This is a genomic window from Enterovibrio calviensis DSM 14347 (assembly GCF_000621165.1).
Lineage (GTDB): Bacteria > Pseudomonadota > Gammaproteobacteria > Enterobacterales > Vibrionaceae > Enterovibrio > Enterovibrio calviensis.
Genome location: NZ_KK211217.1, coordinates 115,344 through 230,686 on the forward strand (window position 1 = coordinate 115,344; position 115,343 = coordinate 230,686).

Below are 115,343 nucleotides of genomic sequence, written 5' to 3' on the forward strand. Positions count from 1 at the left end.
GATGTGATTAATCGAGCGTTTTCACCGCGAGAAGACGATGGTCACGAGGTCTCACTCCGTGATGGTCGCCGTGTGAAACTTGCCATATCAGCATCAGCCTCTGGTCAGCTGATATTGATCACTGATATGACAGAAACACGTTTACTGCAATCTCGATTCAGTGACCTTCAGCGTTTATCGTCGCTTGGGAAAATGGTCGCGTCGTTGGCACATCAAGTGAGAACGCCACTTTCGAGCGCACTGCTATATGCCGCCAATTTAGGTGCCGCAAATCTCAATGAGCCAACCCGAAAGCGTTTTCAGCTCAAGCTGGTGGACAGGCTTCATGATCTCGAAAAACAAGTGAATGACATGCTGTTGTTCGCGAAGGGCGGTGACAACAAAGTGGTCAGTCACTTCACCTTGGAGCATCTGCTCAACGAATTTGAACCCATGGTCGAAGCGTTGGTGAGCAACCAAAACGTCGACTTTGCAATCAATTGCGATGATGAATCTCATCAACTGCTTGGCAACGTGAATGCGCTCGCCAGTGCATTATCCAATTTGGTGGTGAATGCCATTCAAGTGGCGGGTAAAGACTGCAAAGTGGTGGTTGATGTGCGCGAGATGGGGGGACAGATATTTCTGTCCGTCGCTGATAACGGCCCGGGAATCGCCGAAGAACTACAAAGCAAAATACTTGAACCTTTTTTCACAACGCGACAGCAAGGCACTGGCCTTGGGCTTGCCGTTGTACAAATGGTCTGCCATGCGCATAAAGGCAGGCTGACATTGCAATCTCAACCGGGACAGGGTGCCTGTTTTACACTCTGTCTGCCATTGGCAGAACATATCGATATCGAGCAGCAACAGGTATCAGGAGAAGCACAATGAATCAAAGCAAAGTACTTATCGTTGAAGATGATGAAGGATTGCGTGAAGCCTTAGTTGATACACTGGCCTTGGCGGGTTATCAGTGGGTGGAAGCAGACAGTGCGGAGCAAGCTTTACTGCTGCTTAAGCAAGAAAGCGTTGATATTGTGGTTTCTGATGTCCAAATGGCCGGTATGGATGGCTTAGGGCTGCTGAGAAATATCAAGCTTAACCATCCCAAGCTGCCTGTTCTATTGATGACGGCCTACGCGAACATTCAAGATGCGGTTGCCGCCATGAAGGAAGGCGCCATTGATTACATGGCAAAACCTTTTGCACCAGAAGTACTGTTAAACATGGTGAGCCGATACGCCCCGGTGAAAGCGGATAACACCGATGCGGTTGTGGCGGATCCAAAAAGTCAGGCTCTCATTGCGCTGGCTGACAAAGTCGCTAAGACAGATGCCAATGTGATGATATTGGGGCCAAGTGGTTCCGGTAAAGAAGTCATGGCACGTCATATTCACCGCCAATCGTTGCGAGTGAATGGCCCGTTTGTCGCAATCAACTGTGCGGCTATTCCTGAAAACATGCTTGAAGCGACCTTATTTGGTTATGAGAAAGGCGCATTCACCGGCGCTGTTCAAGCGTGCCCAGGTAAATTTGAGCAAGCGCAGGGTGGCACCATCTTGCTTGATGAAATCAGCGAAATGGACATGTCCCTGCAAGCCAAGTTGCTGCGTGTGTTGCAAGAGCGTGAAGTTGAGCGCTTGGGAAGCCGCAAGAGCATCAAGCTAGATGTTCGTGTGCTGGCAACCAGTAACCGAGATCTTCGTCAGTACGTCGAGGAAGGTAACTTCCGTGAAGATTTGTACTACCGCCTGAACGTATTCCCAATTTCATGGTTACCGCTTTGTGAGCGTCCGGGCGATATTCTTCCATTGGCCGAACACCTGCTTCAGCGCCATTGCAGCAAGCTAGGCCAACCTGCGCCAACGCTTGAGCCTTGCGCGGTAGAAAAGTTGGGGATGTACCGCTGGCCGGGTAATGTTCGTGAACTCGACAATGTCATGCAACGCGCATTGATCCTTTGTCAGCAAGACAAAATACTGGCGAACGATATTTTGCTTGAAGGCATTGATTGGCAAGACGCTGGGAGCCTACAAACCTTGGTGGCACGTAATGATGTCGCCGAACCCCGAATTCAGCCGCAAGCTATCCCAACCAAATTACCGATGGCAAACACCAGCAGCGATGCAAATGAAAGCCTGGGTGGTGAACTGCGAGAGCAAGAGTTCGCGATTATTCTCGATACCATCCGTGCCTGTGAAGGGCGTCGGAAAGACGTCGCTGAGCGATTAGGCATCAGCCCGAGAACCTTACGTTATAAGCTCGCCAAGATGCGTGATGCGGGAATCGACATTCCGCAGTAAAGCGATGCTTTTTAGTCAGTTAATGCGTATAATTTTTTGGCGCATAAATTGCATAAATAATAGTCAGATGAACCGCAAGCCTTTATACGGCGTAGATTGCCAAAGTTTTGACAGTGAGGATGGACCATGAAAATCAACCCGATGCAGCACGAAATGCAAGCAATGGCATTAGACGCGCAGAATGTGGGTCGCCCTGCCACTGGCCAGCAAGTCTCACAAGATTTTGGTGAACTCTTGTCTACTGCCATTAACACGGTCAATGGCTTGCAAAAATCGTCAGGAGAATTAGCAACGCGTTTTGATCAAGGTGACCGCAGCGTCAGCTTGGCGGATGTGATGCTAGCGAGAAACAAATCAAGCGTGGCGTTTGATGCAACCGTCCAAACACGTAATAAGCTCGTTGAAGCTTATAAAGAATTGATGAACATGCCTGTATAAGTTAGGAAGTAACCGTGGCAGACGATAGTGATAAAACGCAACTAGCCGTATCAGATAACGCCGCAGCATTGCCGATGGCGTCTGATGGTGGCTCTGCGTTACAAGATCCTGATTTAATGGAACGTGATGTTTCGCCCTCCAGTGGTCCACTGGGAGGCATAGATATCGCGCGTCAACTGATCTTGGTTGCATCTGTTGTAATCTGCCTAGCCTTGCTAGCACTGCTGTTTATTTGGGTGCAGGAGCCGGAAATGCGCCCGCTCGGTTCCTACGAGACCGAAGAGCTGATCCCAATCCTCGACCACCTCGACGCACAGAAAACCGACTATCAACTGGAAGGCAATACTATTCGCGTTCCAGTGAAAGAATACTCCAGCATCAAACTTAACCTCAGCCGTGCGGGTCTCAACGCAGCACGAGAAGAGGGCGACGATATATTGTTGCAAGACATGGGCTTTGGTGTCTCTCAACAACTTGAGCGTGAGCGTCTTAAGCTGAGTCGCGAGCGTCAACTTGCCGCCGCTATTGAAAAAATTCGTGCTGTTAGCAAAGCACGCGTCTTGCTGGCCATGCCAAAGCAAAGTGTGTTTGTTCGCCACAACCAAGAAGCCTCTGCCACTGTTTTTCTTACCGTGCGTGGTACCACCCAGTTGGGACAAGAAGAAGTCGATTCCATTGTTGATATGGTGGCCTCTGCTGTTCCGAGCTTGAAACCTTCTCGTGTGACGGTAACAGACCAACACGGCCGTTTGCTCAGCTCTGGCAACGAAAGTTCGATGGCCTCGCAACGCCGCAAAGAATATGAGTTGGAGCGCAAGCAGGAACAAGCGCTTCGCGAGAAAATTGATTCGATTTTGATCCCCGTTCTTGGGTTGGGTAACTACACCTCACAAGTCGATGTCACCATGGATTTCAGCGCGGTCGAAGAAACCCGTAAGCGCTTTGACCCAGCGACGTCATCAACGCGAAGTGAATACACTCGTGAGAACTACAACAACAGCGATTACGTGGCGGGTATCCCAGGTGCTTTGAGTAATCAGCCGCCCGCTGACGCAGCAATTCCTGAAGATGTACAAGATTTAAAGAATGGTGGCGCAGGTGACAAAGGCTCATTGAGTCGAGAAGCTACGCGAAACTATGAACTAGACACGACGATCAGCCACCGCCGCGCGCAAACCGGGACAGTCGCGAGACAAACGGTGTCAGTGGCAGTGGATTATATTTCAAGTGCGAACCCTGATACGGGCGAGATCACCCGTACACCCGTCGGCGAACCTGAGCTTCAGAAGATCCGCCGTTTATTGATTGGTGGTGTTGGTTACTCAGAAATGCGCGGTGATGTGCTTGATGTGATTGCCGTACCGTTTGCGATTCCAGAAGTGGAAGCGCTGGGTGAAGTGCCGATTTGGGAACATGAGAACTTCAATGACTGGGTACGCTGGCTTGCCGCTGCGCTGGTTGTGATTGTTGTGGTCTTGGTGCTGATTCGTCCGGCCTTGTCGAAACTGATTAACCCAGCAAAAGAAGACGATTCTATGCTTGGGCCTAATGGCGAAATGCTGGGCCCTGATGGTTTGCCGCTCAGCCCTGATGATGACATCGGATTGATTGGTGCGGATTTGGATGGCTCTGGCAGCTTTGGCATGAGCTCGTCCAATCTCAATTTGCCTGATTTACATAAAGACGAAGACCTGCTCAAAGCTGTTCGAGCGTTGGTTGCTAATGAACCAGATCTTGCTGCGCAGGTCGTGAAAAGCTGGGTGAGTGAAGATGGCTAGAGATGATGATAACGGGTCGGGTAAAGAATTCGACATTACCCAACTGTCTGGGATTGATAAAGCAGCCATTTTACTGCTGAGTCTCACTGAGCAGGATGCCGCCAGTATTATTCGACATTTAGAACCTAAGCAGGTGCAAAAGGTGGGCGGTGCCATGACTCAGATGAAAGATCTGAGTCAGGAAATGCTTGCAGCAGTCCATCGCGGGTTTCTTGAAGATATTCAGCGCTTCACGTCTATTGGTATGGGCAGTGAAGACTTCGTGCGTAATGCCTTAATGGCGGCACTGGGCGAAGACAAAGCTAACAACCTCGTTGATCAAATCTTGTTGGGAAGCGGATCGAAAGGTCTCGACTCGCTCAAATGGATGGACCCACGTCAGGTGGCGACCATTATTCTCAACGAGCACCCTCAGATTCAAACCATCGTGCTTTCTTACCTAGAGCCCGAACAGTCTGCGGAAATCTTGACGCAGTTTGCAGAACGAGATGCGCTCGACCTTGTCATGCGTATTGCCAACCTTGAAGAAGTTCAGCCAGCGGCATTGCATGAGTTGAATGAAATCATGGAGAAACAGTTTGCGGGTCAAGCAGGCGCGCAAGCGGCCAAAATTGGTGGCCTGAAAGCAGCCGCAGACATCATGAACTACATGGACAATGCACTGGAATCGGCGTTGATGGAGCAAATAGGCCAGAACGACGAAGAAATGGCCTCGCAAATTCAGGATCTCATGTTCGTGTTCGACAACCTGTCGGACGTCGACGACCGTGGTATTCAGGCGATCCTCAAAGATGTTCCGCAAGAAGCCCTTCAAAAAGCCCTCAAAGGTGCAGAAGAAGGCTTACGCGACAAGATTTTTGCCAACATGTCCAAGCGTGCTGCCGAAATGCTGCAAGACGATTTGGAAGCCATGGGGCCTATTCGTGTGTCCGATGTAGAAGCAGCACAGAAAGAAATTCTTTCTGTCGCACGTCGACTGTCCGACGCTGGCGAAATTATGCTAAGTGGCGGCGGTGCGGACGAGTTCCTCTAATGACGCGTCATCAGTTAGAGAAATCGTTTAACGGTAAGGTAGTAACATGGGCTTAGATCGTCGTCGTGGATACATTCGTGCTACGGAAGAGCAAGACAGCGCCTTAGAGCGTTGGTCTTTACCCAGCTATGGGGACGAAGAATGCACACCGAAAGAAACGGCGCTGAACTATGACCCAAGCTGGGAGCCACCTGAGCTTGTTGACGAAGCGGCTGAGCCAGAATTTGAACTGACAATGCTAACCGCTGATGCGTTGGAGGAAATCCGACAATCCGCAGTTGATGAAGGCATTGAAGAAGGGCGCACAGCCGGATACAACGAAGGCCGCGAAACGGGCTACGAAGAAGGCAAGTTATCAGGCTTCGAAAAAGGCAAAGAAGAAGGCTACCAGCAAGGGCTGAGTGACGGGCAACAATTGATTGAAAATCGTTGCCAACACCTCGACGCCATGCTTGAAAAGCTGGCTTTTCCGCTGGTTCAAGTGGATCACCAAGTGCAACAACAAGTTGTCGATATGGTGGTGCACCTTGCTAAGGCCGTGATTCAAACTGAAGTGACGACCAATCCCCAAATCATCCTCAATACCTTGCGTGAAGCCGTGAACGCGCTGCCAATGGCAGGCCGACAAATCACGATTTACTTACAGCCTGAAGATCTGGATGTGGTGATGAATGCCTATAGCGAAGCATCATTACGCGATCGCGAATGGCGTTTAATTGCCGAGCCTGCTTTGAACCGTGGTGATATCCAAGTCGCGTGTGGTGACTCCATGGTCGATTACCGCATGGAAGATCGTACGAAACAGATATTGGCGCGTTTTCTTGGGCAAAATGTTTCCCGTGACCCAGAAGTACCCGACGATCAGCCCGAGGTGATTCTTGGTGCCGATAAAGTCGTGAGCGCTGACGCGACACAAGACACCCCAGAGAGTGATGTATTAGCCGAAGATTCGACGGCCGACAATGCAAAGGTTCAAGATTCAATCGTTGATGAAGAAGCACAGCCTGCAACCATTGAGGCAGACACTTCATCGGCTGCGCCAATAGAAGAACCATCAGATAACACTTCCCCACAAGGTGACGCCGGAGAGCATGATGGCCAGCCTGTCTGAAAGACTTGATGCACTCAACCTCGACAATCTGTCTATGCGTCCGGTTGCCTCTGGCAAACTGGTGCGTGTGGTTGGTTTGACGCTAGAAGCCATTGGCTGCCGCGCGCCTGTGGGCAGCTTATGCAAAGTCGAAACCCTTAAAGGCAACATCGAAGCGGAAGTGGTTGGATTTTCTGGTGATACCTTGTACTTGATGCCAAGCGAACAAATATCCGGTGTGATGCCCGGCGCACGTGTCACACCAATGACCGAAGAGCAGGGCATTCCTGTCGGTGTCGAATTGCTAGGCCGAGTCATTGACGGCGTGGGCAATCCCCTTGATGGGCTGGGCGAGATTTTTACAGGTCAAACGGCATCGTTTACGCCTGCCGCGATTAATCCACTGGCAAGAAAACCTATCGATACACCGCTCGACGTGGGCATTAAGGCCATCAACGGTTTGCTCACTGTGGGCAAAGGCCAGCGTATAGGTTTGTTTGCCGGTTCCGGTGTTGGTAAATCGGTCACGCTTGGCATGATGACGCGAGGCACCACCGCACAAGTGGTGGTGGTGGGTTTGATTGGTGAACGTGGACGAGAAGTTAAAGAATTCATTGATGAGATTCTCGGTGAAGCGGGACGAGAGCGCGCCGTTGTGATTGCCGCGCCAGCAGATGCTTCGCCTCTTATGCGTTTAAAAGGCTGCCAAACGGCACTAACCATCGCCGAATACTTCCGCGATCAGGGTTTAGATGTGCTGTTGCTGATGGACTCGTTAACCCGTTTTGCTCAGGCGCAACGTGAGATTGCGTTGTCGGTCGGCGAGCCGCCAGCCACAAAAGGTTATCCACCTTCTGTATTTGCAAAACTGCCTGCGCTCGTAGAACGCGCGGGAAATGGCGATGAAGGTAAAGGGTCAATCACGGCTTTCTTCACTGTGCTTACCGAAGGTGATGATTTACAAGATCCGATTGCCGATGCGTCGCGAGCGATTCTTGATGGACACATTGTCTTGTCGCGTGAAATGGCGGATGCAGGGCATTACCCCGCAATTGACGTGGAACGTTCGGTCAGCCGAGTCATGCCAAATATCGTGACAGATGAGCATATGCTGATGGCGCGTGCCGTGCGGCAAATTCTCTCCGTTTGTCGAAAAAATCAGGATTTAGTGTCCATTGGCGCGTATAAACCGGGAACCGATCAAGGCATTGATCAGGCGTTTACGTTGAAGCCGCGCCTTGATGGTTATCTGCAGCAAGGCATGAAAGATGTGGTGCCTTATGATATGTGCGTTAACATGCTGCGCTCGTCGCTACAGTAGGTGAAATATGTCTTCTAACGCCATGAGCTTATTGATAGAACAAGCCAAAAACACTGAGCATCAGGCACATTTGACCTTGGTTTCTGCGCAGCAAGAGTTGCAAGGCTATTACGTGCAGGTCGAGCAGATTGAACACTATCGCCTTGAGTATTTTCGCCAGATGTCAGAGCGTGGTCAGCAGGGTTTAAGCGCCAGTAGTTATGGCCACTTGAATCGATTTATCGTTCAGCTTGATGAAACGCTGGCAAAACAACGCCAAGCGGCAAGCGAGTTTGAAGATAATGTTGAGCGTTGCCGCGAACATTGGCAGCAATGTCGACAGAAAACGCGCTCCCTTGAATGGCTCATCGAAAAACGCCTCAACGAAGAAAAAATGCGGGCTGAGCGGTTAGATCAAAAACAAATGGATGAGTTTGCCACCCTCGCGTATGCCCGTCAGAAGGCTCGCTACTAAGTCTATTCCCCCAATTGGCCTGATAATTGCTTCATACTTTGTAACGAATGGTCAGCCACTATGTGCAGGCCTCTAACAGCAAAGTTTCTGAAGCGGGATCACTATGAACCAAAGCAGTTTCTTACTCTCAGGCGTTTCAAGCAGTAAAGCCCCTCTTGGCGAAGGCAAAGCCGTTTTGTCTCCGGAAGTTTCTGAAAGTGAAGGCGAAGGATTTTTCGCTCAACTTGCGCAGTTGGTTTCTGGTGATGGTGAAACGCCAGATTTAGCAAGCGATGCGGCGTTGGCGAAAGGCGATGCTGTCAGTGAGGAAGCCATTAGTGATGTCTTGCTGAAAAGCATGGCAACGGGAGAAGGTGAAACTGCTGGTGAAGATGCCGATATTTTGGCGCTCGAGGGAGAAAATCTTGACGCTGAAGGTGAGTTGACCGATGCAGTTGACGGTAAGTTAGCAAACAGCAAGGTCAGTGAAGATGCGGCATTGGCGTTAAAAAGTGAACAGCCGAAAGAGAAATCGGATTCCCCCGCGACACAGCAATTTGCTAAGCAAGATGGCGAAGCGCTCTTAGCACGTCTTAACGAATCTAATCAGGCATTGAAAAGCAATGTTAACCCTGAGGCCAAAGGCGCTGAGTTATCCGGTGACGAAGCCAAAACCGTGCTAGAAGGCAAAAGTTTGCCGTCTGATGCTGACGCTGAAGCCGTGGCCAAGCAGGCTGTCTTTGCCCAGCAAGGCATGAAGCAAGTTAACGAACAAAATGCGCTCGTGGAAGAAACGATCGTGAATTCAGAAAAGCCCGTGATGAAAATGGAAAACGGGCAGCCAGTCGCCATGAAATCATTGGTGTCTGATGCAGAGAAAGCGGCGCTAACGGAACACGTCTTGTCTGATGCTGATCTGAAACCAGAGATGCTGAGTGAAGATAGCGTGAATCTACAATCTGGTTTGGGTGTAGCGAAAGCAGCGGTTGATACCGTCACACCTGAGCAACTGGCAGCGTCAGCACCAGACAGTTTGTCTGTCGCGGAACGTGCTGCCTTAGCCGCGGCAATGGCAGCGCCTGGCGCGATAGTGGCTAACAGTGAAGCGAAAGCGACGATACCCACGGTAGAAGGTGATGTTTCACCGGAAATGCTAGCGAAAACCGGCGTGCCGTTTGAGTTGCTGCCAAAAAGTCAGCAAGAGGCAATGATGAGAGCGCAAGCTGCTTCATTGCCCGCGGATGGTGATTCCGCTTCTTTGCTTAATGAACTCGGTCCACGCGGTGTCGCCGCTCAATCGCAAGTGAATATGACACAAGCCGCAACAGCGGTGCAGGCGGCAGTTAACCCGATGACGGCGCAAGGGCAGGCCACGACCGCCATGTCTGCTTTTGCAGCAATTCCATGGACACCAGCAGTGCAGGGCGAGATTCAACCTAAACTCACGTCTGGTAATCCGGCGTTAGATGCAGCGACAGCAAGTGCCATTTCGGAAACGACGCGCTCTGGCCCAGAAGCGAAAACAGATCAATTGGCACAGCAACTCGCAACAAGTTTTGGTAATCAAGGTTCGACAACAGCGGCACGTTTAGACACAACCGTTGCACAGAGTCCCCTTCAAATGAGCCAAAACCAAGCAGAAGCGGCTAACGCACTGTCTGAGCGAGTGAATGTGATGCTGTCTAAAAACCTCAAGCATGTTGATATTCGCCTCGACCCACCGGAACTTGGTCGCATGCAGATCAAGCTCTCGATGAATCAAGATCAAGCCAACGTGCAATTTACGGTGGCAAATCAGGCGGCTCGTGAATTGGTGGAGCAATCTATGCCACGCCTTCGTGAAATGATGCAGCAACAAGGTTTGCAGTTGTCGCAATCGTCTGTACAGCATCAAGATGCGGGTGGTCGACAATCCTTCGCAGGAAGCCAAACCCAGCAGGGTAATGGGCAAGGCGGTTCGGGTGGACAAAGTGATTCATCGTCTTTAGGTCGCGGAGAAGGTGATCAAGAGATAGATCGTTCAAGTGTTAACCATGAGCTCTACGTCAACTCATCAAAAGATCGCGTTGACTATTATGCTTAATGTAGCATTCTCAATGCGTATGTTTTGAAAGTGGAATTCGACTAAATAAAAGGTGAGTCATGGCAGATGAAGATATCGAAGCAGGTGGCGGCGGCGGTGGTAAAAAGAAACTCATTATTATCATCCTTGCAGCGGTCTTGTTACTGGGTGGTGGTGCGGGCGCCTTTTTCTTCTTGATGGGAGATGATGGCTCAGCACAACAAGAAGATATCGTGATTGAAGAAGCCGAACCGGTGAACCTTCAAGCGATTTATGTGACCTTGCCGCAACCGTTTGTCTTTAACGTCACGGGAGACTCGCAACAAAGATTGGTACAAGTGAATGTCCAGTTGATGGTGCGTGGCGACAAGAACGAAACATTGGCGAAGCAGAATTTGCCGCTGGTTGAACACAGTTTGCTAACGACGTTTGGCGCTGCAACCGTGGAACAACTGCGAACGCCGCAGGGACAGGTGGAAGTCCGAAAACAAGCTGTCGATACCGTTCAGGCATCGATGGAAAAAGTCACCGGCAAAACAGTGGTTGAGCGGGTGTTGTTTACTGGCTTTGTAATGCAATAGGTGCGATGTGACCGATCTTCTCAGTCAAGACGAAATTGATGCGCTTCTCCATGGTGTGGACGATGTAGAAGATGATGAACCCGATACGGACGGTGGCGATGTCGCTGCCGCCTCCAATTTCGATTTCTCATCACAAGACCGTATAGTCCGTGGGCGAATGCCCACCCTGGAGCTGATTAACGAGCGTTTCGCACGTCATATGCGGATCAGTTTGTTTAACATGCTGCGCAAAACGGCTGAAGTGTCGATTAATGGCGTTCAGATGGTGAAATTTGGTGAATACCAAAACACCCTGTTCGTCCCAACCAGTTTGAACATGGTGCGCTTCCGTCCTTTAAAAGGGACGTCATTGGTGACCATGGAAGCGCGTCTGGTATTTATATTGGTGGAGAACTTCTTCGGTGGCGATGGTCGATTCCATGCGCGTATCGAAGGGCGCGAGTTTACGCCTACTGAGCGTCGTGTCATTCAAATGCTATTGAAACTGGTCTTTGAAGATTACAAAGATGCTTGGGCGCCGGTCATGAAAGTAGAGTTTGAGTACCTCGACTCTGAAGTGAACCCTGCGATGGCGAACATCGTGAGCCCAACAGAAGTGATTGTTGTGAGCTCGTTCCACATCGAGTTGGATGGTGGCGGTGGTGATTTCCACGTGGTCATGCCTTACTCCATGGTGGAGCCTATCCGCGAATTACTTGATGCGGGTATTCAAAGCGACAAGATGGATACCGACCTTCGTTGGTCAAAAGCGCTACAAGATGAAGTGATGGACGTGGAAGTTGAGTTGACCGCCAAGCTGTTGGAAACACAACTTTCATTGCGTGATTTGATGGAACTGGAAGCTGGGGATGTGATTCCAGTGAAAATGCCAGATGCATGCACGATTTACGTTGAAGACTTACCGACGTTCCGTGGGAAAATGGGGCAAGCAAATGACAACCTTGCCCTTAAGATCACCGAGAAATTGAAACGCCCTGAAGTGGCGAAAAGCGACATCGTACTGTTGGGTGATGATCTTGACGAATTTGATCGCTCCGATGATGACTAATGCGATGACAAATAATAACAAACACGATGTGGTAGATAATCATGAGTGACGTAGAAGACGATTGGGCTGCAGCACTGGCTGAACAAGCAGAAGTTGAAGGTGGAGACGACGTTCAAACAGCGCCGCTAGATGAATTGGTTGATGAGGCTCCGCCGATCAACGCCGATGAGGCCCGTAAGCTCGACGCTATTCTCGATATTCCGGTGACCATTTCCATGGAAGTGGGTCGTACCAATATTAACATTCGAAACTTACTGCAATTGAACCAAGGTTCGGTGGTTGAGTTGGATCGCCTAGCGGGTGAATCGTTGGATGTTTTGGTTAACGGTACCCTTATTGCTCACGGTGAAGTTGTTGTCGTCAATGACAAATTCGGTATTCGATTGACGGACGTTATAAGCCAAACAGAGCGTATTAAAAAGCTTCGTTAAACGGCTAACCCCTTAGATTTTCAAAAAAAGGGGCTCACCAAAATACCTCAATAAAGCATGCTCATTTCGGCGTGCTTTTTTTTCGGCCTGAATTTTGCTTAACCCAGTAAATAGCTCAACACTTATCGGGATTAACAGAGAAAATGGCACGCCTGCAACTGACGACAATCGGACTCGTGTTTGCGCCTAGCGCATATTCAGCAACGTCTACTGGCGAGAACCTCGCAACGACCTTCGCGGCACTGTTAGCCGTGATCGGTGTGATCTTTGCGTTGGCGTGGATGTTAAAGCGTATGCAGGTTCCTTCTCTGATGGGCGCGAAAGCAGGGCTCAAAGTCGTTAGCCAGCTCCCACTTGGGCAAAAAGAGCGAGTGGTGGTACTGGAAGTGAACGGTGAGCAAGTGCTTGTCGGTGTGACATCTCAGCAAATCACGCTACTCAAAACGTTGGATACGCCGATGGCTGAACCAGAGCAGAGCCCGTCCTTTTCCTCTCAACTTAATAACATTCTGAAGAAAAATGATGCGTCTTAAATCTGTCGGCGCCATATTTTTGGCGCTTTGTTGTTTTCTTGTCACGCCGTTTGCACTGGCGGAAGCAGAGCCTGCACCAGCAGCGGAAACCGTGACCGAGACTTTAATCGATAGCGCTGGCGAAGCATCAATGATGCAAGCCACGAATGGTGGCGGTGGTATTCCTGCGCTGACCATGACGGTGAACCCTGATGGGGGCGAGGATTACTCAGTAACATTGCAAATTCTGGCGCTGATGACGGCACTGGGATTTTTGCCCGCCATTGTGATTCTTATGACGTCGTTCACCCGTATCGTGGTGGTGATGTCGATATTGCGTCAGGCCATGGGCTTGCAACAAACCCCGTCAAACCAGGTCATCATTGGCATCGCCATGTTCCTCACCTTATTCGTGATGTCACCGGTTATTGACCGAATGAACGTGTCTGCGGTTCAACCGTATTTGAATGAAGAAATCAGCTCTCGTGAAGCCTTTGACCGTGTGCAGGTGCCTTTGCGTGAATTTATGCTTAAGCAGACCCGCGTAAAAGACTTAGAAACCTTCGTGAACATGTCAGGTTCAGACGCGACAGAGCCAGAACTGGTGCCAATGACGGTGTTGATCCCAGCGTTCATTACGTCTGAGCTAAAAACCGCATTCCAAATCGGTTTCATGCTGTTCCTGCCTTTTTTGATTATCGACTTAGTGGTGGCATCGGTATTAATGGCAATGGGTATGATGATGTTGTCACCCATGATCGTGTCCTTGCCGTTTAAGCTCATGCTATTTGTATTGGTAGACGGGTGGAACCTCATCTTGTCGACTCTCGCTGGCAGTTTTGGGTAGGAGTGGGTTATGGGACCTGAAGCGTTCGTTGAACTGTTCCAAGATGCGTTGTACCTCATCCTTGTTATGGTCTGCGCCATTATTATTCCCGGTCTTATTGTGGGTTTGATTGTTGCGGTGTTCCAAGCGGCAACCTCTATCAATGAACAAACACTCAGTTTCTTGCCGCGTCTTATCGCCACGCTGGTTGCGTTGATGTTCTTTGGGCATTCAATGACGAGAATGCTCATGGAGTATTTCATCCGTCTGGTGGAAGAAATTCCAACGCTGCTTTATTGACTGAGCAAGACGCATGGAATATCCCGCACACATCATTCTCGAGTGGATGGCCCAGTTCTTTTGGCCATTGACGCGCATCTCCGCCATGATGATGACCATGACATTCTTTGGCGCGCGTTTTGTGCCCGTGCGTGTGCGTTTGTACCTGTCTCTGGCCATCACGTTCGCTGTAATGCCCTCTATCCCCAGCGTGCCAAGCTCGATTGAGTTGGTGTCCTTTGGTGGTTTTGTGGTGCTCGCTCAGCAACTGTTGATTGGGGTCGCCATGGGGACGATCACCCAGTTTGTCATGCAAACCTTTGTATTGTTAGGTCAAATCATTGGTATGCAATCGAGCCTGGGTTTCGCCTCCATGGTTGACCCCGCGAACGGACAGAATACGCCCCTGCTTGGTCAGTTTTATCTGTTTGTCGCGACCATGTTGTTCTTGTCGACCGACGGACATTTACAAATGCTGAACCTAGTCGTGCTGAGTTTTAAGAGCTTACCGATTGGTGAAATGCTCCAATCGGCAGACTATCGTGCGCTTGCAAATTGGTTTGGCATCATGTTCAGCGTCGCATTGGGCATGGCATTGGCAGGTATTATTGCCTTGCTGACCGTAAACCTCTCGTTTGGTGTGATGACCCGTGCAGCGCCACAGTTGAACATTTTCTCTTTGGGTTTTTCGTTTGCCTTGCTCGTTGGCTTAATGATTTGTATGTACTTGCTCAATGGGATCTTGCCGCATTACTTGAACCACTGGGACACAGGTGTGAATGCCATCTGTGATTTGATTCGCCTCGACTGTAATGTGAGCGGAGGTGCCTAGTGGCAGAGAATGACGGCCAAGAACGCACAGAAGACGCCACACCCCGAAGGCGACAGCAGGCGCGGGAAAAAGGTCAAGTACCGCGCTCAAGAGAACTGGCATCCGTTGCGGTATTGGTCATTGGCGCTATCGCATTAATGTGGTTCGGCGGCAGTGTGGGTGAAGCGCTGATGGAAATTATGCGGAAATTCTTCTCCCTCACACGAGAAGAGATTTTCGATGTTACTACGTTAGGCTTGATTGCCTACGGCGCTATGTTTCACATCGCGTGGCCACTCGCCACGGTGTTATTGATGCTGTTTGTGGCGGGCTTGCTCGGCGCTTCTGCGCTGGGGGGCGTCTCGTTTTCATGGGAAGCCGCGCGCCCCAAACTGTCTAAAATGAGCCCGCTCCAAGGTATCAAAAGAATGTTTGGCATGCAGAGCATGGTCGAACTGATCAAGTCGATTTTAAAAGTCGCGTTGGTCGCTGGTGTTGCGTTCTATTTGATGTTGGTGAGTATTGATGACTTCTATCAGCTGAATATCGAAACCTTCCCGACCAATCTGTATCACGCGCTTGATATCTTGATGAACTTTGTCTTGTTGATCTGTTGCTCTTTATTGGTGGTGGTCGCGATCGATGTGCCATTCCAAATATGGCAACACAATGATCAGCTCAAGATGACCAAACAAGAAATAAAAGACGAATACAAAGACACAGAAGGTAAACCGGAAGTAAAAGGCCGTATCCGGATGTTGCAGCGTGAAATGGCGCAGCGCCGAATGATGGCTGAAGTCCCAACCGCTGACGTGGTCATCACCAACCCCGAGCACTACTCGGTGGCTCTGCGTTACGACAGCAAAATTGACCGAGCTCCTGTGGTGGTGGCAAAAGGTTCGGACTTTATGGCGCTGAAAATTCGAGAGATTGCGGCTCAACATGACATCAGCATAGTGCCTGCGCCACCACTAGCGCGTGCGGTCTACTATAGCACTGAGCTAGAGCAGCAAATTCCTGACGGTTTGTTTGCGGCAGTGGCACAATTGCTCGCTTATGTCTTCCAACTTAAGCAGTACCAAAAAGGGCGCGGACGTAAACCGACCTCCTTGGCGGAACAGCAGCTTCCGATACCGACAGAATTACGTCGCTAATCGATTGAAATACGCGCAGCTAGCGCCATTTATCTGAAATAAAAGCCAAAAAAACATGGTTCGTTTTTTGCTAGATACAAAAAGTGATTTAGCCCAGAGACGACAGACGACCCATGAAGCTTTCTTTGCCGTTCTACGACAAGGTACAACAAAAACTCCCCGCCAAATTAGGCGTGATGCCTGCTGTTGGCGCACCTATATTGGTGTTGTCGGCGTTGGCCATGGTGATTTTGCCTGTCCCCGCCTTCTTGCTCGACATGTTTTTCTCGTTCAATATCGCCTTGTCGCTCGTTGTTCTCTTGGTCACCATTTACACCCGTAGACCCCTCGATTTTGCAGCATTTCCTACCGTTCTTCTGATCGCGACCTTGCTTCGTCTTGCATTGAACGTGGCATCGACACGTGTGGTTTTGCTCCATGGTCATGAAGGGCCGGGCGCTGCGGGTCAGGTTATTGACGCTTTTGGTTCGGTCGTTATTGGCGGTAACTATGCCGTTGGTCTCGTGGTCTTCCTGATTTTGATGATCATTAACTTTATGGTTGTCACCAAAGGTGCGGGCCGTATTTCTGAGGTGAGCGCTCGATTTACCTTGGACGCTTTGCCAGGTAAACAAATGGCGATTGATGCGGATTTGAATGCTGGATTGATTGACCAAGACCAAGCACGGACACGTCGTTCGGAAGTGACGAAAGAAGCTGACTTTTACGGTTCAATGGACGGTGCGTCTAAATTCGTAAAAGGCGATGCCATCGCGGGTATCTTGATTCTGGCAATCAACATCATTGGCGGCTTGTCCATTGGTATGGTTCAGCACAATGTGAGCTTCTCTGACGCCATCGAAATTTATACCTTGCTGACCATCGGTGATGGTCTTGTTGCTCAAATTCCATCGCTTTTGTTATCGATTGGCGCAGCCATCATGGTGACTCGTCAAAATACAGACGAAGACATGGGGCAGCAGCTTGTCTTTCAGCTGGTGGATAACCCTAAAGCGCTGATCATTGCCACCGGTATTTTAACGGTGATGGGTATTGTTCCTGGTATGCCTCACGTTCCGTTTCTTACGTTGGCCTTAGTGTGTGGCGGTTTTGCATACTGGAAAACCAAGCAACAAGATAATGCGAGAAAAGCTGCGGAAGAAAAGCCAAAACAAGAGCTTATCAAACCCAAACCGAAAGATTTGTCATGGGATGACGTACAGCCTGTGGACGTCATTGGTTTGGAAGTGGGTTATCGTCTAATACCAATGGTTGACCGAGACCAAGGTGGCGAGTTGCTGGATCGCGTTAAAGGCGTGCGTAAGAAGCTGTCGCAGGACTTCGGTTTCCTTATTCCACCTGTTCACATTCGCGATAACCTCGAGCTGCCACCGAACAGCTATCGCATTACCTTAATGGGTGTCGCGGTCGGCGAAGCGGATATTCGTTCAGACAAAGAATTGGCGATTAACCCCGGCCAAGTGTTTGGCCCGATTGACGGCGAACCAACGGTTGATCCCGCGTTCAATCTAGAGGCCGTGTGGATTGAAAAATCTCAGCGTGAACATGCCCAAGCGTTGGGTTACACCGTGGTGGATTCCGCCACCGTGCTCGCCACGCACCTCAGCCAAATGTTGACCAACAACGCTGAGCGCTTGCTCGGTCATGAAGAAGCACAGAACCTTATCGACATGCTTGCCAAGCAAGCGCCACGACTTGTTGAAGGGCTTATCCCTGATCTTGTCTCGTTGGGGGCGGTGGTGAAAGTGATGCAGAATCTGCTTAACGAAGCCATCCCAATCCGCGATGTCCGCACCATTATTCAGACGCTTTCAGAGTATGCGCCGAAGAGTCAAGATCCTGACATTTTGACTGCCGCTGTACGGATTTCTCTCAAGCGACTAATCGTACAAGAAATCAATGGTATAGAACCCGAACTTCCTGTGATTACCTTGGTTCCTGAGTTGGAACAGATATTGCATAAAACTATGCAGGCATCAGGTGGTGAGTCCACAGGAATTGAACCTGGATTGGCAGAGCGTTTACAGCAAAGTCTTTCCGAAGCAACACAGCAGCAGGAACTTCAGGGTGAACCCGCTGTATTGCTAACTTCCGGCGTTCTTCGTTCTACCTTGGCCAAGTTTGTTAAGAACACGATTCCGTCTTTGCGCGTACTTTCTTATCAAGAAGTACCGGACGAAAAACAAATAAGAATTGTAAGAGCGGTTGGTAACTGATGTCGTGCATCAGTAAATCAGGACAACGATTTTGAAAATTAAACGATTTTTTGCCAAAGACATGCGAACTGCATTGGCCGAAGTGAAAGAAGCACTCGGCGCCGATGCGGTTATCATGTCCAACAAAAAAGTGACCGGCGGTGTCGAAATCGTGGCGGCAGTTGATACTGAAACGCCAACCCGTGATGTGCGCAAAGAAGCGGCCAAGACGCAAATGGCGCAAAGCATGGATCGCGCACAGCCACAGCGTCGAATTGCCGAAGACAAAGTGCACTTGCGTCGCGACATCAATAAAGAAGCGGCAAGAAAACCGCTGGGTGGCGCGCTGGGTAGCAAGTTTTCAAGTTTGCTTGATCGCTATCAGTCACAGTTGCCGGATAACGAGCGCGAGGAAGAGCCTGAAGTCGATTCGCTTAGCGCTCTGCTTGCTCGTCAAAATGATGTTCGCCGTCGTGAAACTGAAGCGGCATATGGTGGACAGCAGCAATCGCTTCGACCTGCGACAAATGGTCAGCAAAGCACGCATTCAGCTCGCACCGGCGCTAACAATGCCGCGGGTGGAGTAGCGCAAGGGTATGGATCAGCATCCTCGCGCAGTAGCCAACAAGCGAAAGGTCAGGAACTCGACCGTCTCTACCGTCAAAAACGTGACGAGTTAGAGCGCCGTGACCCTCGTAGTGCCGCGCGTCAGGAAAATCGTCTTGATGCTACGCGTAAAGAAACACGTAAATCTGCGCCTCGTCAGCCTGATGAAATGGAAGCGATGCGCAAAGAAATGGCAACGATTCGTAGCCTGCTAGAGCACCAGCTTTCAGGCTTGATGTGGCAAGAAGTGGAGCGTAAAGAACCGCTTCGCGCCATGTTGATTAAACGACTAGAAAAAATGGGAATATCTCCCGTGCTAGCAGACCAGTTAGCCGGTTATATTCCAGAAGATACTCCTCCGAACGAAGCCTGGTCTGAACTGCTAGAACTTGTGGCAGATCAGGTGATTACATCGAGTGAGAATCTGTTAGAAACGGGTGGCGTTATTGCCCTTTTAGGGCCAACAGGCGTAGGGAAAACCACCACGATCGCGAAACTTGCGGCACGGGCAGCAATGGACTTCGGCCCAGAAGAAATAGCACTGGTGACTACAGATACATTTCGTATCGGTGCGCATGAGCAATTGGCAACGTACGGCAGAATTTTAGGTTGTCCGGTAAAAGTTGCTAAAGATGCAGACACACTGGCCGATATTCTGTATCAGTTACGTCATCGTCGATTGATTCTGTTAGATACCGCAGGCATGGGCCAGCGTGATCTTAGGTTATCAGAACAACTTGATACTCTGATCCAAAGCAGTGGTTCACATATCCGAAGCTTACTTGTTTTACCCGCCACCTCACAGCGTCGCGTGTTACAAGAGACCATTGACCATTTTCGTCGCATTCCCCTGTCAGGGTGTGTGTTAACGAAACTGGATGAATCTCTCAGCTTAGGTGAACTACTGAGTGTGACAATTGAAAACGCGCTTCCAGTCACCTATCTCGCTGATGGGCAACGAGTGCCGGAAGACATTCGTCATGCCAGCGGAAGATATCTGGTCAACAGAGCGAGTGAACTGATGGATCAAGATTCAGAGCAGCAAAACCATTTCTGGAGTCATGATGTACCAGAGTCGAATGCGGCGGACTTTTATGATTGAGACAACCATGCATGATCAAGCAAGCGGCCTCCGCCGCCTGACAAACCCGACTCGCACCAAAGTAATCACCGTAACCGGTGGTAAAGGTGGCGTAGGTAAAACCAACATTACCTTGGGCATGGGCATGTCTATGGCCAAGCAAGGCAAAAAGGTCATGGTGTTGGATGCCGACTTAGGTTTGGCGAACATTGATGTGCTGTTGGGATTACGTGTCGGCAAAAACCTAAGTCACGTAATGCAAGGTGTTTGCGACCTTAAAGACATTATTGTCGAAGGGCCGCATGGCTTAAAGATTATCCCTGCCTCATCAGGCATGCGCGGTATGACTGAATTGTCGACTGCGCAGCACGCCGGTTTGATCAGAGCGTTTGGCACATTGGACGAAGAAGTGGATGTGTTGCTCGTTGACACCGCTGCGGGTATTTCAGACATGGTGTTAAGCTTTTCTCGTGCAGCACAAGACGTCGTGATTGTGGTGTGTGATGAGCCGACATCCATCACGGATGCATACGCTTTGATTAAGCTTTTAAGCCGTGAACATGGCGTCACTCGCTTTAAAGTTGTCGCCAATATGGTGCGCAGTTATCGCGAAGGTAGAGATTTATTTACAAAATTAACGCGTGTAACAGAAAGATTTTTAAATGCTAATCTAGAATTAGTAGCATGTGTTCCATTAGATGAACGTGTGCGTCAGTCTGTTAAAAAGCAAAAAGTGGTTGTTGATGCATTCCCTCAATCACCGGCAGCCTTGGCGTTGAACGCGCTGGCGAACAAAGCGTTGACTTGGCCAGTACCTCGTAACCCAGGTGGACATTTAGAGTTTTTTGTAGAGCGGCTGCTCGTTCGAGATGAAGCAGCAGGGGACTATCTCGGTGAATAGAGCGCTCACCTACAGCAGAACAGGCGCATCAACGGAAACGGTATTTGAGCAATATTCGACGCTGGTTAAGCGCATTGCTCATCATCTGGTTTCACGTTTGCCCCCCAACGTGCAGGTCGACGATTTAATTCAGGCCGGCATGATTGGTTTGCTGGAAGCGCAACAAAACTATGATGCTTCAAAAGGCGCGAGTTTTGAAACCTATGCCGGAATACGCATTCGTGGTGCCATGCTAGATGACATCCGCAAAGGCGATTGGGTTCCACGCTCTGTACACAGAAATAACCGCCAAATTAGCGATGTAATTGCAAAGCTTGAAGGCGAGTTAGGGCGAGACCCTAGCGACAAAGAAATTGCGAAACGCCTGGGGATGAGCCTTGACCAGTATTATCAGATACAAAACGATATCAATGCTGGACGTTTAATTGGTATCGAAGATCTGGGCGTTTCAGAAGATGCTTTCGTCACTGAAAGTCATCGAGAAGAAAACCTTCCCTTTGAGGAAGTCGCGGAAGATAGTTTTAAGGCGCACCTAGCCCAAGCTATTAAAGGACTCCCTGAAAGAGAGGCTTTGGTACTCTCTCTCTATTACGACGAGGAACTTAACCTCAAGGAGATTGGTGCCATTATCGGGGTCAGCGAATCCCGAGTTTGCCAGATTCAAAATCAGGCAATGCAGCGGTTACGGACCAAGCTTACTGCTTGGTCAAAGTAAGTTTTTATAATTATAAGGGACCTCACCGGAGGCAACTTTGAACACAAACATGAAAATCCTCGTTGTTGATGACTTCTCAACAATGCGACGTATCGTTAAGAACCTCCTTCGTGATCTGGGTTTCAACAACACTGTTGAAGCAGATGACGGCCTAACAGCGCTGCCAATTCTCAAGAAAGGCGGTATTGATTTCGTCGTTACTGACTGGAACATGCCAGGTATGCAGGGTATTGACCTGTTGAAGAACATTCGCTCTGACGCGGATCTTAAGCATCTTCCTGTGCTGATGATCACTGCAGAAGCGAAGCGTGAGCAAATCGTTGAAGCAGCTCAAGCTGGTGTGAATGGTTACATTGTTAAACCATTCACTGCGGCAACCTTGAAAGAGAAGCTGGACAAGATTTTCGAACGCATGTGATTTGTTTCTTCGCGCAGTGAAGGATTAATAAAACAATGATAACACTCGACCAAGCTAAAGAATTGGTCAGTTTGCTTGAAGAAGGGAATCAGGAAAGCGCGAATGAGTTGCTGGCCAAATTGGCAAGTGACACGCGTAATCCGCTCTTCAATGAGGTTGGGAAACTGACCCGGCAACTGCACGATTCGCTGTCTAATTTCCGATTGGATCCGCGTGTCAGTGATCTTGCTAATAGCGAGATCCCTGATGCTAAAGACCGCCTTAACTTTGTTATGGAAAAAACGGAAATTGCTGCAAACCGAACCATGGATGCAGTGGAAGCGACGTTACCTATCGCCGATAACCTACAAGATTGTCTTGCTCAGGTTAGACCTCAGTGGAACAACCTGATGGGGGGGCGGATTGACATTGCAAGTTTCAAATTGCTTTGTCATCAGCTAGATGGTTTGTTGACGCAAGTCGAAGGGGATACCACCAAGTTGCACGGTCAGTTGACCGAAATTTTGATGGCTCAAGACTTCCAAGATTTGACGGGTCAGGTCATTAGACGCGTTATTGAATTGGTTCAAGAAGTCGAAAGCCAGCTGGTGGAAATCCTAACGGCATTTGGTTTAGATGACGAACCAAAAGACACAGAATTAGAAACAGAACAACAATCTGGCATCGAGGCTGAAGGGCCTGTCGTGACTGAAGAGCAGCGTCAAGAGAAACAAGTGATGCAAAGCCAGGACGACGTGGACGATTTACTTTCAAGCCTTGGCTTTTAGGGGTGCGTTATGAGCTTTGAAATGGATGAAGAAATCCTGCAGGACTTTTTGATCGAAGCAGGGGAAATTCTAGAACTATTGTCAGAACAACTCGTGGATCTGGAAAAAACTCCAGATGACCGCGATTTGCTGAATGCAATTTTCCGAGGGTTTCACACGGTTAAAGGTGGCGCAGGCTTTTTGTCACTCACAGAGCTGGTAGATACTTGCCACGGTGCTGAAAACATTTTTGATAACCTCCGCAACGGTGGCCGCCCTCTCAACGCTGAAGTCATGGATATCATTCTTCAGGCGCTTGATACGGTGAACGAGCAGTTTGCATGCGTGCAACAAAGCGAACCTTCACCCGCGGCAGACCCTGCATTGTTGGAAGCACTGCACAAGTATGCCAAACCTGCCTCAGAAGACGAAGCCGAGCCAGAAGCTGTCGCACCTGAGCCAGAACCGGAACCAGAGCCGGAACCGGAACCTGAAGTTGTGGCTGAAGCCCCTGCTGAGCAAGGCGAGGCCATTGCGGGCGATTCTGTCGACGAAATCACCGACGATGAATTCGACCGTTTGCTTGATCAGCTTCACGGCAAAGGCCAATCACCGACTGCGAATGGCTCACAGCCAAGCGAAGCAGCGTCGTCTGCTCCTGCTGCCGACAGCGGTGATATGACGGACGATGAATTTGACCGTTTGCTAGATGAGCTTCATGGCTCGGGCAAAGGTCCAGCTCTTGATGGCGATGCCGCTCAAGCGACACCACCACCACAGAATTCATCGGTTGAAAGCCCAAGCAGTGATGAAATCACTGATGACGAATTTGAAAAGCTGTTAGATGAGCTGCACGGTAAGGGCAAAAGCCCTATCGAAGCAGAGGCGTCGAACAATGCACCAGCTCCAGCTCCAGCTCCAGCGGCTGCCGCGCCAAAAGCGGAACCAAAGCCTGCTCCGGCGCCAGCACCTGCTCCCAAAGCAGAAGCTCCTGCACCTAAGCCGCCTGCTGCTGTTGCTAAACCACCTGCAAAAGTGGAAGAAAAGAAAACACCGGTTGCACAACCAGAGCAAACTGTTCGTGTGAACACGTCAACACTCGACACCATCATGAATATGGTGGGTGAGCTTGTGTTGGTGCGTAACCGTTTGGTGAGCCTAGGTGCTAACAGTGATGACGAGCACATGGCGAAAGCCGTGACCAACCTCGACGTTGTGACGGCCGATTTGCAAGGCGCTGTTATGCAAACGCGTATGCAGCCGATCAAGAAAGTCTTTGGTCGTTTCCCTCGCGTTGTACGTGACTTAGCACGAACCCTTAAGAAAGATATCGTTCTGGAAATGCGCGGCGAAGAAACCGACCTCGATAAAAACTTGGTCGAAGCACTTGCAGACCCAATGGTCCACTTGGTGCGAAACTCCGTTGACCACGGTATCGAGATGCCGGATGTTCGCGAGCAAAACGGTAAACCTCGTGTAGGTACTGTGACGCTGGCTGCATCACAAGAAGGCGATCACATCCTGCTAACTATCGAAGATGATGGTGGCGGTATGGACGCGGAAAAACTGCGCGGAATCGCTATCGATCGCGGTGTGTTGGATGCAGATGCAGCAGCCCGTTTGACGGATACTGAAGCGTTTAACTTGATTTTTGCGCCAGGCTTTTCAACCAAAGTCGAGATCTCAGATATCTCTGGCCGTGGCGTGGGTATGGACGTAGTGAAAACTGCGATCACCCAGCTAAACGGTACGATTTCTATCGACTCTGTGTTGGGCCGCGGCACCATTATTTCAATCAAAGTGCCGTTGACGTTAGCAATACTCCCAACGTTGATGGTGGGTATTGGTAATAATCCATTTGCGTTCCCATTGTCGAACGTAAATGAAATCATCAGCTTGGATCTGTCTCGTACCAATACCGTTGACGGTCAATTGACCATCATTGTTCGAGACAAGGCCATTCCATTGTTCTATCTCCAAGATTGGCTATGCAAAACGCGTGCGTCAGTCAGAGATAGCGGTCACGTCGTGATTGTTCAAATGGGGCATCAACCAATCGCCTTTGTGGTCGACTCGTTGATTGGTCAAGAAGAAGTGGTGATTAAGCCGCTGGATGAATTGCTGCAAGGTACGCCGGGTATGGCGGGTGCAACGATCACCAGTGATGGCCATATTGCATTGATTTTGGACGTGCCAAATCTGCTTAAGCGTTACGCTGGCCGATAATAATTATAAGGAATGACATGTCAGTGAAAGTTTTGGTGGTGGACGATTCTAGCTTTTTCCGCCGCCGAGTAAGTGAAATTATTAACGGGGATCCGCGTCTTGAAGTTATTGACTGTGCAGTCAATGGTAAAGAGGCGGTTGAGAAAGCGGCAAAGCTAAAACCCGATGTAATCACGATGGACATCGAAATGCCTGTAATGGATGGCATTACGGCGGTGCGCGAGATCATGCGCACCAATCCGACGCCAATTTTGATGTTCTCTTCACTGACACATGACGGTGCAAAAGCGACGTTGGATGCGTTGGATGCGGGTGCCCTCGATTTCTTACCGAAAAAATTCGAAGACATCGCGCGAAACCGTGATGACGCAGTCAGCCTGCTTCAGCAGCGTGTGAGTGAAATTGCGCGAAAACGCTCTTTCATGCGCCGTCCAGCAGTTGCACCAGCACCTGCTATGTCAACGCCTGTCTCTGCGGGTGCGACAGTCACGCGAACCCCTGTTCGCCCAATGGCGGGCAGTGGTTTAGCAACTGGCACCGCAGTGCCAACTCGTCCTGTGTCTTCTATGGGGCGTTTTAAGGCCAGTGGCAAACGCTATCAATTGACTGCGATTGGCACCTCGACCGGTGGCCCTGTTGCACTGCAAAAAGTGCTCAGTGCGTTACCTGCGAACTACCCAATGCCTATTTTGCTGATTCAGCACATGCCTTCTACGTTTACTGCAGCTTTTGCTCAGCGTCTTAACGGCCTTTGCAAAATCTCAGTCAAAGAAGCGCAAGACGGTGAGCCACTTAAGGCAGGAACCGCCTACCTTGCGCCAGGCGGCATGCAGATGATGATCGATGGACGCCCAGGCGCTACCCGTGTCAAAATCATTGATGGCGGCGATCGTATGAATTACAAGCCTTGTGTCGATGTGACTTTTGGCTCAGCTGCAAACGTATATGGCGATAAAGTGTTGTCGATGGTACTCACCGGAATGGGTGCGGACGGTCGAGACGGCGCTAGAATGCTGAAACAACAAGGTTCAACCGTTTGGGCGCAAGACGAAGATAGCTGTGTGGTTTACGGTATGCCGCAAGCGGTGGCGAAAGCAGGGATTTCTACAGAAGACCTGCCTCTCGATCGTATTGCAGAGCGAATTCTCGTCGAGCTCAATCTGGTATAAGGAGCGGCTGTGATAGTCTGGAGCATTGCAAACCAGAAGGGCGGTGTTGGGAAAACAACCTCAACCATTACTCTTGCTGGGCTTCTCAGTGAAAGAAACAAGCGTGTACTGCTGATCGATACCGATCCCCATGCTTCGTTAACCACGTATCTGAATTACGATTCAGAGACGTTGCCACAAACGCTGTTTGATCTTTTTCAACTCCAGACTATAAGCCGAGATACGGTTAAACCGCTCATTCTCAATACCGAATATAAGAACCTCGATCTACTGCCTTCTCATATGTCGCTAGCGACATTGGACAGAGCGATGGGAAATCGAGGGGGCATGGGGCTAATGCTCAAAAAGACATTAGCCTGCCTAGAAGATGAATACGATTATGCGCTCATCGATTGCCCGCCTATTTTGGGGGTCATGATGGTGAATGCGTTAGCAGCAAGTAACCGAATTCTCATTCCTGTTCAGACTGAGTTCTTGGCCATGAAAGGCTTGGAACGCATGATCCGCACTTTGCAGATCATGCAAAAGTCACGCAGTTCCGCATTTAAAGTCTGTATTGTTCCGACCATGTACGACAAGCGCACTCGCGCGTCGCTAGAAACACTGCAGCAGCTGAAAGTGCGTTACCCCGATCAGGTTTGGACATCGGCTGTACCTATTGACACGAAATTCCGTGATGCGAGTTTAAAGCATATGCCTCCGTCGTATTACGCGAAGAATTGTCGCGGCGTTTTTGCTTATAAAACGCTGCTTTCTTATTTGGAGCGACTGGAACAGGATGAAAGATAGCCGTGTGTTATCCAGTGTTCAGGCGCTGGACGATTACTTTGATGCGTTGCTGGAAGATGATGACCAGCAGCGTACCCACACGGATGTGAAATCAGACATCGCAGACGTCGCTGAGTTGACATTACAGCCCGCGAAGGCTGAAGCGATACCGCTATTCTCTGGTGCCACACTCACGAAACAACAGCGCGATTTGTCTTCAGTTGAGAGACTGCTTAGTCAGCTTCAGCTCGAAGAGGGCTTAGAAGTTGAAGTCGAAGAGGTCGTTGACGTTGACCTTGAAACAGAAGTCGACGCTCTCACAGAGGTTGTTACAGAGGCGGAAGTCGAGACCGAGACAGAAACAGAAGCATCTGTTGATGTTGATTTGGATCTCGAAACGCATGTAGATACGGTTTCAGACATCGAAGTACTTGAGCAAACTCAAGTCACTGAAGATGTTGTCGTCGACATGCAAACGTACGCTGAAGCCGCTGCGACAGAAGAAGCGATAGCGGAAGTGACTGATGCTGAACCCCAGGTAGATCTTGCCGTCGATGACTTTGTTATTGAACAGGTAGAAGCCCCAGCGTCAGAAGACTTTTACGTTGAAGACACTGCGTATGTAGAACCAGAGGTCGAGACTGACGTTGAACCTGAGGTGCAAGCAGACGAAGACATCGCACCGCCATGGCAAAACATTGCGTCAGAATATGCGTTTCAAGTGTTGTTCTTCGAGTCATTTGGTGTGACTTATGCAGTGCCACTGGCAGAGCTTGGCGGCATTCATAGACTAGAAGACTGCAATCATTTAATCGGTCGACCAGACTGGTATTTAGGCTTGCAAACCGAGCGAGATCAACAGCTTGACGTTGTCGATACGGCGAAGTGGGTGATGCCAGAAAAAATAACGGATAACAGCCATCGCGAAGGCTATAGTTATATTGTGCTCTTGGGTGACAGTAAATGGGGATTGGCATGCAATTCTCTTTTAGGAACAGAGTCCCTCAAGGGAGAGCAAGTGCGATGGCGTGAACAAGCAGGCAAACGGCCTTGGTTGGCCGGATTAGTAAAAGAAAGAATGTGCGCATTGATTCACGTCAAAGCGCTGATTGCCATGCTAAATCAAGGTATAGATGCCAACGCGTTGGCGTAATTGACGCAGCACAGCACGTAAAGAGGAAAACAAATGTCTCAGGTAGCTGAAGTTCAAAAAGATAACGTGAATGACGAGGTCCTACAGTGGGTGACCTTCCAGCTGGAAGAAGAAACCTATGGCATTAACGTTATGCAGGTTAGAGAAGTATTACGCTATTCCGAAATCGCGCCGGTACCGGGTGCACCAGACTATGTTCTGGGCATTATTAACCTTCGTGGCAACGTGGTTACGGTTATCGATACACGCTCTCGCTTTGGTTTGATGCAAGGCGATGTGAGCGATAACACTCGCGTGATTGTTATCGAGGCCGAATCGCAAGTCATCGGTATTATGGTCGACAGTGTGGCAGAGGTGGTTTACCTCAAGACATCTGAAATCGATACCACACCAAGTGTGGGTACGGATGAAAGTGCCAAGTTCATTCAGGGCGTGAGCAACCGCAATGGCAGTCTGCTTATCCTTGTTGATTTGAACAAACTGCTCTCTGATGACGAGTGGTCAGACATGGCCATGCTCTAATGCTTGAGGCCGTGTTGCACTGGCTACCGCTCGGTGTGTCTATCATCGTGGCGGTGGTTGCGTTCGTGCTAATACGCCGAGAGAAGAAAGCGAGACTGAGCTTGGATGCAAAGTTCCAAGCCATGGAGTTGTTGTTTAAAAACTCTCGCCAGCAGCATGAGAGCTTATCAAAGCAATTCAATGAATTGCGTGCAGGCTCAATCGGTATGAGCCAAAAACTTGCCGAGCTATCCCAACGATTCGATGACTTGGTGTATAAGCAAAACGAGTTGGAAATGCACGACCCAGACGGGCGACTTTATAGTCGCGCAAGTAAGATGGTTGAGCTAGGTGCTGATATTCATGAGCTAATGGAAGAGTGTGATCTTCCTAAAGCAGAAGCAGAACTGTTGTTGAGCATCCGAAAGCAACGAATGGTTAGATAGCTTTAACGCAATAGCCTGACTCAATAGATGCCAAGGCTAACACCGTGATTGACGAAATCTCGGTGTGACAATGTCGGGCTCGATAGCGCTTTTAGGCTTTCTCAAAGCGAACGTGCGCTTAAACCGATTGGTTGACGACAGACCCTTCCCATCCGGGCGGGGTTTTTCCGTCTAAATACCACGCGAAAGCAATTAATTCAGCAATAACCAGATACACTTGCTCCGGGATTTCATCACCCACTTCTAGTGCTGAAAGCCAATTCATTAAGGTTTCATCGCTATGTATTAAGCCTCCATTTTTTTCCATTTCATCAATCAGCTTTTCAGCTAATGCTTCATACCCTTTAGCACTGACTTGTGGTGCATTAACACCATCATATCGAAGTGCGACAGCTGCTTTTGGCTTTTTCATACTTGAATGTTCACTCCACTTTCTAAGGATGCGGGTTCGTGGTTTTCACTGACGTTAATCTCGCACTGAGAGACGCAAATATTGTGTTTACTCAATTGTTGCTCTAGCGCTGGAAGCGACTGTTCGAGTAATTTCTCTAAGCTTGGCGAGTCAGTGGTAAATCGCAGTGCCATAGATTTATCGTTAATATCTGCCGTCGCTGTAAGGTGTCGATTTTTTGACAGTGTCAAATTAACGCTAATGCTCCATTGCGATTTTTTCCGCTTACCCACGGTCTTCTTCTTGGCGGTAACGTGAACTGGGGTAGGGGAAATCTGACTAAGAGGGAAATACCAGTGATACTCATTGGCTTTGTTTCCGTCGAGCACCCTTTGCTCGGTTAATAGCATCAATAGCGCTTTGATTTTCCCACTCGCATCATTGTCAGGCATCAACGTTGTGGTCTGTCGAAGGGCGTCGAGAAGCGCTTTGTCTGATTGTCTCTCCGCAAGCCATTTTGCGGCAAGCTCTGGCGTGTTTGGCATTATGAGTGTTTTCAGCAATATGTTCAGTGCGCTAGGGGTGTTGCTCTCGGGCGTTTTTGTTAATGGAGAAAGTGACGGCGAGTGCATGAGCAATGGAAACAGATTGATAAGTCTTAGCACTTGTGAAAGCTGCGAGGATGCAGGTTGCGGCTGAGAGCCTTGAAGGGTTCTTTCTTGTCCAATATTCAACAGTTTATCTGAAAGATTGTTCTTAACGGACTCAAGCGTTAATAGTTTGATGTTGCTGGTGTTATCTATTTTCATATTTACTCACAATTATTAACGCGTGACGAGCAAGAGCGTTATCGCACCGCTAACGGTCTAAAACCCTCTATGTTATTATCGGGCATAATTTTGAATACTTTACCGGGAACGCTAATTTCTCATGTTGGAAGTGCATCAACTCAGCAGTATTCGTGACGAGCGAGTGCTGTTTGAAGACCTTTGTTTTACCGTATCACCCGGTGAACTTGTGCAAGTTGAAGGCCCCAACGGTGCGGGTAAAACCACTTTGTTGAGAATCATTGCGGGCTTGGGTTTGGCTGAATCTGGTGAAGTGAGCTGGCAAGGACAACCGGTCTCCAAGGCCAGAGAAGAGTTCTACAGCAATTTGCTTTTTCTAGGTCATAGCACGGGTGTGAAGCGAGAGCTTACGGCGTTTGAAAACTTGGCGTTTTACCAACAGATGCATGGTAGTGCTGATGAATCTGTATTGTGGGATGCGCTCGCGCGTGTTGGTTTGGCTGGAAGAGAAGATGTCCCCGCTGCGCAATTGTCAGCAGGGCAAAATCGTCGAGTGGCGTTGGCTCGGCTATGGATTAGCCAGTCAAAACTTTGGATTTTAGATGAGCCACTGACCGCCATTGATAAACAAGGTGTAAAAGTATTGGAGAGCCTCTTTCAGCAACATGTGAATGGGGGCGGTATGGTGTTGTTTACCACGCACCAAGATATGTTTGAAGGAAATGCATTGTTGCGTCGTATTAGGTTGGGCGAATAATGGGCGCTGCCATGTATCACATGATTCGACGAGAACTGATGATCGCGTTTCGTCGTCAGTCAGACATGCTAAACCCATTGTGGTTTTTCATTATCGTGATCATGTTGTTTCCTTTGGGGGTGGGTCCTGGGCCTAACTTATTGGCGGACATTGCCCCTGGTATTATTTGGGTAGCTGCATTGCTCGCGGCCGTGTTGTCGCTAGAGCGTCTGTTTCGTGATGACTTCATTGATGGTTCGCTGGAACAAATGTTACTGATGCCCGAACCGTTATCAGTATTAGCCTTTGCCAAAATAGTGGCGCACTGGTTGCTAACAGGTCTGCCGCTTTTGATCATTAGCCCACTTTTAGCAGTATTACTTTCTTTGGATTGGGCAACTTATCAAGCCGTGGTGTTGACCCTGTTGCTGGGTACTCCCACGCTGAGTTTTTTGGGTGCGATTGGTGTGGCGTTAACGGTGGGTCTTCGTAAAGGTGGCGTGTTGTTGAGCCTGTTAGTATTGCCGCTTTTCATCCCTGTTTTAATTTTTGCAACATCCGCGATTGATATGGCGGCGAATGGTTTCCCTATTAACGGTCAATTGGCGATTTTAGGCGCACTTTTGGTCGGTTCAGCAACGTTGTCACCGTTTGCAGTGTCTGCTGCTTTGCGGGTGAGCGTTCAATAACCCCTATTTTTATAATTAATTAAGAGCGATAGAGTAATGTGGAAATGGCTTCATCCTTATGCCAAGCCAGAAGCAACCTACAAGCTATGTAATACGCTTCTGCCATGGTTTGCCGTGCTGGCATTGTTGTCCTTGGTCACTGGAACGGTGTGGGGGTTGGCTTTTGCGCCGTCCGACTATCAGCAAGGTGATAGCTTCCGTATCATTTATATCCATGTTCCGGCTGCTATTTGGTCAATGGGTGCGTACATGTCGATGGCGATTGCGGCATTCATTGGCATGGTTTGGCAAATCAAAACCTCGGATTGGGCGGCTGCCGCTATGGCGCCAGTAGGTGCCGTGTTCACGTTTATTGCGTTAGTGACTGGCGCAATATGGGGCAAACCCATGTGGGGTGCTTGGTGGGTATGGGATGCTCGCCTAACGTCAGAGTTGATTCTGCTGTTTCTCTATTTGGGCGTTATCGCTTTGTATAATGCGTTTGATGATGATCGAACCGCAGGTCGTGCTGCAGGTATTCTTGCCATGGTTGGGGTGATCAACTTGCCGATCATTCACTTCTCTGTGGAGTGGTGGAATACCCTACACCAAGGGGCAACTATCACTAAGTTTGCTAAGCCGTCAATTGCGTCAGACATGCTATGGCCTCTGTTGTTAAACATTGTAGGTTTTGCTTTGTTCTTTGGTGCAGCGACCTTGATGGCACTAAAAAACAAAATTTTGCAGCGCGAGTCGCATCGTCCTTGGGCACGTGAATTGGTAGAGAGAGCCTAACCATGCATTTTAGTTCCTTCTCCGCATTCTTAGACATGGGTGGCTATGCTGGCTATGTGTGGAGTGCATTTGCGATTACATTTTTAGCTATGTTTTGGGTTGTATTTTCGGCTCATCTCACTCGCCGCAAACTCATTCGTGAAATAAAGAACAGAGTTGCCCGAGAGCAACGTATCAAGAAAGCCCAAAATATGGAGAACACGTTATGAACCCAAGACGCAAGAAACGCTTAGGGCTAGTTATCGCTCTAGTGTTTGGTGTAGGCGCAACGGTTGGTTTGGTGGTGTATGCGCTCAATCAAAATATGGACTTGTTCTATACCCCAACCGAAATTGTTCAAGGTAAACCAGACGGTTCTAAACCCTATGTTGGTCAACGTTTGCGTATCGGCGGCATGGTGGTTGAAGACTCAGTAAGCCGTGACCCTGAGTCGCTTAAAGTGACATTTCAGGTCGCCGATATTGGCCCTGCGGTAACGGTTGAATTTGAAGGTATTTTGCCTGACTTGTTCCGTGAAGGTCAGGGCATTGTGGCGCAGGGCGAATTGGTTAATGCAACCACGGTTCGTGCGCAAGAAGTGCTGGCTAAGCATGACGAAGAATACATGCCGCCTGAAATTGCCGAAGCGATGAACAAGAACCATCAACCGCTTGAATACACCGAACAGCAAAAACAAGGTACTTACTAATGATTGCTGAACTGGGGCATTTTGCCCTGATTATTTCTTTAGGTTTCTCAGTACTGCTGAGCATCTACCCGTTGTGGGGTGCCCACGTCGGAAATCAAGCCATGATGCGTTCGGCGCGACCACTGGCTATTGGCATGTTCCTGATGTTGCTGATGTCTTTTATCGCGTTGAGTTGGGCCTTTTATGCCAATGACTTTACGGTCAGCTACGTGGCGAGCAACTCTAACAGCGCATTGCCTTGGTACTACCGCCTGACCGCGGTTTGGGGCGCGCACGAAGGTTCTTTGTTGCTTTGGGTATTGATCCAAGCCGGTTGGACGCTTGCTGTGGCAGTGTTTAGCCGTGGTATGCCACAAGAATCCGTTGCACGTGTGCTTGCGGTAATGGGCATGATTGGCGTTGGCTTCTTGTTGTTCATCATCGTGACATCAAACCCGTTCGAACGCACCTTGCCTTATTTCCCTGTGGATGGACGCGATCTTAACCCGCTACTTCAAGATCCGGGTCTGATTGTTCACCCACCGATGCTTTATATGGGTTATGTCGGTTTCTCCGTCGCGTTTGCGTTTGCGATCGCTTCTTTGATGGCGGGTCGCCTTGATACAGCGTGGGCGCGTTGGTCTCGTCCTTGGACCACGGCTGCGTGGGTATTTCTGACGCTAGGTATCGCTCTGGGTTCATGGTGGGCTTACTACGAACTTGGCTGGGGTGGTTGGTGGTTCTGGGATCCGGTCGAAAACGCCTCATTCATGCCTTGGTTGGCTGGTACCGCATTGATGCACTCGCTAGCGGTAACTGAAAAACGCGGCACGTTTAAAGCGTGGACCGTATTGCTGGCTATTTCTGCTTTCTCGCTCAGTCTACTCGGCACCTTCTTGGTACGTTCAGGCGTACTGGTATCGGTTCACGCATTTGCGTCCGATCCGGCGCGTGGTTTGTTCATCCTCGCCTTCCTTGTGGCGGTAATCGGTGGCTCACTGTTGCTTTACGCGCTGCGTGCATCAGAAGTGCGCTCACGCGGCAACTTTGAATTGGTATCACGTGAAAACGTGCTGCTAGCGAACAATATCTTCTTGGTCGCTGCGCTCATGGTTGTGCTTCTTGGTACGCTATTGCCTTTGGTTCACAAACAGATCGGCTTAGGATCAGTATCCATCGGTGAACCTTTCTTCAATCTCTTGTTTACTTGGCTTTCTGTTCCTTTTGTCTTTTTGTTGGGTATTGGTCCGCTGATCCGCTGGAAACGCGACAACCTCAAAAACGTGAAAAAGGAAGTGATCGTCAGTGGCCTGATTTCCGTCACCTTAGGTATTGGACTGGTTTGGTTCTTTGCTGACGTGTTCAAACCACTTGCAGCGCTGGGTGCAGTGATGGGCCTTTGGGTCATTATCATGCAATCTGTCGAAGTCTATCAGCGAGCGACGCATCGCCATGACTTTATGACGGGACTTGGCAAGCTGGGTCGCAGTCACTGGGCGATGGTGCTCGGTCATATCGGTCTTGCGATCTCTGTATTGGGTATCGCTATGGTGCAAAACTATGACATCGAACGTGACGTGAAAATGGCGCCGGGCGATCGCGTAGAAATCCAAGGTTATGATTTCCACTTCCAAGGTCTTCGTGACAAAGACGGTCCTAACTACGATGGTTACGTGGCTGACTTTGACATCTACAGCGGTGATAAGCGCATTAACACGCTACACGCTGAGAAGCGTTTCTACACCGTACAGCGCTCAATGATGACGGAAGCTGATATCGATCGCGGCATCACTCGTGACTTGTATATTGCGATGGGTGAGCGTCTTCCTGATGGTGCGTGGGCGATTCGTATTTACTACAAGCCGTTTGTTCGCTGGATCTGGTTCGGTGCTTTGGTGATGTCCATTGGTGGCATATTGGCGATGTCTGACAAGCGTTACCGTTTCCGTCAGAAATCGGAATCTACCGTATCCATTGAACCTGCAAAGGAAGCGTAAGAATGAAACGTCCTTTACTCTTTATTCCGCTGGTACTGTTCATGGTGTTGGTGGCAGTGTTTTTCGTCCAACTTGGCAAAAATGCAGACGGCGATGATCCAACGAAGTTGGAGTCTGTGCTGGTAGGTAAGCCCGTTCCTGAGTTTCGTCTCGAAGATCTGACTCAAGCGGGCAAGCTGTATGACCAAGATATTTTCAAAGGCCAACCGCTGTTGCTCAACGTCTGGGCAACCTGGTGTCCAACGTGTTATGCCGAGCATACTTACCTTAATGAGTTGGCGGCAAATGGCGTGAAAATCATTGGTCTTAACTACAAAGATGATCGGGTAAAAGCAATTGGCTGGTTAAACCAATTGGGCAACCCTTACTTGGTCAGCTTGTTTGATGGTAACGGTATGCTAGGCCTTGATTTGGGAGTATATGGTGCGCCAGAGACTTTCCTTATTGATGCTAACGGTGTGATTCGTTACCGCCATGTCGGCGATGTGAATTCGCAGAATTGGCAAGACAAGCTTGGGCCAATGTATGAGCAGATGCTGGCGGAGGCAAAAGGATGATCAAGCGCTTTTGGTTGGCACTTGTATTGGCGAGCAGCGTGGTGTTTTCGGTTTCAGCTGCTATTGAGGTCTATGAGTTTGATGACCCAGCACAAGAGGCCGCTTTTCACCAACTGGGGAAAGAGCTTCGTTGCCCTAAGTGTCAAAACAATAACATCGCCGATTCCAACGCAGGCTTGGCTCAAGACCTTCGATTGAAGGTCTACGAGATGCTAAAGCAAGGCAAAAATGAAGATGAGATTGTCGAATACATGGTGGCCCGTTACGGCAACTTTGTGACCTACAATCCACCACTGACGGCGTCGACATTAATCTTGTGGGCAGGCCCTGTCCTGTGCGTGCTGATTGGTTTTACGGTATTGATTATGCGTAGTCGCAAACCGAAATCAAAAGCTGCGCAAGCTCAACTGGATGGCGATGAACAAGCGCGTCTTGCCGCACTGTTAGGTGATGATGCGGCAGGTAAACCGTCCGCCAATAAAAATAACAAGGATACAAACGGATGACCGAATTGTGGTTCTGGCTGATCACAGCCTTAATGGTACTTGTCTCTGTAGCGATCTTTGTTGTGCCAATTTATCGTGGGAAAGATCAAGATGAAGCGGCCAGTCGCGACGAGCTAAATAAAGCATTTTTCCGTGACCGCATGGATGAGTTGAATGAGGAAGTTGATGAAGGCTTGGTGGACAACCAAGGTGAGTTAGCTGTTGAACTTCAACAGTCTCTGTTAGATGACGTACCTGAAAAAAACCAAGTGCAAACTCAAAGCACAGTCGCACCTTGGATGCTTTTACCGGGTGTATTGATTCTAGTGATATTGAGTTACGCGCTCTATTTAACAACGGGTAACCAGCAGAAAGTGGTTCATTGGCAAGAAACCGCCGCCAAACTGCCAGAGTTATCAAGCCGACTGATGTCTGACAGCCAAGAGCCAATGACGGATCAGGAAATGGCGGATCTGACATTGGCGTTACGCACCAAGCTATCCCAAACCCCTGACGATGCGATGGGCTGGTTATTGCTAGGACGTATCGGTTTAGCGAATCGCGATATTCAAACCGCCGAAGGTGCTATGAGCCGAGCCTATCGATTGATGCCTGAAGACAGTGACGTGAAGCTGGGTTATGCGCAGTCGCTCATGCTTAGCGGTGATGAAACCAACGTTAACAAAGCTCGCGATATGCTTCGTGAAGTGGTTAAGGTTGATCATGGCAACCTTCAGGCCTTGTCTTTGCTCGCGTTTGAAGCGTTTGAACGTGGTGCCTTTGATGAAGCAATTGCCGCGTGGTCAACCATGAAGCAACTGCTACCTGCAAACGACCCTCGTGCCATGATGTTGGATCGCAGTATCGAACGTGCTGAGGCGCAAGCAGGTGCTGGAAATGGTCAAAGTGTGTCTGTGACTATTTCGTTGGGTGACGAAGTCGGTGTACCTAACGAAGGCGTACTGATTGTATCTGTTCACTCTGCTGATGGCGCGCCAATGCCTGTGGCGGCAAAGCGTTTACCACTCACTAACTTTCCAGTGAATGTAGAGCTCACTGACGCGGACAGTATGATTCCAGAACGTTTGATGTCTTCTTTGCCAGATGTGTTAGTGAAAGCGCGCATTGATAGTGATGGTAATGTGATGACCAAAGATGGCGATTGGTATGGTCAGAGCCAGCCATTTGCGCTGGGCGAATCCTCTCAAATCGTCATCAACCAACAGAACTAACGGTGTCAAACCCGAGCCAACTCAGCGTACTGCATGTATGCAAACATGCATTTTGAGTTCACTCGGGTATACTTGTGAAAAACGGATACGGCTGGTAAATAACCAGCCTCTTTTTTAGGACAGATAAAAACAATGTGGAAACGTCTGATATTAGCGGTTGGCGTAATTGTTGGATTGAGTGGTTGTGCTCAGTCACCGGATGATGCCACTGCCGATGCGGAAACAAACGCCGAGTTTGATGTTTCGCACCCAAATGATCCTTTTGAAGGATTCAACCGCGTCATGTGGTCAATCAACTACGACTATCTTGACCCATACATTGCGCGTCCAGTGTCTCTGGCGTACGTCAATTATGTGCCAAGCTTTGCAAGAACGGGTCTCTCTAACTTTATCAACAACCTTGAAGAGCCTGCGAGCATGGTAAACAGTCTCGTCATGCTAGAAGGTGAAGCGGCATTAACACACTTCAATCGCTTTTGGCTTAATACCGTGTTTGGTCTGGGCGGCATCATTGACCTTGCCTCTGCAGCGAACATTCAAAAGCTAGATGATCGTCAGTTTGGCGACGCGATGGGCTATTACGATATTGGTCAAGGCCCATACTTCATGGTGCCTGTTTATGGGCCAATCACGCTGCGTGAAGGCGCTGGTGATTTAGTTGATGATCTTTATCCGCCACTGTCTTTGTTGACGTTACCGCAGTCAATCATTAAGTGGGCGCTTGATGGGATGGAAAGTCGAGCAGCCGTTGTGCCGCAAGAGCCTTTACTAGAAAACTCGCCAGATCCGTATGTGTTTGCCCGTGATGCGTACCTACAGCATAAAGACTTCAAGGCAAGAGGTGGTCGAGCTATTGAAGAGCCTGAGCCTGATGACGAATATTTCGATGAAGATTTGTTAGACGAAATAGATGATTATTGATACCAATTAGATTGGGATAGAAAAATGGCCACTCATTGAGTGGCCATTTTTCGTTAGAACGACAGGGAATGTGAATTCGCTGCCGTTCAATGCGAATTAGAAGCGGTATGTTGCCTGTACACCAGCAAGCCATACGCTGCCCGTTGTTTGGCCTTTAAATGTGCCGCCGAATAACGCACCAGCTGCATCAGACTCGATACCTGGACGAGGTTCAACAACATCGGCTTCTTTTGCGAAGATGTAAGTGAAGCCTGCATCTAACGTCAGATCTTTTGACCATGCATAGCCTGCACCTAGGCTTAGCCATAGACGGTCAGTTTCTGGAATCGTGATAGTACGGTTTGCATCATCGACGGCTGACGTGTCATAAGCGACACCTGAACGCAGTTGGGTTTTGTCGTTAAGCTCGTAGGTGGCACCGACTGCGAAGCGATAGTTATCTTTCCAGTTCTCTTGTTTTACGATCTGAGTTGGCTCAGATAGAGACGGAATATTCGCTTCTAATTTTTCAAATGTGCTCCAATCTGTCCAGTTTACGCTCGCGTGTACTGCAACTTTATTGGTTAGTTGATGGAAGCTTGCCAATTCAGCAGTTGCCGGAAGGGTTAAGCCCATGCTGCCAGCCAGTTGTTTGGTTACTGTGCCGAATGCAAACCCAGTAGCGTGACCTTCAAGGCGTAAATCCACTTCTGAACGGTAGTTAAAACCGACACGGTTGTCTGGATTGATCTGCCAAGCTGCACCTGCCTGCCAGCCCCAAGAAGTGTCGTCACCCTCCATATATTTCAATGTAGTACCCGATGGAATCAGTCCACCCAATACATCGGCTGAGCTCTTAGCGCCAATACTGCCTTCACCCATGACATAACGCACACCACCGCCAATAGAGAACTGATCGTTAATGCGGTACGCAATGTTAGGGTTAATTTCCATGGTCATCACAGAAGCTTCATTACCAAACTGGGTGCCTTTGAAGCCATCATCCAGTTTAGTGTGCATGCCAAAGTTAGAGCTTAGCGCCAGACCAAGGAACACTTGGTCATTTACTTGGTGTGATGCATAGAAGTTCGGAATAAACGCAGCATCAGCAAAATCTTTTGATGATGTTGCGGTAGAAGTCGATTGCTGGGTAAATGGATTGGTTTGAGTCGTGGTTCCGTCAACATCTACATTTGGATCTACATAGATAAGACCAGTAGACACTTGAGTGCCTTCCAAATACGTTAGCATTGCTGGGTTACGGAACTGTGCTGCGGCATTGTCTGCCATTGCAGCTTCGCCTGCGTAAGCGCGGCCTAGGCCTGTTGCAGAGTATTCTGCAAGCTGAAAACCAGCAGCCATAACAGAGGTTGAAGAGAGAGAGCCAAGCGCGGCGGCGATCGCCAACGGTAGAATTTTGTTCTTGTTCATTATGTATTTCTTGTTTTTGAAGGTCGGTATAGGGTACTGACCAAAATTTCATATGCAATTTTGATGCGTTGAACAAGATAGTTTTGGATGTAAATATCGTTAAATATTTATTTGGTGGATATATTATCTACTTATTTACTGGTTTGGAACACATGTACGCTGAGTTTGGGCGAACACGTGTATAGTGAAATGGTTGGTATAGCGTACTGGTGTACGCTGAAAAATCGCTAAAATCTGCAGGTTGTAAGGGGAAGCGACAAATATCAGCGAACAAAAAGGGGAGCGATAGCTCCCCTTTCAATTTTTCAAACTCAGTTGACTTAGAAGCTTCGGCTGTACTGCAGACCCATTAGGATTGCATTTGCTTGAGTCGTTGCGGTGACAGAAGACAGATCTTGGCCTCCCAATGGGTTTGGCGTAGTTTCAGATACAGAAACTTCTTTGCCCATTAGGTAAGTAAAGCCGAAATCGATCGATGACTTCTGGTCTAGATGGTAGGTCAGGCCTGCTGACAACCACTGGCGGTCTGAATCAGGTACAGAAATTGACGTACGCTGATCTTGTGCACTGGTGTCGTACATGTAACCTGCGCGCAGCGTCCAGTCATTGTTCAGGTAGTAGGTACCACCGATGCTGTAGTGCCAGCCATCTTGCCATTCATACTGCTTGTTGTATTCGCCAGTCAGTACGGAATCTTGCAGGTTGTTAAAGCTTATTTGGTCGAATGCGCCCCAGCCGATGTATTGAACACTGTAGTGAACAGCGAACTTGGTGTCTTCGATTTTGTGGAAGCCAGAGAATTCTGCAATATCAGGCAAAGGTAGCGTAATTGTCTGACCTTTGTCATCTTCGGCTTCAAACTCTGGGCTATAACGGTACGAGAAGCCGAAACGATTGTTTTCGTCCAGTTCGTATACGGTACCTACGTTGAAGCCAATAGCAGTGCCCGTTGCGCCATCAACATTTAGAAGGTCTTTACCGCCAACGATTCCAACTTTGTTGCTCGCGGTGCGCTTCATGGTGCCTTGACCGTAAATCAGATCCAGACCTGCACCAAAGCTCCACTGGTCATTCACGCGGTAAGAACCTGCAAGGCCAAGGTTGAAGCTCATAACATCAGTCAAACCACCAAATTCAGACGCTACGTAATCATCGCCAAACTCGGTTTTAGTGCCGAAGTTTGAGTATGCATTGATACCCACAGCAAATTTTTCGTTCAGCGGCATAATAAAGTGAACATTTGGTGCAATGGAGGTGCCGCCGACGTCGTCGGTGTCTGCTACTGAGGTGCTAGGTGCGCCGAACCACTCACATGCGGTACCGCAATATTCTGCATCTTTCACATCGATCATTGTGGTGATGCTTTCAAAACCGATTGAGAATGCTTTCTCATCAAACAAAGCCATCGCAGCAGGGTTACGTGCCATAACAGAGGCGTTATCGGCGATAACTGCATCACCGGCGAATGCACGACCTATACCAGTTGCAGATTGAGCATTTAGCTGGAAACCAGCCGCGAGAGCTGAAGTAGAACTTGCCGCTACAGCAATTGCCACTGCTGAACGGATAAACAGACGCTTCTTATTCATGGTGTAAATAATCCAATGAAATTTATAATAGTTTTATGATTTTGGGCTTTTTAAATAAGCTGCGCGGATTCTATTGCGTAGGTTGTTATTTGGAAATCTGACCAGTTACAGGACATTGTTCTTTAACGGTTGCATATGCGTGCAGGTTGTTGTTCTTTATGGAAAACAAAAAGGGAGCTTAAAGCTCCCTTTTTAAATGTAATAGAGTGTGTGTTTAGGCTTTTTGATTCAAATGCAGCTTCAATTGTTCTGCAATGGGCATAATATCGGCACCCTCTTTACCGACAACAATGACGCTGCTGTTATTGGTAGGTAGCGAAATCGCCTCCATGTTGCCATCACTGTACGTTTCCATTTCTGGTGTTTGCTGAGGAACCACAAAGACAGTGAAATCATCGCCATTTTCGTCTTTCAAAACCATATGTACAGCGTGTTTGCTGTTAAAACTACAGTGATTTAGGTACGACACCGTGCCAGGCAAACTTCCACTGAAGCTTTTTCCCAATGGAGACAGTTTTGCGTTGACTTGCTGAATGCTTGCCCCTTCATTGGCTGCTAAGGCAAAGGGAGCTTCATTGTAATAATGCTGCAGCGCAATCTGCCCCAAGTTCTGTTGTATTGGTGAAATTGGGAGTGTTTGCCAATTGAATTGACCTAGCATGACACCAAATACAAACGCGATGGAGGCGGCAATGGCCAGATGGAACTTAGGCTTACGATTCTCTCTGATCACATCGCTGCTTTGCTTAAATAGCACCTTATCAACCAAGTCGTCAGGCACATCAACGCGTAGCGCTTGATCAATCAGCGCATCCAAATTTTCTAGCTCTGTTGCCAATTTTTGGTTGGCGGGTGAGTCAGCTTTTGCCGCCGATACTTCAGGGTCTTGATCTTGAGGATCGGCCAGAAGGCGGCGACGAAATTCAAGCTCGTCCATTCTGCGCTCCTCGTTGCGTATCGTTTTGACTGTCCATGAACTCTTTCAATTGGTTTCTCGCTCTGAACAAACGTGTCATTACCGTATTTTTGTTGAGATCCATGATCTCTGCGATTTCTTCGCCACTAAACCCAGCCATGACCTGTAAAACAAGAGGTTCACGGTACTCGGGTGACAAGCGCATAATCTGTTTATGAAGCCACTGTTGCTCTACCGATGCCTCTTCACTGGGCTGGGTATTATCTGGCACTTGATGGTCATCAATATCAACCAATTCGAGCTGCTTTCGCTCAAATCGGCGCGCATTCTCTCGGCGAAGTATGGTAATTAGCCATGCTTTCGCAGCGTTATCATCTTGAAGGCTATCGAGCGATCGCCAAGCACGAAGACAAGTCTCCTGAACAAGATCTTCTGCTACATGTTGGTCTTTCGTCAACCAATATGCGTAACGGTATAGATCTCTGTGCCAAGCTCTCACGAGCGCTTCATATCGTCTTTGTTTTTCCATATCAATAGAGACCTTGGATGTTGACGATTTATTTCCGAAAATTTTCAAAACCATTTCGCTTTCCCTGAAAGTCTCTGTTTTACGTGTAGATACACATGTTACCTCGCTACTTTGTCTTCAGTGATTTTGAAAAACTCAAGGTTCTTCATATCTCAGCATTAAGTCAATAATCTCCATAATGCTTGTATGGGTATCGTTGCGCATAGTGGACGAGTCTTGTCTTTAATCCGTTGTTCAAATCAGAGTTGATGAAGAATCAAACATAAAATTGATCTGCTTCAAAAAGAGCCTGCTTTCAATGAGTATAGTAGGCACTGTCATCTGGGAGCACGTTGTAGGTTTCGTTGGTTTACCGAACCTTGGCTGCGTGTGACTGTGTTGAGCAAGATGACAAACTTCCTTTTTGAAGGCTGACTTTACTTTCTCCTCAGGTCTTAGACCTGATTTGCAATTGGCTTTACGTTAATTGATTTTCATACGTGATTGCTTTCCACATACGTTGCCACACCTGATTAGGTGTGGTTTTTTTTGCTTTATTTTCTGAATAAGTCTGTTTTAATCGTATCCCTTTTTCGTGAATGGCACATGTCGGGGCTAGGACAAGAGAGGGTTTTCGCGGTTGAGACGTCACTTTTCTCGCAAAATTGTCGTCCCTGTCTATATTTGTCACGCGGATTTAATTAAACGCCCGTTTTAATCTGATAACAAATTGGTTACACTCTTCTGGTCTGACCTCTAATGCTAGCAAGGAGCGGCAATGAACTCTCCCCAGAACCTGACAACACGTCAGGGAGAACGTATCGCTGTTGTGGCGGGTCTTCGTACCCCGTTTGCACGACAATCTACCGCATATGCTGATGTGCCTGCCGTCGATCTTGGCAAAATGGTTGTTAGCGAAATGCTAAATCGCACTGCGATCGATCCCAAGTTGATTGACCAGCTTGTATTTGGTCAAGTCGTGCAAATGCCAGAAGCCCCCAACATTGCGCGTGAAATCGTACTCGGTACGGGTATGAATATTCATACTGATGCCTACAGCGTCAGCCGCGCTTGTGCCACCAGCTTCCAGTCTGTGGTGAATGTCACCGAAAGCATCATGTCTGGCACTGTCGATATTGGTATCGCGGGTGGAGCGGATTCTTCTTCCGTTCTTCCTATCGGCGTATCGAAGAAAATGGCAGCAACCTTGCTCGCACTCAGCAAGGCAAAAACGCTCAGCAAACGTTTGAAGCTATTAAGCAAACTTTCGCTTAAAGATCTTGCGCCTGTGCCGCCTGCGGTTGCTGAGTACTCAACGGGCTTGAGCATGGGGCAGACGGCAGAACAGATGGCGAAGAGCCACCATATTAGCCGTCAAGATCAAGATGCACTCGCGCATCGTTCGCACACTTTGGCCGCAAAAGCATGGGCTGATGGCCTAGTGCGTGATGAGGTGATGACAGCCTTTCCAGAACCTTACCGAGCGTGGATAGATAAAGACAACAATATCCGTGAAGACTCTAGCGTAGAGACCTACGCTAAGTTACGTCCGGCGTTTGATCGTAAACACGGCTCAGTCACTGCTGCTAACAGTACGCCACTGACCGACGGAGCAGCGGCCGTCATGCTGATGCGAGAAGGACGAGCGAAAGAGTTGGGCTTAGTGCCGTTAGGGTACATACGCTCTTACGCGTTTGCTGCGATTCAAGTTGAACATGACATGCTGATGGGGCCGTCCTATGCGACGCCGATGGCGCTTGATCGCGCTGGCATCACATTGGCGGATCTAACCTTGATCGATATGCACGAGGCATTTGCCGCTCAAGCATTGGCGAACGTGAAAATGTTTGGCTCCAAAACGTTTGCACAACAAAAGCTCGGTCGCGCTCAGGCGATTGGCGATATTGATATGGATAAATTCAACGTACTTGGCGGCTCTTTGGCTTATGGCCATCCTTTTGCTGCAACAGGTGCGCGAATGATCACCCAAACATTGAATGAACTGCGTCGTCGCGGTGGTGGTTTGGCCTTGAATACTGCCTGTGCTGCGGGTGGCTTAGGCGCGGCAATGATCTTGGAGGCCGAATAATGAGTGAATCAATGACCCCAAATGCATTCTCACTGCGCCATGGCGAAGACGGCGTTGCTTGGCTGAGTATCGATGTGCCCGGCGAAACCATGAACACATTGCAAGCTACGTTTGTTGATGAAATTAGCGCAATTTTGAGCGAGCTGGAAAGCAACAGTGCAATCAAAGGCTTGGTGATGTATTCCGCCAAGCCAGATAACTTTGTTGCCGGCGCCGACGTTCGTATGCTGGATGCCTGTGAAACCGCAGAAGATGCACAAGCGATCGCAGAGCAGGGGCAAAAACTGTTCTCTCGTATCGAAAAGCTGCCGTTTCATGTGGTGGCTGCTATTCACGGCCCTTGTTTGGGCGGTGGCCTTGAGTTGGCGCTGGCGTGTCACAGCCGTGTTGCGACTGACGATGACAAAACGCGTCTAGGTTTGCCTGAAGTGCAATTAGGTTTGCTGCCAGGTTCGGGCGGTACACAACGCCTCCCTCGCCTGATTGGCGTGGCGGGCGCGCTTGATATGATCCTTACGGGCAAGCAACTTCGTGCGAAAAAAGCCAAGAAAATGGGTGTGGTTGACGATGTCGTGCCGCATTCCGTATTGCTTCGCGTGGCTGAAGAACTGGCGCTAAAAGGAAAACCAAAGCGCACAAATACGTGGCAAAGCTGGGCGATGGGCGGTAACGCGCTAGGGCGCTCAGTCGTATTTGACCAAGCCGGTAAAAAAACGCGTGAGAAAACCCGTGGTAACTACCCAGCCACTGAAGCCATTCTTGAAGTCATAAAGCATGGTCTAGACAAAGGTGTTGAGAAAGGGCTGGCGCTTGAAGCTAAACGCTTTGGCGAGTTGGTGATGACCGATGAATCGGCATCCCTTCGCAGCATTTTCTTTGCCACGACAGCCATGAAAAAAGAAACAGGCGCAGACGCAGAACCTGATCTGGTGACGGGCGTTGCCGTCCTTGGTGGTGGTCTCATGGGGGCAGGCATCGCAAACGTGTCAGCCACGAAAGCGAATCTTCCTGTTCGTATCAAAGATGTGAGCAACGATGGTTTGCTTAACGCGATGAATTACAGCTTTAAGTTGCTGGATAAAAAGCGTAAGCGCCGCATTATTTCTAAGGCTGAAATGCAATCCCAGATGGCACGGATCAGCGGCACCACAGATTACAACGGCATGGACCGTTGCAATGTGGTGGTTGAAGCGGTATTCGAAGATTTGGATCTGAAGCATAAGATGATCGCAGAAGTTGAAGAGGCACTCAGCGACACAACTTTGTTTGCTACTAATACGTCATCGCTACCAATTCATCAAATCGCTGCCGGTGCCAAGCGCCCTGAAAATGTCGTGGGTCTGCATTACTTTAGCCCCGTCGATAAGATGCCTTTGGTCGAAGTTATCCCCCATGCGGGTACGTCAGAAAAAGCGGTCGCGACCGTGGTGAAACTGGCGAAAAAGCAGGGCAAAACGCCTATTGTGGTGGCAGACAAAGCGGGTTTCTATGTGAACCGCATTCTTGCTCCCTACATGAATGAAGCGGCGATGAATCTGCTGGCAGGCGAGTCTGTGGAGCATATTGACACCGCACTGCTTGATTTCGGTTTCCCTGTGGGTCCAGTAACTTTGCTCGACGAAGTGGGTATTGATATTGGCGCTAAGATCAGTCCTATCTTGCTCAATGAGCTTGGTGAGCGATTCCGCGCACCAGACGTATTTGACGTGATGCTGCAAGACGGCCGTAAAGGGCGTAAGAGTGGTAAAGGATTCTTCGTTTACAACGGCAAGAAAAAAGAAGTTGATAAACGCGTTTATGGTTTATTAGGTGTTGAGCTGAAAAGTCAGCTTTCAGCCCATGAACTGTCGATGCGCTGTGTGCTAATGATGCTCAACGAAGCAGCTCGCTGTTTGGACGAAGGTGTGGTGAAATCTGCGCGTGATGGAGACATTGGTGCGGTGTTCGGTATCGGTTTCCCGCCGTTTTTAGGTGGCCCATTCCGTTACATGGACCATATCGGTATCAAGCGTCTCGTTGAAATGCTTGAAGAGCATGAAGCGAAATATGGCGAGCGATTCGCGCCGTGTGAATTGCTAAAAGCCATGGCTTCGGAAGACAAACACTTCTTTTGAATTCAGTGACTACAACCAACGTGGGTGAAATGAAGTAACCCCGTTGAATAACAATCCCCGACCTTGAAACAAGGGCGGGGATTTTTTACCCTTTCTCTAATCGACCTTGTCGAAACTGGTCAATTGACTCAATCTCTCGGGTGTTCTCAGGGTTGCATTGATCAGGATGCGCACCACCGCAGCTGTGCATGATCAGCCGGTCGGCTGTGCGAGGTTTTAGCTGTTCGACAACAAATTTCACCATATCTGCACGCGCCATGCCTTTTATTGCCTCAGCGACTTTCTGACGCTGTGCAAATTCATGATCTTTATTGCCAATACTGACCCAGAATCGCTGTCCCCGCGCTCTTAAATTGGCATCCGGCTCGTCAATCTGAGCCATCAGCCCCTCTTTACTGGCATTCCACTGCGCTTCATTAAGCTCTAGCAGCACCAAGAAAAACGCATTCAAAAAATCGTCAATCGCTTCAATCAGTTTGGTTGGGCCTGCAAGTGGGGATTGCACATAAAAAACGAGCCCAGGGTGGCGGTTGAGCGGCATATTCCCTGAACCAACCATGTAACCCAGTTGCTGCTTTGTGCGCAATTCATTGAAGAAAGTGGCGGACATTAGGTGATTAGCAAACGTAAACAAAGCCGCGTCATTAGCGGTTGTTCCGTGGCTTTGGTAATACACCAGTACAGCTGAATCTTGGTTGTTGCAGTCCAAGTGGTAAGAGGCATTCCCTGCATTTTCTAATAAGACCAATGGCCGTATTGATTCTTGATAGCGCTGGTTATGAACCCGAAGGGCATCTTTGACTTTCTCTGCCAATTCAAGCGTTTGATGTTTCTGCCAATTACCATACACAAACATTTCAACATGCAATTCGGACATCACTCGATGAACAAATTCAGGAAGGCTTTCTACTGTCAAAGGCTCGAGTACATCAATTAAAGCCTCATACGGCGGATTGTTGGGCTGCAAAATGCCTGTCATCGCGTTGTACAAACGGCTGATGGGTTTGTTTTGGGTGGCGTTTTTCCAGCTGCGTAAGAGCTGAGTTTTTATAATGTTAAAGCGCTCAGGGTCAAAATCGCGATTGGCAAATTTGTCCAATACCAGATCGAGCAAAATCGGGAGTTTTTCATTGAAGCCGCTAAGTTTTAGCGTCACACCGCCTTGGTGTGCGTAAAGGTTATAACTGAGCCCCGCGACTTCCGCTGGATAGGCGGCTTCATTAATGGCTTCGAGTAGCATCTCCACGCTCACGCGTGTTTTGACAATGTTCTCAACAGACTCAACGGCATGAGGGCTATCAATAGCGATGTAGACCACGCCTTTTGGTACGCGAAAATCCGTGTCTTGCAGATGCCAGAGGCTAAAGCCGGGTAGCTCTTGGATTTTCTCCGGCAAAATTGTCGTTGGCGATGCCAACTGTGCAGGGTCGAGCTCGTAACTGATAAATGGATTCTCGCCGGGAAGGGCCAGTTCGGGAGAGATTTCCTTAACGTCCCATTTTTCTCGTTGCGACGCGGTAAATGGAATAACTCGATACGGGGTGTCATACCACTTGGCTTGCTTGTCGTATTCGCCGCCCTTGGCTATCAAGGTTAAACGCATGTGTGCGGGTGTTAAATAACTCAGCATTTCGCGGATCAATGCTTCGTCATATCCCGCCATCACGTAGTCACCATAAAGAACATCGTCCGCTTCATAGTGCTGAACGTTCAGTACCATATGGCTTACGGTGTCGAGAGGGCGAGAAGGTTCTTGATAGCGAAAGGCTTTCTCTTGTACGGCGCGTTTTTCTTTATAACGCCATTCATCAAGACCTTGTTCACGCACAAGGCGAATCGCTTGAAACAAGTAGGCGACAATGTCATCGATGTGCTCAAGACCCACTTCGGTCAAGCTGACGCTGATGGTGAATTCACGAAAATTGGAACCGCTGATCCCGCCGCCCGCAGAAAGGTTATTAATGAGACCTTTCTTTTTCAGCAACGACATCACACTGCCAGTGCCCTCGTAGCCAAGCAAGTTGGCAATATAAGACAAAGGCTTAATGCGATAGTGTTGGTCAGTCGCAGGCATGGAGAAGGCGAGCGTAAGTTTGCGAACATCTTTTAATGGCTCGATGGTAATAAACTGCTGCTCTTGAGCAGTGTCAACGAACGGCACATCAGGGATCATTGGCGGTAAATCGAGATTCGGGACTTGCTCGAAAGTATCATGCGCCAGCATCTCGAGAGAATCGAGTGTGAATGGGCCTGTGATTGATGCAGCCATGAGGTTGGCACTGTAATGGCTCTTATAAAAGGCAATCAGTTCATCACGGATAGAACTGCCTTCTCGATCCGCCAGAGTGTCTGTACTGCCGACTGAAAATTTAGAGAAAGGGTGGTCAGGGTTAATGGTCTCTTTCTGCACTTGATAGATGCGACGAACGTCATCTTGTAGTTTCAGACGATATTCTGAATCCACCGCATTACGCTCTTTATCGACCGCCTCTGCGTTAAACAATGGCGCTGAAAAGAATTGGCCAAACCGATCTAATGCTTCTTCAAAATAATCGTGTTGAATATCAAAGAAATAAGTAGTGTTTTCAGTGCCTGTCCACGCATTGTTGCTGCCGCCATGACGACTAGTGAAGGACTGAAACTCGCCAACCTTGGGATATTCCTCAGTGCCCAGAAACAGCATGTGCTCAAGAAAATGGGCTAACCCTTCACGATCAGCGGGGTCACAGAAATGGCCCACGTTCACAGTGAGTGCGGCGGCACTGCGGGGTGCATGCGCGTCTTCGATCAGCAAAACTCGTAAACTGTTATCGAGTGTAATCAGTCGATAGCCGCGGTGATCATTAGGACTTATTTGCACAAAGCACCTTCACTGGTAGTGGCAAGGTCTTAATTATGACTACCTAAGCAAATTGAGGCAAACATCTGTGCGCTTTATCGTTCCAGAATCAACGATTGACTGGTAGCATTATCTGGAATTTAAGAAATCAGCAGTAGTGATATGCGAATTTATATTATGCGCCACGGCGAGGCACAGACATTTGCCGCCAGCGACGAAGAAAGACCGTTGAATGAACGTGGCGAGCAACAGTCTGTTGAAATGGCACGTTGGTTATCGCAAGAATTGCCAGATGGGAATCTCGATTTGGTGCTTGTGAGTCCGTACTTGCGCGCCCAACAAACGTGGACGGCATGTCAAACCGTGATGCCAACGGCGAATAAAGTGCTGACTGACGAAGGGATTACCCCTTATGGCGACAGCGAACAAGTGGCATCTTACCTGCGTGCGTTGATTGCCGTAGAGAAACCGTCGAGCGTTATGTTGGTTTCTCATTTGCCGCTTGTTGGGTACCTCACTGCTGAATTCGATGCGGATAGCCAAGCGCCAATGTTCCCAACATCTGCAGTATCTTGTATCGAATACGATCCTGTTAGTGAGAAAAGTGACGTGCTTTGGTTGAAAAGCCCCGCACAACTGATGGGATACGCGTAAGTATCATCGTTTGTATTAACGAACTACCAGTATATTCAATGGCCAGTGACTCGATCTCAATATAAACGCCCAACAGGGCGTTTTTTTGTATGCGGAGACTATTGGCTAGATACCTAATACCCAAGCATCTTTAGGTGGCTTGGGTATCGCTACTTTTCGGGTATTTCTATAAGCACCAACAAAGAACCCGCGCCGCCAAATTCCAGCGGGGCTTGGTGAAACGCGAGCACGTCAGGGTGCTGCGCAAGCCACAGTGGGGTTTTCTGTTTTAGTATGTGCTTGCCAATGCCATGCATGACACAAGCACAGCTTACGTTTTCTTTAATGCACTCTGCGATTAGTGCGCCCAGCTCACGTTTGGCTTCCAACTGCGTCATTCCGTGAAGGTCCAGAAACATATCCGGCACGTAAACGCCGCGACGCAGGCGCTTCACTTCGTATTTTGACACACCGGTGCGCGCATATTGCGTTGGGCCATCTTCTTTCAGCAAGGGTTCAAACTCGTCTGAAAAATAGAAACTGTGGTCGCGTGCGGTCGATTCAGTCCGCTTTTTCCTCGTTTGTTCCACTGTCTGGCGTCTTGGCGGGTTTATGGTATCCTGCTGCAGTTTTTTAACGCCTTTCACCGCATCGCGGAACAATGAAAAGTCATCGTCTGAGATCGGGGTTTTCTTACTCATAAGTCAATTCCAAATGCCGATAGGCGCATTGTACCCAAAATAGATGCAATGTCTCGTTGTCGAATTTGGAATTGCCCAACTAACAGCGATGAATGCGATGCGTTGGAGTGAATCAGGCTAGTGGAGGCCATTTTGGATAAAATTATTGTTGATGAAGTTGTCAACGAACTACGTACGCTACAGGACATGCTACGTTGGACGGTAAGCCGCTTTAATGCAGCCGGCTTGTTTTACGGTCACGGAACGGATAATGCATGGGATGAAGCAGTACAGTTAGTGTTGCCAACCTTGTATTTGCCTTTGGATGTACCGGCAGATACACGTCACTCCCGCCTGACAACCAGTGAGCGTCATCGTATTGTTGAGCGTGTTATTCGCCGCATTAACGATCGCACGCCTGTGTCTTACCTAACCAACAAAGCGTATTTCTGTGGCTTAGAGTTCTTTGTTGATGAACGTGTGCTGGTGCCACGTTCACCGATTGGTGAGCTGATCCAAAACCGTTTTAGCCCAATGCTAGATGTTGAACCAACACGAATCATGGATTTGTGTACGGGTAGCGGCTGTATTGGTATCGCCTGTGCTTACGCGTTTCCTGATGCTGAGGTGGATTTGGTCGATATTTCGACGGATGCACTCGCAGTGGCTGAAATCAATGTGCAAGATCACGGCATGGAACAGCAAGTGTTCCCGATCCGTTCGGATTTGTTCCGCGATCTGCCACAGGACAAATATGACCTGATTGTCTCTAACCCACCGTATGTGGATGAAGAAGACATGGACAGCCTGCCAGAAGAGTTCCGTCATGAACCCGAGTTAGGGCTGGCGGCTGGTTCTGATGGTTTGAAACTGATGCGCCGCATTATTGCTAATGCGCCTAACTACTTGACCGAGCAGGGTGTGTTGATCTGTGAAGTGGGTAATTCAATGGTACACGTGGACGAGCAGTACCCTGAGCTTCCGCTGACTTGGCTTGAGTTTGAAAACGGTGGTCATGGTGTTTTCATGATGACTTATCAAGATCTCATGAGTGTTGCAGACGAGTTTTCTATCTACAAAGATTAATCACTCAAAGCGGTACCGTTGTACCTATTAAAAGGCTGAAAACATCTGTTTCAGCCTTTTTTCGTTCTCACATTGTATGTTTTGTCGTGTTTATTGAAATGAGCCCCGTTCTACAGTGTGTTGCTTGTAGGGGCTGCAAAAAGCTTTTGCTTCTCACGCTTGGTTATGTTTCATTAACAAGCATGCAGTGAAGCCTTGAAAAAAGGCAGCCAGAAAAAAGACAGAGGAAGTAATGGCAGGCAATTCTATTGGTCAAATTTTTCGAGTCACCACCTTCGGTGAAAGTCATGGATTGGCACTAGGGTGTATCGTTGACGGTTGCCCACCAGGTCTCGAAATTTCTGAAGCTGATCTACAAGTTGACTTGGACCGTCGTCGTCCAGGCACATCAAAATACACCACTCAGCGTCGTGAAGCCGACGAAGTGAAGTTTTTGTCAGGCGTATTTGAAGGCAAAACCACAGGTACTTCTATCGGTTTGCTGATTGAAAACACCGATCAGCGCTCGCAAGATTACTCGAAAATTTCAGATCGCTTCCGCCCGGGTCATGCAGATTATACTTACCACCAAAAATACGGCATCCGTGATTATCGTGGTGGTGGTCGTTCTTCAGCGCGTGAAACCGCCATGCGCGTTGCCGCTGGCGCAATCGCGAAGAAATACCTTAAGCAAGAATACGGCATTGAAGTGCGTTGTTACTTATCTCAAATGGGCGATGTGAAAATTGACCAAGTCGATTGGGATCAAGTTGAGCAAAACCCATTCTTCTGCCCAGATGTTAACAAGCTGGAAGCGCTGGATGAATTGATCCGCCAACTGAAAAAAGAAGGCGACTCTATTGGCGCTAAGCTGACGGTTGTGGCAAACAATGTCCCTGTTGGCTTGGGCGAACCTGTGTTTGATCGTCTTGATGCTGATATTGCTTACGCGTTGATGGGCATTAATGCCGTGAAAGGTGTGGAAGTGGGCGATGGGTTTGATGTTATCAACCAGCGTGGTAGCCAGCACCGTGATGAACTCACGCCTGAAGGCTTTAAAACCAACCATGCAGGTGGTGTTCTTGGTGGTATTTCATCAGGACAAGAAATTGTCGCGCACATGGCGCTGAAGCCAACTTCAAGCATTACCGTGCCGGGCGAAACCATTAACGTTGACGGTGAAACCGTGGATGTGGTGACTCGTGGTCGTCACGATCCATGTGTTGGTATTCGTGCTGTACCCATCGCGGAAGCCATGGTCGCTATTGTGTTGATGGACCACTTGCTAAGACACCGTGCTCAAAATTCAGGTGTGACAACCACCACCCCGAAGATTTAAGTGAAAGATCCTAGGGCCTAGGAAAAGAAGGTCCTAGAAACATTAAAAGCTAAGACAAGAGAAAAGGGCTGACGGTTTAGCACCACCAGCCCTTCTTTTTTGTTCTTTGCCCTTCTTAGGATCTAGGTCCTTCTTTTTCTAAGATATTTTGCTCTTCTTCCGCAAAGCTAAACACAGGTAAACTCCAGCCGAATTTGACGGCCGACATACGAAAGGTAAAACCGAGGATCAGCGTTGATAGCGTGGCGTAGGTTTCGTTAATTCCGTAAGGCTCGCCATAGGTCAAAAGCGCCCAATACATCCCGCCAGAGAAAAACGCGATAGAGGCATAGAGTTCTTTGTGCAATACCATCGGCTGACGACGACACAGCAGGTCGCGCAGTAAGCCACCAAACACACCCGTCACTAAGGCTGAAACCACGGCGATCAATGGCGACAAGCCCATATCGATACCCACGCGACAACCTATAATGCTAAACGCAATCAATCCCAGAGAATCGAGCCAAACAAATAGCTTGTGGTTTCGAGCAACCCAAGACGCCATCCAAGTGGTGACGATACCCGCGATACACACAATGATCAGATAGTGTGGATTGGCCACCCAACCTAACGGATAGTGCCCAAGCAAAATGTCCCGTACTGTGCCACCACCGATTGCGGTGCAACTGGCTACGAGCATGACGCCAAACCAATCCATATTTCTTCTGCCAGCAGCAAGTGCGCCAGTCATGGCTTCGGCAGTAATGCCAATAATGTACAAAGTAGACAACAACATTATTATTCAGTCGGTTGCATTAAAAAAGGAAGATGGGCGGGATTTTATATGTGATGTTCGTCACCTTCCAATGAAAAGCGATGAGGCTAGGCATGAATCAAATTCATGCTTAAACAGGGGCAAGGACCCTAAAAAGTGGGGGAATAGGCAATTATCACGGCGACAATGGGGGTTGGGCTAGGTAAAATGCCGCCTGTTTGATTTTAGCTGTAACTAGATATTTACAAATTACGCATGCATCACGATTACAACGACTTAATTTATGTTTTCAATCAGAGTTTTATTGAATCATTTAACACTGAGCTACTGCTTGGTGGGGATGAACCTATCTATTTTCCTGCGGATGAAAGCCATTCAACGCATCGGATTATTTTCGCTCGTGGATTTTTTGCATCGGCGCTACATGAAGTGGCTCACTGGTGTATCGCTGGCCCAGAGCGTCGATTGCTCGAAGACTATGGCTACTGGTATCATCCTGACGGACGTGACGAACAGACACAGGCCGCATTTGAACAAGTTGAAGTGAAACCTCAAGCCGTTGAGTGGATTCTTTCCGCCAGCTGTGGCTTTCGCTTTCAAGTGAGCTGTGACAACCTCAGCGGTGTAGAGCCTGATCGCGACGCGTTTACGGCAAAAGTGCGTGACCAAGTGCTGGCTTATCTTGAGCAAGGTATGCCTGAACGCGCAAAAAGCTACTCAGATGCGCTTATTGCTTTCTATGGTCGTTCGCCGTTAACGGCTGCTGACTTTACCTAATGAGAGAGAACATGATCCAAGACTACGAAGAAAAGATCCTTGATTTGATTGATGCCATGGTAGAGACAGCATCAGACGACGAGTTGTTTGCTAGCGGCTATTTGCGTGGTCATATCTCATTGGCAGCGGCAGATTGCGAACAAGCTGAGGTTGATTGCATCGATATGTTGAAGCAGCGTGTGGATGGCAGTTTGAAAGATAATGCCAATGAACTCACTCCTGCGGATCAAGTGCTGGTGGCCAACCTTTGGTCCAACTTGCAAAAGCATGCTAGCTAGTCGGCTCAAGACGTTAAGCTAAGCCCATTTGGCTGCAAATAACAGATAAAAGAAAGGCGCTGAATTCAGCGCCTTTTTGCTTTCTATGGTTGGATAATCAATCACTTATACCCAAGCAACCTGAATCCTGCATCTTCAGGTTACTTAGGTTTACAATGCTTTGCCCTTGAGCAATTTTCTCACCCACATACGGCCTGGATGCAGCGCATCCAGTACATCAGTTGGCAAAGGCAAGGGATGACCGCAAATCTGTGAGGCCATCAATTCACCCAGTAGCGGTGCAGAGGTTAACCCTCTGGAGCCCAGCGCCAATATACTGAACAAGTTCGGATAAACCGGAACATCAACGGCACTGTCTTTGTTGTCGCGAAGATTGCTATAGCTTTCGGTTAACTGCGCGTAATCACAGACGTCGCCAACATAGGGGAGATGGTCGCGACTGGCGCAACGAACACCGACACGTCCTGCGCCATGATCGGTATTGACATCTTTTGGCCAGGAAGACGGCACACAGTCAACCAAGCGTTGCTTGTTATCGACTTGGTCGTCCATTCGGAAATCTAGAGACTCGTCATTTCGGCTGTAACTGGCGCCAATACAATGTGTGCCGTTCTTTGTGTTAACTGGGGTGAGGTAGCCATCATAACAAAGCACTGTCTTGAGGTTTTCCAGCACAGGCGTGGTATTGATATGGCTCACTTGACCACGCACCGAATAAGCTGGGATCGAAGCGGTTTGTTCGAACTGTGTAAAGCGATGCCCGTTGGCGATCACAACGGCGTGATGGCAAAACGCATTGTCGTTGTCAGTCGATAACGTCCATTGATCGTTTTCATGCGTTAAGCGCGTGATGTCAGTGTTGTAATGACACGTCAGTAAACCAGTTGCCTGCGCTTGTTCAATCAACCCTTGGGTGAGTTGCTGCGGGCATAACCAACCGCCTAGCGGATAACTAACGCCGCCATGTCTGGTTTCAATATTGGTGAGGGTCGCGGTGTCTTCTGCTGTTAACGCGTGAATAACCTCATCAGGAAATCCGCCCTTGAGCATTTTTGCCAATTTGTCGGCACTTTTCTCATCCCAGCCCAGCTGTGTGACGCCACACCAATCGTGATCGAATCGCACGGTTTCAGCAGCTTGTTCAACAAACTGACGAGAGAACAAAAATGCGGGTGCAAAGAAGCGAGATAACGCGTCATTACTGCCATTGAGTAGCGGGTACACGGCCCCTTGACGGTTTCCTGATGCGCCGTGTCCCGGTTTATCGTGCTCGCAATAAAGGGTGACGTGTTTACCTCGGCGAACCAATGAAATGGCCAATGTGGCACTGGCAACACCCCCGCCAACAATCGCGACATCCAGACTTTCATTACCGCTAACTGTCGGCGCATTTCGTTTGTACCAAGGCGCTTGCTGTCGAGGTTGGTGGCGCTTAGTGATGTGCCCGACAATCATGTCGCGCTTTGTGCCAAACCCCTTGGTTTTCTTCATGTCGAAGCCAGCGTCAATCAGGCCACGACGCACAAAGCCTGCCGCAGTAAATGTCGCCACCGTACAAGACTCACGGGCAAGACGAGCCATGCCGTCAAATAAGCTTTGGCTCCACATTTCAGGGTTTTTGCTTGGCGCGAAACCGTCGAGGAACCAGCAGTCCACAATTCCTTCATCAGATGTCCACACTTGAGGCATACAATCTTTGATGTCACCAAACCATAGGTCGAGCGTCACCATGCCGTCAGCAAGAACGATGCGGTGGCAGCCTGATACCGCTGCGGGGTAGTGTTTTCGCAGCGCTTTTGCGTATTCCGCCAGTTCGGGCCACGCAGCGTGAGCTTTTTCAAGATCACTTTGCGTTACAGGAAATTTCTCAAAGCTGATAAAGTGCAGCTGTTGGTTTTTCGCGTCAGGGTTTTGGTCGCGAAATGCTTCAAACTCTTGCCAAACGGCAAGAAAATTTAAGCCTGTACCAAAGCCCGTCTCTGCAATAACAAAGCGATCTCGATCAAATTGTTGCCAGCGAGCTGGAAGATGATTTTGATGTAGGAAGACATAGCGTGTTTCTTCTAAGCCATTAGCGTTAGAGAAGTACACGTCATCGAAATTATCAGACACTGGCGTGCCGGCGTCATTCCAGTGGATTTGGGCATGTTCAATACGGGGTTGGGTCACAGGCCTTACCTTAATTAAAACTCTGTTTGCACTCAGGTCGCGGATTCTATCGCCAATCCTTCCGAATATACAGATTCGCGGAACAGGCTATGCGAGAATGAAATTTCAGCTTACACGCGTACTCTAGGAAAGCTGACCACTTTAGATGAGCAAAACCGCTATCATCGGTGCGAACTCGAATTGTAGGAACAAAAAATGAAACGAGCCGTAATTACAGGTATGGGAATTGTTTCCAGCATCGGTAACAACGTTAAAGAAGTGCTGGAGTCATTGAAAGCGGGTAAATCAGGGATTAGTTTTTCCCAACAGTTCGCAGACATGAAACTACGCAGCAATGTTTGGGGCGACCTTAAACTCAAGCCTGTCGATCACATTGATCGCAAGAAATTTCGTTTTATGGGCGATGCCGCTGGCTTCGCTTATCTGTCAATGGAACAAGCCATCGAAGATGCTGGCCTAACCGAAGACATGGTTTCCAATGACCGTACGGGTCTGGTTGCCGGTTCTGGTGGCGCATCATCAATTAACCAAGTGCTCGCAACAGATACATTGCGCGAGAAAGGCGTGAAACGTGTTGGTCCTTACATGGTGCCTCGTACCATGTCTTCAACCGTGTCGGCGTGCTTGGCTACACCATTTAAAATTCGTGGTGTTAACTACACCATGAGCTCTGCGTGTGCGACGTCTGCGCACTGTATTGGCCACGCGGTTGAACTGATTCAACTGGGTAAGCAAGACGTTGTGTTTGCGGGTGGCGGTGAAGAACTTGATTGGTCATTGACCATGATGTTTGACGCAATGGGCGCATTGTCGACCAAATACAACGATGACCCATCAAAAGCATCTCGTACCTATGATGCAGACCGTGACGGTTTTGTTATCTCTGGTGGCGGCGGCATGGTTGTTATCGAAGAGCTTGAGCATGCGCTAGCGCGTGGTGCGAAAATCTACGGTGAAGTGGTTGGCTACGGCGCAACATCTGATGGCTACGACATGGTTGCTCCTTCAGGTGAAGGCGCTATCCGTTGTATGAAGATGGCGATGCAAGATGTGGACAGCATTGACTACATCAACACGCACGGCACTTCAACGCCAGTGGGCGATGTGAAAGAGCTGGGCGCGATTCAAGAAGTGTTTGGTCACAACAGCCCTGCAATTTCAGCAACTAAAGCGATGACAGGTCACGCATTGGGTGCGGCAGGCGTACATGAAGCCATTTACTCAACACTGATGCTGGACAACAACTTTGTTGCGCCAAGCATCAATATCGACAACCTAGATGCTGCGGCAGAAGGTCTAGATATTGTGACTGAAATGCGTGAGCAGGAACTGAAGACAGTGATGTCGAACAGCTTCGGCTTCGGCGGTACTAACGCCACGCTAGTCATTAAGAAATACGAAGCTTAAGAGGCGTTATCGCCACTTTAAATTTTCAAGTTATTTGAAAATTTTCCGGGAAGTTGGCTTCTCGCCTACAACAGACGCAGGTATTGACCGTTGAGAGCCGGTCTCTATCTTTCAGATCCTGGATTTTGCCCGGCCATTGGCCGGGTTTTTTCGTTTTCAGTCGTCGCAAAAAACGTCACAATACAGACATGTTGCTTGGAGCAAGAGAAAACACGTGAATATTCTGATTGATGAAAACATGCCGTATGCGGCAGAACTGTTTAGCAAACTGGGTACGGTCACCGCCAAGGCGGGGAGAACACTGACAGCCGATGATCTGATTGATATTGATGCGTTGATGATCCGCTCTGTGACCAAGGTCGATGAAGCGCTTTTGGAAAAAGCCAATCGCCTTCGTTTTGTCGGTACCGCAACCGCGGGCACCGATCATGTTGATGCAACTCTCTTGGCTGATCGTGGCATCTATTTCACTGCTGCTCCTGGCTGCAATAAAGTCGGGGTTGCCGAGTACGTGATCAGCGCGCTTTTGGTGCTTAGCCAGCAGCAAGATTTCATATTAACTGATCGTAAAGTGGGTATTGTCGGCGCAGGTCAAGTGGGCAGTTACTTGTCGAATTGTCTTGCCGCGCTCAATATCCCTTATCTTTTGTGCGATCCGCTAAAAGAAGCCGAAGGCGATGAGCGCGAGTTCCATTCACTAGACGCACTGATCGCAGAGTGCGATGTGATCACCACACACACGCCGCTTACTCGTTCGGGAGAACACCCAACTCATCATTTAATGGGTGCGAAAGAGCTGGCTGCACTCAAGCCTAACAGTATTTTGATTAACGCGGCGCGTGGCCCCGTTGTTGACAATGCAGCCCTAAAAGCGGCGTTGAAAGCAGACAAGCTGACCGCAGTGCTGGATGTGTTCGAGTTCGAACCTGAAGTAGACCTCGAACTACTGCCGTTTTTAGCCTTTGCCACCCCTCACGTGGCAGGCTATGGCTTAGAAGGTAAAGCGCGTGGCACAACCATGATCTTTAACGCCTACTGTGAATTTCTTGGTAATGCCGAGGAAAGCGTCGAAGCTTCTTCCTTGTTGCCTGTCGCCCCTATTCCCCATGTGGCATTGAGTAAGGCATGGGACGCGTCAGATTTGATGGCCTTGTGCCAGCTAATTTATGATATTCGCCGTGATGACAGCGAGTTTCGCCGCGCCATGGCTGATGCCAGTGAGCAGCGCTCAAGCTTTGACCGCTTGCGGAAGAATTATTGGGACAGACGTGAGTACAGTGCGATTACAGTAGCGGGCAAGGCCGAGTTTGGGTTAGAGTCGCTCGCTAAATTAGGTTTTACCGTAGAGGAATAAACATGACACAAGAATTTGATGTTGCATACGACGTCGCTGTATTAGGTGCAACTGGCGCTGTAGGTCGTACCATTATTGAGGTGTTGGAAGAGCGTAAATTCCCTGTGCGCAATCTTTACTTGCTAGCCAGCGAGCGAAGCGCCGGTGAAACCATTCGCTTCAATGGCAAAAGCCATCTGGTCCGTAACGTCGAAGATTTCGACTGGAGTCAGGTACAAATCGCGTTGTTCTCAGCGGGTGCGGATCTGTCTGACCGCTATGCGCCTATGGCCGCCGATGAAGGTGTTGTTGTTATCGATAATACCTCGCGCTTCCGTTATGAGTACGATGTACCGTTGGTTGTGCCTGAGGTTAACCCAGAAGCCATCGCGGACTTCCGTAACCGCAACATTATCGCGAACCCTAATTGTTCAACGATTCAAATGCTGGTGGCGTTGAAGCCGATTTATGATGCAGCAGGCATTGAGCGCATCAACGTAGCGACATACCAATCGGTATCAGGCTCAGGCAAAAAAGGGGTGGATGAGCTAGCAGGTCAAACCGTTAAGCTACTCAACAGCCAAGACGCAGAGCCAAGCTTGTACAAAAAGCAGATCGCGTTTAACTGCTTGCCACACATCGACGAGTTCATGGACAACGGCTACACCAAAGAAGAAATGAAAATGGTGTGGGAAACCCAGAAAATTTTGGGTGATGATACCGTCGCGGTTAACCCAACTTGCGTCCGTGTACCTGTATTCTACGGTCACGCAGAAGCCGTACACATTGAATGTCGACAGCCACTTGATGCGACTGAAGCGATGGATCTACTTTCACGTAGTGAAGGGATTGAAGTGTTTGCTAATGAAGACTACCCAACGCAAGTGAAAGATGCGACGGGTAAAGACCATGTGATGGTAGGTCGTGTTCGCAATGACATCAGCCACCCGAACGGTCTGAATCTGTGGATTGTTGCTGATAACGTTCGCAAAGGCGCAGCTACCAATTCTGTTCAAATTGCAGAAGTCCTGATCCGCGACTACCTGTAACCCTCAAACAATCATGAATTGTTTGGCAGTAAAATGCCGCGCAAACAACCGGCACCAGTGATCTGGTGCCGGTTGTTTGATCACAAAACACAGTTTTATCTTCTCACACTACAGTTTTCAGCCAGCCTTCCGATATAGTTAGGGAAATGACCATTTAGGCTATTATTCTGCCATAGGGGAATGCGGGCAGTGTCTGACGCAGATTTTTATAACACCATGAAGCAAACGCTTTTTTCATCACAAGCAAGCCGTCGATTTGGCAAACTACTTGCTGTCTCAACGTTGCTGCTGAGTCTTGCGGCCACGTTTTCTGTGCATTCGGCCATTCGAATTCTTGGTCCTGTCGATGAATCGCCAGCGCCCAGCACTGTCACGCCTTTATCACAAGCCACACAGACCGCTTCGACCGTTAATCGTCGACAAACTGTTGGGCCAACGCGCGACAATGATACCCTCTGGTCGATCGCGACGCGTAATCAACCTAATTCCGCAGTCTCTGTTTATCAAACAGTGGGCGCGATTTTTCGCTTAAATCCCAATGCATTTGAAGACCAAAACATCCACGGATTGATCCCCGGTAGTACGTTACTCATGCCAACGCTGACGGAAATTCGCCGCGAAAGTACGGATGACGTCGCACAACGCCTTCAAATTGATCAAAGACGTAAAGATGCGCAGCGAGGCATCAATCGTCAGCCATTGAGCCAACAGGTCGCAGCAACCCCAGAGAAGCCCGCTCAACCTGAAATGATGGCGCCTGCCGAAAAAGCGAAACCTGTTACTGCCCCTGAAAAGATGGCCAAGCCTGACGTGCCTAAAAAGCCAGAAATGGCGGACATGGACGCTTCTTCTCAGTCTGAAATGGCAATGAAAGATGGCGATAAAATGGGCGCCGACATGACGCCTCCTAAGCCGGACATGGGCTCAGTGCAAGAGCAGATCGATGAATCTGATTTGCAAATGGGTAAGCTCGTTGAAAGTAACCACATCTTGAAGATTCGTTTAGCAGAAGTGCAGAACGAGTTGTCTGTTTTAAAAGAACAAATGACGGGTGACGAAGCGCTGACGGAAGAAATTAAATCCTTCCTAGAAGCACAAAAAATGCGTCAGGCTCAGATGGAAATGAAAGAGCCATCTTTCATTGAATCGCTGATGGCGAGCCCATTGATGTTAGCCACGGTCGCGATTATTCCCGCGCTATTAGTTATCGGTATTGCCGCGTTTATCATCATGCGTAGACGCAAGAAAGATGATGATATCGAAGAACCAGAAGGGCTCGACGGTGAAGAGCCAGACCTGCCTGTCATTATGGTGCCTGATGTTGACGATGATGAATTGGTGCTGGAAGACGATGAACTCGAAGTTACTGACGACACCGATGCGGATGACCTGTTTGGCGATGAAGGTATTTTTGATTCTGAACTCGATGACATTAACTTGTCAGACAGCTTGGAACTATCCGATGAGCCGACAGAGTCTGGATTAGACATTGACGGTGATTCTGACTTTAGTACTGATACCGATCTCGACTCAATGTCGGATGATGACTTCAGCGCAAGCACCGAGCTGAATGTCGAAGCGAGCACCGAAGGCGCTATCGGCTTAGAAGACATGGAGCGCGCATTAGATGAAATGGCGTCTCAACCTGAAGAGTCGGAATTGAGCCCAGATGAAGCGCTTGCCGCGATGTGGGAGCAATCGCTCAGTGGCGGCGATGACGCGGATGTTGATGACATTGATGCGTTACTGAATGCGACCCAAACCGCTGACGAAGAACCTGCAGCAGATGAGCCTGCTGGCGATGATCAGTCTGCAGCGGATGCAGCCATCGCAGAGGCAGAAGCCGCATTTGCAGCAGCGGCAGCTGAAGACGATGATGACATCACCAATGAAGCCCTTTTTGACAAAGTGTTGGATGACGAGCCAGAAGTCGACTTGTCTCAAGACATTAACCTGTCCGACGATGATCTTGATGACATTCTGAATGAGGCACAAGCCGAGCAAACACCAAGCGAGATCAGCGAGGACGACCCTTTCGAGGAAGATAACACCGCCATGCTCGATGAGTTCTTGGATGATGTTATTAGTATCGACGATGTCGAAGACAGCCTCACCGAGGGTGATAGCGACAACGATGTACAGCTTGATGGCACCGATGCTCTTCTTGATGAACTTCTTGACGATGAAGCGTTGGATGACGATGGAAATCCAATTGCTCCGCAAGACGTCGATGATACCGATTCGCTATCGATTGCTGCAGAAAGAGATACCGATGACATTTCAGATACTGATGCGCTGTTAGACGAGTTTGTTGGTGATGACGACGATCTGCTGGATGAAACTGCATTACTTGATGAAGCCATTGATGACGATGATCTGCTTGCAGAACTTGTAGGTGAACCTAGCGATGACGAAAATGTTGATCTGGGTGATACAGACGCATTGCTGGATGAACTTGTCGGTGACGATGATGACCTTGAAGATGAAAGTGCATTACTGGATGAAGTTCCAGAGGATGACTTACTCAACGACGAACTCATCTCGCTGGATGATGACCTAGTTCTTGATGATGTTGACGTTCAAGCAACAGAACCGTTAGACGCCATTGATGCCGATGACGACCTACTACCAGCTTCAATCGAGGAAGAGCCTCTCGACGCATTAGCGGAAAGCATGGTTGATGAGGCCATTGATGATGTCACCATCGAAGCTGAACAAGCTGAACAAGCTGAACAAGCTGAACAAGCTGAACAAGCTGAAGAGGCAGAACTTGACCCTTCAGAGTCAGACATGGATCTGCTTGATAGCTTACTGGATGAAGGTGAACCAACACCTGACACAGAGCCAATGCCTGCGTTCGATGCATCACCTGACAGCTTAGAAGCACTTGATGCTGAAAAGAAAGAAACGCCAGAGGCATCACAAGACGACATTGACCTGCTCGATAGCTTATTGGGTCAAGATGATGACGCAGCAGCAAGTGCAGATTTGGATGCGGAAGAGTCGACAGAAATGTCTTCATCCGATGAAACCGCGCTGGATCGGGAAGATGATCTTGTCGGTGATATCGAAGAGTCAATTGAAGAAGAGCCATTTGTGTCTTCTGCAGACGAGATCGATCTTGACGATGCTTTTGCAGCGATTGATGCCGCATCTGATGATCAGGATACCGCTTCGAACCTCGTCGACGTCGATATAGCGTCCGACGCCATTGCCCATGAAGAGTTAGCTGGTGGTGAGACAGACGTTGAAAGCGTTGAACAACAAGACTCTGACGCAGAACTAGACGCTGAACAAGAACACGAGGCTGAAACTCAAGAGGTTGAATCACAACCTGTTGAAGAACGAGCAATAGAAGAACAGGCAATAGAAGAGCTAGTGCAGGACGACGCTCCTGAACAAGCTAATGAAGGTAATGATGCTGAAAAAGATACGACTGAAGACGACGCGCCTTTAGATCTGTCGTCTCTTCCAGAGTATGACGAAGAAGCCGCGCTTGCGGACAGCGATTTTGAAGAAGTTGAATCAGGCGATCCTGTTGAAGCAGACAAAGACGACTCATCGTTTGATTTAAACGATCTGCCTGAATACACCGAAGAAGACGCAGCGGTCGATTTTGACACCACCTCTGATTTTGAGCCTGAAGCGAATGAAGTCGCAACAGCCTCTCTCGCCGACGAGGTTTCTGTCGAAAGTGAGCCTGTTGACTCTGCGAGCGTGACAGAATCACCTGAAACAGAAGAACCTGAGTCACAAGAACCTGAGTCAGAAGAAACGGCTGAACAGCCAAGCGAGAGCGCAGAATCGACCTTCACAGCAACAGAAAGTAATACGCTAGCATTTCCACCGGTAGACCCTATCAGTCTTGATGACTTGGGTGAGTTCGATGAGGATGATGCATTAGGTGCAGCGCTTGATGAACAACGAGAGCTGGACGAAGCGGTACCAGAAAGCGAACGTAGCCAGTTCTCGCAAGCTTCAGCAGCAGCGTCGCAAGCACCGTATCGAGCAACAGAGCTTAATGACATCGCTGAATTGGAAGACGATGCACATCAAGTTGCTGGCCTCAATATGGAAGCCTTACTTTCTGAGCCTCTTGATGATGATCAAATGGGGTTGGGCGATTTCCAAACCGTAACGTCGGAAACGGCAGAAGCGGATGAAGCGAAAGACGTCCTGCATTCATTGGAAGACGCGGACTACTCTGAAAGCGGAGACGAAGATGAGTCCTTCCATCTCTCTGAAGGGCTAGAGGAGTCAGACGATCTCGATATCCCCGATGACGAGAGTGGTATCTGGCACGCAGAGCAAACTCCAGAGCCTGAGCTTGAAAGTGAAGATTGGTCTCAACAGCCTGAAATCCTTGGCGATGAAATCAAATCGATGGATTTGGATGCCGATCTTGAAGGGCTACTTGATGAAGCTGAGAGTGAATTGGTCGAGTCCTCATCCAACGGTGATGGCTTCATCAGCATTGATGAACTGATGAAAGATGACGGCTTGCCACAAGATGACCCTGATTCAGCGACGATGGATCTTGATGTTGGGCTCGATGATTTCCCTGACGTACTGAGCGATATTCAACCAGTGGACGTCGACAGTAGCGGTGAAGCCGCAACCAACATGGATTTGGCAAAAGCCTATCTGGAAATGAATGATATTGATGGTGCAATTCAATTGCTTGAACAAGTCATGCAAGGCGATGATTCAACGCTAAAAGAAGAAGCCCGCATGATGATTGAAAAGCTGCACTAAGCGTGAGATTCGAATAAGCGCAGCAAGGCAATCACGACAATAAAAAACGGCAGGGGAGACCCTGCCGTTTTTGTATCTCTATACCCCTATAACCTTGCGAAGTTCCCTGAAACCTGCATCTTCAACTTGCTTGGGTATACTCATCGCTGCATTTTACGATGAGACAGGTATAATGCGCGGCTTCATATCTTCGAATGATGGCATTGGGCGGCACTGGATCTTGCTGGGGACAACACCCGCAAGATAAAGGTTGGCCAGACAAAAACGCACTCAGGGCCATTATGGCCAGGTTTGTATGTCGTCATTGTTGTTCGAAGATCAGGTTATAAATAGCAAAGACAGAGACAAAAGAATGAGAATTGCCCTGGGCGTTGAATATGATGGTGCAAAATACTTTGGCTGGCAGAGACAGCGAGAAGTGCCCAGTGTGCAGGAGCATTTAGAAAAGGCCCTGTCTAAGATTGCGAATCAGCCAATTGAAGTTCAATGCGCAGGTCGCACCGATGCTGGCGTTCATGGCACAGGTCAGGTTGTTCACTTTGATGTGGATGTCAATCGCCCCCTTCGAGCATGGACCATGGGAGTTAACACCCATTTACCTGATGCCATCGCCGTGCGTTGGGCTAAGGAAGTGCCAGAAGAGTTTCATGCGCGCTTCACTGCCACGGCGCGTCGCTATCGCTATATCATTTACAACCATGCGCTGCGACCAGGTATTCTTCGTCATGGCGTGACGCACTGCCATGATGAGCTAGATGAAACACTGATGCATGAAGCGGGACAATACTTGCTCGGTGAGAACGACTTTACGTCGTTCCGCGCTATTCATTGTCAGTCAAAAACACCGTGGCGGAACATCCATCATTTAAATGTGACTCGACAGGGGCGTTTCGTGATCATAGATATCAAGGCCAATGCGTTTGTGCACCACATGGTACGCAACATTGCAGGTAGCTTGATTGAAGTAGGACGAAAACAGCAGAAACCAGAATGGGTTGAATGGTTGCTAGGTGTCAAAGACCGCAATTTGGCTGCTGCAACCGGAAAGGCGGGGGGCTTATATCTGGTAGATGTTGAATACCCAGAACGATTTGAGCTGCCTGAAGCGCCAATTGGTCCCCTATTTTTGCCAGATACGCAGTGCTAGTCACTGACAGTTGGCAAAAAAATCGACATATTGATTAAAACGTGTGCAAGTAATTTGCAGGCACGCGTACGCAAGGCTAGGCAAAAAATAGGTAGTACCAGTTTTTTGTCCAAAGTCTTAACAAGTTGTGTTTTAATTCCTTGTTGAATTTGCAAATATCCAGGCCACTTGTCACCGTTCACATTGAGACAGCTCGATAACATAGAGCCTCAGGTGGTCAAAATGACAGGTGCTCCATTAGAAAAGGTCGTTCATGAGCTGGCTTGAAAAAATACTGACAAAAAGCAATATTGGTTCTTCACGTAAAGTCTCAATTCCTGAAGGCGTATGGACCAAATGTGGGTCTTGTGAGCAGGTGCTTTATCACGCAGAGCTTGAGCGTAACCTGCACGTGTGTCCGAAGTGTGACCATCACATGCGTATGACAGCACGTAAGCGTCTAGAGACTTTCCTAGATGAAGGAAAAGGCACTGAACTCGGTCAAGAGCTAGAGCCAAAAGATCTGCTCAAGTTCCGTGATTCTAAAAAGTACAAAGATCGTCTGTCTGCGGCGCAAAAGGCGAGCGGCGAGAAAGACGCATTGGTTGTCATGAAAGGCGAAATCCTTGGTATGCCTGTTGTTGCCGCTTCCTTTGAATTTGCATTCATGGGTGGCTCAATGGGTGCTGTCGTTGGTGCGCGTTTTGTGCGTGCCGTAGAGCAAGCGATTGAAGACAAATGTGGATTTGTGTGTTTCTCTGCCAGTGGTGGTGCACGCATGCAAGAAGCATTGACGTCGCTGATGCAAATGGCAAAAACCAGTGCTGCACTAGAACGTCTTTCTGCAAAAGGTCTTCCGTTTATTTCGGTACTGACAGACCCAACCTTTGGTGGTGTGACAGCAAGCTTTGCGATGCTGGGTGACATTAACATTGGTGAGCCTAAGGCACTGATTGGCTTTGCTGGACAGCGAGTGATTGAGCAAACCGTACGTGAGAAGCTGCCAGAAGGCTTCCAGCGCAGCGAGTTCTTGCTAGAACACGGTGCCATCGACATGATTGTGGACCGCCGCGAAATGCGTCAGCGCATTGGTGGCTTGTTGGCAAAAATGACCAACCATGAATCACCGCTTGTTGTGCCTGTGGAACAACCTTTAGTCGGTGAGGTTATCGAAGCCGAACCGACAAAAGATACAGAATAAACGTCCCACAAATGAACATCGAAAGAGCGCCTTATGGCGCTCTTTGTCTTTTAGCTGATATGATTGAAGTATTGAAAGCCCAAATAGAATACTGATGTCAGAACATATTTCTCCCAGCGCGACTGCGCCATTGTCTGAGTGGTTGTCTTATCTTGAATCACTCCATACCAGTGCCATCGATCTTGGACTGGATCGCGTCGCACTTGTCGGTCAAAAAGGCCAACTAACGAAGCCTGCGCCAAAAGTCATCACAGTCGCTGGTACTAACGGCAAAGGATCTACCTGTGCCATTATTGAAGCGATTCTTCAAAAGGCTGGTTATAAAACCGGTGTATACAGCTCTCCTCATCTCATTCGTTACAACGAACGTGTCCGTATCAACGGAAAAGAACTTGATGATGAACGTCATTCAGAAGCTTTTGCGGCGGTTGAATCACTCAGGGGCGATACCAGCTTAAGCTTGTTTGAATTCGGAACATTGGCAGCTCTTTGGTTGTTTATGGATAACCAGATTGACGTTGCTATTATCGAAGTGGGCTTAGGCGGTCGCTTGGACGCAACAAACATTGTTGATCATGATGTATCGGTGATTACCAGCTTGGCCATTGACCATGTTGATTGGCTAGGCGATGACATAGAAGTGATTGGCTTCGAGAAAGCCGGTATTTTCCGTTCTGGAAAACCAGCTGTTTGTGGCCAGCCAGAGCCACCTGCCAGCGTCGCCGCTCATGCCGATGATATTGGTTCGGAGCTTCATCAGGTTGGTTATCAATTTACCTATGAGCAACAAGATAATACGTGGCATTGGCAATGTGGTGCATTTGATTTACGCGATTTACCTGTTCCGAACCTTCCGCTCCCAAATGCCGCCACGGCGTTGATGGCGTTGGGGTTGTCAGAGCTTGATGTGACTGACGAGCAAATTGTTGAAGGGTTGCGTACTGTAACGTTGGCGGGTCGCATGCAAACGGTGTCTCAGTCACCGCTGATCATTTTGGATGTGGCGCACAACCCGCATTCTGCTGCGTATTTAGCGAATCAAATATCATCTCTTAAGCAAGATGCTGATGCTAAGATTCATGCTGTTGTGGCAATGCTGCATGACAAGGACATCTCGGCAACGCTCGATGTCATGAAGTCGGTCGTCGATGTTTGGTATCCGGCTTCGTTAACGGGGCCAAGAGCAGCCGATTGGCAGCAACTTGTTCATTTCCTGCCTGACCATGTTGAAGGTTACGCATCTCCTGTTGAAGCATTTGAAGCCGCGAAAGCTGCTTTGACGTGGAAAGGTGATGTGCTCATTGTCTTTGGTTCATTCCACACAGTCGGCGAAATCGCTGATCATCTCGCTCAAACGGAGTAAATGTGGCAACTCAGTTTCAAAATCGCTTAGTCGGCACGCTTATTTTGGTTTCGCTCGGCGTCATTTTCCTACCTGACGTATTTGATGGTGAAAAAGCGCATTATCAAGAGAGTTTTCAAGCAATTCCTCTCCAAGAGGACTTTGATGAATCACTACTTGAAGCGTCGGTTTTGCCACCTGAAGAAGTGGAATCGTTTCTTCCCCCTGAAGACCCTGTGCTCGTCACCATTGATGACGAAGGGACATCAGTAAGCCAGGATACTGTTTCGGAAGAGGTTAACTCTCAGGTTGCCGTTGCAAACTCTCAGCCGAAAGCAGGGTATGAAGATTCAGCGTGGATCATTCGTCTTGGTACGTTCCGCAATATTGATAACGCCAAAAGTTTGGTGTCAAAGTTGCGTAAAAAGGGCTACCCAGCACAGTTGATGCCGCGTGATGTTAAAGAAGGCGAGTTGGCGCGTGTTGAAATTGGACCTAACGTCTCCAAAGACAAATTGGCTTCAATGACAGCAGATTTAGAGTCTTTGACCGGATTGAAAGGTCAACTGCTCAGATTTAACCCACTCAACCCATAAGAAAACGTTTGCGTCGTCATTTTTTCTGTTAAAATGCGCGCGAATCGCTCAGATGATTAAAAGATGAATTGGATAGATTACATCATAATTGGAGTGATCAGCTTTTCAGCATTGATAAGCTTGGTCCGTGGATTTGTGAAAGAAGCCCTATCGCTGGTGATATGGTTTGGTGCCTTCTTTGTCGCCAGTAACTTTTACCCGCAATTGGCGGCTTACTTCACTAATATTCATGACGAAATGATTCGAAATGGCGCGGCAATAGCGGCGCTGTTTGTTGCCACCTTAATCGTTGGCGCTGTGGTGAACTACGTGATTGGACAGTTAGTCCAAAAAACAGGCTTATCTGGAACGGATAGAGTGCTAGGTGTGGTTTTTGGCGGTATTCGCGGCGTACTGATTGTTGCCGCAGTATTGTTCTTTCTCGACGCATTCACTAATTTTTCCAGCGCTATCGAGTGGAAACAATCACAATTGATCCCTAGATTTGGGGTAGTGATTGAATGGTTTTTCTCGTATTTGGAGCAGAGCTCCAGCTTTTTGCCCAAGGTGATCTAGCGTCGACCTGCTTTTAGCAGTAAAGGCAGGAAAACGTAAAAACAGTTCCCTGGGCTCACTCTTGCGTTACAAGGAACAGCATACATGTGTGGGATTGTTGGAATCGTGGGTGAAACCCCGGTTAATCAGTCAATTTACGATGCGTTGACAGTACTTCAGCACCGTGGTCAGGATGCCGCCGGCATTGTTACCATTGACAACAACCGCTTTCGCTTGAGAAAAGCGAACGGTTTGGTAAAAGATGTATTCCAACTCAAGCATATGCAACGCTTGCAGGGAACGGTTGGGATAGGGCATGCGCGCTATCCTACCGCAGGTAGCTCGAGCGTGTCAGAAGCACAGCCGTTTTACGTTAACTCACCTTATGGTATTACGTTGGCACACAACGGCAACCTGACGAATGCGAATGAACTTCGTGAGTCACTGTTTGCTCAAGATCGCCGCCACCTTAACACCACCTCTGATTCTGAAGTTCTTCTCAATGTTCTAGCACACCAAATTGATGAAGCGACGTCGTTCCCATTGTCAGAAAACGACGTGTTTAAAGCTGTTCGTGCTGTTCACCAACAGATTCGCGGTGCCTACGCTGTTGTCGCGATGATCATTGGTCATGGTTTGATTGCCTTTCGTGACCCGCATGGCATCCGTCCATTATGTTTGGGCAAGCGCACCGTTAACAACCGTGAAGAGTACATGGTCGCATCAGAATCTGTCGCGCTAGATGCAGTTGGCTTTGATTTCGTGCGTGATGTTGCGCCGGGTGAAGCTGTCTACATCACTTTTGATGGTCAGCTATTTACTCGCCAATGTTCAGATACGCCTTCACTGTCACCTTGTATCTTTGAATTCGTGTACTTCGCACGTCCAGATTCTTTTATTGATAAGATTTCTGTTTACGCAGCACGTATTAATATGGGCAAGAAACTCGGTGCGAAGATCCGTCGCGAATGGGATGACTTAGACATTGATGTTGTTATCCCTATTCCTGAAACATCGTGCGATATCGCCTTAGAAATTGCGCAAGAGCTCAATAAGCCGTATCGCCAAGGCTTCGTGAAGAACCGCTATGTTGGCCGTACATTTATCATGCCGGGTCAGCAGCAACGTCGTAAATCTGTTCGTCGCAAACTTAATGCCATCCGTTCAGAGTTTAAAGGCAAGTCTGTACTGCTGGTGGATGACTCCATCGTACGTGGTACAACGTCTGAGCAGATCATCGAAATGGCACGTGAAGCTGGTGCAAAACGTGTTTACATGGCATCTGCTGCTCCTGAAATCCGCTTCCCTAACGTTTATGGTATTGATATGCCTAGTGCAAATGAATTGATTGCACACGGACGTGAAGTGGATGAAATCGGCAGCATTATCGGAGCAGATGGTTTGATTTTCCAAGATTTGACGGATTTGGAAGATGCCGTACGTGAAGGTAATCCTGACGTGAAATTATTTGAAAGCTCAGTCTTTAGCGGGCAATACATTACACAAGACATCAATCAAGCCTATCTTGAGTACATCGATAGCCTACGAAATGATGAAACCAAAGAGCTACGCGAACAACAGCAAGAGCTAGCAAACCTCGAAATCTATAACGAGAACTAAGGCGACTTCCACTCGCGTTTAGCCAAGCTAATGGCTTTGGTAGATAGATAGCTGCCAATAGCTAACTGCAAAACGTGGTGAGCATCTACATATAAAAAGCGCGGTCATCATTGTGATGACCGCGTTTTTTTTTTGCCAATGTAAGTCAGTCGCGCTAGAGCAATAATCAGATTTAGTCTAATTCATAAACATAGGGCCAAAACCCACGTTCCACATAATTACCGTGCTTGCCAAAATCGCCACGAGCAATACCAGTCCACACGTCACTACTGAGCTGGCATAAATGAACCCACGTTCTTCAGGTATATGCATAATGATCGGCACTCCGGTATACAAAAGGTAAATGGAGTAGGCGATACCGGCTAAGCCGACGAGCATCACGAACCAGACAACGGGGTAGAGTGCGGCCAAGCCAACCATAAATATCGGGGTTGCCGTGTAAGCAGAGAGTTCAAGGGCTTGCGTGTAGGTTGGGTTTGAACCGAATGTACGGCTCATCCACAGTGTTAAGTAAGCCAGTGCCATCACACCAGTAATCAAGGCGAAATACATGGCTCCTGCAATGATCAATGCGCTTTGTTCCGTCAAAAATATAGGGTCGCCAACGCCGATACTCCAACCTATGTGCGCACTCGAATAGTAAGCACAAATGGGTGGGATTAACGCCATAATCGCGGCGTGCCCGAGGCTATTTGATGCGCCCTCGTGGCGGTCATCAATATTCTGCCATTCCTCTTTTGGATGGGTGTACAAGCCTAGCAAATGTCCCAAAATCATAATTGCTCCTTCCGTTTGCAAAAACCATCGTTAACGTTTGTGCAGTGACAGATATCGCTGCTTTATGTTTTTACATCTATATAACAATTAGCGTTACGGAAGCGCCTTAGCAAGTTTTCAACGGCAAAAGTGTGGTGATATTTTAAGCACTTATCGCTTTTGGGACATTCAGTGAACCAAGTCACGTTTGCGTGTTATTTGCTTGAAAATAGTTGAGCGCGAAATCGATGAATACACGAAGCTTGGCGGGCAGGTTTGTTTTGCCATGATACATCAGATAGATATCACGAGGACTTGTCGTCCAGTCAGGAAGTACTTGTGTTAACTCGTTCGAGTCGATGTCTTTGTTGACCAATACGTCTGGGATTAAGGCAATGCCCAAGCCATCTTTAGCCGCCGCGCGAACGAGTCGAAGTTCAGAAGCCTCAAAGCGACCTTGCTGGGTTATGCAAAGGTGCTGTCCTTGCGGATTCGTTAAACGCCATCGCATCAATGGCCAGCCTTTGAGCAGTTGATGCTGCGTGAGGTCGGAGGCATCGCTTAAAGGCGCGTTATTTGCGATGTAGGAAGGGCTAGCAACAAGAATGTCTTTTACCGTGTGGAGCTTTCGAGCAATCAGCGATGAATCCCTCTGCGGACCAATGCGAATAAAGGCATGGTGACCGTCACTGAACTTGCTACTGGAATCATTAGAGACCTCGAGATCAAGCCTAATATCTGTATAGCGTGTTAAGAACGCGCTAAACATCGGCTGTAGAAGCTTCATTGCAATATTAGAAGGGGCGCTGATCTTCAGTGTGCCTGACTCGCCTTTACAATGTTCGGATAGGCTTTCGGTCGCCGCCATCAGTTGTTCTAGTAACGGAGAGCATTTGTCATAAAAACCTTGGCCAGCTTCCGTTAACGATAGCTTTCGTGCATCACGATGCAAAAGCTTAATCTTCATGTCTTCTTCAAGCGCCTGAATGCGCCGAGTCAGCGTCGCAACGGGAATCCCTGTTTTCTTAGAGGCGAGGGTGTAGCTTCCATTTTCGACGATAAGGCGAAAAAGATTTAAGTCATCTAGTTTCATAAGCATTCACGAATTGCGATTGTCTTCTATAAAAAGACATACAGATCTCTATTTCAAATTAACAAGACGCACTTTTCGTTGTCTCATATCAATAAGCAATATCGTTAGTGACGTAATGTTTGTTCAGAAGCTAAGTAAATGAATGAGTTTTTTCCTTTCTGGATACATAAGGTTATGTGTGCTGGTGCCTAGAATTACGTGGATGTTGCAACGTCGTGACGGATTTCAAACTATCCTAAAGGAACTAAGGCGACGTTCCTTAGACGTAAACCAGTACCCGATCAGGAGAGCAGGGCAGTGTTAGAAGGTAAAGAGGTTCTGATTGTAGAAGATGACCCGGTATTCATTCGAATCATCGGGGGATTCTTGCGCAAAGAAGGATGCATAGTGAGAGAAGCAGAGAATGGGCTGGATGGGCTTAAAGCGCTAAGACAGGGCATTCCTGATCTCCTACTTAGTGACTTGTCGATGCCTGTCATGACTGGGTTGGAGTTCGTTGAAGAAGTCAGCTTGGAATATCCAATGCTTCCAGTGATCGTTATCTCCGGTACCGGTGGCATGTCTGATGTGGCTCAAGCGCTGCGGTTTGGCGTTAAAGATTTTTTGATCAAACCGATTGACGACATCATGGTTGTGAAATCTGCCATTATGTCAGTAATTGAAGATGCCGATGGTGGGGCGTGCAGCGATACCGATTTCAGCCAACAATGGTTCAAACTTTCTCAAAACGGTGGCGAACAACCGCTGACCGAAGAACTGAAGTGGCACCTCGATGACTTATTGGACAACCCTGGAAACGCCAGAGATTTGTTGATGGGCTTAATGCCAGATCAGGACTCAAGGCAAGGTGATTGGCGTTTGTCATATCATTCATTGCAATCTGCTGATTCAAGCCCAGTTGTACTCGATTACACATGGATGATGGATGGTCAGATGGCCTTCTATATGGTGGATAGTGCGTCAGCGGGTAAAAATGGCACGGCGACCACCTTGATGATCCGTGCTTTTTTCAATGAATACCTACGTTCACAAGATGCTGACGAGCGCGGATTTGTCCATCTCGTTCACCAAATTGAACATGCCATCAAGAAATCCACCTACGCAAGTCCAATCCGGGCGATGTTTGGGATACTGAATGCGTCAGACAACGAGCTGAGTGTGCTCTCGGCAGGTTTGAATGCCGTCGTTGATGGCACGGGGAACGCAATCATTGTAAACAACGACCATTTGTTGGGCATTGATGCAGCAAGTACACGCTTTCAAACCATAGATTTAGCGAGTGGAAACGTGCGCGTTTCGCTTAGCGAAGTCGGACTCACCAGTTTCAGCCTCGATATTCAACGCCTGAGTGCTTGAAAGCCATAGCTAAATCTGCCAAATAAGATATTTCAAAGGCCGCATTTCGAATGAGGCCTTTTTGATTTCTGCAAAATGCTACATCTAACCAGTCAAACTATGAACTAGTGCAGACAAATTAGGCTGTTAGGTGTACAGGTCTTGCTGCAGGGTAGCCAGCCTAATATACTCTTGAGTTGCGTCGCAGAGATGATGCAAATTTGGCTAGCGAAGATCGGCGAGAATAAAAATGAATCCATGGTATCTGCTCTATTGTAAACGCAGCGAGCAACAACGCGCAGAGCAGCACCTGAAGCGGCAAGGCGTTGACTGCTACTATCCACAAGTGACGGTCGACAAAATTCGTCGCGGTAAGCGAACTCCTCAGCTTGAGCCCCTCTTTCCTAATTATATCTTTGCTTCCTTTGACGCAGAAAAAATCACATACACCACTGTTCGTTCGACGCGTGGAGTCGTGGACTTTGTGAGGCATGGAGCGATGCCCTGCACCGTACCTTTTGAGCTGATTCTGAGCCTTATGGAGCACGAAGATTCAGACACACAACGTGAACAGTTGAACGAAATGTTGAAACCTGGTGACCATGTCGAAGTGTTGAGCGGCCAGTTTGAAGGCTCTGAGGCGATTTACAAAGAAGCTGATGGTGAAATGCGTTCGATCTTACTGATTAAACTTTTAACTAGGCAAGCTGAAGTTTCCATGGAAAACAAGGTGGTAAAAAAGAAACGTTAAAATCCATGGGTTGCTTAGCTAAATATTTTCACAGCGAAAATCAAAAGAATTAAAAGACATATAACTCCCGATCAAATGACGTTTGTGAATTTTCCTAGAGTAAGGTGCGTTAACGCAATGGCATTAGAAAATAGAAACGTGCAAGTTTACTTTGGCATGCTGCTCAGTCTGCTCAGGGTTTGGAAAACTAGTAATGGGCATTGAATTATATTTAGTCGCCGTTGTTTTCGTATTGACGATAGTATCCTTAATTCGCTTTCAAAGTCGGCCAACATTAGTCTTCTGTTGTTCCGCTTTGGTCTTGTACCTTAGTGATATAGTGAGTAGTGAAGAACTGATAGCAAATGCTTCCAATATCGGAATACTGACATTAGTTCTCATTCTTATTAACTCTTTCGTGTTGGAGAAAACACGTTTTTTAAGAACAGTTTCTAGTGAAATCCTGAAAGGGAACTTCTCACACACATGGTGGAAACTGTTCTTTGTCTCTTCGGTTTCATCCTCCATGCTCAACAATACCGCTGTCGTTGCTGCGATGATTCGACCGCTTCGAAATAACAAAGTGCACCCAGCAAGTAAGCTGCTTTTACCCTTGTCTTACGCAGCCATACTAGGTGGGACGCTAACCTTAATCGGAACATCAACAAACCTTTTAGTTAGTTCTATGTACCAACAGATTGAAGGTACACCAATAGGTTTTTTTGAGTTCACACCGATTGGTATTGTAGCCATGCTACTTTGTGGGCTCGTGATGTTTCTGATGGCAAATACATTGCCTTCCAATGACCTGAAAGAAGATGACTACAAGCAATACACCATAGAGGCCAACGTCACAGTTGGTTCAGCCTTATCAGGTAAAAGCGTTGATAAAAATGGCTTACGGCAGTTGGAATCTCTTTTCTTAGTGGAAATTTTGCGAGATCAACAAATTATTAGCCCTGTGACGCCAGAGACAATTATCAATGAGGGTGATCATTTAATATTCAGTGGCGATATAAAAAAAGTCAGGCAGCTAGAGCAGTTTGCTGGTCTGAGTATATTCGCACGAGAAAATGGGCTACCTCTTAAGAATTTAACTGAAGTCATCATAAAGCCAGAGAGTTCGCTAATCGGTTCAACGATGAAGAAACAAGGCTTTCGCGCACGTTTTGATGCTGCAGTTGTGGCGCTCAAGCGAGACGGAGAGGATGTTTCTGGAAAATTGGGTGAAATAGCACTAAAAGCTGGAGATACGCTGGTACTCGCCATAGGCAAAGATTTCGCGTCAAGGCAGAATATCGGAAACAACTTTATAGTAATGAGCGGTACTGCTCCAGATACTGTTCTTACTAGAAAAAAAGAAGTGACGTCGATCATTCTATTTCTTGTCGCCATCATCATAGCTGCAATTGGAATCGTTCCGCTTTTTAAAGTGATGTTGATTTTGCTTAGCTATAACATACTTTCAGGTAACCTTAGTATTCAAGAAATAAGAAGGTATTTTCCTTACAGGCTGTGGCTTATAATCACTTCGGCACTTACCTTATCAACAGCGATGCAAAACAGCGGCCTAATATCAGAGTTCGAATGGCTACTGAGGGACAGCGCGTTGGTTGCAGGTCCTTTATCAGCTTTAATTTTGGTATATATCGCCACATGGGTATTGACCGAGCTAGTCACTAACAACGCCGCTGCAGCACTAATATTCCCTATTGGGCACAGTTTGGCTGACATTGTGCACATCGATCCAAAAGCGTTTGCATTGACAGTGGCGTTTGCAGCAAGTGCTAGCTTTATTAGCCCTTATGGATATCAGACTAACTTAATGGTCTATAGCGCAGGTGGTTATAGGCTGATGGATTTTTTACGTTTTGGAGCATTGACTTCGATAGTCTATTTTATAGCCGTGATGACTGTTATAGCTTCAATATTTTTATTGTGACTTTCCCCTCCTTTATAACGAGACTGATTTATGAGCTTGAAAAGAATAACGCGGCTAATTTTACTGACTACTCTAGTATCACTGGTTGTTGCATGTTCTGAAGAGGATGTTGTTGATTTTATTGAGCAAAATGAGGATCCTGAGCATCCTGTAGATGGGGTTTACGTTAACACTATAAATAGCCTGGAAAGTTTTTTGGTGGATGAGTCACGACCAGAGCAGGCCGGAATACTGATCACGACTAGCCAAGAGGCTTCAGATTTGAATTATTTTCTAGAGATCGAGTCTGGTGATAAGGAATATGAGGTTTTCGGTGTTTGTGGAGTTGGTTTTTGTGATCCAGTGAATGAGTTAGTAATAAAAACCACAGATAAATCATTGACGTTGTCAGGAGGAATTAATGGTGAGTTGGTCACTAAGAGTTTTACCAGATTAGAAAACAGTTTGCCTCTTTTTAACATTGTCTCAAAAACGTATACAGATCCAAATTTCGGTTCGACACTTTATATTGATGAAGCGTTAAATTTAACCATAAATAGTCTCTACTGTACCGTAAGTGGCAAAGTTAATGAGAAGAAGCATTATTACGAAATTGATGCTGTGGCAACAGGTTGTTTGAGTCCAATATTTAACGGGGACTATAAAGGAGTAATGTATACGGTGTCATTTGATGGTGTTGGTAGCGGACTATATTACTCAATTTTTGGGTCCGAACAATCTGCATTGTTTGGATATTTTCCCTTTTAGTGTTTAAGGTTTTTTGAATAAGCCCATTTAAATAATGTAATTCAAATGGGCTTTGGTAGAGCGTCTAGTTATAGGCTGTTCAAGAAAGCCGATAGTTCATCCCATGTTTCCGTTAATAAGAAGCTATGTGCCTTTTCTGGAATCAACGTCGTACAACTGTTGCAGTAATTAGTTGACTGATCAAATGGAATTAGTTGGTCATTCATGCCGTGTAAAAGCAGTATTTGTGTGTCCGGTAAAGGATAGGTTGATGGGGACGCCGCAAACGGGTCATCGGTGTATATGTTTGTATAGTTCGTTTTCACATCCTCTGGCAGACTAGGTATATCGTATAGACCATAGTATCCAACCACCCCAGCTAAAGAGTCCTGCAATTCAATTGCAGCCAATAAAGCAATGTTTGCGCCTGCACTACTCCCTATTAATACGACTTTATCATATTCTGCTATTAATTCAGAAACTTGACTTGTTATTACGTCTTTAGATAAAGGATATGTATACGGTGGTGCTACCGGATAGCACAATTGTTTGAACTCCCATCCGGCGTCAGTTAATAAAGAAGGTAAGCCCTGAACATTCGGGGGTTGTTCGCAATTCTCCGGTTGACGTATGAATCCCCCTCCTGGAAGAAATACTACCAACTGACTTTGTGTAATGTTGGAGTTGATAGAATTTGATTGAAGTGTTTGTTTAGACTCAGGATTGCAACCAGAGAGCATCAAGCAAATTGCCAAGCCAAAAATAATACTAGATAGCGATTTTATTTCAACAACCATACGGTTAATTGAATGACCTTTGTCCAATAATATAGATTTTGAATTCTTGGTGTTGCTTGACGGTTTAGCATGATTTTTTTCGTTATATTGATTCATCGTCGAGCCTCTGAATTTACTTGGTAATTACTATTGAGCAATCACCATGCCTAAATTTACGTATCTCAGAAAAAAAGGCTTGGCTGATGAAAATAGTCATTTAAATGATTAATTTAGTGTTTTTTTTATTTAGGGTATGATAATCGGTAATCTGGTTGTGTATTGATTTTAAGGTTTTTAGAAATTGCGAATTGCGAATCATATTGAGACGTCTGTCTCAATATGAGCTAAATTTTGCGCACATAGAGTTGACTCTCATCGCATTGGTTTGATTTTTTTGTTCACTTTTTGTGTATTTTTCTGTATATGCTCTTTGCATTATCAATGTTTAACAGGCAAAACGCTGGTGTTATCAAAACAGAGCTTCTTTTCTAACGTTGTACTTTTGTTATCTTTGATTTTTGTTCAGTCTTGTTCTGAGGAAGAGCGAACAGCTCCGCCCCCCAAAAAGATAGTGATATTTGTACCTGGTGGAGGTTTTGTTAATCAGCCTGAACTATGTTCGCTTAGCAACAATGCCGCAGGCCTTCCTGAGATGCTGGCGGCTGATGGGTGGGACTTTGCTCAGGTTTGCTATGAATTGGCGCCAGAAAACAAATATCCCGTGCAACATCGTTACACAAAAGAACAGATAAAATCGCTCGCGGTGGGCTATAGCAAAGTGGCCGTTATTGGATCTTCAGCAGGTGCAAATATCGCGACGCTGGCGACGTTAGAGATACCAGGGACGGTTGACTACTTGATTGGATTCTATGGGATATACGATATACCGAGCTTGCCAGTGGATGTACAGGAAGCATATTCTGATCTTTACACGGACGACCCATACGCTGCTTCGCCCACGAGTTATCCTTTACCCAACCACCCAGTAAAACTATTTCATGCCGTTGATGACAGCCTAATACCCTTTGAGCAAAGTGTCCTGTATTGCGATTCATGCACCACGCTTTACCAAACGGGAGGGCACTCCTATCCAATGATACGGTCATACGATGAGATAATTGCGCTGATTGATGGGTGAAATATAGTCGATCTGGTAGTAAGAATAAGTGCATTAATATAGTTACGACTTGTAACAAATAATGGACGAATCGCGTGCCACCTCAAAGTTAAATCGATCTTGCTGCTAAAGCTAGACATCCCAATAGATATCATTATCCTTCATCACTGTGTCTCACTTTTGATAGATTTACTTTTTATTTGAGACTCACGTTGGTATGGGATAAGTCGTGGGAAAGGAAAACGGATGAAACTGGGTGAACGTCTGGTAGCTTGCGGGCTGGTCAGCGAAGATGATGTACAGAATGCGTTAAGTGTTCAGAAAAAATCCAGTGATAGAATTGGCGCACTGCTTGTACGCATGGGTGCGCTGTCTGAAGATGCACTGCTTAATGTCCTGTCAGAACACCTAAGTTTGCCTCGATGTTTGGGTGAGGCACTACCAAACGCATCGGATTGCTACCTGCATATGCGTGAATTGCCAGTGAAAATTGACTGGTTGCTAGACAACAATGTGATCGCTTGGCCATCCGGCATAGATTCTCAGTTCAATATTCTAGCGAAAGATACACAAGACCCTGTACTCAACGACCTGTCATGGTCAGTCTTTGCAGGGAAGGACATAATGTATTGGCTCGGTAACGCCCAAGACATTGACAATATTATCGAACATATACGCCGAGAAAAGGCCGTATCAGACATACTTAGCCGCGATAGCCAAAACCTTATGGCTTTAGCAGAAGAAGCCCCTGTCATTGAGCTTGTAAACAACATTCTATCGCAGGCAGAGCATGCTAGCGCATCTGATATTCACATAGAGCCTGAAGAAAGCCAGTTCAAAGTCAGGTTTCGTGTTGACGGATGCCTACTTGATCGCCTTACCCAACCAGCTAACCGTTATCCGGCTGTTAGCTCCCGCATTAAATTGATTGCAGGGTTAGATATCGCAGAAAAGCGATTGCCTCAAGATGGTCGTATTACCCTGACATTGAACGGACATGAAATAGACGTGCGCGTATCAACGGCACCTTGTGTACATGGTGAATCCATAGTAATGCGCCTGCTACCTAAAAGTCGTGAGTCAATTTCTTTGCCTTCTTTGGGAATACTGCCCGATCACATTGAGCGACTTAATAGTTGGTTAGGTATGCCTAACGGCATCGTGCTAGTGACGGGTCCGACGGGATCTGGCAAATCAACCACCCTATATGGTTGTTTAGAGTCGTTGAGAGGCGGTGACACCAAAATAATCACCGTTGAAGACCCTGTCGAATATCAAGTTAGCGGAGTCACTCAAATTCAGGCACATACCGAAATCGGCTATACGTTTGCGAGAGCACTGCGAGCGATATTGCGACAAGATCCAGACACCATCATGATTGGTGAAATCCGAGATGTAGATACCGCACAGATTGCGATTCAGTCAGCATTGACGGGACACCTGGTGCTTTCAACACTGCACACAAACGACGCAGTATCCGCGTTCACGCGACTTGTTGACATGGGGGTTGAGCCGTTCCTTGTTGCAGCGACAGTGCGAGGCGTGCAGGCGCAGCGTCTTGTTCGCCGGCTTTGCAAACACTGTGCAGTGCCGGACACGTCACCAGTATTACCTGTGGGATGGAGTGCAGCCCCTTTCGGCATCAAACACAGTGACTGGAAACAACCAAAAGGTTGTAGCGAATGTAACTTCACTGGCTTTAAAGGGCGTGTTGGGATTTACGAATTCATTCCAATGGATGACGGCGTCAGTCAAATGATCAATGAAAACGCCAGCAGCCAAACTATTCGCAAATATGTGGAAAGTCGCGGACACCGTAGTTTGCTAGACGATGGCTTAATTAAAGCATCACAAGGTGAAACCAGTATTTCAGAAGTGATGACAATTGCAGTGAATGAGCAAGAGGCGGTGTCGTGAGTGAGAACTTTCGTTATCGTGTGATTGACACCTTGGGAGAGCTACAGCGCGGCGAGCTGATGGCAAAAAACAGCGGTGAAGCTCTTCGAATTTTAGATGGACAAGGTTTAACAGTTGTTGCCTTGGAGAGCGCCGAGAGCCGAAAGTCACGCACAATATTTCAGCGTCCCTTGCAAAAAGAAGCCATCATTCAATCGTTCTATGAGCTGACCACACTGCTTGAATCTGGCGTGGCGGTGACAGAGGCTGTGAGTGCTATTGAGGCGGGTGATCGTCATCCTCGATTGGATCAAGCCTTTGAAAAAATGAACAAAGCGTTACAACAAGGTGATAGCTTCTCTGCCGCCTTGGCTGACAGCGGCTTGCCTTTGCCCGATTTTGTTCGCCATTTGATCGAAGCAGGAGAAATGACAGGCGATCTGGCGGGTTCGATGAAACGTGCGCTTCAGAAAATGCAATATGATGACAAAACGGCCAAAGAATTTCGAAACTCCCTCACGTATCCACTCATCCTAATATTCGCTGGTGTCGCAGCAGTGATCATCATGTTCACCTTTGTCGTTCCCAAATTCAGCGGCATGCTTCAAGGTAAAAATAGTGACCTTCCTGCCCTTGCTGAATTTGTTCTCACCACCGGTGTTTGGTTTAACAGCCATTTGGAGCTTATTGCATTAGCAACAGTGTTATTTGTGGTTGGAGGCGCAGCAGCGCTGCGTAACCAAAATAGTCGGCAATATCTTTTAAACGGTGTTTCAGGGATGCCGGTTGTGGGTCAGTGGCTATATGAAAGTGATATCGCTGGTTGGTCATATACTCTTTCAGCCCTGCTCAGTTGCCGAGTTGAACTGCTTACTGCACTGCACTTGTCGGAGTCTTCAATTCGTGTACCACGCAGAAAAAGGGCAGTAGAAGCCTTGAGTCGGTCAGTAAAAGAAGGGAAGAGCCTTGCTGATGCATTAGAGCAAGGAAACTGGATGACCAAGTCCGGCATCAATCTCGTACGGGTTGGCGAAAAAACAGGGCGCGTGGCAGAGATGTTGGGTGCGTTGGGGGCCATGTACGAAGAGAACAGCAGAAACAGAATGAAGAAGCTGCTTACTTTGATAGAGCCAGTGGCCATCTTAACTATAGGGTTGATTATCGGCACCATTATTTTGGGTATTATTTTGGCAATCACCAGTGTCAATGAAATTGCCATGTAACGCGTTATAACAAAAAAGAAAAATGAAAATGGAGATGCAAATTATGTTACGCACTCGACGCTTACACGTTAGAGGTTTTACGTTAATCGAGTTGCTAGTGGTGCTAGTGATTTTGGGGATGTTGGCTGGTTTGGTCGGCCCCCGTCTTTTCGGGAATGTTGATAAATCCAAAGTGAAAACAGCAGATACCCAAGTGAAGATGCTGAGAAGCTCGCTGCAAACCTACCGTTTGGATAACGGCAGTTACCCAACCACAGAGCAAGGTTTGCAAGCGTTATTGAAAAAGCCATCTGGCGCAGTGAGTTGGCAGGGACCTTACCTAGAAGACGAATTGCCAAAAGACCCATGGGGCAATTCCTACCAGTTTGTTGCACCGGTTGACAACCTGCAGGGGTTTGCACTCTTTTCCTTTGGCGCGGATGGTGCCGCTGGCGGCGAAGACTTAAATGCCGACATTGGGTACCTCGAAGAAAGCTAATGCGCGGTTTTACTCTGATAGAACTTCTGATAGTGCTGGTGTTAGTCACCTTAATTGGTGGGATAGCAGCACCATCATTGATATCTGCGGCGGAAAAATTGGCACAGCGTTCAGAAGTGGATGTTTTACAGCAACAGGTCAATGCATTGCCGGCTCAAGCCCTCATGGAAAAGTCGGCCATCGTTGTTGGACGAGGAGACAACGCTATTGATCTTGGCGAAGGATACCGTCTCACAGCAAATACCAACATCGTTTATCAAAGCAATGGGGTGTGTTTAGGTGGCAACGCGGTGATCACACAAGAAGGACAAGTGGCTTTTAACGTGTCACTCGTCCCGCCGTTTTGCCAGTGGAAGGGCACGCCTTAATGAAGAAAAACGGTCAAAAAGGCTTCTCTTTGTTAGAGGCGATTGTAGCGTTGACCTTATTGGCAGGTGCAGGGATGGCACTGTTTTCTTGGATCAATAACAGCCTAGTGCAAATGCAGCTAGCCGGTGCCTACAACCAAGCAGATCAAGCCATACTCAGCGCCAAAACGTACCTAAACACCCAAGATTTTAACGCAAAGAAAGAAGGCGTATTTTCTTCATCAGGTGTTGATGTTTATTGGAAAGCCACCCAAGTGGCAGAAGAAAAGCGCGGTGCAGAAGGCTCAAATTACAACTTAAACCTTTATCAAGTGTCGCTTCAGGCCAATGTTAACGGCCGACAACTTCCAAAACTGACAACGCGTTACGTGCGCTACACCAACTTAGGTGGTGCGGAGGTGCCTTTTGGCTAAACCGTATCGGCGTTTTGAGCAAGGCATGACATTGGTCGAGCTTCTTGTGGTCATGGTGATGCTTTCCTTGGCGTCCATATTAGTGATGCAAGGTTATTCCACCGCGTTACAGGTTTACCAGCGCGTCAAAGTAACGCGACTTGACGTACAAGCAGACATCCTTGTGCAACGTTGGATTGGTCAAACGTTACAAGGAACACAAGCGGCGCTTGATAACAGTGCATCGTTTAGTGCTGACGAAAGCAGCATGACGGGTTACACACACCGTGCACTGTCGCAACCACAGGGTGCAATTGCCCACTTTTCTTGGGAATTGACCGAGAAAAATGGCATCACGTCATTGTTCTACCGCGAAGGCGAACAGCACCAAGAAGCCATTAAATGGAAAGTTGCAACCTGGCCTGAAGGGACAAATGTCCGTTGGTATTACCGAAATGAAGCCGGAGTGCCTATTAGTGAATGGCCGCCAAAAGACAAAGAAGGGACGATCCCCAATGCGATTTTACTCGCAGCAGATGGCGTAAATGGCGAGCCACCACAACGCTGGTTTTTCCAGCTACCGTTGCGAACCTATCCGCGCAATGACTACAGAGACTTCTAATATGCGCGCAGTGAGTCATAGAGCCCAAGGCGGCTTCGCCATGATAGCGGTACTAGGTTTTATTGCCGTACTCAGCGTGTTAGCGGGGTTAGTCGCAACATGGACAGAAGCAGAAACCAACAGAGCAATTGCCCTTAGAAATGCATGGCAACAGGAGTTAGATGTACAGGCCACCATCGCAACAGTGCTGTATACCGTTAGCGCTGGAGGGAAGACAGTCAACGGCTACGGTGGGGCAAAGACGGCGAGTAACGTCGCCCCCCAATCCGATGACCCTTTCGTCGTCAGTGGTGAATTCTTACAGCACGCCAAGATCCAAGGTGATGGTACGCGCTACCAAGGCATTGGCGAAAGCGTGTTTTCGTTACAAGACGAAGGGTCACTGCTGAGTTTGCTCTCTCCAGATAGAGAACGTTGGGGAAGCATGCTGAGTAGTTATGGGCTGTCCATGTTTGAAACGTCGCAGTTTCTTGATCACCTTGAAGACTATACCGACCAAGATGATTTTAGACGCCTGAACGGAGCCAGTAGCGCAGATTACACAGCCGCAGGCTTAGCATTACCTAGCCACAGGCTCATGGTGAGCCCCGGCCAAATTTTGAATTTGTTGGGAGGGGAGCGTTGGCCTTGGTTGAAAGGCATTTTGGGCATCGTCACCGTACACAGTGGACAAACCGTACAGTTCAACACCATGCCAAAGCCGGTGTTGGAGACACTACACGGGATTTCTAATCAGCAAGCGCAATTGATGTTGGAAGAAAGGGCGAGAACCCCGTTTCTGAGTGCGGCAGACGTATCCGCAAGAACGGGCGTCATACTCAGCGGTTCGGCAATGAATATCGCACAAATGCCCAGTAAATATCTAAGAATAATGGTTTGGTCCAATTCGGACAAATGTGGGGAAGCATATTGGATGGGGGTTGTGTTAACACCGTCTTCCAATAGAGCTCCGTGGGAAATCGATTACGGATTTGAATATGAAACTAAGGCAGTTTGCCGAGCGGATAGCCCAATCAACCCAAGGCCGTTTTAACGCACGGCAGTGGTTGGTTGGCTATAGCGCCATCAATGTTGATCATTATAACGGCATTAAGCCAAGGGTAGTGTTATCGAGAAGGCTTTGCGTATTTCGCAGTTTCGATCTCTCTGTTACTCCCGCCCGTTTGCGTTCGGACGCACTAAAAAACAAAGTACAAGTGCATGCACCGTTTGACGACGTAGGCTTTTCTGTTTGTTGGCAAGGCGAAGGACGGGCAGCGGTTTGGATGTGGGACAAAGCCGCATTGATTGCAAAGTTGCCTGAAGCGGCGAAATACCCAGTGATCCCAGAATCACTATTGTGGCTCTCTCCCCAACATAGCGGAGAGCAGATCCCCGCAATGGAAGGGCATGAAACACAAGTTTGGCAGGAAGGCACACTGCGCGAAAGTCGTTATAGCTATTCAGATGACGCACCCCAACCAGACTATCGCCGTTCAGCACCAATGCAAGCGGAAGAAATACGCTGGTGGAGCCACGTCTCAGCCGGGGGAGTCGCCGCCCTCATGCTCATGGTACTCGCCATACAGTTAGGAGGCATGCTGCGCATCACACTAGATAGCATTGACCAGCAAGAAGCGCTCAATGCAGGCAGTGAAGCTGTTGCGTCACAGAGATTTGATCGTGGTTTGGCACAGCGTCAACAGGCAAAAGTGCTGGCACAAAAGACCCACCTAGCGTCAGATTCGTCAGCGTTTTTTCAACGCCTCATTACCGCCATGCCAGAAAGTGCAGAACAATGGCGTGAACTTACCCTTCAGCCAGGGGCACTCACCATGGTCGTCAAAGACGCCGCCCCGGATCCTCGTTTATATGTTGAGCGATTGGAAAGGGTTGTGGGCTTAAAGAGTGTGGCGGTGGAAATGGATTTAACCTTTGGCCAAGTGTCGTTACGCGCCGAAATTCCTAGCGATGGCATGCGTAACCTCGGAGTAAAAGAGCAGTGAGCGCTTTAGATAAATTGAAAGGCGAGTGGTCTTCAAGTCGCCGCCAGATTGCTGAAAATTCCCGATTGCAGGTGGCGTTATGGGCAATCGCTTACATCGCACTGTTTTATTTGATCCTCGTAGCGATGGATTTCAAAGAAAGCTTGATTGCAGAAAACCAACAGCTGCGTGAACAGGTGGTTGATCAGCAGCGCCTAGAAAACGGGCCTGACTGGCAACAAAGAGTGGCGACAACGCAATCAGCGCTTGATGCACTGTCAAAAAACCACTTGGTCGCCGCCAATGAAGCGCAAGGCCGTGCCGCTGTGCAAGCCATTTTGGGTGAAAAAGTGTCAGACTATGATGTTTACCGCCCGCAGATATCAGTGTCATCCGCCCCGCTTGCAGAACCAGACTCAGGGTTGATCCCAGTGCAAAGCAGCGTTAAAGGCCGGCTCACCGGCGACAAACTGTTTGCTTTGATTCATGACCTAGAAAGCGGCCAACCGGCATTTCGTGTCACCAGCATCACTGTCCGTTCTGGAAAGGGAAAAGACATAGGCTTTGAAGTGCTGCTCACAGCATGGGCAACACCGTGGGGGGGCGCATGAAAACGGCGATAGTTACGGCAATAGATACAGTGAAAAACTCACTGGCACTGAAAGCCACGCTGGTACTGGCATTGCCATTACTGGCTTCAGCATTGATGGGTTTCGTACTGGCCGCGCCCAGTGCATCCAGCACCGATGAAAACCGTGATCATTGGTTAGCCCAAGTGACCCCATTACCCCCTCGCACAGCGGCAGTACCCGCCGAGCTTATCGCGGGCATTTACCCCGTGACCAAAACCGCACAAGTCGTGGTGGAAGAAAGCGAAGCTAACGATAGTGCCACAGAAGGAAATGAACAGGCCATAGACCCGCAAGACCCAAACACTTGGCGTCTTGCTGGCGTTATTTATCAATCGGGGAAATGGAATGCGCTGCTAGTCACCGCTTATGACAACGTGGAAAAAGTGGCCAACGGCGACAACCTCGCCAATGGCACCCACATCGTCAGCATAGATAAAAGCCGCGTCTCATGGGCGCGAGGAGAAAAAGAACAAGGAACACTTTGGTTGTACGGCGAACCAGCCACCGTCGGCGATGCGCACGAAACTACTCAAGAGATCATCAAACCATGAAAACCACTATGACCATGACAACATTTAAACGGTCACTGCTTAGCTTAATGATAGCATCTTCACTGTCTGCCTGTGCCGTATTGGAAGAGCAAGCTCCCGAAACACACGAGTTGCCAGCAACCACGATGGGGCCGATTGGGCAAGCGGCGGATCTGTCCGCACTGAATCAGTCTGACGACGAAGCCAAGCGTGGCAACGGGCACAAAAAGCAGCAACGCTTTCAAACACTAAAGGGAAGCAATCAGGGTAACAGCACCGTCTCGCTAGAAAGCGAAAGCATTGCAGACCAGTTAAAGGGGGATTTGATCACCCTTAACGTAAACAATTTGCCATTACCCGCGTTTATTAACGAAGTGTTTGGCAACAGGTTGGATCTCTCTTTTTCATTGTCGCCTGAACTGCAAAGCAAAACAGACCTTGTCACGCTGCGCCTAGCCGCCCCACAAACACCCAAAGCCCTGTTTAATACTGCGCGTAACGTATTGGCAGACTATGGCGTGTCACTGCGCGAGCGAGATGGCGTGCTGGCCTTTGGCACAGAAACCTCAGTCTCGAACGATGCATTGCCATTATTGGTAACAGGTAGCGCACTGCCGGACGTGCCCCTTTCTCATCGCCCGGTATTCCAACTAGTACCAATGAAAATAGTACGCAGTGACCAAATGGTACGTTGGTTAAAAGACTTGTTATCAGATCCGGATTTAAAAATTCAAGATGATCGCATGGGTAACACCGTGCTTTTGCGTGGGCCGGTAGAAAAAGTAAAGCAGGCAATGTCGGCGATAGAGATATTTGATCGTCCTGCGCTAAAAAGCAGAGAAAGCCTAATCATTACGCCATTCTACTCTGACCCTAGCGAGCTTAATCGAGCGCTACTGAATGTGTTGCAAGCTGAGGGCTATGATGCAGGGGACAGCCCGACATTTTCGGGTATCACAGTCATGACACCCAAAAGCTCAGATAAGATAGTGGCTTTTGCCAGTGACAGAAGCGTGCTCAATCACATACGAAACTGGGTAGAAGTTCTCGATAAACAAACTCAAAAAGACATTAAAGAAGGCTTGTTTCACTACCAAGTCAAAAACACCCAAGCAAATACAGTCGCCAGTATGCTTGGTCTACTCGGATATAAGACTGGGGGGTTGGAAGACGCCTCAAGCGATGAGTCTGGGAAGACAAAAAAGACAGCAAAAGTCAGTGGCTCTGGTGAGTTAGGAACCGCCGTGGTTGATAGCAACAGAAACGCTATAATATTTCGTGGCAGTGGCGAAGAGTGGCTCAAATTGCGTCCGTTGATGGACGAATTGGATAAGCCGACCCCATCAGTGATGATTGACGTGCTATTGGCGGAAGTCACCCTTAATGACAAAGAAGGGTTGGGGGTTGACTGGTCAAACGTGAGTACTGACCTGCTAGGCAAAGATCTCATCATGGGTACCGCAAACGGGGTGGGGGCAACAGGGTTAAACCTAACGCTCAACAGTGGCGGCCAAACCCGCGCAGTACTCAATGCATTTTATGACAACAAGCAAGCGGTGATCCGCTCTAGCCCAAAGCTCATGGTGCGCAGCGGTGAAGAGGCAAGCATTGAAGTGGGTAATGAAATTCCAGTGGTAACAGGAACGTCGCAATCCAGTGAAGATGGCAATGCACCGATCAATAAAACAGTGCAGTACCGTAAAACCGGTGTGATTTTGTCCATTAAACCCACGGTGCAGGCCAGCGGCGTGGTTGATTTACAAGTGAGTCAGGAGTTGTCAGAGTCGCAAGACACCGGCACCGGGGAAGAACTTACGCCAACGATTATGAACCGAAAAGTCGAAACCACGCTCACATTGCGTGATGGCGGCTCAGTCATGTTGGCGGGGTTGATATCAAACAGCAAAGGGGCAGGCGAAATCGGCGTGCCGATTTTGGGCCAAATTCCTTGGCTCGGCTCATTGTTTCGCAGCAAAAGCGAGAGCAATGATCGCACGGAGCTGGTGATCATGATCACCCCTTATGTGATAAGAAACTTCGATGAAGCGCAGCGTTTAACTGAACGTTATGGCAGTGAACTGGAACTTAACACCCCTCATCAAGGTGAAACTGTGGCCAATTAAGCCCTGATCATCACCTTTCTCTTCATTCAATAAACGGCCTTCTGGCCGTTTTTTTTTGCCTTTCCGCCGTGTAGATAAAATTGAAAATAAAAGCCAGTCATAACGCCTAAAAAAGCAGCGAAATCACCAAAAAAAAGCGATGGGGCGAACTTTCTTTCTTTATGCGTTTTTTCTATACATTTTTTGAATAATAGTTCTACAAAAGAAGAGAATACCAATATCAAAATAGTCTTTTCTCAAACCGAGAGCTTTTCGTGTCTTATTTGTGCGACTCATATCACCGTGTCTGGCTTTTACTGCATTTGACGTAAGTTGATTTGTATGGTTTACAGTACATTTTGTGTTTTTTGCTTTTGACACTTAAATCTTGACTTTGAATCAATTAAAAGAGTGATGAGTCTCACGTTTGTGGTTAAGTGGTTGATGTTTGATCGTTTGTTGGTTTTTTTTGTCTTGATTTTGATAATTATGACCGTAAACTGACATGGCTTTGTAAAGCAGGTCGGCATCGCTGTCTCAAGTTTGAAGCATGTACATTTCGTATGTGATCAATAAATTGGGCATGTTGTTGCCGTGTAAACCGGAAGAGCACGGTTAGAGTTGCCGGCCTTTCAATACAAAATTATTGATAACCAGACAAACTAGTTTACTGGAGTAAAAAATGAAAAAAACGCTAATCGCGATGGCAGTTGCTGCTATCAGCTTCAACGCTTCTGCAATCAACATCAATGACAGCAACGCTGTTGCGCCTCTTTACGCTGCAGAACTGACATTGCCAGTGACGTTGACTGAAGCTAATGATGACTTCTTGACAGAAACCAAACTAGGTTTCTCTGCAACTAAGGGTGTTAAGCGTTATGTTCGCTTTGACCTGAGCGGTTCTTCTTTCGACACGGCAATCACCGCTGCGGATCTTGTACTGACTCGTGCAATGTTCACTCAAGTTTCAGATGATCCAGCAGTACCATTCGTGAAATTTTTTGACAACACGGAAGTGGAAGTTAAAGTCGGTCAGGGTGGTGGACTTGGTGACACATACGTGATTTTCGAAATCACACCTCTTGCAGATGATGCTACTTACAGTGCTGGAGATGACATTCCAGGCGGCGTAACAGTTCCTGTTGGTGCTGATGATGTTGTTGTTACTAGCGGCCTGTTCATCGATGACCAAGTTTCATTCAACATCGATGCTGTTAAAGCAGCAGAGAAAAACGGTGGCATTGAATACCGCCTGTATGAAACGGCTGTTGAAGCTGCAGCAGCAAGCTCTGAAATTCTGTGGGGCGCTGACGGCGCACTTTACGAGATGCTTCCTGCTCTGAACATTGGCGCTAAGTACTGGACTCAAGAAAAAATCGACGTGGCACAAGAGTCTAAGTACTTTGAAGGCTTCGAAGACGACATGGTTGCGTTGGGTGAAGTAACCGTAGGCATCGCGACGCATGTAGATGGACAGAACTCTCCACGTACTATTTTTAACAAAGATTCTGGTGCTGTAACTGTTGCTAACATTTTTGACAAAATTTCGCTTGAAGTTGAAGGTGACTTCTCTGCAGGTGAAAAAGATGGCGACAAACTGTCTAAAGACGCATTGGCATTTGGTGGCGTAGCGGATGAGAAAATCACCCTGACTGAAACCAAAGCTACCTATGTATTGGACCCAGCGACAGTAAACCTGACAAATGAATCAGTACTATTTACTGTTGATGGTGAAACTGAGATCGCAGAGCAAGACGTAACTGCTAAATTGGTTGTTGAAGCGAACTCAGGCTACGAAGCGTCTGGCGTTAACTTCGGCATCATCGGTACTCTTGTTAAGAACGGTAGCGAAGCTGAGCTTGACCTAGCATTGAACCCTACTGCTTCTTTCTCTAACTACGTTCGTGTAACTAACAAAACCAACGTAGAAGGTGACTTCTGGATGACAGTTATCGCTGATGACGGTGCAGCGGTATCGTTTAGCTTGGACCAAGTTGCTGGCCAATCTGCGACAATCGCACCACAAGCATCGACTGAGCAAATGCCAATCAACGCTATCTTTGCAGCTGCTGCTGCAAACGGTTTGGAGTTGTCTGGTCAAGGCAAACTGCGCATCGTTGTGAATGGTCAAGTACCTGAATCTCAAGGTGGTATCACCATGCAAGCTTACACAGTTGCTAAAGACGGTTCTACGTTCTCTACTTGGAACATCTAATTCGTTAGATAGTCTGATAGAATCAAGGGCAGCATTCGCTGCCCTTTTTTTGTTTCTGTCATAAGGAAAAATTACTGATGGTTGGTTCGTCGTCTTTGCATTGTTTTCAACCAGATGTCACTGTGCTAGGAAAGGCATCCCTCACCCTGAAAGGGCCTTGCCATATTGGGCGAGGCACGGTAATTCAAGCCGGCGGGGGCGTAGAACTTGGACACAATGTTGTTTTCTCCTTCGATTGCATTCTATGGAGCATTAATCACGACTATGAAGGAGAGTGCTTGCCGTTTAGCCATGCAAGGGTAAAGCGCCCTATCGTTATTGGTGATAACGTTTGGGTGGGGCGAAATGCCATTATTGCTCCCGGCAGCCAAGTCGGTGAAGGAGCCATTATTGGTATTGGCGCGGTCGTGATGGGGAAAATCCCACCACTGGCAGTAGTATCGGGCAACCCTGCGAAGGTTGTCAGATTTAGAAGCGTTAACCGCTACCTGAGATTACGAAGCAACAACGAAACACTTTGGAAGGATGCAACATCCTGTCCTGTGTGTGACGGGTCAAAGTTTCATTTTTCAGAAAAATCAACCCCTCCGGAATGGCATAGTGTGTGGAGAATCCTACCCAAATCGCTGCGTCTTTTCCTTCAAATGTGTATAATTCGCTTCAGATTACGCAACACAAATAACGAATAACACGCACACCCCCCCTGTCATGTCGTATAGCTGGCGGATATTTATCCAATAAGTCGAGTGTGTCTTCGCTTTCGAGGAAAATATAATGTGGTTTGTCATGTAAGGATGGCCAGATTGTTGTCAATCAAAGTGCTGACTAGAAAATACTCACTGCTAGTTGCCAGTTGGAGAGTGCGTTGATTGACAATATCAATACAGAGACTTTGTGCTTGTGATCGTTGAGGCATTGCTCTGATGTTGACGTGGTTTTTTGGTTAGGATACGCGTGTTGTTACTTAGAGAACATACGTTGAACCAGTTGGTATTTTAGGACTAAAGATGAAATTACTAATCACCGGCGGTGCCGGATTTATCGGCTCTGCTGTTGTCAGGCACATCATTCAGAACACAAGTGATTGTGTTGTCAACGTAGACAATCTCACCTATGCGGGAAATTTGGAGTCATTACTCAGCGTTTCTGATAATGAGCGTTATGCTTTTGAACATGTCGACATTTGTAACAGAAGTGAATTAGATCGCGTATTTGCGGTTCACCAACCTGACGCTGTGATGCATTTGGCGGCAGAAAGTCATGTTGACCGCTCTATTGATGGCCCAGCCGCATTTATTGAAACCAATATTGTGGGCACATATACCCTTCTTGAATCTGCTCGTAGTTATTGGCTTGGTCTTGAAGCGGATAAAAAAGCAGCGTTTCGTTTTCACCACATTTCTACCGATGAAGTATATGGTGACCTTGAAGGCACTGATGATTTGTTTACCGAAACAACATCTTATGCGCCAAGTAGCCCTTATTCTGCGTCAAAGGCCTCTAGTGATCATTTGGTGCGTGCTTGGCAACGTACTTATGGCTTCCCTACGTTGGTCACCAATTGCTCGAATAACTACGGCCCGTTCCACTTCCCTGAAAAACTCATCCCGTTGATCATATTGAATGCCATTTCTGGTAAATCATTACCTGTTTATGGTGATGGCATGCAGATCCGTGACTGGTTGTTTGTTGAAGATCATGCTCGTGCACTATACAAAGTGGCAACGGAAGGTGAAGTCGGTGAAACATACAATATTGGTGGCCACAACGAAAAAGCCAATATTGAGGTTGTCAAAACGATTTGCCGTTTGTTAGAAGAGCTTGTTCCAAATAAGCCCGAGGGCGTTGAATCCTATGAAGGTTTGATCACCTATGTGAAGGACCGCCCAGGTCATGATGTTCGTTATGCTATTGATGCATCGAAAATCAGTCGCGAACTTGATTGGGTGCCTGAAGAAACGTTTGATAGCGGCATTAGAAAAACCGTTGAGTGGTATTTGGACAACCGTGTCTGGTGGACACGTGTGTTAGATGGCTCATATAGCTTAGAGCGCCTTGGTGCGGGAGAAGAATAAGTGAAAGGTATTATCCTAGCTGGCGGATCTGGTACTCGCCTATACCCTATTACGCGTGGTGTGTCGAAGCAGTTACTGCCTGTATACGACAAACCTATGATTTATTATCCGCTGTCTACATTGATGCTAGCCGGCATTCGCGACATTTTGATAATTACAACACCGGAAGATAATGAAAGCTTTAGGCGACTATTGGGGGATGGCAGTGACTTTGGCATTAACCTTGAGTACGCCATTCAAGAAAAGCCCGACGGTTTAGCACAAGCCTTTATTATCGGTGAGTCTTTTATCGGTTCAGATAGCGTTTGTTTGGTTCTGGGTGACAACATATTCTACGGACAGTCTTTCTCTAAAACGCTGCGCCAAGCAGTTTCGCGCGAACAAGGCGCAACAGTGTTTGGTTATTACGTGAAAGATCCAGAGCGCTTTGGTGTGGTCGAATTTGATGCAGACTATCGCGCTGTGAGTATTGAAGAAAAACCCGACGTACCAAAATCGAACTGGGCGGTAACAGGACTGTATTTTTATGACAACCGTGTGGTGGAAATCGCCAAAGCGGTTGAGCCGTCTGAACGTGGCGAGTTAGAAATTACGTCGGTCAACCAAGCTTACCTTGAAATGGGTGAACTAAACGTGGAACAGCTAGGCCGTGGTTTTGCCTGGTTGGATACAGGTACGCATGAAAGTTTGCATGAAGCGTCTTCGTTTGTTCAAACAATCGAGCATGTGCAGGGGTTAAAAGTGGCATGCCTTGAAGAAATCGCTTGGCGAAACGGCTGGTTGGATAATAGTCAGCTTGAAGCGTTAGCAGGCCCAATGATGAAAAATGAATATGGGCGTTATTTGATGTCCCTTCTTTCTATGCCACAGTAAAAGGTGGAACGATGAGGATTCTCGTTACGGGTGCCAAAGGGCAAGTTGGAACCGAGCTATGCAATAGACTTGCAGGTAAAGTCGATTTACTTGCTTTGGATCGCGGTGAATTAGACATCTCTGACCGTGAAGCAGTCTCTAAATGTGTGTCTGAGTTTGGCCCAGATGTCATTATTAATGCCGCCGCTCACACGGCTGTGGATCGCGCTGAATCTGAAGAGGGCTTATCCAACGCCATCAATCGTGATGGGCCATTATTCTTGGCCCAATCAGCCAATGCGATCGGCGCGGTCATACTCCACATCTCGACGGATTACGTGTTCGATGGACAGTCAGATGTTCCATATTTGGAAACGGATAACACGGCACCGCAAGGGATATATGGCATTACCAAACTAGCGGGCGAGCAAGCATTGGCGTCTGCTTGCCACAAGCACGTTATTTTACGTACTGCTTGGGTGTTTGGAGAGTATGGTGGCAATTTTGTAAAGACGATGCTGCGTCTGGGGGCTGAAAAACCAGAACTTGGTATTGTCGCTGATCAAGTAGGAGCGCCAACTCACGCGGGCGATATAGCAGACGCTTTGATTAGCATTGCGTTCTCTGTGACCTCTGAGAAGCAAGGTGATTCACCTTGGGGTGTTTACCATTACTCAGGTTTTCCTTATGTATCATGGTTTGAGTTTGCTCAGTGTATTTTCTCAGAAGCTGTAAAACAGAAACAGCTTGAGGCTGCACCGGTCCTTAAGCCTTTGGCAACAGAGGATTACCCTACACCTGCAGCAAGACCCGCAAATTCTCGTCTCAACTGCTCAAAAATTAAATCGTCATTTGGTGTTGAACCAAGTGACTGGCTGAGCGCCCTGAAAAACCTCAAAGCATATAAGTAGTGACCATGAAAATTGTTGATACCGCAATTCCTGAAGTCAAAATCATCGAACCTAGAGTGTTCGGAGATGAACGAGGCTTTTTTATGGAAACCTGGAACCAAGAAAAGTTTGAAACGCTTGTAACAGGTAAACCAACACAATTTGTTCAGGATAATCATTCAAAATCCACGAAAGGGATTTTGAGAGGGCTGCATTATCAGCTGGAAAACGTTCAAGGTAAACTTGTACGCGTTGTATCCGGTGAAGTGTTTGATGTGGCAGTTGATATTCGTGAAGATTCACCGACTTTTGGTCAGTGGGTAGGGGTTTATCTTTCGGCAGAAAATCAACGACAACTTTGGGTGCCAGAAGGTTTCGCTCATGGTTTTTATGTAACCAGCGATGAGGCTGAGTTTGTATATAAATGTACGGATTATTACAATCCGGCTGCTGAAAAATCAATCATTTGGAACGACAGTGATTTAAGTATCGACTGGCCTATAAATAATAATCTGGTGATGGTATCTCAGAAGGACAGTGAAGCGTCTGCATTCAAACAATCTACCTATTTGAAGGTGTAGTGTGCTAAATAATTACAATTTTCTACGGCCTTCACTTGTTGAACGTAGCCTGATTTCTACGTTGGCAAAAAGAGACATATCAGCGCGATACAAAAACTCTTTAATCGGTATCGTTTGGAGTTTTGCACACCCTCTATTCATGCTTGTTATATATACGTTTGTCTTCCAGTATATTTTTAAAGCTAAGTGGGGTGGGACGCAAGAAGTCAACGCGAGCTTTGCTTCGATATTATTTTCCGGATTAATTATTCACATGTTGTTTGCTGAAGTTATCAGTAGAAGTACCACTGTTATTGTGGGCAATGTGAATTATGTGAAAAAAATAGTTTTTCCACTTGAAACACTTTGCTGGAGTTTGATTCTTTCCTCTCTGGTTCAATTTGCATGTGGTCTTGGGATCTTGTTTCTATTTCTATTGGTAAGTGGATCTCCTGTTCATGCTGGCATTATTGCCATCCCATTGGTTATGCTCCCTATGGTGATCATGCTAGTAGGCCTATCTTATTTACTTGCTGCTCTCACAGTGTTTATTCGTGATTTAGAACAAGTTATTCATGTGATGGTCACTGTGGTGCTATTTACGAGTACAGTGTTTTTTCCTTTAGATATGGTGCCATCTATTATTGCGCCGTTGATCAAGGTTAATCCAATCACTATACCGGTAGAGGCGGTGAGAAGTTTAGTATTTGATATCAGCCCATTAAACTATAAAGACTTGGCTATTTATGCTGTTGTTAGCACGGTTTTTGCGGCACTAAGTTATCGTCTGTTTAATTTTTTGAAGCCAACTTTTGCTGATGTGATATAGGTTTAGCGACATGTATTCTATTAAAGTTACTGATATTCAAAAACGCTATTATCTCTTCAATAACCCTCTTGAGGTTTTACTAAGCAGAATTTTCCCTAACAAAAAAGTGAAGGAGTTTTTCGCGCTAAAAGGTGTGTCTTTTGAAGCGGGTATTGGTGAAACCATTGGTATAGTCGGTCACAACGGCTCAGGAAAGTCTACGCTACTCCAGATAATTACCGGTGTTTTGCAAGCCTCAAAAGGGGATGTCGAGGTAAATGGCCGTGTGGCTGCATTACTTGAACTTGGTTCTGGCTTCAACCCAGAGTTTACGGGATTAGAAAACGTATATTTTAATGCTTCAATTATCGGCCTCAAGCGCCATGAAATCGATGAACGGCTAGAAAAAATATTGGCGTTTGCTGATATTGGCGAGTTTATCGATCGCCCTGTAAAAACCTATTCTTCCGGCATGATGGTCAGGCTCGCTTTTTCCGTGCTAATTAACATTGATCCCGATATTCTCATTGTTGATGAGGCGCTTGCGGTTGGGGATGATGCTTTTCAGCGTAAGTGTTTTGCAAGACTAAAAGAACTTCAGGCTCAGGGTGTAACTATTATCCTTGTGTCACACAGCGCAGGTCAGGTTATCTCGTTGTGTGATCGGGCAATTCTGTTAGATCATGGTGACGTTCTTTTGGAAGGTGATCCACGTGAAGTGATAAAGCATTATCACAAGCTTTTGAATATGGAAGGTCTCAAACGAGAAAGCTACCGCAATGAGCTGCAACTTCACGGTTTTAATGCAACCGCCGCATCATCGACTGACGAGATTGATACTCAACAACAGAAAGTTAAGACAGTCAATACGCCGAGTGAATCGGCTCTCTGGTATGACAAGAATGGTGCTGAAATCTCTGATCCTCGGATTGTTGATGAAGAAGGTGAGCCAGTTGACGTTTTGAAGTCGGCACATCGATATCAGTTTCAATATCGTGTTAAATTTAGTGACGATTGCTTTGATGTATTCCTTGGCATGATGATAAGAAATGTTGCGGGTTTTGAGCTAGGTGGAGCAACATCTGCACATGATAAGAGTTTAATCATTCAGAGTGCTAAGCGTGATGATGTTATAGATGTAACGATAGAGTTTACGTGTAACCTAAGAAATGGAACGTACTTTTTGAACTGTGGATGTTTTGGAACGAAGGATGGAAAGCCTACGTTTTTGAACAGAGGCGTCGATATTTTGAGCTTCAAGGTGGTAGAGCAGAACAACATTTCTACTGGGACGGTAGACTTTTTTCCCAAATATACAGTTGAGAAAGGTATTCTGACTCCATGATAAATAAACAGGTTTTCGTTGTTCTAGGGATGCACCGAAGTGGTACAAGCGCCCTTTCTGGTGAATTGCACCATCAGGGTGTCTTTTTCGGCGAAAACTTTATTGACGATATTGAAACTGTAAACGAAAAGGGATTTTACGAGCATCGTGAACTGGTCGATATCAATGAGTGTATTCTAGATGAACTCGGTGCGGCTTGGTATGACTGCTTTGATGTTTATGCACAGGTCAATCAGGGTTGGCGTCCTTCTGAGAAAATTATAAATCGAATTAAGCAATTTCTGGTCTCTGATGAGTTTTCAGATCACCAGCTTATAGGCATAAAAGACCCAAGACTTTGTCTTTTATACCCGATCTGGCAGGAGCAAATTAAAATCGCTGGGCTAACGGCACATGTAGTTATGGTTAATCGAGATGTTTCTTGCGTAGCAGCTTCTTTGGCACGTCGTGATGATATGGTTCACATGCATTCAGCATTGCTATGGAATTACTACACGATATCAGCGGCGATGGCGGCAAATCAATCTAATGGTTATTGGATTGAGACTGAGGGGATGTTCTCTAACCCGTTGCTTGAGATCTCTAGAATGCTTGCATGGTTTGATATTGACCTTAATGTTCAAACCGCGAAATTTATTGACCCTAAGATACCTAAGTCTATCGCAAACCCGATGAATTGTGACTTGTCTCGACGTATTTTAGATGCATCTTCACCCTTGTTGGATGTTGATTGGTTGCAGGAAATGCAGTCTTTTTCTGATCGCTATTTAAGTCAACGTGAGTTTATCCGAGCTATTTTAGATAGTTTTAAGCTTATCAATGATGCAAATATTAAGGCGATAAATAATGGTGAAAATTATTCACATGCTTTGTGCGTGATTAACTCAAAGGATGAAGCTATCGAGTACAGAGATAATATCATTGTTGCCAAAGATGCATTTATCGCAGAGAAAGATCAGTTTATCGCAGAGAAAGACCAGTTTATCGCAGAGAAAGACCAGTTTATCGCAGAGAAAGACCAATTAATTGCTGAAAATAGTATTGCAATTGAAAACTTAGAAAATGAAAAAAATCTGTTGGTGGAAAAAATAAACCATTATGAAAACATTTTTGGCATTCGTTTGTTACGAAAAATCAAAAGACGTATTAAAGTGATACTATGACTAAAGTAGATGTAATAATTCCAGTGTACCGAGGTTTAGTTGAAACGTCAGAGTGCATCATATCAGCATATAATACATTGCCAGAGTGGGCTAACCTGATTGTAGTTAATGACTCATCGCCGGAGCCTGAGCTTTCAAAATGGTTGATTGAACATTCTGAAACGTACAATTACACCTTGTATGAGAATAAAGAAAACTTAGGTTTTGTTGCGACCGTTAACTTTGCGATGGCACTAAATGCTAATAACGACGTTCTCTTGTTGAATAGTGATGTCGAAGTCGAGAATGACTGGTTAGATAGGATCCAAGAAGTCGCATACTTGGATGAGAAAATTGGCTCAGTCACACCTTTTTCAAACAATGCTACTATATGTAGCTATCCAAATTTCTGTGAAGACAATCGTTTGGCAAAGGGGAAATCGCTAAAAGAAATAGATCTGGCGTTTTCTAAGGCAAATAATCCTGAACAATATATCGAAATTCCAACAGGCGTTGGATTCTGTATGTTCATTAAACGTAAATGTTTGGATGACGTAGGTCTATTTGATTTAGAGACATTCGGCAAGGGATACGGAGAAGAAAACGATTGGTGTCAACGTGCCATTGTAAATGGCTGGTCAAATGTTCATGCAGTTAATGTTTTTGCTTACCATAAAGGGGGAGTGAGCTTTGCCGATGAACAACATCCACGTCAGAAAGTCGCTCTGGAATTGCTTCTTGGTAAACACCCAAACTACACGGCTGACGTAATGCAATTCGTTGCGAATGATCCTGCCAAAATGGCCAGAATTCGCGCAGCAATTGAATTGGTTAGACGCTCTGAACGGTCTGTATTGCAGGTTGAGCATGCGTTGGGTGGCGGTGTTACACGGCATGTGGATGATTTGGTTCTTCACCTAGAGCCTACAATTGCCTCAGTTCGTTTAAGGCAAAGTGGTGATAACGTTGAATTGTTGATTGACGAATCCAATAAACTCCAATTTAACGTAAACAGTGATCGCGAAAAACTTTTTCAGATACTGCATTATTTGAATTTTAGTCTTGTTCACTTCCACCATATACATGGTTTAGACCCGTCATTTCTGTCACTGAGTGAACAATTGTCGACGCCATACTGTATTACTGCTCATGACTATTATTTAGTCAGTGGGAATGCGGCGTTGACCAATGACCTAGGTGAGTTCTTTGGTGATGAGAGTACCGAAGTTGTTTTGGAGAAGTCAAAGAGCAATCGTTTGGCGGGTTATATGTTTGCAGATGCAGATTCGGCAGCGACATTGACCAAATTTATTGTCAATGCATCGATGGTCATTTATCCGTCTAGAGATACGATGGAGCGTTTTTGTCGTTTTTATGATGTCTCTGATAGAAGTGTAGTTGCTCATCATCGTGAAGAGATCTACGGTCTTGAAGGCATTGCTATTGAAAAAAACACGTCAGAGAAAGTGAAAGTATTAGTGGTCGGCGCAATTTCTCTTGAGAAAGGCGCACAGTTACTGAATGACTTTGCAAATAAGTATGGCGAAGAATTAGAAATCAATGTTTTGGGCTACTCTTGTATTCCTCTGCACGACCATATTGTTGACCACGGGCAATATTCCGACTCTGAACTGCTAGCGAAGATATCAAATATTTCCCCTGATGTCGTTTGGTATACGTCCCAATGTGCTGAGACATACTGCTATACGTTGACACCAGCCATTGCATTAGGCTTACCTATTGTCGCCCCTAATATTGGAGCGTTTACCGAACGTCTGGCTGGCCTTCCTGAAGTAAAACTTCTCAATGATTTCAATGATATTGATAGCGCCTATAGTGGAATGCTGGACCTTGTTTCTTGTACGAGAGGGAAACCTTATTGTTATGCCGAACGCAATACAGGGAAGCAGTCTGACTTTTATAAAAAGGAATATCTGGCGATTGTGAAACCTTTAGAAGTCGTCGAACTAGAGCCAGGCTTTGAAATATCTTCACTTCTCGAGTCTAGAAACGCCGAGACACTAGCACCTACAGCAAGTCACTATTTCTATGATATGGCGTTGAAAATATATCGTAGTCCTTTAGGGCGTGTTATAGGACGGATAGTCCCACCGCACTATCTAAGAAAAATAAAAAGGAAGGTTTTTGGATGAACCCTATTCCACTAAATGACACATCGCGGATCACGGGTAAATTGATTCCAAATGTACTAACTGATTTGTCGGACATTATTGCTAGTGGTCGATGGCTGCTTGGAGAGCACGGCAACCGTTTTGCAAGTGAATTTGCGCATTATGTTGGTGCCAAATATTGTGTGCCTTTGGCCAATGGCACTGATGCACTAGAAATAGCATTGAAGTGTGTTAGTAATGGCACTCGAAAAGAAGTCATTACGGTTGCAAATGCAGGTGGCTATACCAGCACAGCTTGTTTTTTGAGTGGCTTAACGCCAGTTTACATTGATGTAGACGAAGACAGTATGCTTATGGATCAAGGTCTCCTTGAGCATGTTATTAGTGAAAACACACTCGCTGTCGTAGTCACCCATCTTTATGGTCGCGCTGTTAATGTTCACGCCGTTAGAAAACAGTTAGATAGCCTCGGTTACCAACACGTTGTTATTATCGAAGACTGCGCTCAGGCACATGGCGCGAAAGTGGGTGAAGATAGAGTCGGGAGCATGGGTGATTTGGCTACGTTTTCATTTTACCCTACAAAGAACCTTGGCGCTGTTGGCGATGCCGGAGCTATCACAACCAACAGTGAGGACTTTCAAAAGAAGGTTAAATCTCTGTGTCAATATGGCTGGAGTGCTAAGTACCAAATAGATTTGAAAAACGGTCGAAATTCGCGCATGGATGAGATTCAGGCGGCAATATTGTCGCGTCTTCTTCCTGAGTTGGATGCGTGGAATAGTCGCAGACGAGAGATCTATCGTCGTTATTCGGAATCTTGTAAATCACTCGGTTTTTATAATGATTTTAGTGACAAAAATGTGGTGCATCTCGCAATAGTGAGAACTGGTTGCCGCAATGCATTTGTCGATCATATGAGAGCGCATAGTATCTTGGTCGATATTCATTACCCGATACTCGACAGTGATCAAGATGCTTGGAAAGACGACGTTCTTGATAGCGAGTTAAACGTATCTCGTCAACTTACTCAGGAGATCGTCACATTGCCTTGTTTTCCTATGATGACTGATGAAGAAGTTAACTATATCTGCGATGTATTAAATAGTTGGGACAATGTTTAAATTTTCATTGGTTTTACCAATCTATAAAAACGAAGGGAATATCCTCCCTTTACTTGGCGCATTGATGATGCTGGATGAAAATCTCGAAAACCATTGCGAGTTCGTTTTTGTTATTGATGGTTCGCCAGATGATTCCGAGAAACTTCTATCGGCGCATTGTGCCGATTATGTGAAAAATTATCAGATAGTATCGTTGAGTCGAAACTTCGGTTCATTTACCGCCATTCGTGCTGGTATGGCTGAAGCAAATGGCGAGTTTTTGGCTGTAATGGCCGCAGATCTTCAAGAACCGCCTGAACTTGTCCTTGATATGTTCAAGACGTTGACCGCTGGCACCGCAGATGTTTGCTTCGGTCAACGAAAAAGTCGCAATGATCCATTTGGAAAGAAGCTACTATCGTCGCTCTTTTGGGGACTATATAGGCGTCTGGTGATCCCAGAAATTCCTGCTGGGGGTGTCGATATTTTTGCATGTAATCGCAAGGTTATTGAAAGCATCTTGAATATCGAAGAGAGAAACAGCTCTTTGGTTGCTCAATTATTTTGGGTTGGTTTTAGAAGATCTTATATCCCTTATGATCGAAAGGAGCGAGAGATTGGCGAAAGTGCATGGGGAATGCGTAAAAGAATCAGCTATATGCTAGATAGCATTTTTTCTTTTACTGACCTGCCTATCATGTTCTTACTCTTGCTTGGTATAGCGGGACTTGCTCTGTCATTAATGTATGTCGTCGTAGTTAGTGTTTCTCACTTCTTGGGGTTAATTGGTCAACCCGGTTTCACTACTCAATCGATACTTATTGTTGTTTTCGGTAGCTCCATTTTGCTTTCTCAAGGTGTCCTTGGATGCTATATCTGGCGGATATTAGAGAACTCAAAACGTAGACCAATGTATATCATAAAGAGCGTAAATAGTAATACTGAAAATATAATGGAAGAAGCTGATGATCAACATACACGAAAAGGCGATTTGTGAATCGAAGAATATAGGTGCCCATACAAATGTCTGGGCGTTTGCTCATATTCTTCCTGGAGCGGTGATTGGCGAAAACTGTAATATTTGTGACGGTGTATTTATAGAGAATGATGTCCATGTTGGCAATAATGTCACCGTGAAATGTGGCGTTCAACTTTGGGACGGACTTGTAGTCGAAGATGATGTTTTTATCGGCCCCAATGTGACGTTTACAAATGATAGAAAGCCGCGTTCAAAACAATACCCAGAAGAGTTTCTTCGGACGACTGTAAAAGTTAACGCATCTATTGGCGCTAATGCGACGATCTTACCAGGCATTACTATTGGGCAGGGGGCAATGGTAGGGGCTGGTGCGGTTGTGACCAAGGATGTCCCGCCATTTGCAACAGTAGTAGGTAACCCTGCCAGAATAACAAACTACAATACTAACCAACATAACATTTTAGATAAGAATCACTCAAATAATCTTAGTGATGTTGTGTCTAATTATAGTAAATGTAAACATGTGACATTATCTAGCTTTGGCGATATGAGAGGTCGCTTAGTTGCAATTGAACATGCAACCGACCTGCCTTTTATTCCTAAGAGAACATTTTTAGTTCATGATGTTAGCAGTCACAAGGTTCGTGGAGAGCACGCACATCGTGAGTGTGAACAGTTACTGGTTGCTGTTTCTGGCAAGCTCTCTGTTGTTGTTGATGATGGAACTCATCGTGCTGAGGTAGAGCTTGATTCCCCAGTAAAGGGCCTATATATTCCTGCTGGAGTTTGGGGGGTTCAATATAAATTTAGTCAAGATGCGGTGCTATTGGTTTATGCCTCGCATGAATATAAAGAAGCTGATTATATTCGCGAGTATGATGAGTTTTTAAAATTCGCCAATGCAGGCTGATTTTTTAAGGTTTTTAGCTGCAGGTGGCTTTAATACCATACTTACGCTCTTGATTTATCAAGGGCTTTTATTTTTCATCTCGCCAGAAGTATCTTATTTGATTTCCTATTGCACTGGTCTAGTTTATGTCTATTTTGTTTACCCATCGAAGGTTTTTAAAGCAGAAAAGAAAGGTTCCGGTCTTGTGTCGGTTGCTATTTATTTGACTTCCTTTTTTCTAGGGATTTTGATTGTCGCTAATTTTTCCAATGAGCGACTAGCTGTCTTTGTCGCGATGGTTTTTACAACAGCATATGGCTTTATAGTGACAAGATTTGTTCTCAGGAGCTACTTTTGAACATATATTCTAAGATTGAAAAAGACCTAAATGCGAATTTAATTTGGTATTTTGGTCTTCTAATAACTCCATTAGTGTTCTATTTTTTTGAGTTGTCAAACATGTCATTCACTCAGGATGAGTTGAGGAGACATAGCAGTTATCGAGTTGACCCTCAGTGGTTATCTCAGGGTCGATTTGGAATGTACTTTTTAACTTGGGTATATTCTAACAACCCTGTCTTCCCTTATGTTGGTATTTTTCTGTCGAGCGTGATGTCGATGGTTGCTATCAGGGTTTTCTTTCAGAAAGTGTGTGGAAAACTTCATTACCCAACTTTGCTCTCTGTTTTATTTGTTAGTTGTCCTTTTCTGTACTATTTATATAGCTTCTCTACAGTGTCATTCTCTGTTGGGGTTATCTATCTGCTCGTTACATTTTCTGTTTATTGTTGTGTGAGTAGTCGAAGGTCACTGACGTTAGTCTCAGTGTTACTTCTTGCTTTTTCTCTGAGTATATACCAGTCTGCAATTACCGTTTTTATTCTGATGATCGCGATCTTTGGGTTTTATAAACTAGAGGATGGTGCGAATCCGATCAAGGAATTGGCCAAGGCCTTTTTCGTACTGGTACTGGCTGGTATTGTTTATTTTGTCGCAAATAAAGCTATTTCGATTGTTTATTCAGGCAATCAAAGTGGTTACATTGACGGGTTTGTAAGTGGTGGGCTTTCGACTGACTATGCAGTTACACTGGTCGTTGCATTTATTGCAAGATTTATCGAGGTTATGTCCGCTTCTAGTTCCTTACTTCCACAAGAGAATGTGTTTCAACCAATTCTTTCGTTATTGTTTATCGGCCTTGTTGTCTATAAGTACCGGCTGAAAAACACTCTTTTGTTGCTGCTTGCTTCACTTGCTCTCATCAGTCCTTTTTTACTTGAGTTCCTTTCGCCACAATCCTTACCAACACGAAGTTATATCGCCTTGCCACTACTATTTACTTTTGTGATCTATTGGCTAGTTTTATATAGCATGGATAAGCGTCGCTTGGGTTTTATAGTTGCACCTATTTCAGTGCTTTTTGTGCTTGTTAATTTTATTAACTTAAATAAGTTTGCCTATTATGACAATCTTAGCTGGGATAACGATAAGCGACTGGCTGCAGAGTTAGTATCTCAAATTTTGGACTTGCCTGGGTTAGATTCTGTTCTTGAAGAAAATGGAGGGAAGATACCTTTACACTCTGTTGGTTACTTACCGTTTAACCCTAAAATGGCTTTTAATAAGCAATTTGAAAATGTGGCTAAGGGGTTCTTTGCCTGGGGTGATAACGAATTACAAAACAGTTCTAATTTGTTTAAGTCTTTGGGGTGGGATGCTTTTTCATACGCTCATTTGGATAGCGTGCGCGATAATGTCAATGAGATTCGTAAGTTGCCGGTTTTCCCTTATTCTGGCTCCGTGTCCATTGTTGATAAATTTGTAGTTATCAAGTTTTCCGATTATACAGAGGCTCAGTCTAATAGGCTTTGTAGTAGTCAACATAGAGATACTATCGATTCGTGTCTGATTCAATTCAATCCTAGTTCTGTTAGGTTATCCGTTGGTAGTTCACCAAGCAGTATCGATGGACTCAATGAGATTTATACATTCGGGCTTCAAGAATATTTCCGCGTTAGTCACTCGTCCATCGAACATCGAGATAATGCCTTCTATATGGCATCTGTTGTGTCAGATTCATTTATCACTCTTCCTCCATTAGATTATAATGGGAAAATGATCATAGAGTTAGATATTGACTATAGTAGTCTTAGTTCTCTGTCTATGTATTTTAAGACTCGAAAAAAACAGATGTTTAACGAGAGGCAAAGCATAAGGTTTAACTCTTTGTTAGGACCAAATAAGCTCTATTTTGAGTTGCCAGCTCAACTCTTTAAATACGGGCTTCGTATAGACTTTTCAGGGAACCCTGATGAGTTCAAGTTAATAAACCTGAAAGTATATAATGGCGAGGCATCATAATGCTAATTTCTTTACACCTTCCTAAAACCGCAGGTGCTAGTTTTTTAGTGTCTTTGGAGGATATATATGGAGAGGATCTGTTAAGGGACTATCTTGATTTTCCTATAAATCAGATACCCCTCAAAAGAAAGTTTGATGCATTATCAAAAAATCTAACAAGTAGGTTTGCTAACTTAGATAATTACAAGTGTATACATGGGCATTTTCTCCCACTTAAGTATTCTCACCTTTCTGACGCTACTTATATTACGTGGATGCGTGACCCCATTGAGCGATTGGGATCTCATTACAACTATTGGATTAGAACTTATAATCCTAATGATGCTGGTAAGTTGCACACGAGAGTTGTAGAAGAGGAGTGGTCGTTTGAGAAATTTTGCTTCAGCCAAGAAATGAGAAACTTTTATGCTAAGTTCCTATGGGGCTTTGATGTGAAGAGGTTTGATTTTATTGGCATAACAGAACACTTTGATTCAGATATGACATATTTTGCTGATAAATATTTGGGCGTCTCTCTAAAAAATCACCAAATGAATGTCAATGCAACTAGGGACAAGAATTCTTCATATTTTGATGACCTAGCCTTTAAAGGCGAAGTTACTAAGTTCCACAGTAAGGACGTCGAACTTTATGAATATGCGCTGAAGAAAAGAATGGAGCGCATCGGTTGAGGTTCTAGAACTATATGTGATTTTGGTTACGTTTGCATTGAAAAAGGAAGCTTTAAAGCTTCCTTTTTTTTAGTTTCTGGAGGCGCCCAAATTGAAATTTTAATTGATATTTCACTGAACTCTTACAGTACCAATAGAAGTGTTTTGAGAATATATTCTTGTTTTGATGTGAAGCATGGTGTAGTGCTTTTACTTTAGGGAAGTAGTAGATAGAGAAATTGTTAATGTTGGCTCTAGTGCATATGTCGACATCTTCAAAGTACATGAAGTAACTGTCATCAAAACCACCAAGCTGTTGGTATGTGGTTGCTCTGAATAGCAGAAATGACCCTGCAGCCCACTGTATTTTCAATGGAGAGTTAATTTGGCTTTTGTCGTAGATATCCTCTCGTTTGACTCCTAACAGTGACTTCAATGGTGAGAGTAATTTTGGATAGTGTCTAATTGAGTTGTCGAACGTTGTAAAGCCTGGATCTCGGTACAAGTTTATTGTCGAAATGTCAGATTGATACTCTTTAGCTTGTATCAATAGCTCGTTTAGTGAGGCGTTTTTGATCTCTACATCTGGATTTAAGACAAGAAAGTAATCGTGTTCTGACATATCGACTTTTACTGTACAGTATTCGAAGACTGCATTATTGTTTGCCGCGAAACCCATGGTTGACTGGCTAGTTATCAGGTGGATTGCGCCATTTTTACAGTAAGTATCCAAATGTTTAGTTGGAGGCGTGTTTGAACGTATCACTACTGTATGTTCTTGAGCTAGTGAGCGTAGGGTTTCGCTGCCAGTGATTATGTCATCGTGATTGTGATTTATAACCGAAATATAGACTTTCATTGTATGCCTTCTTTAGGATTGTATCCTGTAGGGGCTTCTAAGAGGATATTCTTAATTCGATCTGAATCAAAATCGTGGCACGATTCGTCAAGTCGATGCAATAGATTCTGCATGTCTTCCCAAGCTAACATTGTTTCACTTGCTGCCATGATTTTTGTGTGGCTTGTACCTTCTACGTTATCCCCAATTAGGAGTTCTTCGTAGAGCTTTTCGCCTGGCCTTAGGCCGGTGAAACGGATTTCTATGTCTCCATCCGTGTCGCTTTCACCTGTGTCTGTTATGTAGCTCTTCATCCCCATGAGGTTAATCATTCGCTTCGCGAGATCAACGATCTTTACGGGGTCACCCATGTCTAAAACAAAAACTTGCCCATTGTGACCCATAGCTCCTGCTTGAATAACCAATTGTGCAGCTTCGGGTATTAGCATGAAGTAACGCGTAATATCTTGGTGAGTGACTGTAACGGGTCCACCTTTTCGCACTTGCTTTTTGAATAGTGGCACGACCGAACCCGACGAGCCTAACACATTACCAAATCGCACCATGGTGAAGTTGGTATCGGTTCCGCGATCAGCCATCGCCTGGAGTACCAATTCAGCCATACGTTTACTTGCACCCATAATATTCGTGGGTCGCACCGCTTTGTCGGTTGAGATTAGAGTGAAATTTTTTACACCCGTTGCAATTGCAGCATTTGCACAAGCTAGTGTTCCAAAAACGTTATTTCTTATACCTTCAATAACATTATCTTCTACAAGCGGAACGTGCTTGTAAGCTGCAGAGTGATAGACTGATTCAACATGGTGTGCAGCCATAAGTTTTGTCAATCTGTTCTCTTTTTGTACTGAGCCCAAAGCTGCTACTAGAACTGTGTTTAATCCAAGGTTGTTTCTTGCCATTTCTAATTCTTGATGAATGGCATAGAGGTTGTATTCGTTAAGTTCAAATAACACTAATGTTTTCGGATTTTGCGCGAGGATCTGTCGACATAATTCGGAACCAATCGAACCACCCGCACCTGTCACCAACACACTTTTGTCTGTTATGTTTTTTCGAAGTAATTCTACGTCTGGAGATACGGGTTCTCTTCCTAGTAGATCGGCTATATCGAGATCTTTGATGTCTGTAACACTGGCTTTTCCTGTGGCAATGTCTTCAACTGAAGGCACTGATTGAACAGCAATAGGCCAATGGGACAATTCATCAACAAGTCTTAGGCGGTCTCCTTTGCTAATGTTGTTGATGGCAAGAAGGAGCTTCACAGGTTGATATAACGAAAGAAGATTCCCAAATTCTGATGCGGAGTGGATTCTTACGCCGGTTAATATTTGGCCTACCTTCTTGGGGTCATCGTCCAAAAAAGCGACTGGGTGGTATTCGCCGCCTTGTATCAAAGCATATGCCAGATCTCGACCCGTTGAACCCGCTCCGTAAATAAATACATTGGGCTTTTTTCTACGGTAGTAGTGGTAGTAAACCGTTCGAATGAATATCCGTGGTGCGCCTAGAGTGAGTATTGCCAGCCCAGCATAGATGAATGGGACGCTTCTTGGCATAAACGCCTGAAAGAAAAAACCACTTATTGCTAGAGTGACAGCTGATATAATCACAGCAATAAATATGTTGCCAACTGCAGGCATCATCATGTAACGCAGGATGGCACGGTACATCCCAAGTTTGACAAAGCTAAACACTGTTACTGCGCAAGTGACAAATAAGCACAGTATCTCTGCAGAGTCGATTGGGAAAATCAGTGTATCTAAACGCAGCGCCATTGCGAAGTAGAGCGATAGAGCGACCGCGAGAATATCGTAGATAACACTTATGATTCGCTTGTTATTACGATGTGCGCTGAGAAGTAGTTGGATCGGAGTAAACATTAGATTTTTGGTATCTCTTAGACGTTGGCAGCTAAAAATGGGCGTGGTGAAAAATGTTATTATTCGTTATGGGCTTATTGTATGTACCTTTAGTGCGACTCGCCAGTATTGAATGATAGAATCTTGGCATGAACATAGAGATAGATAGGAATTAGGGTGAAGCTACTCGTGACAGGCGCCACCGGATTTGTTGGTAAGCGCGTTTCAAACACAGCGAAACATAAAAATTGGGTCGTTAAGAAACAAGTTAGAAATGTTGCGTTGAACACGGATGATACCATCGTTAGTGATATCCATGCCGATAGTGATTGGTCCGCTCATCTACAAGACATTGACTGCATTGTTCACTGTGCAGCGCGTGTTCATCAAATGCAAGAGAGACAAAGCAGTGCAGAGGTACTTCAAGCTTATCGAGAAGTGAACACCTTTGGTACATTGAATCTCGCTCAGCAGGCTGCTGATGCAGGCGTTAAGCGTTTTGTTTTCATCAGTTCTATCAAAGTGAATGGCGAGCAAACGGATCCTGAGCAAGCATTTGTTCCTGAGGTTTTACAAGCCCCAAGCGACCTATACGGCTTGAGCAAATACGAGGCAGAGCTTGGACTCAAAGAGGTAGCGAATAGGACCGGTTTAGACGTTGTTATTGTCCGACCGCCTTTAGTGTACGGCGAAGGGGTAAAAGCCAACTTTCAATCTATGATGAATATCGTTCGAAAAGGTATCCCTCTGCCTTTTGGTGCTATCAACAACTGCAGAAGTCTTGTGTACATCGATAATCTGGTATCACTGGTGCTGACCTGTTGTACTCATCCAAACGCAGCAGGGAAGACGTTTCTGGTTTCAGACAATGATGATGTTTCTACCACAAGGCTTTTAAGGCAGATTGCCAAGAGCATGGGGAGGCCGAATCGACTGCTGCCACTGCCGCAACGCATTCTTGTATTCATGGCCAATACGTTGGGTAAATCGGATATCGCGAATCGGTTGTGTGGTAATCTGCAGGTCGATATTTCAGATACGATTGAGTCGTTAGATTGGATTCCTCCTGTGAGCTTTGAACAGGGAATTACCAATACTGTTGACGCATATTTAAAGCATCAAATTTCTTCAAGTGATAAAAGCCAGTAGAGAAGACCACTGTGATAAGATTCCTTGACTTCGTTTTTGCCTTCTTTGGCCTTCTGTTTTTGTGGCCTGTGTTGTTATTAGTTACGGTGCTTGGTTATTTCGACACCAGATCTCCGATTTTTTGCCAAACGCGCGTAGGTCGGGGTCAAAAACCATTTACCTTGATTAAGTTTCGCACCATGACACCTGACACTGCCTCGGTCGCTACGCATCTTGCTAGCGCTTCTTCAGTCACCAAGTTTGGGGCATTTCTACGCAAAACTAAACTGGATGAACTGCCACAACTGATTAATGTTGTGAAGGGGGAAATGAGTTTAGTCGGCCCACGTCCATGCTTATTTAATCAAGAAGAACTGATTCAAGCGCGACAAGAAAAAGGTGTATTTGATGTGTTGCCGGGCGTGACGGGTCTTGCGCAGGTCAACGACATTGACATGTCGACACCGCAGAAACTGGCTGAATGGGATCAACGAATGATCCGAACGATGTCAGTAAAGCACTACTTTACCTATATCATTCAAACGGTCACGGGCAGTGGTTCTGGTGATCGCATAAAAAGCTGAAGAGATCTTTCTCGTCTTTAACTGGGCGTTGCTTATTGAGCCAGTGCTCACCGTTAACGTTGTCGCACCTCTTCTGAAACAGAATCATAGAGGTGCGCTTAAACTTCGTCTTTATTCCCTTCCTACGAACATTTCTTAACACCCCGCTCGTGGCTGAGTAACAATACCCCCAGTTTCATTATTTGGGAGTCAATACAGTGAATATATCCACGCCAAGCTCTTACAAGATCACCCATCATGGTGCCAAAACAGGGGTAACTGGCTCATGCCATCAGCTAGACATTGCTGGCGGTAAACTGCTGGTTGATTGCGGGTTATTTCAAGGTGATGAGACCCGCTCGCTAGATATTGAATTTCCGGTACATGACATCGATGCGCTGCTGATCACCCATGCACATATCGATCATATTGGTCGGCTTCCTTGGTTACTCGCTGCAGGTTTCAACGCACCCATATATGCCACCTATGCAACTGCGACCCTGATTCCATTGATGCTGGACGATGGGCTGCGCTTGCAACTCGGTCTCAAAAAAACAGATCGCAAACGAATCCTCGGTATTATCAATAAATTGCTGATTCCCGTTGACTATAACGAGTGGCAGGTTGTTAGTTCCCAATCCCTCTCTCAATTTCAATTGCTGGCACAGATCCGTTTTCAACCCGCTGGGCATATTCTTGGTTCATCTTTTATCGAAGTAAAATTGCCTGGCGAAGGCGAAGAAGTGTCGGAAGTGGAAGAAGTTATCGTGTTTTCGGGCGACTTAGGGCCAAAGAATACGCCGTTATTGCTTGATCCCTTTTCGCCTGAAAGAGCAGATGTGCTCGTGATTGAAAGCACATACGGCGACAGGCAACACGAATCCATTACCGATCGTGCCGATAGGCTGAAAACACTGATTAATCGTTCACTGCAAGATGGCGGTGTGGTGCTTATTCCCGCATTTAGCGTAGGAAGAACGCAAGAGCTACTGTTCGATATTGAAAACATCATCGCCACTCAGCTTAACGATCATGAGGTGGGTGAATGGTCAAAACTGCCAGTTATCTTAGATTCACCCATGGCCGCTGAAGTGACCAAACAGTATCGACAATTTAAAACCCTATGGGGAAAAGAAGCGAAAGGGCATCTGAAAGAAGGGCGGCATCCGCTGGCGTTTGACCAATGTATTACCATCGACAGTCACCATGACCATCAATCGCTGGTTAATCGCCTCAAACAAACCGGCGAGCCAGCCATTGTGGTCGCCGCCAGTGGCATGTGTAATGGCGGGCGGATACTCAATTACCTAGAAGCGCTGCTGCCTGATAAAAGAACCGATGTGATCCTCGCCGGTTATCAAGCACGAGGCACGTTGGGGCGAGAAATACAGAAAGGCAGCAAGAGGGTGGAAATATCGGGTCATTACATTGAAGTAAACGCTCACATTCATACGATGTCAGGCTATTCAGCCCATGCTGACCAAAATGATTTGTTGTCGTTTATTCAAGGTATTGAAACAAAGCCGAAAGAAGTGCGAATTGTGCATGGCGATCTCCAGGCACAAGCAGTTTTTGCCAAGCAGATACAAGACAAAGGTTTAGCGAATACAGTGACTATCGCGGCTGACCAATAAAAATGAACAAAAAAAGGCGCTCTAAGATGAGCGCCATTTGCATTTTTGCGTGTTTTTTCTTTATGACAGCTTCAACGTTTACCTGTTGGTAAACTCGCTACGCGGGTCACGCCCATTGGTCATATCGTACAAATGATATTTACGGCTCAGCATCTGTCCGCCGTCGCGAGTTAGCGGGATCCACTGTATCAGAGCGCGGTTGGCGCTTGGTTGAACCGTGAATACATCAAACGGAATCGAGATATAGAAG

The 115,343-nt window shown here is 47.0% G+C and carries 105 protein-coding genes and 3 pseudogenes (2 of these 108 cut by a window edge); 93 read left to right on the forward strand and 15 right to left on the reverse strand.

Annotation, left to right across the window (positions count from 1 at the left end; translation table 11 throughout):
• The 29 genes from Q365_RS0118715 to Q365_RS0118855 all read left to right on the forward strand — a co-directional run.
• On the forward strand, positions 1-873 hold the 3' portion of the coding sequence (locus Q365_RS0118715) for a sensor histidine kinase (RefSeq protein WP_028024773.1). Its footprint begins 177 nt before the window's first position; only the last 873 of its 1,050 coding nucleotides appear in the window; its start codon lies off the left edge, out of view; it ends in the stop codon at positions 871-873.
• A complete protein-coding gene (locus tag Q365_RS0118720; protein ID WP_028024774.1) occupies positions 870-2,285 on the forward strand; it encodes a sigma-54-dependent transcriptional regulator in 1,416 nt (471 codons plus the stop codon). The genes Q365_RS0118715 and Q365_RS0118720 overlap by 4 nt, the downstream gene beginning before the upstream one ends.
• 126 nt (positions 2,286-2,411) lie before the next feature.
• Positions 2,412-2,723 (forward strand): flagellar hook-basal body complex protein FliE, encoded by a 312-nt coding sequence (gene fliE / locus Q365_RS0118725; protein ID WP_028024775.1) that lies wholly within the window; start codon positions 2,412-2,414, stop codon positions 2,721-2,723.
• 14 nt (positions 2,724-2,737) lie between these two features.
• Positions 2,738-4,501, forward strand: a complete 1,764-nt coding sequence (fliF, locus tag Q365_RS0118730; RefSeq protein WP_028024776.1) for a flagellar basal-body MS-ring/collar protein FliF — start codon at positions 2,738-2,740, stop codon at positions 4,499-4,501.
• The gene (gene fliG / locus Q365_RS0118735) at positions 4,494-5,534 is read left to right on the forward strand and encodes a flagellar motor switch protein FliG (protein ID WP_028024777.1); all 1,041 of its coding nucleotides are present in this window, start codon (positions 4,494-4,496) and stop codon (positions 5,532-5,534) included. Before fliF ends, fliG begins: the two co-directional genes overlap by 8 nt.
• 46 nt (positions 5,535-5,580) lie before the next feature.
• The gene (gene fliH, locus Q365_RS0118740) at positions 5,581-6,645 is read left to right on the forward strand and encodes a flagellar assembly protein FliH (protein WP_028024778.1); all 1,065 of its coding nucleotides are present in this window, start codon (positions 5,581-5,583) and stop codon (positions 6,643-6,645) included.
• Entirely contained in the window at positions 6,629-7,945 is a 1,317-nt protein-coding gene (gene fliI / locus Q365_RS0118745; protein ID WP_028024779.1) for a flagellar protein export ATPase FliI, read from the forward strand. The genes fliH and fliI overlap by 17 nt, the downstream gene beginning before the upstream one ends.
• Positions 7,946-7,952: 7 nt before the next feature.
• Positions 7,953-8,399: a flagellar export protein FliJ gene (fliJ, locus tag Q365_RS0118750; protein WP_028024780.1), complete on the forward strand. Its 447-nt coding sequence runs from the start codon at positions 7,953-7,955 to the stop codon at positions 8,397-8,399.
• A 103-nt stretch (positions 8,400-8,502) separates the two neighbouring features.
• Positions 8,503-10,461, forward strand: coding sequence for a flagellar hook-length control protein FliK (locus tag Q365_RS0118755; protein ID WP_028024781.1), 1,959 nt, complete (start codon positions 8,503-8,505; stop codon positions 10,459-10,461).
• Between the two features lie 59 nt (positions 10,462-10,520).
• Complete coding sequence (fliL, locus tag Q365_RS0118760) at positions 10,521-11,021, forward strand: flagellar basal body-associated protein FliL (RefSeq protein WP_028024782.1); 501 nt, start codon at positions 10,521-10,523, stop codon at positions 11,019-11,021.
• Between the two features lie 7 nt (positions 11,022-11,028).
• Positions 11,029-12,069: a flagellar motor switch protein FliM gene (gene fliM / locus Q365_RS0118765; RefSeq protein ID WP_028024783.1), complete on the forward strand. Its 1,041-nt coding sequence runs from the start codon at positions 11,029-11,031 to the stop codon at positions 12,067-12,069.
• Between the two features lie 41 nt (positions 12,070-12,110).
• Positions 12,111-12,500, forward strand: coding sequence for a flagellar motor switch protein FliN (gene fliN, locus Q365_RS0118770; protein ID WP_016960137.1), 390 nt, complete (start codon positions 12,111-12,113; stop codon positions 12,498-12,500).
• 143 nt (positions 12,501-12,643) lie between these two features.
• Complete coding sequence (gene fliO / locus Q365_RS0118775) at positions 12,644-13,033, forward strand: flagellar biosynthetic protein FliO (RefSeq protein WP_028024784.1); 390 nt, start codon at positions 12,644-12,646, stop codon at positions 13,031-13,033.
• On the forward strand, positions 13,023-13,859 hold the full coding sequence (gene fliP, locus Q365_RS0118780) for a flagellar type III secretion system pore protein FliP (RefSeq protein WP_028024785.1): 837 nt from the start codon (positions 13,023-13,025) through the stop codon (positions 13,857-13,859). The genes fliO and fliP overlap by 11 nt, the downstream gene beginning before the upstream one ends.
• A 9-nt stretch (positions 13,860-13,868) precedes the next feature.
• Entirely contained in the window at positions 13,869-14,138 is a 270-nt protein-coding gene (gene fliQ / locus Q365_RS0118785; RefSeq protein ID WP_028024786.1) for a flagellar biosynthesis protein FliQ, read from the forward strand.
• A 13-nt stretch (positions 14,139-14,151) separates the two neighbouring features.
• Entirely contained in the window at positions 14,152-14,949 is a 798-nt protein-coding gene (gene fliR, locus Q365_RS0118790; protein ID WP_028024787.1) for a flagellar biosynthetic protein FliR, read from the forward strand.
• A complete protein-coding gene (gene flhB / locus Q365_RS0118795; RefSeq protein WP_028024788.1) occupies positions 14,949-16,082 on the forward strand; it encodes a flagellar biosynthesis protein FlhB in 1,134 nt (377 codons plus the stop codon). Before fliR ends, flhB begins: the two co-directional genes overlap by 1 nt.
• 113 nt (positions 16,083-16,195) lie before the next feature.
• Positions 16,196-18,298: a flagellar biosynthesis protein FlhA gene (flhA, locus tag Q365_RS0118800; protein ID WP_028024789.1), complete on the forward strand. Its 2,103-nt coding sequence runs from the start codon at positions 16,196-16,198 to the stop codon at positions 18,296-18,298.
• Between the two features lie 31 nt (positions 18,299-18,329).
• Entirely contained in the window at positions 18,330-19,985 is a 1,656-nt protein-coding gene (gene flhF / locus Q365_RS0118805; RefSeq protein WP_028024790.1) for a flagellar biosynthesis protein FlhF, read from the forward strand.
• The gene (locus tag Q365_RS0118810; protein WP_028024791.1) at positions 19,978-20,865 is read left to right on the forward strand and encodes a MinD/ParA family protein; all 888 of its coding nucleotides are present in this window, start codon (positions 19,978-19,980) and stop codon (positions 20,863-20,865) included. The genes flhF and Q365_RS0118810 overlap by 8 nt, the downstream gene beginning before the upstream one ends.
• Entirely contained in the window at positions 20,858-21,580 is a 723-nt protein-coding gene (locus Q365_RS0118815) for an RNA polymerase sigma factor FliA (RefSeq protein WP_028024792.1), read from the forward strand. The genes Q365_RS0118810 and Q365_RS0118815 overlap by 8 nt, the downstream gene beginning before the upstream one ends.
• Positions 21,581-21,629: 49 nt before the next feature.
• A complete protein-coding gene (gene cheY / locus Q365_RS0118820) occupies positions 21,630-21,998 on the forward strand; it encodes a chemotaxis response regulator CheY (protein ID WP_035025371.1) in 369 nt (122 codons plus the stop codon).
• A gap of 35 nt (positions 21,999-22,033) precedes the next feature.
• Complete coding sequence (locus Q365_RS0118825; RefSeq protein ID WP_028024794.1) at positions 22,034-22,765, forward strand: protein phosphatase CheZ; 732 nt, start codon at positions 22,034-22,036, stop codon at positions 22,763-22,765.
• A gap of 9 nt (positions 22,766-22,774) precedes the next feature.
• Entirely contained in the window at positions 22,775-24,970 is a 2,196-nt protein-coding gene (locus Q365_RS0118830; RefSeq protein WP_028024795.1) for a chemotaxis protein CheA, read from the forward strand.
• A 17-nt stretch (positions 24,971-24,987) separates the two neighbouring features.
• Complete coding sequence (locus Q365_RS0118835) at positions 24,988-26,139, forward strand: protein-glutamate methylesterase/protein-glutamine glutaminase (RefSeq protein ID WP_028024796.1); 1,152 nt, start codon at positions 24,988-24,990, stop codon at positions 26,137-26,139.
• Positions 26,140-26,148: 9 nt separating this feature from the next.
• Positions 26,149-26,928 carry a ParA family protein gene (locus tag Q365_RS0118840; RefSeq protein WP_028024797.1) on the forward strand — a complete coding sequence of 260 codons (780 nt, stop codon included), beginning with the start codon at positions 26,149-26,151 and terminating at the stop codon, positions 26,926-26,928.
• Positions 26,918-28,060 (forward strand): chemotaxis protein CheW, encoded by a 1,143-nt coding sequence (locus Q365_RS0118845; RefSeq protein WP_028024798.1) that lies wholly within the window; start codon positions 26,918-26,920, stop codon positions 28,058-28,060. Before Q365_RS0118840 ends, Q365_RS0118845 begins: the two co-directional genes overlap by 11 nt.
• Before the next feature lie 33 nt (positions 28,061-28,093).
• Complete coding sequence (locus tag Q365_RS0118850) at positions 28,094-28,582, forward strand: chemotaxis protein CheW (protein WP_028024799.1); 489 nt, start codon at positions 28,094-28,096, stop codon at positions 28,580-28,582.
• A complete protein-coding gene (locus Q365_RS0118855) occupies positions 28,582-29,007 on the forward strand; it encodes a DUF2802 domain-containing protein (protein ID WP_028024800.1) in 426 nt (141 codons plus the stop codon). Before Q365_RS0118850 ends, Q365_RS0118855 begins: the two co-directional genes overlap by 1 nt.
• Positions 29,008-29,125: 118 nt before the next feature.
• Here Q365_RS0118855 and Q365_RS0118860 read toward each other — a convergent pair whose 3' ends face one another.
• Complete coding sequence (locus Q365_RS0118860; RefSeq protein ID WP_028024801.1) at positions 29,126-29,419, reverse strand: EscU/YscU/HrcU family type III secretion system export apparatus switch protein; 294 nt, start codon at positions 29,417-29,419, stop codon at positions 29,126-29,128.
• Positions 29,416-30,207 (reverse strand): flagellar hook-length control protein FliK, encoded by a 792-nt coding sequence (locus Q365_RS0118865; protein WP_028024802.1) that lies wholly within the window; start codon positions 30,205-30,207, stop codon positions 29,416-29,418. Before Q365_RS0118865 ends, Q365_RS0118860 begins: the two co-directional genes overlap by 4 nt.
• A 121-nt stretch (positions 30,208-30,328) precedes the next feature.
• On the opposite strand from Q365_RS0118865, the gene ccmA reads away from it, so the two are divergent.
• The 10 genes from ccmA to Q365_RS0118915 all read left to right on the forward strand — a co-directional run bounded on the left by ccmA (position 30,329) and on the right by Q365_RS0118915 (position 38,244).
• Positions 30,329-30,943, forward strand: coding sequence for a cytochrome c biogenesis heme-transporting ATPase CcmA (ccmA, locus tag Q365_RS0118870; RefSeq protein ID WP_028024803.1), 615 nt, complete (start codon positions 30,329-30,331; stop codon positions 30,941-30,943).
• Positions 30,943-31,611, forward strand: a complete 669-nt coding sequence (ccmB, locus tag Q365_RS0118875) for a heme exporter protein CcmB (RefSeq protein ID WP_028024804.1) — start codon at positions 30,943-30,945, stop codon at positions 31,609-31,611. Before ccmA ends, ccmB begins: the two co-directional genes overlap by 1 nt.
• 36 nt (positions 31,612-31,647) lie before the next feature.
• Positions 31,648-32,385: a heme ABC transporter permease gene (locus Q365_RS0118880; protein WP_028024805.1), complete on the forward strand. Its 738-nt coding sequence runs from the start codon at positions 31,648-31,650 to the stop codon at positions 32,383-32,385.
• Between the two features lie 2 nt (positions 32,386-32,387).
• Positions 32,388-32,594: a heme exporter protein CcmD gene (gene ccmD / locus Q365_RS0118885; RefSeq protein WP_028024806.1), complete on the forward strand. Its 207-nt coding sequence runs from the start codon at positions 32,388-32,390 to the stop codon at positions 32,592-32,594.
• Positions 32,591-33,073 (forward strand): cytochrome c maturation protein CcmE, encoded by a 483-nt coding sequence (gene ccmE / locus Q365_RS0118890; RefSeq protein WP_028024807.1) that lies wholly within the window; start codon positions 32,591-32,593, stop codon positions 33,071-33,073. The genes ccmD and ccmE overlap by 4 nt, the downstream gene beginning before the upstream one ends.
• Positions 33,073-35,049, forward strand: a complete 1,977-nt coding sequence (locus Q365_RS0118895; protein WP_028024808.1) for a heme lyase CcmF/NrfE family subunit — start codon at positions 33,073-33,075, stop codon at positions 35,047-35,049. Before ccmE ends, Q365_RS0118895 begins: the two co-directional genes overlap by 1 nt.
• A gap of 2 nt (positions 35,050-35,051) precedes the next feature.
• Entirely contained in the window at positions 35,052-35,606 is a 555-nt protein-coding gene (locus Q365_RS0118900) for a DsbE family thiol:disulfide interchange protein (RefSeq protein WP_028024809.1), read from the forward strand.
• Complete coding sequence (locus Q365_RS0118905) at positions 35,606-36,112, forward strand: cytochrome c-type biogenesis protein (RefSeq protein WP_028024810.1); 507 nt, start codon at positions 35,606-35,608, stop codon at positions 36,110-36,112. Before Q365_RS0118900 ends, Q365_RS0118905 begins: the two co-directional genes overlap by 1 nt.
• Positions 36,109-37,323, forward strand: coding sequence for a c-type cytochrome biogenesis protein CcmI (gene ccmI / locus Q365_RS0118910; RefSeq protein WP_028024811.1), 1,215 nt, complete (start codon positions 36,109-36,111; stop codon positions 37,321-37,323). Before Q365_RS0118905 ends, ccmI begins: the two co-directional genes overlap by 4 nt.
• 132 nt (positions 37,324-37,455) lie before the next feature.
• Positions 37,456-38,244: an MlaA family lipoprotein gene (locus Q365_RS0118915; protein WP_028024812.1), complete on the forward strand. Its 789-nt coding sequence runs from the start codon at positions 37,456-37,458 to the stop codon at positions 38,242-38,244.
• A 96-nt stretch (positions 38,245-38,340) separates the two neighbouring features.
• Here Q365_RS0118915 and Q365_RS0118920 read toward each other — a convergent pair whose 3' ends face one another.
• The 4 genes from Q365_RS0118920 to Q365_RS0118935 all read right to left on the reverse strand — a co-directional run bounded on the left by Q365_RS0118920 (position 38,341) and on the right by Q365_RS0118935 (position 42,742).
• Entirely contained in the window at positions 38,341-39,654 is a 1,314-nt protein-coding gene (locus Q365_RS0118920) for an outer membrane protein transport protein (protein ID WP_028024813.1), read from the reverse strand.
• A 320-nt stretch (positions 39,655-39,974) separates the two neighbouring features.
• The gene (locus Q365_RS0118925; protein WP_028024814.1) at positions 39,975-41,243 is read right to left on the reverse strand and encodes an outer membrane protein transport protein; all 1,269 of its coding nucleotides are present in this window, start codon (positions 41,241-41,243) and stop codon (positions 39,975-39,977) included.
• A 214-nt stretch (positions 41,244-41,457) separates the two neighbouring features.
• Positions 41,458-42,180 carry a DUF3379 family protein gene (locus Q365_RS0118930; RefSeq protein ID WP_028024815.1) on the reverse strand — a complete coding sequence of 241 codons (723 nt, stop codon included), beginning with the start codon at positions 42,178-42,180 and terminating at the stop codon, positions 41,458-41,460.
• Positions 42,167-42,742, reverse strand: coding sequence for a sigma-70 family RNA polymerase sigma factor (locus tag Q365_RS0118935; RefSeq protein ID WP_028024816.1), 576 nt, complete (start codon positions 42,740-42,742; stop codon positions 42,167-42,169). Before Q365_RS0118935 ends, Q365_RS0118930 begins: the two co-directional genes overlap by 14 nt.
• Positions 42,743-43,445: 703 nt before the next feature.
• Here Q365_RS0118935 and fadI point away from each other — a divergent pair.
• Together fadI and fadJ are read left to right on the forward strand one after the other, a co-directional pair.
• Positions 43,446-44,756, forward strand: a complete 1,311-nt coding sequence (fadI, locus tag Q365_RS0118940) for an acetyl-CoA C-acyltransferase FadI (RefSeq protein ID WP_028024817.1) — start codon at positions 43,446-43,448, stop codon at positions 44,754-44,756.
• Positions 44,756-46,870, forward strand: a complete 2,115-nt coding sequence (fadJ, locus tag Q365_RS0118945; RefSeq protein WP_028024818.1) for a fatty acid oxidation complex subunit alpha FadJ — start codon at positions 44,756-44,758, stop codon at positions 46,868-46,870. Before fadI ends, fadJ begins: the two co-directional genes overlap by 1 nt.
• 85 nt (positions 46,871-46,955) lie before the next feature.
• Here fadJ and Q365_RS0118950 read toward each other — a convergent pair whose 3' ends face one another.
• Positions 46,956-49,730 carry an insulinase family protein gene (locus Q365_RS0118950; RefSeq protein WP_028024819.1) on the reverse strand — a complete coding sequence of 925 codons (2,775 nt, stop codon included), beginning with the start codon at positions 49,728-49,730 and terminating at the stop codon, positions 46,956-46,958.
• A gap of 141 nt (positions 49,731-49,871) precedes the next feature.
• Between Q365_RS0118950 and sixA the strand changes: the two genes are divergently transcribed.
• Positions 49,872-50,363 (forward strand): phosphohistidine phosphatase SixA, encoded by a 492-nt coding sequence (sixA, locus tag Q365_RS0118955; protein ID WP_028024820.1) that lies wholly within the window; start codon positions 49,872-49,874, stop codon positions 50,361-50,363.
• A 149-nt stretch (positions 50,364-50,512) separates the two neighbouring features.
• On the opposite strand, the gene smrB is transcribed toward sixA, so the two are convergent.
• Positions 50,513-51,043: an endonuclease SmrB gene (gene smrB / locus Q365_RS0118960; protein ID WP_028024821.1), complete on the reverse strand. Its 531-nt coding sequence runs from the start codon at positions 51,041-51,043 to the stop codon at positions 50,513-50,515.
• Positions 51,044-51,175: 132 nt separating this feature from the next.
• Between smrB and prmB the strand changes: the two genes are divergently transcribed.
• Both prmB and aroC read left to right on the forward strand, forming a co-directional pair.
• Positions 51,176-52,108: a 50S ribosomal protein L3 N(5)-glutamine methyltransferase gene (gene prmB / locus Q365_RS0118965; protein ID WP_028024822.1), complete on the forward strand. Its 933-nt coding sequence runs from the start codon at positions 51,176-51,178 to the stop codon at positions 52,106-52,108.
• Positions 52,109-52,340: 232 nt separating this feature from the next.
• Positions 52,341-53,426, forward strand: coding sequence for a chorismate synthase (gene aroC / locus Q365_RS0118970; protein WP_028024823.1), 1,086 nt, complete (start codon positions 52,341-52,343; stop codon positions 53,424-53,426).
• A gap of 115 nt (positions 53,427-53,541) precedes the next feature.
• Here aroC and Q365_RS0118975 read toward each other — a convergent pair whose 3' ends face one another.
• Positions 53,542-54,201, reverse strand: a complete 660-nt coding sequence (locus Q365_RS0118975) for a trimeric intracellular cation channel family protein (protein WP_028024824.1) — start codon at positions 54,199-54,201, stop codon at positions 53,542-53,544.
• 234 nt (positions 54,202-54,435) lie between these two features.
• Between Q365_RS0118975 and Q365_RS0118980 the strand changes: the two genes are divergently transcribed.
• Entirely contained in the window at positions 54,436-54,957 is a 522-nt protein-coding gene (locus Q365_RS0118980; protein WP_028024825.1) for an elongation factor P hydroxylase, read from the forward strand.
• An 11-nt stretch (positions 54,958-54,968) separates the two neighbouring features.
• Entirely contained in the window at positions 54,969-55,235 is a 267-nt protein-coding gene (locus tag Q365_RS0118985; protein ID WP_028024826.1) for a YfcL family protein, read from the forward strand.
• A gap of 150 nt (positions 55,236-55,385) precedes the next feature.
• On the opposite strand, the gene mnmC is transcribed toward Q365_RS0118985, so the two are convergent.
• Positions 55,386-57,404: a bifunctional tRNA (5-methylaminomethyl-2-thiouridine)(34)-methyltransferase MnmD/FAD-dependent 5-carboxymethylaminomethyl-2-thiouridine(34) oxidoreductase MnmC gene (gene mnmC, locus Q365_RS0118990; protein ID WP_028024827.1), complete on the reverse strand. Its 2,019-nt coding sequence runs from the start codon at positions 57,402-57,404 to the stop codon at positions 55,386-55,388.
• 195 nt (positions 57,405-57,599) lie between these two features.
• Here mnmC and fabB point away from each other — a divergent pair, with 195 nt between their 5' ends.
• The 10 genes from fabB (at position 57,600) to purF (ending at position 72,367) form a co-directional block, all read left to right on the forward strand.
• A complete protein-coding gene (fabB, locus tag Q365_RS0118995) occupies positions 57,600-58,811 on the forward strand; it encodes a beta-ketoacyl-ACP synthase I (protein ID WP_028024828.1) in 1,212 nt (403 codons plus the stop codon).
• A gap of 214 nt (positions 58,812-59,025) precedes the next feature.
• Positions 59,026-60,165 carry a 4-phosphoerythronate dehydrogenase gene (locus Q365_RS0119000; RefSeq protein WP_028024829.1) on the forward strand — a complete coding sequence of 380 codons (1,140 nt, stop codon included), beginning with the start codon at positions 59,026-59,028 and terminating at the stop codon, positions 60,163-60,165.
• A gap of 2 nt (positions 60,166-60,167) precedes the next feature.
• Entirely contained in the window at positions 60,168-61,193 is a 1,026-nt protein-coding gene (locus Q365_RS0119005) for an aspartate-semialdehyde dehydrogenase (RefSeq protein WP_028024830.1), read from the forward strand.
• 180 nt (positions 61,194-61,373) lie between these two features.
• Positions 61,374-65,948, forward strand: a complete 4,575-nt coding sequence (locus tag Q365_RS0119010) for a FimV/HubP family polar landmark protein (RefSeq protein ID WP_028024831.1) — start codon at positions 61,374-61,376, stop codon at positions 65,946-65,948.
• A 352-nt stretch (positions 65,949-66,300) separates the two neighbouring features.
• Complete coding sequence (gene truA, locus Q365_RS0119015; protein ID WP_028024832.1) at positions 66,301-67,095, forward strand: tRNA pseudouridine(38-40) synthase TruA; 795 nt, start codon at positions 66,301-66,303, stop codon at positions 67,093-67,095.
• 253 nt (positions 67,096-67,348) lie between these two features.
• Positions 67,349-68,275, forward strand: coding sequence for an acetyl-CoA carboxylase, carboxyltransferase subunit beta (gene accD / locus Q365_RS0119025; protein WP_028024834.1), 927 nt, complete (start codon positions 67,349-67,351; stop codon positions 68,273-68,275).
• A 94-nt stretch (positions 68,276-68,369) separates the two neighbouring features.
• Positions 68,370-69,638 (forward strand): bifunctional tetrahydrofolate synthase/dihydrofolate synthase, encoded by a 1,269-nt coding sequence (gene folC, locus Q365_RS0119030; protein ID WP_028024835.1) that lies wholly within the window; start codon positions 68,370-68,372, stop codon positions 69,636-69,638.
• A gap of 2 nt (positions 69,639-69,640) precedes the next feature.
• The gene (locus Q365_RS0119035) at positions 69,641-70,213 is read left to right on the forward strand and encodes an SPOR domain-containing protein (protein ID WP_028024836.1); all 573 of its coding nucleotides are present in this window, start codon (positions 69,641-69,643) and stop codon (positions 70,211-70,213) included.
• 63 nt (positions 70,214-70,276) lie between these two features.
• Complete coding sequence (locus Q365_RS0119040; protein ID WP_028024837.1) at positions 70,277-70,768, forward strand: CvpA family protein; 492 nt, start codon at positions 70,277-70,279, stop codon at positions 70,766-70,768.
• A gap of 84 nt (positions 70,769-70,852) precedes the next feature.
• Positions 70,853-72,367 (forward strand): amidophosphoribosyltransferase, encoded by a 1,515-nt coding sequence (purF, locus tag Q365_RS0119045; RefSeq protein WP_028024838.1) that lies wholly within the window; start codon positions 70,853-70,855, stop codon positions 72,365-72,367.
• A gap of 177 nt (positions 72,368-72,544) precedes the next feature.
• Here the strand turns inward: purF and Q365_RS0119050 are convergent, their stop codons facing one another.
• The gene (locus Q365_RS0119050) at positions 72,545-73,144 is read right to left on the reverse strand and encodes a Yip1 family protein (RefSeq protein ID WP_028024839.1); all 600 of its coding nucleotides are present in this window, start codon (positions 73,142-73,144) and stop codon (positions 72,545-72,547) included.
• Between the two features lie 181 nt (positions 73,145-73,325).
• Positions 73,326-74,216: a LysR family transcriptional regulator gene (locus tag Q365_RS0119055; protein ID WP_028024840.1), complete on the reverse strand. Its 891-nt coding sequence runs from the start codon at positions 74,214-74,216 to the stop codon at positions 73,326-73,328.
• 297 nt (positions 74,217-74,513) lie between these two features.
• On the opposite strand from Q365_RS0119055, the gene Q365_RS0119060 reads away from it, so the two are divergent.
• From Q365_RS0119060 to Q365_RS26170, 4 genes are all read left to right on the forward strand, one after another.
• On the forward strand, positions 74,514-75,572 hold the full coding sequence (locus Q365_RS0119060) for a response regulator (protein WP_028024841.1): 1,059 nt from the start codon (positions 74,514-74,516) through the stop codon (positions 75,570-75,572).
• A 229-nt stretch (positions 75,573-75,801) separates the two neighbouring features.
• Complete coding sequence (gene rfaH, locus Q365_RS0119065; RefSeq protein ID WP_028024842.1) at positions 75,802-76,302, forward strand: transcription/translation regulatory transformer protein RfaH; 501 nt, start codon at positions 75,802-75,804, stop codon at positions 76,300-76,302.
• 193 nt (positions 76,303-76,495) lie between these two features.
• Positions 76,496-78,223, forward strand: a complete 1,728-nt coding sequence (locus tag Q365_RS0119070; protein ID WP_028024843.1) for an SLC13 family permease — start codon at positions 76,496-76,498, stop codon at positions 78,221-78,223.
• Between the two features lie 30 nt (positions 78,224-78,253).
• Positions 78,254-78,970, forward strand: coding sequence for a hypothetical protein (locus Q365_RS26170; RefSeq protein ID WP_028024844.1), 717 nt, complete (start codon positions 78,254-78,256; stop codon positions 78,968-78,970).
• A 68-nt stretch (positions 78,971-79,038) separates the two neighbouring features.
• Here the strand turns inward: Q365_RS26170 and Q365_RS0119080 are convergent, their stop codons facing one another.
• Positions 79,039-79,842, reverse strand: a complete 804-nt coding sequence (locus Q365_RS0119080) for an alpha/beta hydrolase (protein WP_028024845.1) — start codon at positions 79,840-79,842, stop codon at positions 79,039-79,041.
• 454 nt (positions 79,843-80,296) lie between these two features.
• Between Q365_RS0119080 and Q365_RS0119085 the strand changes: the two genes are divergently transcribed.
• The 30 genes and pseudogenes from Q365_RS0119085 (at position 80,297) to Q365_RS0119225 (ending at position 109,071) form a co-directional block, all read left to right on the forward strand.
• Positions 80,297-80,863 carry an alpha/beta hydrolase gene (locus Q365_RS0119085; protein ID WP_211254268.1) on the forward strand — a complete coding sequence of 189 codons (567 nt, stop codon included), beginning with the start codon at positions 80,297-80,299 and terminating at the stop codon, positions 80,861-80,863.
• A 225-nt stretch (positions 80,864-81,088) separates the two neighbouring features.
• Entirely contained in the window at positions 81,089-82,759 is a 1,671-nt protein-coding gene (locus Q365_RS0119090) for a GspE/PulE family protein (RefSeq protein ID WP_035025379.1), read from the forward strand.
• Positions 82,756-83,961: a type II secretion system F family protein gene (locus Q365_RS0119095; RefSeq protein ID WP_211254269.1), complete on the forward strand. Its 1,206-nt coding sequence runs from the start codon at positions 82,756-82,758 to the stop codon at positions 83,959-83,961. Before Q365_RS0119090 ends, Q365_RS0119095 begins: the two co-directional genes overlap by 4 nt.
• 43 nt (positions 83,962-84,004) lie before the next feature.
• The gene (gspG, locus tag Q365_RS0119100) at positions 84,005-84,439 is read left to right on the forward strand and encodes a type II secretion system major pseudopilin GspG (protein ID WP_162176380.1); all 435 of its coding nucleotides are present in this window, start codon (positions 84,005-84,007) and stop codon (positions 84,437-84,439) included.
• Complete coding sequence (locus tag Q365_RS0119105; protein WP_028024850.1) at positions 84,439-84,807, forward strand: prepilin-type N-terminal cleavage/methylation domain-containing protein; 369 nt, start codon at positions 84,439-84,441, stop codon at positions 84,805-84,807. Before gspG ends, Q365_RS0119105 begins: the two co-directional genes overlap by 1 nt.
• Entirely contained in the window at positions 84,807-85,220 is a 414-nt protein-coding gene (locus Q365_RS0119110) for a type II secretion system protein (protein ID WP_028024851.1), read from the forward strand. The genes Q365_RS0119105 and Q365_RS0119110 overlap by 1 nt, the downstream gene beginning before the upstream one ends.
• Positions 85,213-85,821 carry a PulJ/GspJ family protein gene (locus Q365_RS26760; protein WP_028024852.1) on the forward strand — a complete coding sequence of 203 codons (609 nt, stop codon included), beginning with the start codon at positions 85,213-85,215 and terminating at the stop codon, positions 85,819-85,821. Before Q365_RS0119110 ends, Q365_RS26760 begins: the two co-directional genes overlap by 8 nt.
• Before the next feature lie 40 nt (positions 85,822-85,861).
• Positions 85,862-86,854, forward strand: coding sequence for a type II secretion system protein GspK (locus Q365_RS0119120; protein WP_162176381.1), 993 nt, complete (start codon positions 85,862-85,864; stop codon positions 86,852-86,854).
• Positions 86,799-87,806, forward strand: coding sequence for a hypothetical protein (locus Q365_RS0119125; protein ID WP_155859025.1), 1,008 nt, complete (start codon positions 86,799-86,801; stop codon positions 87,804-87,806). The genes Q365_RS0119120 and Q365_RS0119125 overlap by 56 nt, the downstream gene beginning before the upstream one ends.
• A complete protein-coding gene (locus tag Q365_RS0119130; protein WP_028024855.1) occupies positions 87,803-88,396 on the forward strand; it encodes a hypothetical protein in 594 nt (197 codons plus the stop codon). The genes Q365_RS0119125 and Q365_RS0119130 overlap by 4 nt, the downstream gene beginning before the upstream one ends.
• On the forward strand, positions 88,393-88,968 hold the full coding sequence (locus Q365_RS0119135; RefSeq protein ID WP_155859026.1) for a hypothetical protein: 576 nt from the start codon (positions 88,393-88,395) through the stop codon (positions 88,966-88,968). Before Q365_RS0119130 ends, Q365_RS0119135 begins: the two co-directional genes overlap by 4 nt.
• On the forward strand, positions 88,965-91,070 hold the full coding sequence (locus tag Q365_RS25875; protein WP_051563828.1) for a secretin N-terminal domain-containing protein: 2,106 nt from the start codon (positions 88,965-88,967) through the stop codon (positions 91,068-91,070). Before Q365_RS0119135 ends, Q365_RS25875 begins: the two co-directional genes overlap by 4 nt.
• A 661-nt stretch (positions 91,071-91,731) precedes the next feature.
• The gene (locus tag Q365_RS0119150; RefSeq protein ID WP_028024858.1) at positions 91,732-93,264 is read left to right on the forward strand and encodes a hypothetical protein; all 1,533 of its coding nucleotides are present in this window, start codon (positions 91,732-91,734) and stop codon (positions 93,262-93,264) included.
• A 77-nt stretch (positions 93,265-93,341) separates the two neighbouring features.
• Positions 93,342-93,953, forward strand: coding sequence for an acyltransferase (locus Q365_RS26175; protein ID WP_051563829.1), 612 nt, complete (start codon positions 93,342-93,344; stop codon positions 93,951-93,953).
• Between the two features lie 318 nt (positions 93,954-94,271).
• Entirely contained in the window at positions 94,272-95,339 is a 1,068-nt protein-coding gene (gene rfbB / locus Q365_RS0119160) for a dTDP-glucose 4,6-dehydratase (protein ID WP_028024859.1), read from the forward strand.
• Positions 95,340-96,212 carry a glucose-1-phosphate thymidylyltransferase RfbA gene (gene rfbA / locus Q365_RS0119165; RefSeq protein WP_028024860.1) on the forward strand — a complete coding sequence of 291 codons (873 nt, stop codon included), beginning with the start codon at positions 95,340-95,342 and terminating at the stop codon, positions 96,210-96,212.
• An 11-nt stretch (positions 96,213-96,223) separates the two neighbouring features.
• A complete protein-coding gene (rfbD, locus tag Q365_RS0119170; RefSeq protein WP_028024861.1) occupies positions 96,224-97,102 on the forward strand; it encodes a dTDP-4-dehydrorhamnose reductase in 879 nt (292 codons plus the stop codon).
• Between the two features lie 5 nt (positions 97,103-97,107).
• Positions 97,108-97,662 (forward strand): dTDP-4-dehydrorhamnose 3,5-epimerase, encoded by a 555-nt coding sequence (gene rfbC, locus Q365_RS0119175; protein WP_028024862.1) that lies wholly within the window; start codon positions 97,108-97,110, stop codon positions 97,660-97,662.
• Position 97,663: 1 nt separating this feature from the next.
• Positions 97,664-98,470 (forward strand): ABC transporter permease, encoded by an 807-nt coding sequence (locus Q365_RS0119180; RefSeq protein WP_028024863.1) that lies wholly within the window; start codon positions 97,664-97,666, stop codon positions 98,468-98,470.
• A 10-nt stretch (positions 98,471-98,480) separates the two neighbouring features.
• On the forward strand, positions 98,481-99,794 hold the full coding sequence (locus Q365_RS0119185; RefSeq protein ID WP_028024864.1) for an ABC transporter ATP-binding protein: 1,314 nt from the start codon (positions 98,481-98,483) through the stop codon (positions 99,792-99,794).
• The gene (locus Q365_RS0119190; protein WP_028024865.1) at positions 99,791-100,957 is read left to right on the forward strand and encodes a sulfotransferase family protein; all 1,167 of its coding nucleotides are present in this window, start codon (positions 99,791-99,793) and stop codon (positions 100,955-100,957) included. The genes Q365_RS0119185 and Q365_RS0119190 overlap by 4 nt, the downstream gene beginning before the upstream one ends.
• Positions 100,954-103,089, forward strand: coding sequence for a glycosyltransferase (locus Q365_RS25885; protein ID WP_051563830.1), 2,136 nt, complete (start codon positions 100,954-100,956; stop codon positions 103,087-103,089). Before Q365_RS0119190 ends, Q365_RS25885 begins: the two co-directional genes overlap by 4 nt.
• Positions 103,086-104,192 (forward strand): DegT/DnrJ/EryC1/StrS family aminotransferase, encoded by a 1,107-nt coding sequence (locus Q365_RS0119200; protein WP_028024866.1) that lies wholly within the window; start codon positions 103,086-103,088, stop codon positions 104,190-104,192. Before Q365_RS25885 ends, Q365_RS0119200 begins: the two co-directional genes overlap by 4 nt.
• Complete coding sequence (locus Q365_RS0119205; RefSeq protein WP_028024867.1) at positions 104,185-105,168, forward strand: glycosyltransferase family 2 protein; 984 nt, start codon at positions 104,185-104,187, stop codon at positions 105,166-105,168. Before Q365_RS0119200 ends, Q365_RS0119205 begins: the two co-directional genes overlap by 8 nt.
• Positions 105,137-105,262, forward strand: a pseudogene (locus tag Q365_RS27475) (N-acetyltransferase); the annotation flags it as partial. The gene Q365_RS0119205 and the pseudogene Q365_RS27475, both read left to right, overlap by 32 nt.
• A gap of 192 nt (positions 105,263-105,454) precedes the next feature.
• Positions 105,455-105,580: pseudogene (locus Q365_RS27480) on the forward strand (DapH/DapD/GlmU-related protein); the annotation flags it as partial.
• 93 nt (positions 105,581-105,673) lie between these two features.
• Positions 105,674-106,060: pseudogene (locus Q365_RS27485) on the forward strand (sugar 3,4-ketoisomerase); the annotation flags it as partial.
• Entirely contained in the window at positions 106,050-106,397 is a 348-nt protein-coding gene (locus Q365_RS27490; protein ID WP_051563831.1) for a GtrA family protein, read from the forward strand. The pseudogene Q365_RS27485 and the gene Q365_RS27490, both read left to right, overlap by 11 nt.
• Positions 106,394-108,400 carry a glucosyltransferase domain-containing protein gene (locus tag Q365_RS0119220; RefSeq protein WP_028024869.1) on the forward strand — a complete coding sequence of 669 codons (2,007 nt, stop codon included), beginning with the start codon at positions 106,394-106,396 and terminating at the stop codon, positions 108,398-108,400. The genes Q365_RS27490 and Q365_RS0119220 overlap by 4 nt, the downstream gene beginning before the upstream one ends.
• Positions 108,400-109,071, forward strand: coding sequence for a sulfotransferase family 2 domain-containing protein (locus Q365_RS0119225; RefSeq protein ID WP_028024870.1), 672 nt, complete (start codon positions 108,400-108,402; stop codon positions 109,069-109,071). The genes Q365_RS0119220 and Q365_RS0119225 overlap by 1 nt, the downstream gene beginning before the upstream one ends.
• A gap of 834 nt (positions 109,072-109,905) precedes the next feature.
• Here Q365_RS0119225 and Q365_RS0119235 read toward each other — a convergent pair.
• Positions 109,906-111,789 carry a polysaccharide biosynthesis protein gene (locus Q365_RS0119235; protein WP_028024872.1) on the reverse strand — a complete coding sequence of 628 codons (1,884 nt, stop codon included), beginning with the start codon at positions 111,787-111,789 and terminating at the stop codon, positions 109,906-109,908.
• A 156-nt stretch (positions 111,790-111,945) separates the two neighbouring features.
• Between Q365_RS0119235 and Q365_RS0119240 the strand changes: the two genes are divergently transcribed.
• The 3 genes from Q365_RS0119240 to Q365_RS0119250 all read left to right on the forward strand — a co-directional run bounded on the left by Q365_RS0119240 (position 111,946) and on the right by Q365_RS0119250 (position 115,093).
• Positions 111,946-112,917 (forward strand): UDP-glucose 4-epimerase family protein, encoded by a 972-nt coding sequence (locus tag Q365_RS0119240; RefSeq protein ID WP_028024873.1) that lies wholly within the window; start codon positions 111,946-111,948, stop codon positions 112,915-112,917.
• A gap of 11 nt (positions 112,918-112,928) precedes the next feature.
• Positions 112,929-113,480, forward strand: a complete 552-nt coding sequence (locus Q365_RS0119245) for a sugar transferase (protein WP_028024874.1) — start codon at positions 112,929-112,931, stop codon at positions 113,478-113,480.
• Positions 113,481-113,683: 203 nt separating this feature from the next.
• Positions 113,684-115,093, forward strand: a complete 1,410-nt coding sequence (locus Q365_RS0119250) for an MBL fold metallo-hydrolase RNA specificity domain-containing protein (RefSeq protein ID WP_035025463.1) — start codon at positions 113,684-113,686, stop codon at positions 115,091-115,093.
• A 78-nt stretch (positions 115,094-115,171) separates the two neighbouring features.
• Here Q365_RS0119250 and Q365_RS0119255 read toward each other — a convergent pair whose 3' ends face one another.
• A protein-coding gene (locus Q365_RS0119255) for a YjbH domain-containing protein (RefSeq protein ID WP_028024876.1) crosses the window boundary here: on the reverse strand, positions 115,172-115,343 show its 3' portion. Its footprint extends 2,006 nt past the window's final position; only the last 172 of its 2,178 coding nucleotides appear in the window; the start codon falls outside the window, past its right edge; the stop codon is at positions 115,172-115,174.

Coding starts and splice junctions, on each gene's coding strand:
- Q365_RS26175 (WP_051563829.1), top strand. CDS start 93,342: ATGGTTGGTTCGTCGTCTTTGCATTGTTTTCAACCAGATGTCACTGTG.
- Q365_RS0118900 (WP_028024809.1), top strand. CDS start 35,052: ATGAAACGTCCTTTACTCTTTATTCCGCTGGTACTGTTCATGGTGTTG.
- Q365_RS0118755 (WP_028024781.1), top strand. CDS start 8,503: ATGAACCAAAGCAGTTTCTTACTCTCAGGCGTTTCAAGCAGTAAAGCC.
- Q365_RS0118975 (WP_028024824.1), bottom strand. CDS start 54,201: ATGTTGTTGTCTACTTTGTACATTATTGGCATTACTGCCGAAGCCATG.
- Q365_RS0118860 (WP_028024801.1), bottom strand. CDS start 29,419: ATGAAAAAGCCAAAAGCAGCTGTCGCACTTCGATATGATGGTGTTAAT.
- Q365_RS0119125 (WP_155859025.1), top strand. CDS start 86,799: ATGAAACTAAGGCAGTTTGCCGAGCGGATAGCCCAATCAACCCAAGGC.
- Q365_RS26170 (WP_028024844.1), top strand. CDS start 78,254: ATGAGCTTGAAAAGAATAACGCGGCTAATTTTACTGACTACTCTAGTA.
- Q365_RS0119150 (WP_028024858.1), top strand. CDS start 91,732: ATGAAAAAAACGCTAATCGCGATGGCAGTTGCTGCTATCAGCTTCAAC.
- Q365_RS0119040 (WP_028024837.1), top strand. CDS start 70,277: ATGAATTGGATAGATTACATCATAATTGGAGTGATCAGCTTTTCAGCA.
- Q365_RS0118865 (WP_028024802.1), bottom strand. CDS start 30,207: ATGAAAATAGATAACACCAGCAACATCAAACTATTAACGCTTGAGTCC.
- Q365_RS0119005 (WP_028024830.1), top strand. CDS start 60,168: ATGACACAAGAATTTGATGTTGCATACGACGTCGCTGTATTAGGTGCA.
- fadI (WP_028024817.1), top strand. CDS start 43,446: ATGAACTCTCCCCAGAACCTGACAACACGTCAGGGAGAACGTATCGCT.
- fliE (WP_028024775.1), top strand. CDS start 2,412: ATGAAAATCAACCCGATGCAGCACGAAATGCAAGCAATGGCATTAGAC.
- Q365_RS0119010 (WP_028024831.1), top strand. CDS start 61,374: ATGCGGGCAGTGTCTGACGCAGATTTTTATAACACCATGAAGCAAACG.
- Q365_RS0118810 (WP_028024791.1), top strand. CDS start 19,978: ATGATTGAGACAACCATGCATGATCAAGCAAGCGGCCTCCGCCGCCTG.
- Q365_RS0118845 (WP_028024798.1), top strand. CDS start 26,918: ATGAAAGATAGCCGTGTGTTATCCAGTGTTCAGGCGCTGGACGATTAC.
- sixA (WP_028024820.1), top strand. CDS start 49,872: ATGCGAATTTATATTATGCGCCACGGCGAGGCACAGACATTTGCCGCC.
- Q365_RS0118935 (WP_028024816.1), bottom strand. CDS start 42,742: ATGGTTTTGAAAATTTTCGGAAATAAATCGTCAACATCCAAGGTCTCT.
- fliN (WP_016960137.1), top strand. CDS start 12,111: ATGAGTGACGTAGAAGACGATTGGGCTGCAGCACTGGCTGAACAAGCA.
- fliQ (WP_028024786.1), top strand. CDS start 13,869: ATGGGACCTGAAGCGTTCGTTGAACTGTTCCAAGATGCGTTGTACCTC.
- fliP (WP_028024785.1), top strand. CDS start 13,023: ATGCGTCTTAAATCTGTCGGCGCCATATTTTTGGCGCTTTGTTGTTTT.
- fabB (WP_028024828.1), top strand. CDS start 57,600: ATGAAACGAGCCGTAATTACAGGTATGGGAATTGTTTCCAGCATCGGT.
- fliH (WP_028024778.1), top strand. CDS start 5,581: ATGGGCTTAGATCGTCGTCGTGGATACATTCGTGCTACGGAAGAGCAA.
- rfaH (WP_028024842.1), top strand. CDS start 75,802: ATGAATCCATGGTATCTGCTCTATTGTAAACGCAGCGAGCAACAACGC.
- ccmI (WP_028024811.1), top strand. CDS start 36,109: ATGACCGAATTGTGGTTCTGGCTGATCACAGCCTTAATGGTACTTGTC.
- Q365_RS0119185 (WP_028024864.1), top strand. CDS start 98,481: ATGTATTCTATTAAAGTTACTGATATTCAAAAACGCTATTATCTCTTC.
- Q365_RS0119110 (WP_028024851.1), top strand. CDS start 84,807: ATGAAGAAAAACGGTCAAAAAGGCTTCTCTTTGTTAGAGGCGATTGTA.
- cheY (WP_035025371.1), top strand. CDS start 21,630: ATGAAAATCCTCGTTGTTGATGACTTCTCAACAATGCGACGTATCGTT.
- ccmA (WP_028024803.1), top strand. CDS start 30,329: ATGTTGGAAGTGCATCAACTCAGCAGTATTCGTGACGAGCGAGTGCTG.
- ccmE (WP_028024807.1), top strand. CDS start 32,591: ATGAACCCAAGACGCAAGAAACGCTTAGGGCTAGTTATCGCTCTAGTG.
- Q365_RS0118880 (WP_028024805.1), top strand. CDS start 31,648: ATGTGGAAATGGCTTCATCCTTATGCCAAGCCAGAAGCAACCTACAAG.
- fliI (WP_028024779.1), top strand. CDS start 6,629: ATGGCCAGCCTGTCTGAAAGACTTGATGCACTCAACCTCGACAATCTG.
- truA (WP_028024832.1), top strand. CDS start 66,301: ATGAGAATTGCCCTGGGCGTTGAATATGATGGTGCAAAATACTTTGGC.
- Q365_RS0118850 (WP_028024799.1), top strand. CDS start 28,094: ATGTCTCAGGTAGCTGAAGTTCAAAAAGATAACGTGAATGACGAGGTC.
- Q365_RS0119070 (WP_028024843.1), top strand. CDS start 76,496: ATGGGCATTGAATTATATTTAGTCGCCGTTGTTTTCGTATTGACGATA.
- aroC (WP_028024823.1), top strand. CDS start 52,341: ATGGCAGGCAATTCTATTGGTCAAATTTTTCGAGTCACCACCTTCGGT.
- Q365_RS0118720 (WP_028024774.1), top strand. CDS start 870: ATGAATCAAAGCAAAGTACTTATCGTTGAAGATGATGAAGGATTGCGT.
- smrB (WP_028024821.1), bottom strand. CDS start 51,043: ATGAGTAAGAAAACCCCGATCTCAGACGATGACTTTTCATTGTTCCGC.
- Q365_RS0119135 (WP_155859026.1), top strand. CDS start 88,393: ATGAAAACGGCGATAGTTACGGCAATAGATACAGTGAAAAACTCACTG.
- Q365_RS0118835 (WP_028024796.1), top strand. CDS start 24,988: ATGTCAGTGAAAGTTTTGGTGGTGGACGATTCTAGCTTTTTCCGCCGC.
- Q365_RS25875 (WP_051563828.1), top strand. CDS start 88,965: ATGAAAACCACTATGACCATGACAACATTTAAACGGTCACTGCTTAGC.
- accD (WP_028024834.1), top strand. CDS start 67,349: ATGAGCTGGCTTGAAAAAATACTGACAAAAAGCAATATTGGTTCTTCA.
- Q365_RS27490 (WP_051563831.1), top strand. CDS start 106,050: ATGCAGGCTGATTTTTTAAGGTTTTTAGCTGCAGGTGGCTTTAATACC.
- fliL (WP_028024782.1), top strand. CDS start 10,521: ATGGCAGATGAAGATATCGAAGCAGGTGGCGGCGGCGGTGGTAAAAAG.
- fliO (WP_028024784.1), top strand. CDS start 12,644: ATGGCACGCCTGCAACTGACGACAATCGGACTCGTGTTTGCGCCTAGC.
- Q365_RS0118915 (WP_028024812.1), top strand. CDS start 37,456: ATGTGGAAACGTCTGATATTAGCGGTTGGCGTAATTGTTGGATTGAGT.
- Q365_RS0119190 (WP_028024865.1), top strand. CDS start 99,791: ATGATAAATAAACAGGTTTTCGTTGTTCTAGGGATGCACCGAAGTGGT.
- Q365_RS0118925 (WP_028024814.1), bottom strand. CDS start 41,243: ATGAATAAGAAGCGTCTGTTTATCCGTTCAGCAGTGGCAATTGCTGTA.
- folC (WP_028024835.1), top strand. CDS start 68,370: ATGTCAGAACATATTTCTCCCAGCGCGACTGCGCCATTGTCTGAGTGG.
- ccmB (WP_028024804.1), top strand. CDS start 30,943: ATGGGCGCTGCCATGTATCACATGATTCGACGAGAACTGATGATCGCG.
- Q365_RS0118855 (WP_028024800.1), top strand. CDS start 28,582: ATGCTTGAGGCCGTGTTGCACTGGCTACCGCTCGGTGTGTCTATCATC.
- Q365_RS0119235 (WP_028024872.1), bottom strand. CDS start 111,789: ATGTTTACTCCGATCCAACTACTTCTCAGCGCACATCGTAATAACAAG.
- Q365_RS0118985 (WP_028024826.1), top strand. CDS start 54,969: ATGATCCAAGACTACGAAGAAAAGATCCTTGATTTGATTGATGCCATG.
- Q365_RS0118980 (WP_028024825.1), top strand. CDS start 54,436: ATGCATCACGATTACAACGACTTAATTTATGTTTTCAATCAGAGTTTT.
- Q365_RS0118895 (WP_028024808.1), top strand. CDS start 33,073: ATGATTGCTGAACTGGGGCATTTTGCCCTGATTATTTCTTTAGGTTTC.
- gspG (WP_162176380.1), top strand. CDS start 84,005: ATGTTACGCACTCGACGCTTACACGTTAGAGGTTTTACGTTAATCGAG.
- Q365_RS0119205 (WP_028024867.1), top strand. CDS start 104,185: ATGTTTAAATTTTCATTGGTTTTACCAATCTATAAAAACGAAGGGAAT.
- ccmD (WP_028024806.1), top strand. CDS start 32,388: ATGCATTTTAGTTCCTTCTCCGCATTCTTAGACATGGGTGGCTATGCT.
- Q365_RS0119080 (WP_028024845.1), bottom strand. CDS start 79,842: ATGAATCAATATAACGAAAAAAATCATGCTAAACCGTCAAGCAACACC.
- purF (WP_028024838.1), top strand. CDS start 70,853: ATGTGTGGGATTGTTGGAATCGTGGGTGAAACCCCGGTTAATCAGTCA.
- rfbC (WP_028024862.1), top strand. CDS start 97,108: ATGAAAATTGTTGATACCGCAATTCCTGAAGTCAAAATCATCGAACCT.
- Q365_RS0118830 (WP_028024795.1), top strand. CDS start 22,775: ATGAGCTTTGAAATGGATGAAGAAATCCTGCAGGACTTTTTGATCGAA.
- fliJ (WP_028024780.1), top strand. CDS start 7,953: ATGTCTTCTAACGCCATGAGCTTATTGATAGAACAAGCCAAAAACACT.
- Q365_RS0118825 (WP_028024794.1), top strand. CDS start 22,034: ATGATAACACTCGACCAAGCTAAAGAATTGGTCAGTTTGCTTGAAGAA.
- fadJ (WP_028024818.1), top strand. CDS start 44,756: ATGAGTGAATCAATGACCCCAAATGCATTCTCACTGCGCCATGGCGAA.
- fliR (WP_028024787.1), top strand. CDS start 14,152: ATGGAATATCCCGCACACATCATTCTCGAGTGGATGGCCCAGTTCTTT.
- Q365_RS0119090 (WP_035025379.1), top strand. CDS start 81,089: ATGAAACTGGGTGAACGTCTGGTAGCTTGCGGGCTGGTCAGCGAAGAT.
- Q365_RS0119055 (WP_028024840.1), bottom strand. CDS start 74,216: ATGAAACTAGATGACTTAAATCTTTTTCGCCTTATCGTCGAAAATGGA.
- rfbB (WP_028024859.1), top strand. CDS start 94,272: ATGAAATTACTAATCACCGGCGGTGCCGGATTTATCGGCTCTGCTGTT.
- Q365_RS0118930 (WP_028024815.1), bottom strand. CDS start 42,180: ATGGACGAGCTTGAATTTCGTCGCCGCCTTCTGGCCGATCCTCAAGAT.
- fliG (WP_028024777.1), top strand. CDS start 4,494: ATGGCTAGAGATGATGATAACGGGTCGGGTAAAGAATTCGACATTACC.
- Q365_RS0118920 (WP_028024813.1), bottom strand. CDS start 39,654: ATGAACAAGAACAAAATTCTACCGTTGGCGATCGCCGCCGCGCTTGGC.
- Q365_RS0119225 (WP_028024870.1), top strand. CDS start 108,400: ATGCTAATTTCTTTACACCTTCCTAAAACCGCAGGTGCTAGTTTTTTA.
- Q365_RS0119050 (WP_028024839.1), bottom strand. CDS start 73,144: ATGATTTTGGGACATTTGCTAGGCTTGTACACCCATCCAAAAGAGGAA.
- Q365_RS0119105 (WP_028024850.1), top strand. CDS start 84,439: ATGCGCGGTTTTACTCTGATAGAACTTCTGATAGTGCTGGTGTTAGTC.
- Q365_RS0119120 (WP_162176381.1), top strand. CDS start 85,862: ATGATAGCGGTACTAGGTTTTATTGCCGTACTCAGCGTGTTAGCGGGG.
- rfbD (WP_028024861.1), top strand. CDS start 96,224: ATGAGGATTCTCGTTACGGGTGCCAAAGGGCAAGTTGGAACCGAGCTA.
- flhA (WP_028024789.1), top strand. CDS start 16,196: ATGAAGCTTTCTTTGCCGTTCTACGACAAGGTACAACAAAAACTCCCC.
- Q365_RS0119200 (WP_028024866.1), top strand. CDS start 103,086: ATGAACCCTATTCCACTAAATGACACATCGCGGATCACGGGTAAATTG.
- Q365_RS25885 (WP_051563830.1), top strand. CDS start 100,954: ATGACTAAAGTAGATGTAATAATTCCAGTGTACCGAGGTTTAGTTGAA.